This is a genomic window from Variovorax sp. J2P1-31 (genome assembly GCF_030317215.1).
In the GTDB taxonomy this organism is placed as follows: domain Bacteria; phylum Pseudomonadota; class Gammaproteobacteria; order Burkholderiales; family Burkholderiaceae_C; genus Variovorax.
In genome coordinates, this window is record NZ_JASZYA010000001.1 from 335,072 (window position 1) to 445,637 (window position 110,566).

At 70.2% G+C, this 110,566-nt stretch carries 107 protein-coding genes (1 of these 107 only partly in view); 64 read left to right on the forward strand and 43 right to left on the reverse strand.

Features of this window, described 5'->3' with window-relative positions; genetic code table 11:
* The first annotated feature begins 50 nt into the window (after positions 1-50).
* Positions 51-1,640: a phospholipase D family protein gene (locus QTI20_RS01585; RefSeq protein ID WP_286550641.1), complete on the forward strand. Its 1,590-nt coding sequence runs from the start codon at positions 51-53 to the stop codon at positions 1,638-1,640.
* Between the two features lie 18 nt (positions 1,641-1,658).
* Here the strand turns inward: QTI20_RS01585 and QTI20_RS01590 are convergent, their stop codons facing one another.
* Positions 1,659-4,133, reverse strand: coding sequence for a sodium-translocating pyrophosphatase (locus QTI20_RS01590; protein WP_286550640.1), 2,475 nt, complete (start codon positions 4,131-4,133; stop codon positions 1,659-1,661).
* A 249-nt stretch (positions 4,134-4,382) separates the two neighbouring features.
* Between QTI20_RS01590 and ppa the strand changes: the two genes are divergently transcribed.
* The 3 genes from ppa (at position 4,383) to QTI20_RS01605 (ending at position 7,660) form a co-directional block, all read left to right on the forward strand.
* Entirely contained in the window at positions 4,383-4,910 is a 528-nt protein-coding gene (ppa, locus tag QTI20_RS01595) for an inorganic diphosphatase (RefSeq protein ID WP_183023692.1), read from the forward strand.
* A 141-nt stretch (positions 4,911-5,051) separates the two neighbouring features.
* Positions 5,052-6,473, forward strand: a complete 1,422-nt coding sequence (locus QTI20_RS01600; RefSeq protein ID WP_286550639.1) for an MBOAT family O-acyltransferase — start codon at positions 5,052-5,054, stop codon at positions 6,471-6,473.
* Positions 6,474-6,484: 11 nt separating this feature from the next.
* Complete coding sequence (locus QTI20_RS01605; protein ID WP_286550638.1) at positions 6,485-7,660, forward strand: DUF459 domain-containing protein; 1,176 nt, start codon at positions 6,485-6,487, stop codon at positions 7,658-7,660.
* Between the two features lie 12 nt (positions 7,661-7,672).
* Here QTI20_RS01605 and QTI20_RS01610 read toward each other — a convergent pair whose 3' ends face one another.
* The 3 genes from QTI20_RS01610 to QTI20_RS01620 are packed head-to-tail and all read right to left on the reverse strand — an operon-like array spanning position 7,673 to position 10,936.
* Complete coding sequence (locus tag QTI20_RS01610; RefSeq protein ID WP_286550637.1) at positions 7,673-8,770, reverse strand: alpha/beta hydrolase; 1,098 nt, start codon at positions 8,768-8,770, stop codon at positions 7,673-7,675.
* 46 nt (positions 8,771-8,816) lie between these two features.
* Positions 8,817-9,986 (reverse strand): GNAT family N-acetyltransferase, encoded by a 1,170-nt coding sequence (locus tag QTI20_RS01615; protein WP_286550636.1) that lies wholly within the window; start codon positions 9,984-9,986, stop codon positions 8,817-8,819.
* A 2-nt stretch (positions 9,987-9,988) separates the two neighbouring features.
* On the reverse strand, positions 9,989-10,936 hold the full coding sequence (locus QTI20_RS01620) for a DMT family transporter (protein ID WP_183023687.1): 948 nt from the start codon (positions 10,934-10,936) through the stop codon (positions 9,989-9,991).
* Between the two features lie 136 nt (positions 10,937-11,072).
* Here QTI20_RS01620 and QTI20_RS01625 point away from each other — a divergent pair, with 136 nt between their 5' ends.
* Positions 11,073-11,411, forward strand: a complete 339-nt coding sequence (locus QTI20_RS01625; RefSeq protein WP_183023686.1) for a P-II family nitrogen regulator — start codon at positions 11,073-11,075, stop codon at positions 11,409-11,411.
* Positions 11,412-11,430: 19 nt separating this feature from the next.
* On the opposite strand, the gene QTI20_RS01630 is transcribed toward QTI20_RS01625, so the two are convergent.
* The 6 genes from QTI20_RS01630 to QTI20_RS01655 are packed head-to-tail and all read right to left on the reverse strand — an operon-like array spanning position 11,431 to position 14,836.
* Positions 11,431-12,021 (reverse strand): LOG family protein, encoded by a 591-nt coding sequence (locus QTI20_RS01630; RefSeq protein ID WP_286550635.1) that lies wholly within the window; start codon positions 12,019-12,021, stop codon positions 11,431-11,433.
* A 45-nt stretch (positions 12,022-12,066) separates the two neighbouring features.
* Positions 12,067-12,459 (reverse strand): diacylglycerol kinase, encoded by a 393-nt coding sequence (locus QTI20_RS01635; RefSeq protein ID WP_286550634.1) that lies wholly within the window; start codon positions 12,457-12,459, stop codon positions 12,067-12,069.
* Positions 12,456-13,013 (reverse strand): RDD family protein, encoded by a 558-nt coding sequence (locus QTI20_RS01640; RefSeq protein ID WP_286550633.1) that lies wholly within the window; start codon positions 13,011-13,013, stop codon positions 12,456-12,458. The genes QTI20_RS01635 and QTI20_RS01640 overlap by 4 nt, the downstream gene beginning before the upstream one ends.
* A gap of 12 nt (positions 13,014-13,025) precedes the next feature.
* Positions 13,026-13,817 (reverse strand): DUF3106 domain-containing protein, encoded by a 792-nt coding sequence (locus QTI20_RS01645; RefSeq protein ID WP_286550632.1) that lies wholly within the window; start codon positions 13,815-13,817, stop codon positions 13,026-13,028.
* Positions 13,818-13,850: 33 nt separating this feature from the next.
* Positions 13,851-14,273 carry a DUF3619 family protein gene (locus QTI20_RS01650; RefSeq protein ID WP_286550631.1) on the reverse strand — a complete coding sequence of 141 codons (423 nt, stop codon included), beginning with the start codon at positions 14,271-14,273 and terminating at the stop codon, positions 13,851-13,853.
* Positions 14,270-14,836, reverse strand: coding sequence for an RNA polymerase sigma factor (locus QTI20_RS01655; RefSeq protein ID WP_183023343.1), 567 nt, complete (start codon positions 14,834-14,836; stop codon positions 14,270-14,272). Before QTI20_RS01655 ends, QTI20_RS01650 begins: the two co-directional genes overlap by 4 nt.
* Positions 14,837-15,123: 287 nt before the next feature.
* Here QTI20_RS01655 and QTI20_RS01660 point away from each other — a divergent pair, with 287 nt between their 5' ends.
* From QTI20_RS01660 to QTI20_RS01690, 7 genes are all read left to right on the forward strand, one after another.
* A complete protein-coding gene (locus tag QTI20_RS01660; RefSeq protein WP_286550630.1) occupies positions 15,124-16,902 on the forward strand; it encodes an acetolactate synthase 3 catalytic subunit in 1,779 nt (592 codons plus the stop codon).
* A gap of 208 nt (positions 16,903-17,110) precedes the next feature.
* The gene (gene ilvN / locus QTI20_RS01665) at positions 17,111-17,602 is read left to right on the forward strand and encodes an acetolactate synthase small subunit (RefSeq protein ID WP_183022962.1); all 492 of its coding nucleotides are present in this window, start codon (positions 17,111-17,113) and stop codon (positions 17,600-17,602) included.
* Between the two features lie 44 nt (positions 17,603-17,646).
* Positions 17,647-18,663, forward strand: coding sequence for a ketol-acid reductoisomerase (ilvC, locus tag QTI20_RS01670; RefSeq protein WP_183022963.1), 1,017 nt, complete (start codon positions 17,647-17,649; stop codon positions 18,661-18,663).
* A gap of 162 nt (positions 18,664-18,825) precedes the next feature.
* Positions 18,826-19,650: a CDP-diacylglycerol--serine O-phosphatidyltransferase gene (pssA, locus tag QTI20_RS01675; protein ID WP_183022964.1), complete on the forward strand. Its 825-nt coding sequence runs from the start codon at positions 18,826-18,828 to the stop codon at positions 19,648-19,650.
* A gap of 180 nt (positions 19,651-19,830) precedes the next feature.
* Positions 19,831-21,531 carry a 2-isopropylmalate synthase gene (gene leuA, locus QTI20_RS01680; protein WP_286550629.1) on the forward strand — a complete coding sequence of 567 codons (1,701 nt, stop codon included), beginning with the start codon at positions 19,831-19,833 and terminating at the stop codon, positions 21,529-21,531.
* A gap of 54 nt (positions 21,532-21,585) precedes the next feature.
* Entirely contained in the window at positions 21,586-23,124 is a 1,539-nt protein-coding gene (locus QTI20_RS01685) for a 2-isopropylmalate synthase (RefSeq protein ID WP_286550628.1), read from the forward strand.
* 114 nt (positions 23,125-23,238) lie between these two features.
* Complete coding sequence (locus QTI20_RS01690; RefSeq protein ID WP_286550627.1) at positions 23,239-24,405, forward strand: serine hydrolase; 1,167 nt, start codon at positions 23,239-23,241, stop codon at positions 24,403-24,405.
* A 131-nt stretch (positions 24,406-24,536) separates the two neighbouring features.
* Here the strand turns inward: QTI20_RS01690 and QTI20_RS01695 are convergent, their stop codons facing one another.
* The 3 genes from QTI20_RS01695 to aat are packed head-to-tail and all read right to left on the reverse strand — an operon-like array spanning position 24,537 to position 26,869.
* Positions 24,537-25,331 (reverse strand): IclR family transcriptional regulator, encoded by a 795-nt coding sequence (locus QTI20_RS01695; protein WP_183022968.1) that lies wholly within the window; start codon positions 25,329-25,331, stop codon positions 24,537-24,539.
* A 42-nt stretch (positions 25,332-25,373) separates the two neighbouring features.
* Positions 25,374-26,120 (reverse strand): arginyltransferase, encoded by a 747-nt coding sequence (locus QTI20_RS01700; protein WP_286550626.1) that lies wholly within the window; start codon positions 26,118-26,120, stop codon positions 25,374-25,376.
* Positions 26,117-26,869 carry a leucyl/phenylalanyl-tRNA--protein transferase gene (aat, locus tag QTI20_RS01705; protein WP_286550625.1) on the reverse strand — a complete coding sequence of 251 codons (753 nt, stop codon included), beginning with the start codon at positions 26,867-26,869 and terminating at the stop codon, positions 26,117-26,119. Before aat ends, QTI20_RS01700 begins: the two co-directional genes overlap by 4 nt.
* 119 nt (positions 26,870-26,988) lie before the next feature.
* Between aat and QTI20_RS01710 the strand changes: the two genes are divergently transcribed.
* Positions 26,989-29,331 (forward strand): xanthine dehydrogenase family protein molybdopterin-binding subunit, encoded by a 2,343-nt coding sequence (locus tag QTI20_RS01710; RefSeq protein ID WP_286550624.1) that lies wholly within the window; start codon positions 26,989-26,991, stop codon positions 29,329-29,331.
* Here QTI20_RS01710 and pobA read toward each other — a convergent pair.
* Positions 29,328-30,512: a 4-hydroxybenzoate 3-monooxygenase gene (gene pobA / locus QTI20_RS01715; protein ID WP_286550623.1), complete on the reverse strand. Its 1,185-nt coding sequence runs from the start codon at positions 30,510-30,512 to the stop codon at positions 29,328-29,330. The genes QTI20_RS01710 and pobA overlap by 4 nt on opposite strands.
* Before the next feature lie 143 nt (positions 30,513-30,655).
* Between pobA and QTI20_RS01720 the strand changes: the two genes are divergently transcribed.
* The 4 genes from QTI20_RS01720 to QTI20_RS01735 all read left to right on the forward strand — a co-directional run bounded on the left by QTI20_RS01720 (position 30,656) and on the right by QTI20_RS01735 (position 35,230).
* Positions 30,656-31,423 carry an IclR family transcriptional regulator domain-containing protein gene (locus QTI20_RS01720; RefSeq protein ID WP_183022973.1) on the forward strand — a complete coding sequence of 256 codons (768 nt, stop codon included), beginning with the start codon at positions 30,656-30,658 and terminating at the stop codon, positions 31,421-31,423.
* A gap of 238 nt (positions 31,424-31,661) precedes the next feature.
* Positions 31,662-32,321 (forward strand): response regulator, encoded by a 660-nt coding sequence (locus tag QTI20_RS01725; protein ID WP_183022974.1) that lies wholly within the window; start codon positions 31,662-31,664, stop codon positions 32,319-32,321.
* Positions 32,318-33,658: an ATP-binding protein gene (locus QTI20_RS01730; RefSeq protein ID WP_286550622.1), complete on the forward strand. Its 1,341-nt coding sequence runs from the start codon at positions 32,318-32,320 to the stop codon at positions 33,656-33,658. The genes QTI20_RS01725 and QTI20_RS01730 overlap by 4 nt, the downstream gene beginning before the upstream one ends.
* Before the next feature lie 99 nt (positions 33,659-33,757).
* Entirely contained in the window at positions 33,758-35,230 is a 1,473-nt protein-coding gene (locus QTI20_RS01735) for a DegQ family serine endoprotease (RefSeq protein WP_286550621.1), read from the forward strand.
* Here QTI20_RS01735 and QTI20_RS01740 read toward each other — a convergent pair whose 3' ends face one another.
* The 4 genes from QTI20_RS01740 to QTI20_RS01755 are packed head-to-tail and all read right to left on the reverse strand — an operon-like array spanning position 35,231 to position 41,212.
* Positions 35,231-37,321, reverse strand: coding sequence for an NAD(+) synthase (locus tag QTI20_RS01740; RefSeq protein WP_286550620.1), 2,091 nt, complete (start codon positions 37,319-37,321; stop codon positions 35,231-35,233).
* 56 nt (positions 37,322-37,377) lie between these two features.
* On the reverse strand, positions 37,378-38,427 hold the full coding sequence (locus QTI20_RS01745) for an extracellular catalytic domain type 1 short-chain-length polyhydroxyalkanoate depolymerase (RefSeq protein WP_286550619.1): 1,050 nt from the start codon (positions 38,425-38,427) through the stop codon (positions 37,378-37,380).
* Between the two features lie 13 nt (positions 38,428-38,440).
* Positions 38,441-38,860, reverse strand: a complete 420-nt coding sequence (locus tag QTI20_RS01750) for a ribbon-helix-helix domain-containing protein (protein ID WP_286550618.1) — start codon at positions 38,858-38,860, stop codon at positions 38,441-38,443.
* Between the two features lie 45 nt (positions 38,861-38,905).
* Entirely contained in the window at positions 38,906-41,212 is a 2,307-nt protein-coding gene (locus QTI20_RS01755; protein ID WP_286550617.1) for an ATP-dependent DNA helicase, read from the reverse strand.
* 287 nt (positions 41,213-41,499) lie between these two features.
* Between QTI20_RS01755 and QTI20_RS01760 the strand changes: the two genes are divergently transcribed.
* Both QTI20_RS01760 and QTI20_RS01765 read left to right on the forward strand, forming a co-directional pair.
* The gene (locus QTI20_RS01760) at positions 41,500-41,670 is read left to right on the forward strand and encodes a hypothetical protein (protein ID WP_183022981.1); all 171 of its coding nucleotides are present in this window, start codon (positions 41,500-41,502) and stop codon (positions 41,668-41,670) included.
* A gap of 36 nt (positions 41,671-41,706) precedes the next feature.
* The gene (locus QTI20_RS01765) at positions 41,707-41,901 is read left to right on the forward strand and encodes a hypothetical protein (RefSeq protein WP_183022982.1); all 195 of its coding nucleotides are present in this window, start codon (positions 41,707-41,709) and stop codon (positions 41,899-41,901) included.
* A gap of 49 nt (positions 41,902-41,950) precedes the next feature.
* Here QTI20_RS01765 and QTI20_RS01770 read toward each other — a convergent pair whose 3' ends face one another.
* Positions 41,951-42,799, reverse strand: a complete 849-nt coding sequence (locus QTI20_RS01770) for a class I SAM-dependent methyltransferase (protein ID WP_286550616.1) — start codon at positions 42,797-42,799, stop codon at positions 41,951-41,953.
* A 203-nt stretch (positions 42,800-43,002) separates the two neighbouring features.
* On the opposite strand from QTI20_RS01770, the gene QTI20_RS01775 reads away from it, so the two are divergent.
* The 9 genes from QTI20_RS01775 to QTI20_RS01815 all read left to right on the forward strand — a co-directional run bounded on the left by QTI20_RS01775 (position 43,003) and on the right by QTI20_RS01815 (position 51,967).
* Positions 43,003-44,166 carry an alkene reductase gene (locus QTI20_RS01775; RefSeq protein WP_286550615.1) on the forward strand — a complete coding sequence of 388 codons (1,164 nt, stop codon included), beginning with the start codon at positions 43,003-43,005 and terminating at the stop codon, positions 44,164-44,166.
* Between the two features lie 33 nt (positions 44,167-44,199).
* On the forward strand, positions 44,200-45,363 hold the full coding sequence (locus tag QTI20_RS01780; protein ID WP_286550614.1) for an acyl-CoA dehydrogenase family protein: 1,164 nt from the start codon (positions 44,200-44,202) through the stop codon (positions 45,361-45,363).
* Between the two features lie 86 nt (positions 45,364-45,449).
* Entirely contained in the window at positions 45,450-47,006 is a 1,557-nt protein-coding gene (locus tag QTI20_RS01785; RefSeq protein WP_286550613.1) for an ABC transporter substrate-binding protein, read from the forward strand.
* Entirely contained in the window at positions 46,991-48,013 is a 1,023-nt protein-coding gene (locus tag QTI20_RS01790) for an ABC transporter permease (RefSeq protein ID WP_286550612.1), read from the forward strand. Before QTI20_RS01785 ends, QTI20_RS01790 begins: the two co-directional genes overlap by 16 nt.
* Entirely contained in the window at positions 48,010-48,924 is a 915-nt protein-coding gene (locus QTI20_RS01795; protein WP_286550611.1) for an ABC transporter permease, read from the forward strand. Before QTI20_RS01790 ends, QTI20_RS01795 begins: the two co-directional genes overlap by 4 nt.
* The gene (locus tag QTI20_RS01800; RefSeq protein WP_286550610.1) at positions 48,921-49,925 is read left to right on the forward strand and encodes an ABC transporter ATP-binding protein; all 1,005 of its coding nucleotides are present in this window, start codon (positions 48,921-48,923) and stop codon (positions 49,923-49,925) included. The genes QTI20_RS01795 and QTI20_RS01800 overlap by 4 nt, the downstream gene beginning before the upstream one ends.
* Positions 49,922-50,674, forward strand: a complete 753-nt coding sequence (locus tag QTI20_RS01805; protein ID WP_286550609.1) for an ABC transporter ATP-binding protein — start codon at positions 49,922-49,924, stop codon at positions 50,672-50,674. The genes QTI20_RS01800 and QTI20_RS01805 overlap by 4 nt, the downstream gene beginning before the upstream one ends.
* A gap of 52 nt (positions 50,675-50,726) precedes the next feature.
* Positions 50,727-51,323, forward strand: a complete 597-nt coding sequence (locus tag QTI20_RS01810) for a TetR/AcrR family transcriptional regulator (RefSeq protein WP_286550608.1) — start codon at positions 50,727-50,729, stop codon at positions 51,321-51,323.
* A gap of 29 nt (positions 51,324-51,352) precedes the next feature.
* A complete protein-coding gene (locus QTI20_RS01815; protein WP_286550607.1) occupies positions 51,353-51,967 on the forward strand; it encodes a cysteine dioxygenase family protein in 615 nt (204 codons plus the stop codon).
* Between the two features lies 1 nt (position 51,968).
* On the opposite strand, the gene QTI20_RS01820 is transcribed toward QTI20_RS01815, so the two are convergent.
* On the reverse strand, positions 51,969-52,883 hold the full coding sequence (locus tag QTI20_RS01820; RefSeq protein WP_286550606.1) for a LysR family transcriptional regulator: 915 nt from the start codon (positions 52,881-52,883) through the stop codon (positions 51,969-51,971).
* 128 nt (positions 52,884-53,011) lie between these two features.
* Here QTI20_RS01820 and QTI20_RS01825 point away from each other — a divergent pair, with 128 nt between their 5' ends.
* The 3 genes from QTI20_RS01825 to QTI20_RS01835 all read left to right on the forward strand — a co-directional run bounded on the left by QTI20_RS01825 (position 53,012) and on the right by QTI20_RS01835 (position 55,035).
* Positions 53,012-53,719, forward strand: coding sequence for an SDR family oxidoreductase (locus QTI20_RS01825; RefSeq protein WP_286550605.1), 708 nt, complete (start codon positions 53,012-53,014; stop codon positions 53,717-53,719).
* Between the two features lie 183 nt (positions 53,720-53,902).
* Positions 53,903-54,799, forward strand: coding sequence for a lipid A hydroxylase LpxO (gene lpxO / locus QTI20_RS01830; protein WP_286550604.1), 897 nt, complete (start codon positions 53,903-53,905; stop codon positions 54,797-54,799).
* Between the two features lie 5 nt (positions 54,800-54,804).
* Positions 54,805-55,035, forward strand: a complete 231-nt coding sequence (locus QTI20_RS01835; RefSeq protein WP_286550603.1) for a DUF7661 family protein — start codon at positions 54,805-54,807, stop codon at positions 55,033-55,035.
* Between the two features lies 1 nt (position 55,036).
* On the opposite strand, the gene QTI20_RS01840 is transcribed toward QTI20_RS01835, so the two are convergent.
* From QTI20_RS01840 to QTI20_RS01850, 3 genes are read right to left on the reverse strand one after another with little or no spacing between them, the layout of a single operon-like run.
* Positions 55,037-55,456, reverse strand: coding sequence for a hypothetical protein (locus QTI20_RS01840; RefSeq protein WP_286550602.1), 420 nt, complete (start codon positions 55,454-55,456; stop codon positions 55,037-55,039).
* A gap of 54 nt (positions 55,457-55,510) precedes the next feature.
* Complete coding sequence (locus tag QTI20_RS01845; RefSeq protein WP_286550601.1) at positions 55,511-56,098, reverse strand: HutD/Ves family protein; 588 nt, start codon at positions 56,096-56,098, stop codon at positions 55,511-55,513.
* Positions 56,099-56,105: 7 nt separating this feature from the next.
* Positions 56,106-57,290 (reverse strand): NAD(P)/FAD-dependent oxidoreductase, encoded by a 1,185-nt coding sequence (locus QTI20_RS01850; protein WP_286550600.1) that lies wholly within the window; start codon positions 57,288-57,290, stop codon positions 56,106-56,108.
* Between the two features lie 171 nt (positions 57,291-57,461).
* On the opposite strand from QTI20_RS01850, the gene hutG reads away from it, so the two are divergent.
* The 10 genes from hutG (at position 57,462) to QTI20_RS01900 (ending at position 67,403) form a co-directional block, all read left to right on the forward strand.
* Positions 57,462-58,271 carry an N-formylglutamate deformylase gene (gene hutG / locus QTI20_RS01855; protein ID WP_286550599.1) on the forward strand — a complete coding sequence of 270 codons (810 nt, stop codon included), beginning with the start codon at positions 57,462-57,464 and terminating at the stop codon, positions 58,269-58,271.
* A 40-nt stretch (positions 58,272-58,311) separates the two neighbouring features.
* Complete coding sequence (locus QTI20_RS01860) at positions 58,312-59,313, forward strand: LysR family transcriptional regulator (protein ID WP_219219986.1); 1,002 nt, start codon at positions 58,312-58,314, stop codon at positions 59,311-59,313.
* 142 nt (positions 59,314-59,455) lie between these two features.
* Positions 59,456-60,205: an electron transfer flavoprotein subunit beta/FixA family protein gene (locus QTI20_RS01865; RefSeq protein WP_198088977.1), complete on the forward strand. Its 750-nt coding sequence runs from the start codon at positions 59,456-59,458 to the stop codon at positions 60,203-60,205.
* 2 nt (positions 60,206-60,207) lie between these two features.
* Positions 60,208-61,140 (forward strand): electron transfer flavoprotein subunit alpha/FixB family protein, encoded by a 933-nt coding sequence (locus QTI20_RS01870; protein ID WP_286550598.1) that lies wholly within the window; start codon positions 60,208-60,210, stop codon positions 61,138-61,140.
* Between the two features lie 150 nt (positions 61,141-61,290).
* Entirely contained in the window at positions 61,291-62,100 is an 810-nt protein-coding gene (locus QTI20_RS01875) for a class I SAM-dependent methyltransferase (RefSeq protein WP_286550597.1), read from the forward strand.
* A 227-nt stretch (positions 62,101-62,327) separates the two neighbouring features.
* On the forward strand, positions 62,328-63,347 hold the full coding sequence (locus QTI20_RS01880) for a Bug family tripartite tricarboxylate transporter substrate binding protein (protein ID WP_183023003.1): 1,020 nt from the start codon (positions 62,328-62,330) through the stop codon (positions 63,345-63,347).
* A gap of 50 nt (positions 63,348-63,397) precedes the next feature.
* Positions 63,398-64,192 carry an IclR family transcriptional regulator gene (locus tag QTI20_RS01885; protein WP_183023004.1) on the forward strand — a complete coding sequence of 265 codons (795 nt, stop codon included), beginning with the start codon at positions 63,398-63,400 and terminating at the stop codon, positions 64,190-64,192.
* Positions 64,189-65,394, forward strand: a complete 1,206-nt coding sequence (locus tag QTI20_RS01890; protein ID WP_286550596.1) for an ABC transporter substrate-binding protein — start codon at positions 64,189-64,191, stop codon at positions 65,392-65,394. Before QTI20_RS01885 ends, QTI20_RS01890 begins: the two co-directional genes overlap by 4 nt.
* The gene (locus QTI20_RS01895) at positions 65,391-66,149 is read left to right on the forward strand and encodes an enoyl-CoA hydratase/isomerase family protein (RefSeq protein ID WP_286550595.1); all 759 of its coding nucleotides are present in this window, start codon (positions 65,391-65,393) and stop codon (positions 66,147-66,149) included. The genes QTI20_RS01890 and QTI20_RS01895 overlap by 4 nt, the downstream gene beginning before the upstream one ends.
* Positions 66,150-66,176: 27 nt before the next feature.
* The gene (locus QTI20_RS01900; protein WP_286550594.1) at positions 66,177-67,403 is read left to right on the forward strand and encodes a CaiB/BaiF CoA transferase family protein; all 1,227 of its coding nucleotides are present in this window, start codon (positions 66,177-66,179) and stop codon (positions 67,401-67,403) included.
* Positions 67,404-67,529: 126 nt separating this feature from the next.
* On the opposite strand, the gene QTI20_RS01905 is transcribed toward QTI20_RS01900, so the two are convergent.
* The 4 genes from QTI20_RS01905 to QTI20_RS01920 all read right to left on the reverse strand — a co-directional run bounded on the left by QTI20_RS01905 (position 67,530) and on the right by QTI20_RS01920 (position 71,344).
* A complete protein-coding gene (locus tag QTI20_RS01905) occupies positions 67,530-68,297 on the reverse strand; it encodes an ABC transporter ATP-binding protein (protein WP_286550593.1) in 768 nt (255 codons plus the stop codon).
* An 8-nt stretch (positions 68,298-68,305) separates the two neighbouring features.
* The gene (locus tag QTI20_RS01910) at positions 68,306-69,082 is read right to left on the reverse strand and encodes an ABC transporter permease (RefSeq protein ID WP_286550592.1); all 777 of its coding nucleotides are present in this window, start codon (positions 69,080-69,082) and stop codon (positions 68,306-68,308) included.
* Between the two features lies 1 nt (position 69,083).
* Complete coding sequence (locus QTI20_RS01915) at positions 69,084-70,082, reverse strand: ABC transporter substrate-binding protein (RefSeq protein ID WP_286550591.1); 999 nt, start codon at positions 70,080-70,082, stop codon at positions 69,084-69,086.
* Positions 70,083-70,393: 311 nt separating this feature from the next.
* Complete coding sequence (locus QTI20_RS01920; RefSeq protein WP_286574134.1) at positions 70,394-71,344, reverse strand: fatty acid desaturase; 951 nt, start codon at positions 71,342-71,344, stop codon at positions 70,394-70,396.
* 157 nt (positions 71,345-71,501) lie between these two features.
* Between QTI20_RS01920 and QTI20_RS01925 the strand changes: the two genes are divergently transcribed.
* From QTI20_RS01925 to QTI20_RS01935, 3 genes are all read left to right on the forward strand, one after another.
* On the forward strand, positions 71,502-72,500 hold the full coding sequence (locus tag QTI20_RS01925) for a Bug family tripartite tricarboxylate transporter substrate binding protein (RefSeq protein WP_286550589.1): 999 nt from the start codon (positions 71,502-71,504) through the stop codon (positions 72,498-72,500).
* A gap of 7 nt (positions 72,501-72,507) precedes the next feature.
* Entirely contained in the window at positions 72,508-74,106 is a 1,599-nt protein-coding gene (locus QTI20_RS01930) for a rhodanese-like domain-containing protein (protein ID WP_286550588.1), read from the forward strand.
* Positions 74,107-74,171: 65 nt separating this feature from the next.
* Positions 74,172-74,594 carry a hypothetical protein gene (locus QTI20_RS01935; RefSeq protein ID WP_286550587.1) on the forward strand — a complete coding sequence of 141 codons (423 nt, stop codon included), beginning with the start codon at positions 74,172-74,174 and terminating at the stop codon, positions 74,592-74,594.
* A gap of 37 nt (positions 74,595-74,631) precedes the next feature.
* Here the strand turns inward: QTI20_RS01935 and QTI20_RS01940 are convergent, their stop codons facing one another.
* Positions 74,632-74,907, reverse strand: a complete 276-nt coding sequence (locus QTI20_RS01940; RefSeq protein WP_286550586.1) for a hypothetical protein — start codon at positions 74,905-74,907, stop codon at positions 74,632-74,634.
* A gap of 163 nt (positions 74,908-75,070) precedes the next feature.
* Positions 75,071-75,736 (reverse strand): signal peptidase I, encoded by a 666-nt coding sequence (gene lepB / locus QTI20_RS01945; RefSeq protein ID WP_286550585.1) that lies wholly within the window; start codon positions 75,734-75,736, stop codon positions 75,071-75,073.
* A gap of 166 nt (positions 75,737-75,902) precedes the next feature.
* Here lepB and QTI20_RS01950 point away from each other — a divergent pair, with 166 nt between their 5' ends.
* From QTI20_RS01950 to QTI20_RS01960, 3 genes are all read left to right on the forward strand, one after another.
* Entirely contained in the window at positions 75,903-76,448 is a 546-nt protein-coding gene (locus tag QTI20_RS01950; RefSeq protein ID WP_286550584.1) for a sigma-70 family RNA polymerase sigma factor, read from the forward strand.
* A gap of 82 nt (positions 76,449-76,530) precedes the next feature.
* Positions 76,531-77,667 carry a FecR family protein gene (locus tag QTI20_RS01955; protein WP_286550583.1) on the forward strand — a complete coding sequence of 379 codons (1,137 nt, stop codon included), beginning with the start codon at positions 76,531-76,533 and terminating at the stop codon, positions 77,665-77,667.
* 121 nt (positions 77,668-77,788) lie between these two features.
* Positions 77,789-80,215, forward strand: coding sequence for a TonB-dependent siderophore receptor (locus tag QTI20_RS01960; protein WP_286550582.1), 2,427 nt, complete (start codon positions 77,789-77,791; stop codon positions 80,213-80,215).
* Here QTI20_RS01960 and QTI20_RS01965 read toward each other — a convergent pair.
* From QTI20_RS01965 to QTI20_RS01980, 4 genes are all read right to left on the reverse strand, one after another.
* Positions 80,203-81,549 (reverse strand): LLM class flavin-dependent oxidoreductase, encoded by a 1,347-nt coding sequence (locus QTI20_RS01965; RefSeq protein WP_286550581.1) that lies wholly within the window; start codon positions 81,547-81,549, stop codon positions 80,203-80,205. The two genes, QTI20_RS01960 and QTI20_RS01965, sit on opposite strands and share 13 nt — an antisense overlap.
* 111 nt (positions 81,550-81,660) lie before the next feature.
* Positions 81,661-83,256 carry an alkaline phosphatase family protein gene (locus QTI20_RS01970; protein WP_286550580.1) on the reverse strand — a complete coding sequence of 532 codons (1,596 nt, stop codon included), beginning with the start codon at positions 83,254-83,256 and terminating at the stop codon, positions 81,661-81,663.
* Positions 83,253-83,864, reverse strand: coding sequence for a YceI family protein (locus QTI20_RS01975; protein WP_286550579.1), 612 nt, complete (start codon positions 83,862-83,864; stop codon positions 83,253-83,255). Before QTI20_RS01975 ends, QTI20_RS01970 begins: the two co-directional genes overlap by 4 nt.
* Positions 83,861-84,619, reverse strand: coding sequence for a CDP-alcohol phosphatidyltransferase family protein (locus QTI20_RS01980; protein ID WP_286550578.1), 759 nt, complete (start codon positions 84,617-84,619; stop codon positions 83,861-83,863). The genes QTI20_RS01975 and QTI20_RS01980 overlap by 4 nt, the downstream gene beginning before the upstream one ends.
* Positions 84,620-84,718: 99 nt before the next feature.
* Between QTI20_RS01980 and QTI20_RS01985 the strand changes: the two genes are divergently transcribed.
* The 4 genes from QTI20_RS01985 to QTI20_RS02000 are packed head-to-tail and all read left to right on the forward strand — an operon-like array spanning position 84,719 to position 88,125.
* A complete protein-coding gene (locus QTI20_RS01985) occupies positions 84,719-85,726 on the forward strand; it encodes a zinc-dependent alcohol dehydrogenase (protein WP_286550577.1) in 1,008 nt (335 codons plus the stop codon).
* A gap of 25 nt (positions 85,727-85,751) precedes the next feature.
* Positions 85,752-86,171, forward strand: coding sequence for a 6-pyruvoyl trahydropterin synthase family protein (locus QTI20_RS01990; protein ID WP_286550576.1), 420 nt, complete (start codon positions 85,752-85,754; stop codon positions 86,169-86,171).
* Positions 86,171-87,238: a glycosyltransferase family 4 protein gene (locus tag QTI20_RS01995; RefSeq protein ID WP_286550575.1), complete on the forward strand. Its 1,068-nt coding sequence runs from the start codon at positions 86,171-86,173 to the stop codon at positions 87,236-87,238. The genes QTI20_RS01990 and QTI20_RS01995 overlap by 1 nt, the downstream gene beginning before the upstream one ends.
* A complete protein-coding gene (locus QTI20_RS02000) occupies positions 87,235-88,125 on the forward strand; it encodes a hypothetical protein (RefSeq protein ID WP_286550574.1) in 891 nt (296 codons plus the stop codon). Before QTI20_RS01995 ends, QTI20_RS02000 begins: the two co-directional genes overlap by 4 nt.
* On the opposite strand, the gene QTI20_RS02005 is transcribed toward QTI20_RS02000, so the two are convergent.
* The 4 genes from QTI20_RS02005 to add form a co-directional block, all read right to left on the reverse strand.
* Positions 88,122-89,063, reverse strand: coding sequence for a RibD family protein (locus QTI20_RS02005; RefSeq protein WP_286550573.1), 942 nt, complete (start codon positions 89,061-89,063; stop codon positions 88,122-88,124). The genes QTI20_RS02000 and QTI20_RS02005 overlap by 4 nt on opposite strands.
* A gap of 32 nt (positions 89,064-89,095) precedes the next feature.
* The gene (locus QTI20_RS02010; RefSeq protein WP_286550572.1) at positions 89,096-89,956 is read right to left on the reverse strand and encodes a hypothetical protein; all 861 of its coding nucleotides are present in this window, start codon (positions 89,954-89,956) and stop codon (positions 89,096-89,098) included.
* Positions 89,957-90,029: 73 nt separating this feature from the next.
* Positions 90,030-91,013, reverse strand: a complete 984-nt coding sequence (locus QTI20_RS02015; protein ID WP_286550571.1) for a Bug family tripartite tricarboxylate transporter substrate binding protein — start codon at positions 91,011-91,013, stop codon at positions 90,030-90,032.
* Between the two features lie 2 nt (positions 91,014-91,015).
* Positions 91,016-92,107: an adenosine deaminase gene (add, locus tag QTI20_RS02020; RefSeq protein WP_286550570.1), complete on the reverse strand. Its 1,092-nt coding sequence runs from the start codon at positions 92,105-92,107 to the stop codon at positions 91,016-91,018.
* An 80-nt stretch (positions 92,108-92,187) separates the two neighbouring features.
* Here add and QTI20_RS02025 point away from each other — a divergent pair, with 80 nt between their 5' ends.
* From QTI20_RS02025 to QTI20_RS02035, 3 genes are all read left to right on the forward strand, one after another.
* A complete protein-coding gene (locus QTI20_RS02025) occupies positions 92,188-93,132 on the forward strand; it encodes a LysR family transcriptional regulator (protein WP_286550569.1) in 945 nt (314 codons plus the stop codon).
* A 71-nt stretch (positions 93,133-93,203) separates the two neighbouring features.
* Complete coding sequence (locus QTI20_RS02030) at positions 93,204-94,706, forward strand: amino acid permease (RefSeq protein WP_286550568.1); 1,503 nt, start codon at positions 93,204-93,206, stop codon at positions 94,704-94,706.
* Positions 94,707-94,807: 101 nt separating this feature from the next.
* On the forward strand, positions 94,808-95,224 hold the full coding sequence (locus QTI20_RS02035; RefSeq protein ID WP_286550567.1) for a GNAT family N-acetyltransferase: 417 nt from the start codon (positions 94,808-94,810) through the stop codon (positions 95,222-95,224).
* 13 nt (positions 95,225-95,237) lie between these two features.
* Here QTI20_RS02035 and QTI20_RS02040 read toward each other — a convergent pair whose 3' ends face one another.
* Positions 95,238-95,807 carry a GNAT family N-acetyltransferase gene (locus QTI20_RS02040; RefSeq protein WP_286550566.1) on the reverse strand — a complete coding sequence of 190 codons (570 nt, stop codon included), beginning with the start codon at positions 95,805-95,807 and terminating at the stop codon, positions 95,238-95,240.
* A gap of 184 nt (positions 95,808-95,991) precedes the next feature.
* Here QTI20_RS02040 and QTI20_RS02045 point away from each other — a divergent pair, with 184 nt between their 5' ends.
* The 3 genes from QTI20_RS02045 to QTI20_RS02055 are packed head-to-tail and all read left to right on the forward strand — an operon-like array spanning position 95,992 to position 99,052.
* Positions 95,992-96,822: a MetQ/NlpA family ABC transporter substrate-binding protein gene (locus tag QTI20_RS02045; protein WP_286550565.1), complete on the forward strand. Its 831-nt coding sequence runs from the start codon at positions 95,992-95,994 to the stop codon at positions 96,820-96,822.
* A gap of 56 nt (positions 96,823-96,878) precedes the next feature.
* Positions 96,879-98,237 carry an LLM class flavin-dependent oxidoreductase gene (locus QTI20_RS02050; protein WP_503011391.1) on the forward strand — a complete coding sequence of 453 codons (1,359 nt, stop codon included), beginning with the start codon at positions 96,879-96,881 and terminating at the stop codon, positions 98,235-98,237.
* Positions 98,234-99,052 (forward strand): hypothetical protein, encoded by an 819-nt coding sequence (locus QTI20_RS02055; protein WP_286550563.1) that lies wholly within the window; start codon positions 98,234-98,236, stop codon positions 99,050-99,052. The genes QTI20_RS02050 and QTI20_RS02055 overlap by 4 nt, the downstream gene beginning before the upstream one ends.
* Position 99,053: 1 nt before the next feature.
* Here the strand turns inward: QTI20_RS02055 and phnX are convergent, their stop codons facing one another.
* The 5 genes from phnX to phnD are packed head-to-tail and all read right to left on the reverse strand — an operon-like array spanning position 99,054 to position 103,544.
* A complete protein-coding gene (gene phnX, locus QTI20_RS02060) occupies positions 99,054-99,893 on the reverse strand; it encodes a phosphonoacetaldehyde hydrolase (RefSeq protein ID WP_286550562.1) in 840 nt (279 codons plus the stop codon).
* A gap of 33 nt (positions 99,894-99,926) precedes the next feature.
* A complete protein-coding gene (gene psrA, locus QTI20_RS02065) occupies positions 99,927-101,018 on the reverse strand; it encodes an iron-containing alcohol dehydrogenase PsrA (RefSeq protein WP_286550561.1) in 1,092 nt (363 codons plus the stop codon).
* Positions 101,019-101,044: 26 nt separating this feature from the next.
* Entirely contained in the window at positions 101,045-101,881 is an 837-nt protein-coding gene (gene phnE / locus QTI20_RS02070; RefSeq protein ID WP_286550560.1) for a phosphonate ABC transporter, permease protein PhnE, read from the reverse strand.
* Positions 101,878-102,678, reverse strand: a complete 801-nt coding sequence (gene phnC / locus QTI20_RS02075; protein ID WP_286550559.1) for a phosphonate ABC transporter ATP-binding protein — start codon at positions 102,676-102,678, stop codon at positions 101,878-101,880. The genes phnE and phnC overlap by 4 nt, the downstream gene beginning before the upstream one ends.
* Positions 102,675-103,544: a phosphonate ABC transporter substrate-binding protein gene (phnD, locus tag QTI20_RS02080; RefSeq protein ID WP_286550558.1), complete on the reverse strand. Its 870-nt coding sequence runs from the start codon at positions 103,542-103,544 to the stop codon at positions 102,675-102,677. Before phnD ends, phnC begins: the two co-directional genes overlap by 4 nt.
* A 126-nt stretch (positions 103,545-103,670) precedes the next feature.
* Between phnD and QTI20_RS02085 the strand changes: the two genes are divergently transcribed.
* The 7 genes from QTI20_RS02085 to QTI20_RS02115 all read left to right on the forward strand — a co-directional run.
* Positions 103,671-104,594, forward strand: a complete 924-nt coding sequence (locus QTI20_RS02085) for a LysR substrate-binding domain-containing protein (protein ID WP_286550557.1) — start codon at positions 103,671-103,673, stop codon at positions 104,592-104,594.
* An 81-nt stretch (positions 104,595-104,675) separates the two neighbouring features.
* Positions 104,676-106,025: an LLM class flavin-dependent oxidoreductase gene (locus tag QTI20_RS02090; protein ID WP_286550556.1), complete on the forward strand. Its 1,350-nt coding sequence runs from the start codon at positions 104,676-104,678 to the stop codon at positions 106,023-106,025.
* 128 nt (positions 106,026-106,153) lie between these two features.
* Positions 106,154-106,636: a rhodanese-like domain-containing protein gene (locus tag QTI20_RS02095; RefSeq protein ID WP_183023045.1), complete on the forward strand. Its 483-nt coding sequence runs from the start codon at positions 106,154-106,156 to the stop codon at positions 106,634-106,636.
* A gap of 30 nt (positions 106,637-106,666) precedes the next feature.
* The gene (epsC, locus tag QTI20_RS02100) at positions 106,667-107,575 is read left to right on the forward strand and encodes a serine O-acetyltransferase EpsC (protein ID WP_286550555.1); all 909 of its coding nucleotides are present in this window, start codon (positions 106,667-106,669) and stop codon (positions 107,573-107,575) included.
* Positions 107,572-107,868: a helix-turn-helix domain-containing protein gene (locus QTI20_RS02105; protein WP_286550554.1), complete on the forward strand. Its 297-nt coding sequence runs from the start codon at positions 107,572-107,574 to the stop codon at positions 107,866-107,868. Before epsC ends, QTI20_RS02105 begins: the two co-directional genes overlap by 4 nt.
* 67 nt (positions 107,869-107,935) lie before the next feature.
* Entirely contained in the window at positions 107,936-108,868 is a 933-nt protein-coding gene (locus QTI20_RS02110; protein ID WP_286550553.1) for a family 2A encapsulin nanocompartment shell protein, read from the forward strand.
* A gap of 101 nt (positions 108,869-108,969) precedes the next feature.
* Positions 108,970-110,566, forward strand: partial view of a family 2A encapsulin nanocompartment cargo protein cysteine desulfurase gene (locus QTI20_RS02115; protein WP_503011390.1) — the 5' portion only. The gene runs 293 nt beyond the window's last position; the window shows 1,597 of its 1,890 coding nt (coding positions 1-1,597); its start codon is at positions 108,970-108,972; its stop codon lies off the right edge, out of view.

The window sequence follows — 110,566 nt, forward strand, 5'->3', positions numbered from 1 at the left end:
AGAAATTTGGGAGCCATGGACAGCATGATTTCATCCCCGGAAAAACGATGATGCGCATCTTAGTCCGACCGGCCCTGGCGCGCTGCGCCGCGCGGCTGGCCTTGCTGGGTGCCGTGGTCTTGCTGGCGGCCTGCGGCGGCCTGCCGATCGCCAAGCAGATGGAACCCACGCTGTCGCGGCCGGTCGATCCGACGACGCCGCTGGCGAAGATCGTCCAGGCCTCGACGCCGCCGGGCGAGCATTCGGGCTTCCGCCTGATGCCGCTGGGCGTCTATTCGCTCGACGCCCGCATCGAACTGGCGCGCCGGGCCCAGCGCACCATCGACGTGCAGTACTACGTGCTGGCCAACGACGGCGCGGGCGGCCTGCTGTTGCGCACGCTCAAGGAAGCGGCGCTGCGCGGCGTTCGGGTGCGGCTCCTGGTCGACGACCTCTACACCGTCGACACCGACCAGATGCTGCTGGCGCTCACCGCCACGCCCAACGTCGAGGTGCGCCTGTTCAACCCCTTCTGCTGCGCGCGCGGCAGCCTGGCCGGCCGTTTCGCCGCCTCGGCCTTCGACGTGCAGCGGCTCAACCACCGGATGCACAACAAGCTTTTCATCGCCGACGGCGTGATGGCGGTGGCCGGCGGGCGCAACATCGCCGACGAGTACTTCACGCTGAACAGCGCCCAGAACTTCATCGACATGGACGCGCTGGTGGTGGGCAAGGTGATCCGGGAGCTGGAGGTGATCTTCGACCTCTACTGGAACAGCGAGGAGGTCTACCCGATCGCCGACATCGTCCAGCCCTACGCGGGCAAGACGGCCATGGACAGCGACTTCGACGCCCGCGTCGGCATGGGCGCGCCGCCGCCCAAGGTGGTGCTGCCGCCGGCCGACGTGCTGGGCTACGGTCCGATCGGCGAGGAGTTCGATGCCGGCCAGGTCGGCTTCCTCTGGGGCCAGGCCGCCGCGGTGGCCGACCCGCCCGCCAAGCTGCGCTACATGACCGCCGACGAGGCCTTCTCCACCAGCGTCACGGCGCACTTCTGGCAACAGCTGCTGCGGGCGGAGAACGACGTGGTGCTGACCTCGCCCTACATGGTGCCGGGCGAGCGCGGCATGGAAGGCTTCAAGGAATTGCGCGAGTGGGGCGTGAACGTCACGCTACTGACCAATTCGCTGGCGGCCAACGACGAGCCGCTGGTGCACAGCGGCTACGCGCGCTACCGCAAGCGGCTGCTGGAGCTGGGCGTGGACCTCTACGAACTGAGCCCGGAGCGCACCACGCGCAACAAGCGCCTGGGCATCTTCGGCAGTTCGCTGGGGCGGCTGCATGCCAAGACCGCGGTGGTGGACAAGCGGCGGGTGTTCATCGGTTCGGTCAACCTCGACCCGCGCTCGGCCACGCAGAACACCGAGCTCGGCATCTCGGTCGACAGCCCGCAGCTGGCGCGCGAGATGCTGCGCATCATCAACATCAGCAAGCTGGAGAGCGCCTACCGCGTGCGGCTCGACGGATCGCGCGGGCGGCTGGAGTGGCTGTCGATGGACGACGAGAAGGAACTGATCCTCTACGACGAGCCCGAATCGACCTGGCGCCAGCGCTTCTACATCAACCTCTTCGGGCCGCTGGTGCCCGAGGGATTGCTGTAGGGCGCTGCCGCGCCGTCCTTACTTCTTGACCGTGACCTCGACCCGCCGCGCCTCGGCGGGCGGCCCGTCGGCCTGGGTCTGCGCGGGCTTGGCCAGCTCGACCTTGTCGGCCGGCGCGCCCGCCGCCTTGAGCGCCTCGCCCACGGCCTCGGCGCGCTGCTTGGCGAGCTCGGCGTTTTTGGCCGGGTCGCCAGTGGCATCGTGGTAGCCGCTGACCAGCGCGGTGCCGCCGCTCTGCACGGCCTTCACCACATCGGCCAGGGCCTCGCGGCCGCCGGGGGCGACATCGGCCTTGCCGGTCGCGAAGTAGAACTTCACGATGCCGTTCTCCACCTTCACCAGCGCGCTTTCGGCCGCGGCCATGGGTGAAGCGGGCGCGGCGGCCGGGGCCATGGCCGCGGGCGGCGTCACCGGGGCGGCCGCCACTTCGCCGCCATGGAACTTGACCACCAGCGGCACGATCAGCAGCGCCACGATGTTGATGATCTTGATCAGCGGATTCACGGCCGGCCCGGCCGTGTCCTTGTAGGGGTCGCCCACGGTGTCGCCGGTGACGGCCGCCTTGTGCGCCTCGCTGCCCTTGCCGCCGTGGTGGCCGTCCTCGATGTACTTCTTGGCGTTGTCCCAGGCGCCGCCGCCGGTGCACATCGAGATCGCGACGAACAGGCCGGTGACGATGGTGCCCATCAGCAGGCCGCCCAGCGCCTTGGGGCCCAGCAGCAGGCCGACCAGGATCGGCACCACCACCGGCAGCAGCGAGGGGATCATCATCTCCTTGATCGCCGCGCCGGTCAGCATGCCCACGGCCTTGCCGTACTCGGGCTTGGCCGTGCCTTCCATGATGCCGGGGATCTCGCGGAACTGGCGCCGCACCTCCTCCACCACCGCGCCGGCCGCGCGGCCCACGGCCTCCATGGCCATGGCGCCGAACAGGTAGGGGATCAGCCCGCCGATGAACAGGCCGACGATCACCATCGGGTCGCTGAGGTTGAAGCTGATGGCCTGGCCGTAGCTCTCGAGCTTGTGGGTGTAGTCGGCGAACAGCACCAGCGAGGCCAGGCCGGCCGAGCCGATCGCATAGCCCTTGGTCACGGCCTTGGTGGTGTTGCCCACCGCGTCGAGCGGGTCGGTCACGGCACGCACGCTGGCCGGCAGCTCGGCCATCTCGGCGATGCCGCCGGCGTTGTCGGTGATCGGGCCGTAGGCGTCGAGCGCGACCACGATGCCGGCCATGCTCAGCATGGCCGTGGCCGCCACCGCGATGCCGAACAGGCCGGCCAGCGAATACGAGGCCAGGATCGCGATGCAGACGAAGATCACCGGCCAGGCGGTCGAGCGCATCGACACGCCCAGGCCCGCGATGATGTTGGTGCCGTGGCCGGTGGTCGAGGCTTGCGCGATGTGCTGCACCGGCTTGTACTGGGTGCCGGTGTAGTACTCGGTGATCCAGACCAGCGCCGCGGTCAGCGCCAGGCCGACGAAGCAGGCGCCGAAGAGCTTGAGCTGGCTGCCGCTCGCGGCGATGGCGTTGTCGGGAATGATCCAGCGGGTGACGAACCAGAAGGCGATCAGCGACAGCACGCCGGCCACCGCGAGGCCCTTGTAGAGCGCCGGCATCACGTTGGTCATGCCCGGCGAGGCCTTGACGAAGAAGCAGCCGATGATCGACGCGATGATCGACACGCCGCCCAGCGCCAGCGGGTAGAGCACCGCGTTGACCGGCGCGGCCGTGACCATCAGCGCGCCCAGCACCATGGTGGCGATCAGCGTGACCGCATAGGTCTCGAACAGGTCGGCCGCCATGCCGGCGCAGTCGCCCACGTTGTCGCCGACGTTGTCGGCGATCACCGCCGGGTTGCGCGGATCGTCTTCCGGAATGCCGGCCTCGACCTTGCCCACCAGGTCGGCGCCGACGTCGGCGCCCTTGGTGAAGATGCCGCCGCCCAGCCGGGCGAAGATCGAGATCAGCGAGGAGCCGAAGGCGAAGCCGATCAGCGGATTGAGCAGCGCCGCCAGGCCCGGGCCCTGTGCCGGGCTGTGGCCTGCGAGGAACCAGTAGAAGCCCGCCACGCCCAGCAGCCCCAGCCCCACCACCAGCATGCCGGTGATGGCGCCGCCGCGGAAGGCCACGTCGAGCGCCGGGCCGATGCCCTGCGTCGCGGCCTGGGCGGTGCGCACGTTGGCGCGCACCGAGACGTTCATGCCGATGAAGCCGCAGGCGCCCGAGAGCACCGCGCCGATCACGAAGCCGATGGCGGTGGTGGCGTCGAGGAACAGGCCGATCAGGATCGCCAGCACCAGGCCCACGATGCCGATGGTGCGGTACTGCTTGGCCAGGTAGGCGGCGGCGCCCTGCTGGATCGCGGCCGCGATCTCCTGCATGCGGGGGTTGCCGGGGTCTTTCGCGAGGATCCAGCTGCGGGCCCAGAAACCATAGCCGACGGCCACCAGGCCGCAGACGATGGCGAGGACGAGAGGGGTGTTGCCAATCATGCCTTGCATCTCCATTCGTTCGTTGTGACTTGTGGAGACGAGAGCCGGACCCGGTGCGCAACGCGTACGGGTCAGGCTGCCGTCGCGTTGCTTCCTCGAAGCCTGCACCGTGGAACGACGCAGGCCGATTGGCCAACGGCGGCAATTTACAGGCAAATGCGAAGGCGTGGTGCGGTCCGGGCAGGCCACGAAAGTAAACTTCGGGTTTGTCCGAATCCACCCCAAACTTTTCACTACACCGCTAAAACCATGTCCCTCGACAAAGTTTCCCCCGGCAAGAACCTCCCCGATGCCTTCAACGTGGTCATCGAGATCCCGATGAATTCGGACCCGATCAAGTACGAGGTGGACAAGGAATCGGGCGCGCTGTTCGTCGATCGCTTCATGACGACCGCGATGTACTACCCCGCCAACTACGGCTACGTGCCGCAGACCCTGAGCGGCGACGGCGACCCGGTCGACGTGCTGGTGATCGCGCCGTACCCGCTGCTGCCGGGGGTGGTGGTTCCCTGCCGCCCCCTGGGCATCCTGATGATGGAAGACGAGGCCGGTGTCGACGGCAAGGTGCTGGCCGTGCCCACCACCAAGGTGCTGCCGATCTACAGCCACTGGAACTCGATCGACGACGTGAACCCGATGCGCCTGAAGGCCATCAGCCACTTCTTCGAGCACTACAAGGACCTCGAGGCCAACAAGTGGGTCAAGATCCTGGGCTGGGAAGGCATCGACGCGGCCAAGAAGGAAATCCTGGACGGCATCGCGAACTACAACAAGTAAGCCGGTCCCGGCACGCAAAAGCGCCACCGCCCCTCGGGGGCCGTGGCGCTTTTTGCTGCGCGCCGTGCGTGCGGGGGCGGCCGGCGCGGCGGCCCGGAACGGGCCCCTACAATCCATCGCCTTCACCGCTTCCCCTTCGCCATGCTGTTTCCAACGGTCGAGTACGGCCTCTTCTTCCTGCTCGTGCTCGCGGTGGCCTGGGGACTCTGCCGCTGGCTGGATGCGCACAAGGCCTTCCTGCTGATCGCCAGCTATGTCTTCTACGGCTTCTGGAACTGGGCCTATGTGCCGCTGCTGTTCGGCATCTCGCTGTTCGCGGGCCTGGTGGCGCAGCGCATCCAGCGCAGCGAGGACGCCAGGGTGCGCAAGCGCTGGCTGGTGTTCGGCGTGGTGGTCTGCCTCGCGGTGCTGGTCCATTACAAGTACACGACCTTCCTGCTGCTGGCGCTGATCGACGCCTGGGGCGCCTTCGGCACGCCGCCCGCGATCCAGCTCGACAGCGTGGCGCTGCCGCTAGGCGTGTCCTTCTTCGTCTTCCACGCGATCTCGCTGCTGGGCGACGTGTACCGGCGCAAGCTCAAGCAGGCGGTGCGCATCCCCGACGTTCTGCTCTACGTGGCCTTCTTCCCGCAGCTGATCGCCGGCCCGATCCTGCGCGCCTCGCAGTTCATGCCGCAGCTGCTGGAGCGCCGCCGGCCCGATGCGGTGCGCGTGAACCGCGGCCTGATGCTGATCGTGGTGGGCCTGTTCAAGAAGGTGGTGGTGGCCAACCTGCTGGCCACGCAGCTGGTCGACCCGGTGTTCTCCAACCCGCGCATCTACGGCGGCTGGGACATGCTGCTGGCGGTCTACGGCTACGCGGTGCAGATCTATTGCGACTTCTCGGGCTACACCGACATCGCGATCGGCTGCGCGCTGCTGCTGGGCTACCGCTTCCCGCGCAACTTCGACGCGCCCTACGTCTCGGGCAGCCCGCAGGAGTTCTGGCGCCGCTGGCACATCTCGCTGTCGACCTGGCTGCGCGACTACCTCTACATCCCGCTGGGCGGCTCGCGCGGCGGCCCGTGGCGCACCAGCCTCAACCTGATGGTCACGATGCTGCTGGGCGGCCTGTGGCACGGCGCGGCCTGGACCTTCGTGGTCTGGGGCGCGCTGCATGGCCTGTACCTGGTGATCCACCGCGCCTGGGCCGCCTTGCCCTGGCCCGCGCTGGTGCGCTGGCGCGCCACCGTGGCCTGGCGCTGGATCGCGCGGCTGCTGCTGTTCCATGCGGTGTGCGCGGCCTGGGTGTTCTTCCGCGCGCCGAGCTTCGACCTGGCCTTCGCCGTCTTCGGTCGGCTGGCCGAGCCGGGCGTGCTGACCTTGGCCACCGGACCGGTGCTGATCGCGCTGACCATCGGGCTCGCCGGCCAGTACGTGCCGCGGCGCTGGTTCAATGCGCTCGAGCTGGGCCTCGGCCGCTGGCCCGCGCTGCTGCGCGGCGGCGCGCTCGCCACGGCGGTGTTCGCGATCGACCTGCTGGGCCCGACCGGGATCGCGCCCTTCATCTACTTCCAGTTCTGACGATGGCGCCGATGACCCGCTCTTCCTCGCCCAGCATGCTGCGCCGCGTGCTGCGCAACGACCGCCGCGAGCTGGCGCTGGTCGCGGCCGGCTTCGTGCTCGTGATCGCGCTGCTCGAATCGCGCGGCCTGATCGTCTGGGCCGACCGGCTCGAGGTCGGGCCGCTGCAGCAGCAACTGGCGCAGGGCACGCGCGCGCTCGACGGCGCGCTCACGCCGCTGGGCATCGCGGCCTGGCGGCCGCGCGCGCTCGAGACCCTGGCGCGCAGCGGCTGGAGCGACATGCCGCAGGACGATGGCAAGCAGGCGGCGCCGGCGACGGTGCTCGTGGCCCAGGCGCCGGCGCCCTTGCCGGCGGCGTCGGCACCGGCGCCGATGCCGCCTGCCGCATCCGCATCGGCCCCCTCGGCGGCCGTTGCCGCAGCGCCGGTGGCAGCGCCCCCGGCCGGTCCTGTCGAGGCCCTGCCCGTGGCCCAGGCGCTGCAGGGTGGCACCGTGCTGACCCCGCTGCCGCAGGCCACGGCCGCGCGCCCGCGCATCGTCGCGCTGGCCGGCGACTCGGTGATGGCCGTGGGCCTGAGCGCGCAGCTGCAGCGCGACCTCGCGCCGTACCGAGACAGCATCGTCACGCTCAAGGCCTACCGCTCGGCCACCGGCCTGGCCCGGCCCGAGGTGTTCGACTGGCTCAACGAGTACCCACTGATGCTCGAGCACCGGCGGCCCGACGTGGTGATCGTCGCCATCGGCGCCAACGACGGCCAGGGCTTCGTCGAGGGCGGCAAGGTCAAGGCCTTCGGCACGCCCGAGTGGCACGCGGTCTACGCCAAACGCATCGCCGACTACCTGGCCATGCTGGCGCGCGACGGCGCCCTGGTGCTGTGGCTGCAGCTGCCGCCGATGAAGTCGGCCAAGTTCAATGCGCGCATGGAGACCATCAACGAGATCGCGCGCGAGGCCGTGGCGCGCGAGCCGCGCGCGATCTGGTGGAACCCCATGGGCCGCATCGCCGACGTCAACGGCGAGTTCCGCGAGTTCGGGCCGCGGGCCGACGGCAAGAAGACGGTGCGGCTGCGCGAGGCCGACGGCATCCATCTGTCCGACGAGGGTGCCGGGCTCATCACGCCGGACCTGGTGCGCTGGTTGAATCCCGCGGCGCCGCCCGCGCCGACACCGCGCGGCGGCTCCTGAAGCGCCAGCGCCTCAGCGGCAGGGGTCTTCGAGGCGCGCCGGCTTGTAGGGCGTGCCGTCGGGCCAGCTGCCCAGCGACAGCTGCTCGGGCGTGCCGGGGCCGAACACCACGGGTTGCAGCGTGCCCAGCCGCAGGCTGTCGAGCACGCCGTCGACCACCTTCCAGTAGCCGTGGAAGTCCAGCTGGTTGAGCGAGCCCGAGGCCTCGTAGGCGGGGCGGCCGACCAGCGTGGACGGGAAGTCCTGTGAGCTCAGCGCGAAGTCGTAGCGGCTGTCCGGCGCGCCCGGCGAGCCGTGGCCGGCCATCACCTTGCGGCCGTTGTTCTCGTCCGAGGGCAGCACCATCATCACCCGGCGCTCGCGCGGGATGTGGCACAGCTTGGCCATCAGCTTGCGGGCCGTGGGCAGGCCGATGGGGTCGGCTTCGCCGGTGACGATCGCGATCGGCAGGGTGGGCGGCAGCAGCTGGATCGGGCCGACGATGCTGCGGCCGAGCTCGCCGCGCGCCACATGGTGCGCGTCGCCCGGGCCGGTGAGCACGATGGCGTCGGGCGGCGGCAGGTTGAAGCGCTGCGGGTCGAGCGCCAGGCCCAGCGAGATCGCCGCGCCCATCGAGAAGCCGTAGTAGAGCGTGCGGCCGGGCTCGGGCCGCAGGCCGAAGCTCTTTTCCAGCACGTCGAGCGCGCGCCGGTTGGCCGCGCCCGCGGTCTCGGTGACGGTCTGCGGCGAGGTCTTGTCCGAGTCCTGGTAGACCGGGTAGACCACCGCGTGGCCGCTGCGCGCCAGGTGGTCGATCATGGCGCCGAAGTTGAGCGGGCTCATGCCCAGCCAGCCGTGGTGCAGCAGCACCACCGGCACCTGGCCCACCGGCCGCGGGCGCGCCGGCACGAACAGGTAGGCGCGCTGGGCGCCGTCGCCGATCACGCGCACGTCGACGGCGGCGTGGGTCTCGCGCGCCTTGTAGCTTTCGGGGCTGTAGGAAGAGGTCATGGCGCGCGGGGCCTGGGCATGGGCCGGGGCGAACAGCAGCAGGGTGCTCAGGCTGGCCGCGAGGGCCGGGCGCAGGGCGAGGGACAGGAGAGACGAGGGTCGGGAAGGCTGAAAGGGCATGCGGGGTTCCGGTGCGCGACAGCCTCGATTGTCATGCCGCGCGCCGTCAGGCCTTGGCCTTGAACGGGCTGCGCTCGTCCAGGTGTTCCATGTAGTTCTCGATGCCCGCACCCTCGCGCTCCAGAAAGCGCTCGACCGCATCGGCGAAGGCCGGGTGCGCGAGCCAGTGCGCGCTGGTGGTCTTGACCGGCATCAGCGCGCGCGCCATCTTGTGCTCGCCCTGCGCACCGCCCTCGAAGCGCTGCACGCCGTGCGCGATGCACCAGGCCAGCGGCTGGTAGTAGCAGGCCTCGAAGTGCAGGCAGTCCACGCGCTCGAGCGCGCCCCAGTAGCGGCCGTAGGCCGCGGTCGGCGCCTCGGTGCCGTCGAGCGACAGCGCGATCAGGCTGGAGGCGATCGGCTGGCCCTCGCGCTCGGCCACGAACAGCAGCCAGGCCTCGGGCAGCGTGTCGGCCATGCGCTGGAAGAAGTCGCGCGTGAGGTAGGGCGCGTTGCCGTGCTCGCGGTAGGTGCGGGCGTAGCAGCGGTAGAAGAAGTCCCAGTCGGCGGACGTGATCTCGCGGCCGCGCGCCGAGCGGAAGACGACGCCCGCCTCGGCGACCTTGCGGCGCTCCTGGCGGATCTTCTTGCGCTTGTCGTGCGAGAGGCTGGCGAGGAAGGACTCGAAGTCGGCGTAGCCGGTGGGCGCTTCGTTCGTCCAGTGGAATTGCACCGTATTGCGCAGCATCAACCCCGCTTCGCTGCAAGCGGCGATGTCTTCGTCCGAGCCGAACAGCAGGTGCAGCGAGGACAGCTCCGCCTGCTTGCAGAACTGGATCAGGCCCTGCACCAGCAGCGCGCGGCTCGCGGCGTCGCGCGCCAGCAGGCGGGCGCCGGGCACGGGCGTGAAGGGCACGGCCACCACCGCCTTGGGGTAGTAGGCCAGGCCGTGCTGCTCGTAGGCGTTGGCCCAGGCCCAGTCGAACACGTACTCGCCATAGGAATGGTCCTTGACGTACAGCGGGCAGGCGGCCACCAGTTTCTTGCCGCGCCACAGCGTGGCGAACTGCGCGGTCCAGCCGCTCTCGGGCGTGGCGCTGCCGCTGCGGTGCAGCGCGTCGAGGTACTCGTGCCGCATGAAGGGGCTGGGCGCGGGCTGGGCGGCCAGCAGCTCGTTCCAGGCCGCGGCGTCGATGTCGGAGGGGGCGCCGTGAAGGCGCAGCACGGGATCGGCCATGCTCACGCCTTGGCCAGCCGGCGCGCGCCGAGGTGCTCGGCCACGTAGATGCCGCCCAGCACCAGCGCCAGCGCGGCCGCGTGGTAAAGCCACAGCGGCTCGCCCAGCACCAGCACCGCGAGCAGCGGGCCGAAGATCGGCACCAGGTTCATGAACATGCCGGCGCGCGCGGGGCCGATCAGGCTCACGGCCTGGATGAAGGTCAGCTGCGAGACGAAGGAGGGCAGCAGGCCGATGAACAGGATCAGCAGCAGGCCCTTGCCCGTGGGCAGGTAGGACTGGCCCATGGCGATCTCCACCGCCACCAGCGGCAGGGAGACCAGCGCGGCCACCGCGGCCGTGGCCGCGAAGAAGACGATGGCCGGCACCGGCGGCCGGCGGCGCAGCCCCAGCGCATAGCCCGCATAGAACAGGCAGGCGATGATCATCCAGACGTCGCCGATGTTGAACTGCAGGCCGGCCAGCACCGCCAGCCGGCCCTGCGAGGCGACCACCGCGATGCCGGCGATGGTCATGGCCACGCCCACCAGCTGCAGCGCCGTGATGCGCGTGCGGTAGAAGAAGAAACTGCCGATCAGCACCAGCATGGGCATCGTGCCCTGGATGATCGCGATGTTGATCGCGGTCGTGTGGTACGCCGCCGCGTAGAACAGCGCATTGAAGGCGGTGAAGCCCATGGTGCCCATCAGCGCCACGTAGCGCCACGAGGGCAGCAGCGTGCGCCAGTGGGTGGCGATCTGCCCGCGCGAGGTGAGCACCAGGGCGGTGCAGCAGATGCCCCAGCGCAGGAAGGTCAGCAGCATCGGCGGCACCTCGCCGACCGCCAGCCGCGCCGCCACCGCGTTGGCGCCCCAGATCAGCATGGTGAGCACGAGCAGCACATAGGCCTGCCCGTTGAACCACGCGAAGAAGGTGGCGAAGAAAGTCGGACGGGGGGAGCTGGCGCGCATCGGCGGGGAGACTAACAGCCCGCGGCCGCCCCTGCTGAAGCGGGGATTCGCGCACGCGCATGAAGGGCCGATGACATAATCGTCCGGCGCCATCTCACTTCGAAGAGGCAAAAGACACCGCAGGACGACCCGCCCCATGAAACTCATCACCGTCATCGTCAAACCCTTCAAGCTCGACGACGTGCGCGAGGCGTTGGCCGAGGTCGGCGTCACGGGTCTCACCGTCACCGAGGTCAAGGGCTTCGGCCGCCAGAAGGGCCACACCGAGCTCTACCGCGGCGCCGAGTACGTGGTCGACTTCCTGCCCAAGATGAAGATCGAGGTCGTGGCCAACGAGGCCGACGTCGACCGCTGCGTCGAGGCCATCATCGGCGCGGCGCGCACCGGCAAGATCGGCGACGGCAAGATCTTCGTGACCGAGGTCGAGCGCGTGGTGCGCATCCGCACCGGCGAAGAGGGCGAAGCGGCGGTCTGACCGCCTCTTTCCTCCCCCGTCAGACGATTTCCGCCAGCTTGTCGCCGCCCGGCCGGCTGCGCGCTTCGGTGACCAGCGCTTCGAGCAGGGGCGCGGCATCGGCCCCGCTGCGCACCAGGTCCATCTGCCACTCGCCCATGAAGCCCTCGCGCACGCAGTTGCCGAGGAAGGCCAGCAGGCTCTCGTAGTAGCCCGCGGTGTTCAGGATGCCCACCGGCTTGTCGTGGTAGCCGAGCTGGCGCCAGGTCCAGATCTCGAACAGTTCCTCGAAGGTGCCGATGCCGCCGGGCAGCGCGATGAAGGCGTCGGCGCGCTCGCCCATCATCGCCTTGCGCTCGTGCATGGTGTCGACGACGTGCAGCTCGTCGCACAGGCGGTTGGCCAGTTCCTTGTCCACCAGGGCCTTGGGAATGATGCCGACCACGCGGCCGCCGGCGGCGCGCGTGGCTTCGGCCACCGTGCCCATCAGGCCGGTACGGCCTCCGCCATAGACCAGTTGGCCACCCCGTTCGCCGATCCAGCGGCCGACGGCTTCGGCCACCGCGGTGAACTCGGGACGCTCGCCGGGACGCGAGCCGCAATAGACGCAAATCGAAAAAGTGGGGGTCATGTGTCGATCATGCCGCGACCGTGTGACGGCGTTGGCGCAGGAGAATCAGGCGAAGAAACGCTGCCAGAGCGCGGCCAGCCAGACGCCGCCGCACAGCAGGATGGACAGCAGCACCGCGGCGCTGCCCATGTCCTTGGCGTCCTTGGAGAAACTGTGCCATTCGGGGCCGATGCGGTCGATCGCGGCCTCGATGCCGCTGTTGAGCAGTTCGACGATCAGCACCAGCACCACGGTGGCGATCAGCAGCGCGGTCTCGACCCAGCTGCGGCCGACCCAGAAGGCGGCCGGCAGCATGACGACGGCGCACACCACTTCCTGGCGGAAGGCCGGCTCGCGCCAGCCGGCGCGGTAGCCGTCGATGGAGATCAGCGCCGCATGCCAGACGCGGCGCAGGCCGGTGCGCGATTTCTGCGGGTTGACCGGTGCCGAATCGCTCATATGCGGCTCATGGGCTTGGAGGTGATCAGCCGCGTGCCGGCCCAGGCGTCGTGCCAGAACTGCTTTTGCGGGTGGAAGCGGGCCAGCAGCGCCCAGACGACCACCCAGCCGCCCACCAGCAGCGCCGATTCGCCGCCCGAGAGCTTGAAGGGCGCGATGGCCGCCAGCGGCGGCAGGAACCAGACCCAGCTCAGCAGGTAGCGCAGCAGCGCGCGGGCTTGGGAGATCGCGCGGCCCTGGCGGTCGACCACGCGGATGTTCCAGGTCTTCATGGCCAGGGTCTGGCCGCGGGCCCAGAACCAGCCGAAGTACACGCCGAAGATCACGAACAGGAAGGCCTGCAGCAGCGAGCGGCGCGAATCCATCGCGTCGCGCATCTGGCCCAGCGTGCTGAACAGCCAGGCCGAGACGAAGACCACGGCGAACATCAGCATGCCCTCGTAGAGCCAGCAGGCCATGCGGCGCCAGAGGCCGGGGGTCACCATCGCGGGGCGCACGGCGCCGCCGACGGGCTCGCCGGCGGCGCCGGCGACCTCAGGAAAACTCGAAGTCATCGACAAAAAAGGTCAGGGCGCGGACGAAGGCTGCTCTGTCATGCGCGCCGGCGGCACGGGGGCCGGGGCCGGGGCGGGCGCAGGGACCGGCGCGGGCGCCGGTGCCGGGGTGTCGACCGCCACGGAAGGTGCCGCGATCATAGGCGGCGCCGGCCGCTCGGCCGCCGAAGGGGCGGGCGGCGGTGGGGGTGTCAGTTCGATGCGGGCCGTGTGCTGGCCCTTGGTGCCGCCCGAGAGCACGGGCGCCAGCTTCTGGGCCGGGACCGGCCGGATCGTGGCGGCCGCGCCGGGGGGGCGGGGCGTGGCGCGTTCGGCCAGCTGGCGCCGGGCTTCGGGCGTCAGCGCCTGGTAGGCCTCCCACTTGGCCTTGCGCTCGTCCGCCGGCACCTGCTTGACCTCGGCGAAGTTGAAGCGCGCCTGGGCGCGCTGCTGCGGGCTCAGGGAAGCCCACTCGGTCATGCGGCTGTGCAGGGTCGTCTTGTCGGCGGGCGACAGCTGTGCGTAATTGCGCGAGAAGGCGAGCCACTTGCGCTTGTGGGCCTCGCTGAGGCCGTCCCAGTGCGCGGCCAGCGGCAGCAGGGCCTGTTGCTGCTTGGCGCCGAGCTCACGCCACAGGGGCTTCGAGGGTGCCTTGGTGGTTGAAGGGGACGACGCGGCCGCGGACGGGCCCTGGGCGCAGGCGAGCGCAGTCCATCCGCCGAGGGCCAGCACCAGCGCCGCGCCAGCGCACAGCACCGCACCCGGGCGCTGCGCAGAGAGCGACTTGGACGGAGCGTGCGGACGGGAGGCAGGGTGAAGCGGCATGCGGAGAAAAATGGTGTTCGGGATGAACAGGTGTCACTGAGGCTGGGCAGCTTCGGATTTGAGGAATTGCGCGAAACCCGGGTCGGTGTAGGCGGCCGGGGGCAGGGCGTCGGTCAGCAGGGCCGAGTCGAGATCGGCCAGTTCGCTGGTGCGCTGGTCGTCCTGCCAGACGCTGATGCTGATCAGCCCGGCCACCAGGGCCACCAGGGGCACGACGGCGCCCAGGCGGGTCCACCAGATGCTGCCGAGCGTGGCCGTGCCGCCATGGGAGGCCACCACGACCGGGGCCGCGCGGGCCGGCAGCTTGCGCTTGGCCAGCGCCTGGGCGCGGGCGACGCGCAGGCGTTCGCCGATGTCGTGCGGCAACGCGTCCGTGCCGGCGGACAGCCGGGCCGCGACGCGGCGGCCGAATTGCGCCTCCGGGGTCTGACCGGAGGGCGGAAGCGAGGTGTTCATAGCGATATTCCCTTGGCCTTGAGCGCTTTGCTCAGCGCATGGACGGCGCGCGAGCAGTGGGTTTTGACGCTGCCTTCGGAGCAGCCCATGGCCGCAGCCGTTTCGGCCACATCCATTTCCTCCCAATAACGCATCAGGAAAGCCTCGCGTTGACGGCCGGGCAAAGCTGCGATCTGTTCTTCGATTTCATGGAACACCTGCGCGCGCTCGGTGGTCGTCTCCGTGCTCTCCGTTTCCCTGGAGTCGGTCGGCGAGACGAAGTTCTCCAGCAGGTCGAAATCGCCGCTGTCGTCGGGTGTTTCGAAGTCGCTGAGGTTGGAGAACAGCGCCCGGCGCGTCTTCTGCCGGCGAAACCAGTCGAGGGTGCAGTTCGACAGGATGCGCTGGAACAGCATCGGCAACTCGGCGACCGGCTTGTCGCCGTAGTGCTCCGCCAGCTTCATCATGCTGTCCTGCACGATGTCGAGCGCGGCTTCCTCGTCCCGCACGTGGTAGATCGAGCGCTTGAAGGCTCGGCGTTCCACGCTTTTCAGAAAATCGGACAGTTCTTGTTCGGTAGCCAACGGAAGAGGGCGCTTTGTCGCGCCGTGTGGGGGATTCTCGTGACCCGCGCAAGCGGTGCTCTTGTCGGGCTGGATTATTGCATCGTGTGCGCTTTGGCGTCGGCGGTGCGGGGGGCGTCGGCCTTCGGTGTCATAATGCGCGCTGCAATTCAAAGGCAAACGGGTCAAGGTCCGGCGAAACATCAGTTCGCCCATGGCTTTGGCCTCAAGTCCTGACGCGACCTCACAAGGGTTGGCAAGGGGCACCCAAGGTTTTTCGTTCCCGAAAACTCGAAAGGTTCATCATCATGGAAATCTCCAAGGCGGAGATCGCTTCCGCTGCAGCGGTGTCTGCAGGCGGCTCACCGCAAGAACTCATGGGCGCGGAGGTGCTGGTCAAGGCACTCCAGGCCGAAGGCGTCCAGTACGTCTGGGGCTACCCCGGCGGCGCAGTTCTCTACATCTACGACGCTTTCTACAAGCAAGACACGATTCAGCATGTGCTGGTGCGCCACGAACAGGCGGCAGTGCATGCGGCGGACGGCTATGCGCGCGCCACCGGCGAGGTCGGCGTGGCACTGGTCACCTCCGGTCCGGGCCTGACCAACGCGGTCACCGGCATCGCCACGGCCTACATGGACTCGATCCCGATGGTGATCATCTCGGGCCAGGTGCCGACGGCGGCCATCGGGCTCGATGCCTTCCAGGAATGCGACACGGTCGGCATCACCCGTCCCATCGTCAAGCACAACTTCCTCGTCAAGGATCCCAAGGACCTGGCGATGACGATGAAGAAGGCCTTCCACATCGCCCGCACCGGCCGTCCGGGCCCGGTGGTGGTGGACATCCCGAAGGACGTCTCCTTCAAGAAGGTCCCGTACCACGGCTATCCCGACAAGGTCGAGATGCGTTCGTACAACCCGGTGCGCAAGGGCCACGGCGGCCAGATCCGCAAGGCGCTGCAGCTGCTGCTCAACGCCAAGCGCCCGTACATCTACACCGGCGGCGGCGTGCTGCTGAGCAACGCCACCAACGAGCTGCGCACGCTGGTCGACATGCTGGGCTACCCGGTCACGAACACGCTGATGGGCCTGGGCGCCTATCCGGCGAGCGACCGCAAGTTCCTGGGCATGCTGGGCATGCACGGCACGATCGAGGCCAACAACGCCATGCAGAGCTGCGACGTGCTGCTGGCCGTGGGCGCGCGCTTCGACGACCGCGTGATCGGCAACCCCAAGCACTTCGCGCAGAACGAACGCAAGATCATCCACATCGACATCGACCCGTCGAGCATCTCCAAGCGCGTCAAGGTCGACATCCCGATCGTGGGCGACGTCAAGGACGTGCTGACCGAGCTGATCTCGATGATCCGCGAAGCCACGCAGAAGCCCGATGCCGGCGCTCTGGCCGACTGGTGGAAGACCATCGAGAGCTGGCGCAGCAAGGACTGCCTCAAGTACGACCGCGGCAACACCGACGTGATCAAGCCGCAGTACGTGGTCGAGACGCTCTGGAACATGACCAAGGACGCCGATGCCTACATCACGTCCGACGTGGGCCAGCACCAGATGTGGGCCGCGCAGTACTACCGCTTCGACGAGCCGCGCCGCTGGATCAACTCCGGCGGCCTGGGCACCATGGGCGTGGGCATTCCCTACGCGATGGGCATCAAGCTCGCCAAGCCGGAGTCCGAGGTGTTCACCATCACCGGCGAAGGCTCGGTGCAGATGTGCATCCAGGAGCTCTCGACCTGCCTGCAATACAACACGCCGATCAAGATCTGCGCGCTGAACAACCGCTACCTCGGCATGGTGCGGCAGTGGCAGGAGATCGAGTACTCGGGCCGCTACAGCCACAGCTACATGGACGCGCTGCCCAACTTCGTGAAGCTGGCCGAGGCCTATGGCCACGTCGGCATGCTGATCGAACGGCCGCAGGACGTGGAGCCGGCGCTGCGCGAGGCGCGCAAGCTCAAGGACCGCACCGTGTTCATGGATTTCCGCACCGACCCCACCGAGAACGTGTTCCCGATGGTCAAGGCCGGGATGGGCATCACGGAAATGTTGCTGGGGTCGGAAGACCTCTGATGCATACGGACACCGGACGCAGAGGGCGCAAAGATTCCGCAGAAAACGCAAAAAACACAAACCAATTTTTTTGGTTTTCCTTCTGCGTGATCTTTGCGTCCGGCTGCCCGCTCCCGTTCTAGTCAACCCTTCAAGACGAATCTATTGCCCGCCGAGCCCGCGCATTACCGTGCGCGGGGGAGGGCGGCGAAAAGAGGAGTTCGCACACATGAAACACATCATTGCTGTCCTGCTGGAAAACGAGCCCGGTGCTCTTTCCCGCGTCGTGGGCCTGTTCTCGGCCCGCGGCTACAACATCGAATCGCTGAGCGTCGCGCCCACCGAAGACCCGAGCCTGTCGCGCATGACCATCGTGACGGCCGGTTCGGACGACGTGATCGAGCAGATCACCAAGCACCTGAACCGCCTGATCGAAGTGGTCAAGGTGGTCGACCTGACCGAAGGCGCCTACACCGAGCGCGAGCTCATGATGGTGAAGGTGCGCGCGGTCGGCAAGGAGCGCGAAGAAATGATGCGGATGGCGGAGATCTTCCGCGGCCGCATCATCGACGTCACCGACAAGAGCTACACGATCGAGCTCACCGGCGATCACGCCAAGAACGATGCCTTCCTCGAGGCCATCGATCGCGGCGCCATTCTCGAGACGGTGCGTACCGGTGCCAGCGGCATCGGGCGTGGCGAGCGCATCCTGCGCGTCTAGTTTTGCAGTTCACTCACACCCAACGGATCAACGAAGGAGCAATCATGAAGGTTTATTACGACAAGGACGCCGATCTGAGCCTCATCAAGGGCAAGACCGTCGCGATCATCGGCTACGGCTCGCAGGGCCACGCACACGCACAGAACCTGAACGACAGCGGCGTGAAGGTCGTGGTCGGCCTGCGCAAGGGCGGCGCCTCGTGGGACAAGGTCGGCAAGGCCGGCCTGCAGGTCGCCGAAGTGGCCGACGCGGTCAAGGCCGCCGACATCGTCATGATCCTGCTGCCTGACGAGCAGATCGCCAACGTCTACAAGAACGACGTCGCGCCCCACATCAAGGAAGGCGCTTCGCTGGTCTTCGCCCACGGCTTCAACGTGCACTACGGCTTCGTGCAGCCGCGCGCCGACCTCGACGTGTGGATGGTCGCTCCCAAGGCCCCGGGCCACACCGTGCGCAGCACCTACACGCAAGGTGGCGGCGTGCCCCACCTGGTGGCCGTGCACCAGGACAAGAGCGGCAAGGCCCGTGACCTGGCCCTGAGCTACGCCACCGCCAACGGCGGCGGCAAGGCCGGCATCATCGAGACCAACTTCCGCGAAGAAACCGAGACCGACCTGTTCGGCGAACAAGCGGTTCTGTGCGGCGGCACGGTCGAGCTGATCAAGGCCGGTTTCGAAACGCTGGTGGAAGCCGGCTATGCGCCCGAGATGGCGTACTTCGAATGCCTGCACGAACTGAAGCTGATCGTCGACCTGATCTATGAAGGCGGCATCGCCAACATGAACTACTCGATCTCGAACAACGCCGAGTACGGCGAGTACGTCACGGGCCCGCGCATCGTGACCGACGAGACCAAGAAGGTCATGAAGCAGGTGCTCAAGGACATCCAGACCGGCGAATACGCCAAGAGCTTCGTGCTCGAAGCCGCTGCCGGCCAGCCCGCGCTGATCAGCCGCCGCCGCATCAACGCCGAGCACCAGATCGAGATCGTCGGCGAGCAACTGCGCGCCATGATGCCCTGGATCAAGAAGAACAAGCTGGTCGACCAGACCCGCAACTGATCGGATCGCATCCGCTCCCAAAGGCCACCACCCGGTGGCCTTTTTCCATTCCGGGCGCGCAGGGCGCCTGAACTACACTGCTGCCGATGAATTTCACCCCTCGTTACGTCATGACTTCGAAGGCTGCGAAGCCCCGTGCCACCGCTGCCGGAGGCCGTCTTCATGCATGACGACACGCTGCCCGACGACATCGCGCCGCGCAAGCGCCGCAAGGGCATCTACATCCTGCCCAACCTGTTCACGCTGGCGGCGTTGTTCGGCGGTTTCTACTCCGTCGTGATGGCGATGAACGCGCGCTTCGACCTGGCGGCGTTGGGGGTGTTCGCCGCGATGATCCTCGACAGCCTCGACGGCCGGGTCGCGCGCATGACCAACACGCAGAGCGCCTTCGGCGAGCAGATGGATTCGCTGTCGGACATGGTGTCCTTCGGCGCCGCGCCCGCGCTGATCGCCTACGAATGGTCGCTCAAGGGCCTGGGGCGCTGGGGCTGGATCGCGGCCTTCGTCTACTGCGCCTGCGCGGCGCTGCGGCTCGCGCGCTTCAACGTCAACACCGGCGTGGTCGACAAGCGCTGGTTCCAGGGCCTGCCCTCGCCGGCGGCCGCGGCCCTGGTCGCGGGCTTCATCTGGCTCATGACCGAATGGGGCAAGCGCGGCGGCGAGGTGCTGTACCTCTCGTGGAGCCAGATCACCTGGCTGACCTTCGCCTTCACGCTCTACGCCGGCCTGTCGATGGTGACCAATGCGCCCTTCTACAGCTTCAAGGACGTGCAGATGAAGAAGAGCGTGCCCTTCGCGGTGATCGTGCTGATCGCGCTGGGCATCGCGGTGATCAACATCCACCCGCCGACCGTGCTGTTCGGCGTGTTCGTGGCCTACGGCCTGAGCGGCTTCGTGGTCTATGCCTGGCGCAAGGCCAAGGGCCAGCAGGTGAGCCTGATCAGCATGTCCACCGACGAGCCCGACGAACGCGGCTTGCACAAGTAGGCTGCGGCTGCTACATTCACGGCTTCCATGAACAAGATTTCGCTGTCCCTACTAGCCATCCCCTTCGGGCGGAGACGGTAGCGCGCGCGCATATCCCTCATCACGGCCCGTTCGCACCAGCAACGGGCCGTTTTGTTTTGGGGGTTGCTGGTGGTTCCACCACCCATCGAAAGAATCGTCATGTTGAAGCAACCGCAAGCCAAATACCGCGCCTTTGCACCGATCGGCCTCAAGGACCGCACCTGGCCCGACGCCGTTCTGACCAAGGCGCCGATCTGGCTGTCGACGGACCTGCGTGACGGCAACCAGGCGCTGGTCGAGCCCATGGACATCGACCGCAAGATGCGCATGTTCGAGACCCTGGTGGCGATCGGTTTCAAGGAAATCGAAGTCGGTTTCCCTTCCGCCTCGCAGGTCGAATTCGACTTCGTGCGCAAGCTCATCGAGGAAGACCGCATCCCCGACGACGTGACGATCCAGGTGCTGACGCAGGCGCGCGACCACCTCATCACGCGCACCTTCGAGGCCCTGCAGGGCGCGCCGCGCGCCATCGTGCACCTCTACAACGCCGTGGCGCCGATCATGCGGCGCGTGGTGCTCGGCATGGACGAAGACCAGATCGTCGAGCTCGCCACCACCCATGCGCGGATGTTCAACGACTGCGCCGCCCAGCAGCCGGGCACGCAGTGGACCTTCCAGTACTCGCCCGAGATGTTCTCGGGCACCGACGTGGTGTTCTCCAAGCGCGTGGTCGATGCGGTCACCGCCGTCTGGCAGCCCACGCCCGAGCGCAAGTGCATCGTCAACCTGCCGACCACGGTCGAGCATTCCACGCCGAACATCTTCGCCGACATGATCGAGTGGATGCACCGCCACCTGGAGCGGCGCGATGCGATCATCCTGTGCGTGCATCCGCACAACGACCGCGGCACCGGCACCGCCGCCGGCGAGCTGGCCCTGATGGCCGGCGCCGAGCGCATCGAAGGCTGCCTGTTCGGCAACGGCGAGCGCACCGGCAACCTCGACCTGGTGAACGTCGCGCTCAACCTCTACACGCAGGGCGTGTCGCCCGAGCTCGACTTCTCGAACATCGACGAGATCCGCGCCACGGTCGAGCACTGCAACCAGATCCCGGTGCACCCGCGCCACCCCTACGTCGGCGACCTGGTCTACACCTCGTTTTCCGGTTCGCACCAGGATGCGATCAAGAAGGCCTTCGCGGCGCGCAAGGAAGGCGACATCTGGGACATGCCCTACCTCCCGATCGACCCGAAGGACGTGGGCCGCAGCTACGAGGCCGTGATCCGCGTCAACAGCCAGTCGGGCAAGGGCGGCATGGCCTACCTGCTCGAGAGCGAGTACGGGATCGAGATGCCGCGTCGCCTGCAGATGGAGTTCATGCAGGTCGTGCAGCGGGTGATGGACGTGGCCGGCAAGGAATTGACGGCGGCCGATCTCTACGCCCTGTTCGAGCGCGAGTACGGCCTGAAGACCGTGCAGGCCTTGCAGCACCGTGTGCTCGAGGAGCAGGGCGAGGGCGCCGCCGCCTCGGTGCTTCTGCGCGGCGACCTGCCCTGGGAGGGCGAGATCCGGCCCATCGAAGGCCGCGGCAACGGCCCGATCGACGCCTTCATCCAGGCCCTCGCCACCCACACCGGCCACGCGATCCGCGTGATCGACTACCACCAGCATGCGATCGGTGCCGGCGCCGACGCGCAGGCCGTGGCCTACCTCGAGCTGCGCATCGACCAGCAGACGCTGTTCGGCGTGGGCATCGACGCCAACATCGTCTCGGCTTCGCTCAAGGCGATCGTGTCGGGCCTGGAGCGGGCGCGGGCCCAGGGCGCGGCCAGCGCACAATCGGTGGCTGAAACCGCCTGAAAAAAGGGCCGGCGCCTGGCGCCGGCTCGCCCGCCAGAACCACGGAGCGCCACGATGACCGACAAGCTGATCATTTTCGACACCACCCTGCGTGACGGCGAGCAATCGCCGGGCGCGTCCATGACCAAGGACGAGAAGCTGCGCATCGCCAAGCAGCTCGAGCGGCTGAAGGTCGACGTCATCGAGGCCGGCTTTCCCGCCAGCTCGAACGGCGACTTCGAGGCGGTGAAGCTGATCGCGAGCACGATCAAGGACTCCACCATCTGCGGGCTGTCGCGTGCCAACGACCGCGACATCGCACGCGCCGCCGAGGCGCTCAAGGGCGCGGCCAGCGGCCGCATCCACACCTTCATCGCCACCTCGCCGCTGCACATGGAGAAGAAGCTGCGGATGTCGCCCGACGAGGTCTTCGAGCAGGCCAAGCTGTCGGTGCGCTTCGCGCGCAACCTGGTCGGCGACGTGGAGTTCAGCCCGGAAGACGGCTACCGCAGCGACGTGGACTTCCTGTGCCGCGTGCTCGAGGCGGTGATCGCCGAGGGCGCGACCACCATCAACGTGCCCGACACCGTGGGCTACGCCATTCCCGAGCTCTACGGCAATTTCATCAAGACCCTGCGCGAGCGCATCCCCAACAGCGACAAGGCGATCTGGTCGGTGCATTGCCACAACGACCTGGGCATGGCGGTGGCGAACTCGCTGGCCGGCGTGAAGATCGGCGGCGCGCGCCAGGTCGAGTGCACCATCAACGGCCTGGGCGAGCGTGCGGGCAACTGCTCGCTCGAGGAGATCGTGATGGCGGTCAAGACCCGCAAGGACTACTTCGGGCTCGACCTGGGCATCGACACCCAGCACATCCTGGCCGCGAGCCGCATGGTCAGCCAGACCACCGGCTTCGTGGTGCAGCCCAACAAGGCGGTGGTCGGCGCGAACGCCTTCGCGCATGCCTCGGGCATCCACCAGGACGGCGTGCTCAAGGCGCGCGACACCTACGAGATCATGCGGGCCGAGGACGTGGGCTGGAGCCACAACAAGATCGTGCTGGGCAAGCTCAGCGGACGCAACGCCTTCAAGCAGCGCCTGGTCGAACTGGGCGTGACCATGGAGAGCGAGGCCGACATCAACACCGCCTTCGCCCGCTTCAAGGAACTGGCCGACCGGAAAAGCGAAATTTTTGACGAAGACATCCTCGCGCTCGTCAGCGACGAGGAGGGGTCGAACGTTGGTGAGCAGTTCGGCTTCGTCTCCCTGGCGCAGCACAGCGAAACCGGCGAGCGGCCGCAGGCGCGCGTGGTCTTCACGGTCCAAGGCCGGGAAGTCACCGGCACCTCCGATGGCAACGGTCCGGTCGATGCCTCGCTCAAGGCCATCGAGAGTCACGTGAAAAGCGGGGCGGAAATGGTGCTTTATTCGGTGAACGCGATCAGCGGATCGACCGAAAGTCAGGGGGAGGTCACGGTTCGGCTGCAAAACGCCGGACGGGTCGTCAACGGCGTCGGGGCGGATCCCGACATCGTGGTGGCTTCCGCCAAGGCTTATTTGAGTGCGCTCAACAAGTTACAGAGCCAAGCTGAGAGAGTGGCGGCGCAAGGTTAGGTTGTAAAGCGATCCTTTTGTTTCGAGTGAAGAAAAGGGCGCAAGTAACTGTTATTGCGCGCTTTTTTTGATTTCGATACACTGCGGGTCCTTGTCGCCGCTGGAGATTCCTTGATGCCCGAAGCCCGTTCCCACCGAGTTTCACCCCAGCGTTTCCGCGCGGCCCTTCGTTTTGTCACGGCAGCCCTGTGCGCGGCCGCCTTCATCGCGCCCGCGGCGCATGCCGCCGCCAAGCGCCCGGTGGCCGCGAAGAAGACCCAATCCGCTCCCGACACCAGCAAGCGCAAGGCCGCCGCGGCCCCCCAGCGCAATGCGAAGGCGGTGCCCGCCAAGGCCGAGCGCAGCGTGCGCGGCGGCAAGAACGTGGTCGCCACGATCCGCAAGCAGAACGGCAAGACGGTGGTGGCGGTGCAGCGTCGTTCGGTGGTGCGCGTGGCCGAAGCGGCGCCGCGCCTGTCCTACGGCCAGCTCGCGGGCCTGCACCACACCGGCGATGCCCTCGACCTGAAGTCGAGCGCCGCGCTGGTGATCGACCAGGACACGCGTGAAGTGCTGTTCAGCAAGAACGACCATGCGGTGCTGCCCATCGCGTCGCTGACCAAGCTCATGACCGGCCTGCTGGTGAGCGAGGCGCACCTGCCGATGGACGAACTGATCACCATCACCCAGGACGACGTCGACACCGAGAAGGGCAGCAGCTCGCGCCTGCGCATCGGCGCCACCCTGTCGCGCGGCGAACTGCTGCACCTGGCGCTGATGTCCAGCGAGAACCGCGCCGCGCATGCGCTGGGCCGCACCTATCCGGGCGGTTTGGCGACCTTCGTGAGCATGATGAACGCCAAGGCCAGCATGCTCGGCATGAAGGACACCCGTTACGTCGAGCCCACGGGCCTGTCGAGCCGCAACCAGGCGAGTGCGCAGGACCTGGCGCTGCTGGTCAACGCGGCCTCGGCCGATGCCACGGTGCGCGAACTGTCGACCTCGCCGGGCTACCAGGTCGAAGTCGGCAACCGCATGCTGCAGTACACGACCACCAACCGGCTGGTGAAGAACCCCGAATGGGAGATCGGCCTGCAGAAGACCGGCTACATCTCCGAGGCGGGCCAGTGCCTGGTGATGCAGACCCGTGTCGCGGGCCGCAAGCTGATCATGGTGTTCCTGGATTCGGCCGGCAAGCTGAGCCGCATCGGCGACGCCGAGCGCGTGCGCCGCTGGGTCGAGGCCAAGCACATGATGTCGCCGTCGATGCAGGCGGCTGCGCAGCACATCGCCGGGGACTGAGCCCACCCCCGAAGCGCCTTCGGCGCTTCCCCCTCAAGGGGGCGACACCGGCGGCCTGGCAAAGCCAGTTCCGCGGTGTCCCACGAACAGTCAGGACTCGCTCGTGCGGGTGAGTTGGATTCGACGGCGCCTCAGGGCGCCGTCGGCGCATTCTGGTTGTAGCCCAGCGCGCTGGAGATCTCGCTCGCGGTGGCTTGCAGCTTGGGCAGCCAGCCTTCGTCCAGGCGGTCGGCGGGGGCGGAGATCGACAGGCCGGCGACCAGCTTGCTCTGGTCGTCGTAGATGCCCACCGCCATGCAGCGCACCCCCAGTTCCAGTTCCTCGTTGTCGCGCGCGATGCCGTACTGGCGGGCCTTCGACAGTTCGCGCTCCAGCAGCGGCAGCTGGGTGATGCTGTTGCGGGTGTGGCCGGCCAGGCCGGTGCGGGTGGCGTAGCTGCGCACGCGCTGGGGGTCGTCGGCGGCCAGGAAGAGCTTGCCGGTGGAGGTCAGGTGCAGCGGGGCGCGGCCGCCGATGGCGCGCACCACCTGCATGCCCGAGCGCTCGCTGTAGGCGCGCTCGATGTAGACGATCTCGTCGCCCTGCCGCATGCTGAGGTTGACCGGCTGTTGCGTGAGCTTGTGCAGTTCGCGCATGGGCGTGAGCGCGGCGTCGCGCACGTTGAGCCGGCCCTTGACCAGGTTGCCCAGCTCCAGGAGGCGCATGCCCAGGCGGTAGCTGCCGGCCTCGGGCCGGTCGACGAAGCGGCCCACGGCCAGGTCGTTGAGGATCCGGTGCGTGGTCGAGGGGTGCAGCCCGGTCTTCTCGCTGATCTCCTTGAGCGAGATGGCTTCCTCGCGCGAAGCCAGCACGTCGATCAGCGAAAACATGCGTTCGATGACCTGGATGACCGGCGTGGCAGGAACGTCTGATTGTGGTTTTCTCATGTGCGCAGCGCAGTAGGGCCTCGGAAAGACCGAGCCGTGATTTTACTTTGTGAAATCACCGGGCTGCCACTGACCGTCGATCAGCACTTCGTGCGGCGCATAGCGCGCCTTGTAATTCATCTTCGGGCTGCCCGCGATCCAGTAGCCGAGGTAGACGTAGGGCAGGCCCAGCTGGCGCGCCTGCGCGATCTGCCACAGCACCCCGTAGTTGCCGTAGGCGGTGCCGTCCTCGGGCTCGTAGAAGGTGTAGACCGCCGAGATGCCGTCGTTGAGCACGTCGAGGATCGACACCATCTTCAGCGCCCCGGGCTGGCCGTCGGCGCCCGTCTCGCGGAACTCGACCAGGCGCGAGTTCACGCGGCTCTGCAGCAGGAACTGGGTGTACTGGTCGATGCTGTCGTGGTCCATGCCGCCGCCGGCGTGGCGCCCGTTCTGGTAGCGCAGGTAGAGCTGGTAGTGCTCGGGCACGAAGCACAGCTTGAGCACCCGCACCTGCAGGCCGGCGTGCTGCGTCGTGGCACGGCGCTGGCTGCGGTTGGGCTTGAAGTCGCCGACCCGCACGCGCAGCGGCACGCAGGCCGTGCAGCCGTCGCAGTAGGGGCGGTAGGTGAACATGCCGCTGCGCCGGAAGCCGCTGCGCACCAGGTCGGAATAGGCGTCGTTGTGGATCAGGTGGCTGGGGGTCGCGACCTGCGAGCGCGCCTGCCGGTCCGGCAGGTAGCTGCACGGATAGGGGGCCGTTGCATAGAACTGCAACGTGTGGAGCGGAAGTTCCTTGAGGTGCGTCACAGGGCCGTGGAAGAGCGTGCGGGCAACAGTTCGGACCAGTATACGGGCTCGAAACGCCAGGTGGGTCCGGGCTCGGCGCGGGCCCGTTCCACATGCTCGACGAAGCGCGCGCGCGGCATTTCCTCGGCGCCCAGGCTGGCCAGGTGGGCCGTGTTCTGCTGGCAGTCGATGCGCGCGACGCCATGGCGGCGGCACAGGCTCACCAACGCCGCCAGCGCGATCTTCGAGGCGTCGGTGCGGCGCGCGAACATCGATTCGCCGAACACCGCGCGGCCGATGGCCACGCAGTAGAGGCCGCCCACGAGTTCGCCGTCGATCCAGGTCTCGACGCTGTGGGCATGGCCGGCCCGGTGCAGCGCGCCGTAGGCCGCGACCATGTCCGGCACGATCCAGGTGCCCGACTGGCCGTGGCGCGGCGCCGCCGAGCAGGCGCGGATCACGGCGTCGAAGTCGTGGTCGATCCGGATCTCGCAGCGGGCGTCGGCGCGAAAGGCCTGCAGCACCTTGCGCAGCGAGCGGTGCAGCCGGAAGGCGGTCGGCGCCAGCGTCATGCGCGGGTCGGGGCTCCACCAGAGGATGGGTTGGTCGTCGCTGAACCAGGGAAAGATGCCGTGGCTGTAGGCGTCCAGCAGCGTGGGCACGTCGAGGGTGCCGCCGCCGGCCAGCAGGCCGGGCACCGGGTCGGCGGGGCCCCAGGTCAGGGCCGGGTCGGGAAGGGGCGCGCCGGGCGCGAGCCAGGGGAGTTGCATGGTGCAGGTATACACGGCTTTGACCGGCGTCCGCGCGGGCGCCGTCGCGTCGGGCGCAGCGGCATTCCCGATCGCGCCCTATAGTGGCCCCTCCGCATCCCACCTGCAGGAAGACCCACGTGAACGCTCCAGAGACTTCTCCGTCCCCTCTTCGTTTCGGCAGCGGTCAGGCGGTGCGCCGCCTCGAGGACCAGGCCCTGCTGTCCGGCGCCGGCCAGTACACCGACGACGTGCGGCCCGGCGGCGCGACGCCGCTCGCGCACCTGGTCTTCGTGCGCTCGCCATATCCGCATGCGCGCATCGTCTCGGTCGACGCCGAGGCCGCGCGTGCCATGCCCGGCGTGCTGGGCGTGTTCAGCGGCGCCGAGCTGGCGGCCGCGGGCGTCAAGCCGATGCCGGGCACCGCGGGCTTCAAGCGGCCCGACGGCGGGCCCGGCGTGTCGCCCGATCGCCACGCGCTGGCGCACGAGCGGGCGCGCTTCGTGGGCGAGGCGGTGGTCGCCGTGGTCGCCGAATCGGTGGCCCAGGCGCGCGACGCGGCCGAGGCCGTGTTCGTCGACTACGAGGAGCTGCCGATGGTGGTCGACCTGGCGGCCGCGGTCGTCGACGGCGCGCCGCAGCTGCTCGAGGCGGCGCCGAACAACATCGCGGCCGAGGCGCGCCACGGCGACGCCGCGGCCACGGCGGCCGCCTTCGCCCAGGCCGCGCACGTGGTGGCGCTGGACGTCGTCAACCAGCGCGTGGTGGCGCTGACCATCGAGCCGCGCTCGGTGCTGGTCGAGGTCGATGCCGGCAGCGGCCGCCTCACGGTGCGCATGAGCACGCAGATGCCCTCGGGCACGCGCAACTCGATCTGCGACGCCATCGGCCTGGCCAAGGAGCAGGTGCGCGTGGTGGTGGGCGACGTGGGCGGCGGCTTCGGCATGAAGACCGGCGCCTACCCCGAAGACATCGCCACCGCCTACTGCGCGCATGCGCTCCGGCGGCCGGTGAAGTGGGTGGCCGACCGCAGCGAGGAGTTCCTCTCGTCGGCGCACGGGCGCGACATCGCATCCAAGGCCGAACTCGCGCTCGACGCCAGCGGACGCATCCTCGCGCTGCGCATCCACTCGCTGGCCAACGTGGGCGCCTACGCCACCGGCACCGGTGTCGCGATCCAGCTGCTGATCGGGCCCTGGGTGCAGACCAGCGTCTACGACATCGCCACCGTCGACTTCCACTTCCAGGCCGTGCTCACCAACTGCGCGCCCACCGGCGCCTACCGTGGCGCGGGCCGGCCCGAGGCCATCTTCCTGATGGAGCGGCTGATGGACGAGGCCGCGCGCCAGACCGGCATCGACCGCGTCGCGCTGCGCCGCCGCAACTTCATCAGCCCCGCGCAGATGCCCTACACCAACCCGATGAAGCAGGTCTACGACACCGGGCAGTTCGAGAAGGTGATGGACCAGGGCCTGGCGCTGGCCGACTGGCGCGGCTTCGAGGCCCGTGCGGCCGCGTCGAAGGCCGCGGGCAAGCTGCGCGGCCTGGGCATCGCGACCTTCCTCGAATGGACCGGCGGCAACGTGTTCGAGGAACGCGTCACCGTGGCCGTGAAGCCCGACGGGATCATCGAGGTCTTCTCGGCCGTCAACGCGATGGGGCAGGGCATCGCCACCTCGCTCGCGCAGTTGGCGGTCGACGTGTTCGGCGTGCCGATCGAGAAGGTGCGCGTGGTCCTGGGCGACACCGACCGCGGCGACGGCTTCGGCAGCGCCGGTTCGCGCTCGCTGTTCACCGGCGGCTCGGCCGTGCGGGTGGGCGCGGAGCGCACCGTCGACCGTGCGCGCGAACTGGCGGCGCAGGCTTTCGAGGCCGCGCCGGCCGACGTGCACTATGCCGGCGGCCGCTTCACCGTGGCCGGCACCGACCTGTCGCTCGACCTGTTCGACCTCGCGGGCCGCCAGCCCGAGGGCCAGATCTTCGTCGACTCGACCAGCGCCGTGGCCGGGCCCACCTGGCCCAATGGCTGCCACATCTGCGAGGTCGAGATCGATGCGCCGACCGGCGAGGTCAGCGTGGTGGCGTACAGCTCGGTCAACGACGTGGGCCGGGTGATCAACCCGATGATCGTGCGCGGCCAGCTCGACGGCGGCGCGGTGCAGGGCATCGGCCAGGCGCTGTACGAGCGCGTGGTCTACGACGTCGAGACCGGCCAGCCCGTGACCGGCAGTTTGATGGACTACGCGGTGCCGCGCGCCGAGGTTTCCGAAGCCATGTTCCGCACCGAGATGGACGAATCCACGCCCTGCAAGAACAACCCGCTGGGCGTGAAGGGCGTGGGCGAACTGGGCACCATCGGCGCCACGCCGGCGGTGGTCAACGCGGTGGCCGATGCCTTCGCGCGCGCCGGCCTGGGGGCGCGAGCCCCCTCGCTGCAGATGCCGCTGAGCTCGGCGCGTGTGTGGGAGGCCTTGCAGGCCTAGAAGTCTTCCAGCGGCAGGCCGACGTAGTTCTCGGCCAGCGCGGTCGACGCCGCCTGCGAATGCACCAGGTAGTCGAGCTCGGCCTCCTGGATCTTCTGGCCGAAGGAGCCGGTGTCGGGGAAGCGGTGCATCAGCGAGGTGAACCACCACGAGAAGCGCTCGGCCTTCCAGACCCGGCGCAGGCAGAGGTCGGAATAGCGGTCGAGCGCCGCTTCCGAGCGCTCGCCGTAGAAGGCCTGCATCGCGCGCGCCAGGTAGCCCACGTCGGCCGCCGCCAGGTTCAGGCCCTTGGCGCCGGTGGGCGGCACGATGTGCGCCGCGTCGCCGGCCAGCAGCAGGCGGCCGAAGCGCATCGGCTCGGCCACGAAGCTGCGCAGCGGCGCGATGCTCATCTCCAGCGCCGGGCCTGTCTCCAGTCGCTCGCGCGCTTCGGGATCGAGCCGGGTGCGCAGTTCGTCCCAGAAGGCGGCTTCGCTCCAGTTCGCGACCTTCTCGTCGCTGGGCACCTGCAGGTAGTAGCGGCTGCGCGTGGCGCTGCGCATGCTGCACAGCGCGAAGCCGCGCTCGGTGTTGGCGTAGATCAGCTCGTCGGAGACCGGCCGCACGTCGGCCAGCACGCCCAGCCAGCCGAAGGGGTAGACCTTCTCGTGCAAGCGCAGCGCGGCCTCGGGCACGCTCGCGCGGCTCACGCCATGGAAGCCGTCGCAGCCGGCGATGAAGTCGCAGGCGATCTCCTGCGTGCGGCCGTCCTCGGCGCGAAAGCGCACGCGTGGCTGCGTGCCGTCGAAGTCGTGCAGGCTGACTTCCGACGCCAGGTAGACCGTGCGCAGGCCGGCCGCGGCGCGCGCCTGCATCAGGTCGCGCGTGACCTCGGTCTGGCCATAGACCGTGACCTGCTTGCCGCCGGTCAGTCCGTGCAGGTCGATGCGGTGGCGGCGGCCCTGGAACAGCAGCTCGATGCCCTCGTGCGGCAGGCCTTCGGCCTGGGCGCGCGCGTCGACGCCGGCCCGCGCCAGCAGGTCCATCGTCACTTGTTCGAGCACGCCGGCCCGGATGCGGCCGAGCACATGCTCGGCGCTCTGGCGCTCGACGATCACGTTGTCGATGCCGGCTTGGTGAAGCAACTGGCCGAGCAGCAGGCCGGCCGGGCCGGCGCCGATGATGGCGACTTGGGTGCGCATGCGAAGGTCTCCTGGAATGGGGGCGCGGGATGGAGACGAGCGTAGGGCGCGGCGCGTGCCGCGGGGCCGCCCGGCGCACGCCAATGTGCGCTGGAACGAGTGGCTGTGCGATGATCGCGCAGCAACGGCAGTCCATCGTCCCCATGACCATCGCCAAACCCGACTTCATCGAAGGCATCGCCAAAGGCATGGCGGTGCTGGAGAGTTTCGACACCGAACGCCAGCGCCTGAACGCCACCCAGGCCGCGGCGCGCGCCGGCCTCACGCGGGCCGCCGCACGCCGCCACCTGCTGACGCTCGCGCACCTGGGCTACCTCGACACCGACGGCAGTTCCTTCTGGATGTCGCCCAAGGTGCTGCGTTTCTCGGGCAGCTACCTCGCCTCGTCGCGGCTGCCGCGCGCGCTGCAGCCCACGCTGAACCGGCTGGCCGCACAGACGCAGGAATCCTTCTCCGCGGTGGTGCTCGACGGCGAGGAGGCGGTGATCGTGGCGCGCAGCGTGAGCGGCGCCCCGGTGCGCGTGCTGGCCTACGGCCTGCACCTGGGCGCGCGCCTGCCCGCGCACGCCACCTCGACCGGCCGCATGCTGCTGGCCGCGATGAGCGGCGCCGAACTCACGCAATGGCTCAAGGGCCGCACCTTGGCGCGGCTCACGCCCAACACCGTCACGCAGACCAGCGTGCTGCGCCAGCGCGTCGCGCAGGCGCGCAAGGACGACCACTGCATCGCCAGCGAGGAACACGAGCTGGGCGTGCAGGCGCTGGCCGTGCCGCTGCGCGACATGAAGGGCCGCACCGTGGCGGCGCTCAACGTGGTGCTGTCGGGCGCGCACCGCAGCGACGAGGCGATCCGCCGCGACATGCTGCCCCTGCTCTACGAAGCCGCGCGCGAAGTGCGCGCTCTGCTTTAGATGTCACCCCCGACGCGCCTGCGGCGCCTCCCCCTCGAGGGGGCGCACCCGGCGGCCTGGCAAAGCCAGTTCCGCGGAGGCCACCCACCCCCGACGCGCCTTCGGCGCCTCCCCCTCAAGGGGGCGCACCCGGCGGCCTGGCAAAGCCAGTTCCGCGGGTGCCCTGGCATGGGGCTGTGCAGGTTTCATACGATGGCGGTGGCGCACAGCGCCATGGAAAACTGACAGAGGAAAACGCATGCGCCTGCTGCTGCTCGAAGACGACCTGATGATCGGCGAAGCCGTGCTCGACCTGCTGCGCGCCGAGCAGTACGCGGTCGACTGGGTCAAGGACGGCGAGGCCGCCGACAGCGCGCTGCGCGCCCAGCAGTACGACCTGGTGCTGCTCGACCTGGGCGTGCCGCGGCGCGACGGGCTCGAGGTGCTGCGCGCGCTGCGGCTGCGCAAGCAGCGCATGCCGGTGCTGATCGCCACCGCGCGCGATTCGGTGCAGCAGCGCATCGAGGGGCTGGACGCCGGCGCCGACGACTACGTGCTCAAGCCCTACGACCTCGACGAGCTGCTGGCGCGCATCCGGGCGCTGCTGCGGCGCGCCTCGGGCCGGGCCGAGCCGGTCTACGAGCACCTGGGCGTGAGCATCAGCCCGGGCACGCGCGAGGTCACGCGCAACGGCGAGCCGGTGATCCTGTCGGCGCGCGAGTGGGCGGTGCTGGAGCCGCTGATCGCGCGGCCCGGCATGGTGCTGTCGCGCGCCCAGCTCGAGGAGAAGCTCTACAGCTGGAAGGACGAGATCAGCAGCAACGCCATCGAGGTCTATGTGCACGGCCTGCGCAAGAAGCTCGGCGCGGACTTCATCCGCAACGTGCGCGGCGTGGGCTACATGGTGAACAGGGCATGACGCGCGTCGGTTCCGCGCTGGTAGGTTCGCTGCGCGCGCGCCTGCTGTTCTTCCTGCTGGCGGCCATCGTGCTGGCCGCGGGCACGCAGGCGCTGGTGGCCTACCGCACGGTACTCAAGGAGGCCGACGAGATCTTCGACTACCACATGCAGCAGATGGCGATGTCGTTGCGCGCCGGACTGCCGCCCAGCGCCGCGGTGGGCGGCCTCGGCAGCGCCGACCAGAACTTCGAGTTCGTGGTGCAGGTCTGGACCGCCGACGGCGAACGCATCTTCGAATCGGCCGACCGGGCCGCGCTGCCGCAGATCGCGGTACTGGGCTTCGCCGACGTGCAGGCCCGCGGCACCACCTACCGCGTGTACTCGATGCAGGCGCGCGGGCTGGTGATCCAGGTCGCGCAGGACATGGCGGTGCGCCGGCAGATGGCGGGCGCGCTGGCGCTGCGCACGGTGATGCCGGTGGGCCTGATGGCGCCGATCCTGATGCTGGTCGTGTGGTGGGTGGTGAGCCGCTCGCTGGCGCCGGTGGCGCGCGTGCGCACGCAGGTGGCGGCGCGCCAGGCCGACGACCTGTCGCCGGTCAACGAGGGCGGCCTGCCCGAGGAGGTGCGGCCGCTGGTGCACGAGCTCAACCTGCTGTTCGAACGGGTGCGCCATGCCTTCGAGGCGCAGAAGCATTTCGTGGCCGATGCCGCGCACGAACTGCGTTCGCCGCTGGCCGCGCTCAAGCTGCAGGTGCAGGGCCTGCAGCGCGCGCAGGACGAGGCCACGCGCGAGGTCGCGGTCGGCCGGCTGACCGCCGGCATCGACCGCGCCACGCGGCTGGTCGAGCAGCTGCTGGCGCTGGCGCGGCACGAGGCCAGCGCGGCGTCGGGCACCGCGGCGACGCCGGTCGACCTGGCGGAACTGGCCCGGCTCGCGATCTCCGACGTGGTGGCGGCCGCACAGGCGCGGCGCATCGACATCGGCATGGACGAGGCATCCGCGCCGGCCACGGTCACGGGCCATGCCGAGGCCCTGCGCATGCTGCTGCGCAACCTGCTGGACAACGCCGTCAAGTACACGCCCGAAGGCGGCCGCGTCGACCTGCGCATCGCGGCCGACGGCGACGGCACCGCCTTGGTCGTGGAGGACAGCGGCCCGGGCCTGCCGGCCGAGGAGCGCGAGCGCGTGCTCGACCGCTTCTACCGGGCCGGCGCCTCGCAGGCCTCGGGCAGCGGCCTGGGGCTGGCGATCGTGAAGTCGATCGCCGACCTGCACGGCGCCAGCGTGCGGCTCGACGCCTCCGGGCGCCTGGGCGGCCTGCGCGCGACGGTGCGCTTTCCCCGGCGCGCCTGAGGCCGTGGAAAGAGGGGGCGACGCCTTAAGCGTTGCCTAAGCCTGGGGGATCACATTCCTTTCATCGTGTTTCACCCCACACCCTCGAAAGGAAACTTCATGAACACCCGACTGACCTCGACCAAAGGCCTGGTGCTGGCGCTGGCGTCCGCCGGCGTGATCGGTGCCGTGGGCGCAGGCGCCTACACCAGCGCGCGCGCCGTGGCCCCGGGGCCGGTGGCGACCGTGGTGGCCGCGCCGGTCATGACCCTGCCGGACTTCTCCGAGATCACCTCGCGCGACGGCCCGGCGGTGGTGAACATCAGCGTCACCGGCACCACCAAGACCTCCTTCGACGGCAGCCTGCCCAACGGCATGGACCCGGACGATCCGATGGCCGAACTGTTCCGCCGCTTCCAGGGCCAGATGGGCCCACGCGGCCGCCAGCCGCAGGAGCGCGAAGTGCCCACGCGCGGCCAGGGCTCGGGCTTCATCGTCAACGCCGACGGCATCATCATCACCAACGCCCATGTGGTGAAGGACGCCAAGGAGGTCACCGTCAAGCTGACCGACCGACGCGAGTTCCGCGCCAAGGTGCTGGGCGCCGATGCCAAGACCGACATCGCGGTGCTCAAGATCGAGGCCAGCAACCTGCCCACGGTGGCCATCGGCAGCACCAAGGACCTCAAGGTCGGCGAGTGGGTGCTGGCCATCGGCTCGCCCTTCGGCTTCGAGAACACCGTGACCGCGGGCGTGGTCAGCGCCAAGGGCCGCTCGCTGCCCGACGACAGCTACGTGCCCTTCATCCAGACCGACGTGCCGATCAACCCCGGCAACTCGGGCGGCCCGCTGATCAACACGCGCGGCGAGGTGGTGGGCATCAACTCGCAGATCTACAGCCGCAGCGGCGGCTTCCAGGGCGTGTCCTTCTCGATCCCGATCGACGTCGCGGTGCAGATCAAGGACCAGATCGTGGCCACCGGCAAGGCCAGCCACGCGCGCCTGGGCGTCGCGGTGCAGGAGGTCAACCAGGCCTTCGCCGATTCCTTCAAGCTCGACAAGCCCGAAGGCGCGCTGGTGTCGAACGTCGAGAAGGGCAGCCCGGGCGAGAAGGCCGGCCTGCGTTCGGGCGACGTGATCCGCCAGGTCGACGGCCAGCCCATCGTGTCCTCGGGCGACCTGCCCGCGGTGATCGGCCAGCGCAAGCCGGGCAGCCAGGTGACGCTCGACGTGTGGCGCCAGGGCTCGCGCGTGGAGCTCACGGCCAAGCTGGCCGATGCGGCCGAGAAGGGCACCACCGTGGCCTCGAACGACGAGGCGGTGGGCAAGGGCAAGCTGGGCCTGGCGCTGCGTCCGCTGCAGCCGCAGGAGAAGCGCGAAGCCGCGGTCGAGGGCGGCCTGCTGATCGAAGACGCGGCCGGCCCCTCGGCGCTGGCCGGCGTGCAGCCGGGCGACGTGCTGCTGTCGATCAACGGCACGCCGGCCAGCAGCGCCGAGCAGGTGCGCGCGGTGGTCGCGAAGTCCGGCAAGTCGGTGGCGCTGCTGATCCAGCGCGGCACCGACCGGATCTTCGTGCCGGTGAACGTGGGCTGATCAGCGCGGGCCGAGCGGCGCGGCCGCATCGGCCGGCACGCGCTTCAGCTCGGCCAGCCAGACCTCGGGCTCCGAATCGCTGGGCGCGCGCCAGTCGCCGCGCGGCGAGAGCGAGCCGCCCGAGCCCACCTTGGGCCCGTTGGGCACGCAGGAGCGCTTGAACTGGCTGGTCTTGAAGAAGCGATAGAGGAAGGTGTGCAGGTGGCGCGTGATGTCGGCCAGCGCGTACTGGTTGTGTTCCTCGCCTTCCAGCGCCTCGGGCCAGCGGCCCAGCGTGCGGTCTCGCCAGGCGCTGTAGGCCAGGAAGGCCACCTTCGACGGCCGGAAGCCGTAGCGCGAGATGTAGTACAGGTGGAAGTCCTGCAGCTCGTACGGCCCGATGGTGTCTTCGGTGCGCTGGCCCGGCTGCCGGGCCGAGGCATCGCCCGAGGGCACCAGCTCCGGGCTGACCTCGGTGGCCACGATGGCGCGCAGCACGGCGCTGCCGTCGGCGCTCAGGATGCTCGCGTCGGCGACCCAGCGCACCAGGTGCTTGATCAGCGTCTTGGGCACGCTGGCGTTCACGTTGTAGTGCGACATGTGGTCGCCCACGCCGTAGGTGCACCAGCCCAGCGCGAGCTCGCTCAGGTCGCCGGTGCCGACCACGATCGCGCCGTTGTGGTTGGCCAGGCGGAACAGGTGGCTGGTGCGCTCGCCGGCCTGCACGTTCTCGAAGGTGATGTCGTACTGCGGCACGCCGTCGGCGAAGGGATGGCCCAGGTCGGCCAGCATCTGCTTGCAGCTGGGCCGGATGTCGATTTCCTTCGCGCTGCAGCCGATGGCCGCCATCAGCCCGTGGGCCTGCTGCAGCGTGCGGTCGCTGGTCGCGAAGCCGGGCATGGTGTAGCCCAGGATGTCGCTGCGCGGCCGGCCCAGCCGGTCCATGGCCTGGGCGCAGACCAGCAGCGCGTGCGTGGAATCGAGCCCGCCCGAGACGCCGATCACCACCTTCTGGATGTGGCTGGCCTCGAGCCGTTGCACCAGCGATTGCACCTGGATGTTGAAGACTTCCTGGCAGCGCTCGTCGCGCGTGGCGGCATCGGCCGGCACGTAGGGGAAGCGCTCGACCGTGCGGCGCAGCGCGCCGGCCTGCTGCGGGATCGCGGGCAGGTCGAATTCGACGGTGCGCCACTCGCGCAGCGCGGCCGCGTGCCGCTGCGCCGACACGCCGAAGGAGTTCTGCCGCATGCGCTCGTGCGCCATGCGTTCGAGGTCGGCATCGGCCGTGATCAGGTGCGAGTGGTTGCTGAAGCGCTCGCTCTCGGCCAGCAGCTCGCCGCCTTCGTAGATCAGCGCCTGGCCGTCCCAGGCCAGGTCGGTGGTCGATTCGCCGATGCCGGCCGAGGAGTACAGGTAGGCCGCGAGGCAGCGTGCCGACTGCAGGCTCACCAGTTGATGGCGGTAGTCGGCCTTGCCCACCGTGATGTTCGAGGCCGAGAGGTTGACCAGCACGGTGGCACCGGCCAGCGCCGCATAGCTCGAGGGCGGGATCGGCACCCAGACGTCCTCGCAGATCTCGACGTGGAGGGTCAGCAGCGGCAGGTTGCGCGCCTTGAACAGCAGGTTGGCGCCGAAGGGCGCGCGCTGGCCGCACAGCGTGATCTCGGTGGCGATGGCGCTGTCGGCGGCGCTGAACTGGCGGCCCTCGTAGAACTCGCCGTAGTTGGGCAGGTAGGTCTTGGGCAGCACGCCCAGCAGCACGCCGTCGGCCACCACGGCCGCGCAGTTGAACAGGCGATGGTCGGCGCGCACCGGCAGGCCGACCACGGCCACGGTGGGCACGCCGCGCGAGGCCTCGATGACCTCGGCCAGCGCGGCCTCGCAGCCTTCGAGCAGCGCGGTCTGGTGGAACAGGTCGTCGCAGGTGTAGGCCGAGATCCCCAGTTCGGGAAACGCCACCAGCACGGCGCCTTCGGCCGCGGCCTCGCGGTACATGCGCACCGTTTCGCGGCCGTTGAACACCGGGTCGGCGACGCGGTTGCGGGGCACCGCCACGGCCAGCCGGGCGAAGCCGTGGGCGTAGGGGTTGTCGAAGGAAAGAGCGGAGGTCATGGGCGTGATCGTATGCGCCCGCGCGCGGCGCGTCAGCGCACGGTCGCCAAGACCGCTCAGGTCGTCGGCAGGTGCAGCCTGTGGCCCAGGAAGAAGCGCAGCATCTCGGCGCTGGCATCGACCCCGCCGGGCGCGGTGTAGCTGCCGCCGGCACTGCCGCCCGACCAGGCATGGCCGGTGCCGTGCAACTGCCAGTGCTCGACCGCGCTGGCGCCGTCGGCGGCCGCATGGCGCGTGCGGGTGAAGCGCGGGCCCTGCGTGACTTCGGCCGCGCCTGTCGCCCCCCGCGCGCGGCGCGCGGCGTCGGCCACGGCCGTGCCGTTGCGCGCGTGCACCGTCGCATCGGCATCGCCGTGGAAGACGACGGTGGGCGGGGCCGGGCCGTCCGTGATCGCCACGGCCGGGCCGCCGCGCATCGCGGCCAGGGCCGACGGCAGGTCGTGCGCCGCGCCCGCGGGCAGGCCCGAGTGCACGCCCACCGCCGCGAACAGGTCGGGGTGGGTGCGGCCCAGGATGTCGGCCATGGCACCGCCGGCCGACAGCCCGGCGACGTAGACGCGTGCCGGATCGGCGCCCTGCGTGGCCACGATCTCGCGGGTCAGCGCGGCCAGCAGCGCGGGCTCGCCGCGCTCGCGCCGCTGGTGCTGGGGCTTGAACCAGTTCCAGCACTTCTGTGCGTTCGCATGCTGCGTCTGCTCGGGGTAGAGCACGATCGCGCCGGCCTCGCGCGCCAGGATGTTCATGCGCGTGCCGGTGGCGAAGTCCTGGGCGTCCTGGGTGCAGCCGTGCAGCATCACGATCAGCGGCGGCCGCGGCGCGTCGGCCGCGCGGGCCGGCACGTAGAGCCGGTAGGCGATCTGGCGGCCCTGGTGGCTGAAGCGGTGGGCGCTCCAGGATTCGGCCGGCGCGCGTTCGGCGGCGGGGGCGGGTGCCTCGTCGATCACGCGCACTTCGGCCTCGATCACGTCGTCGACCACCGGGGCCCCGGTGTCGCCGGCGGCGTTCCCATGGGCCTGCCGCATCAGCAGCGCGGTGGCGCCCCGCAGGTCGCCCTCGCGGGTGAGGCGGGTGGCCTCGCTCATCAGGTGTTGGAAGTCGGTGTTCATGGTCTGGGCCTGTTCAGTGGATGCGCCCGGCGAGCGCGGATTTGACGGCCGGACTGGCATGCAGGGCGCCCAGGACGGTGAGGGATTCGATGGTGGCGAGCGCGAGCTCGGGCGAGACCTCGGCGCCGATGCTGGCCAGCCCGAGCACGCGGATCTGCAGCGTCTGGCCCGCCGCCCGCACGGCTTCCAGGTCGGCCGCCGAGAAGTGCTGCAGGCCCAGCACCAGCGTCTTGCGCGTGACCACTTGGCGCAGCACCTCGCCGTGCGTCGTCAGCTGGTTGCGGATCGCGGTACGGATGAAGTCGGTGCGGTTGGAATAGAAGCCCTCGGCCACCATCAGGTCGATGTGGCCCAAATCGACGTAGCCGAGGTTGATGGTGATCTTCTCGGAGTCGGGGGGCGGCTTGGGCTTGGTGGGGGTGGAGGAGGCCATGCGCCATCCTATCACCATCCACATGGATGGTGTATGGCTGTTTTTTCAGTGACCTGATCCGCTGTCGGGGTCGATGCGCCACCACGCCGGCAGCAGCGCGCGCACCTCCGCCTGGTCGAAGCGGTCGTCCAGCAGGTGCAGCACGCCCGCGTCCTGCTCCGTGCGGATCACCCGGCCGGCCGCTTGCACCACCTTGCGCAGGCCCGGGTAGAGGTAGGTGTAGGCATAGCCCGTGCCCTGGCCGAAGCGCCGGTCGAGACGCTCGCGCATGAGCTCGTGGCGCTCGTCGTGGCGCGGCAGGCCCAGGCTGGCGATGAAGGCGCCGATCAGCCGGTCGCCGGGCAGGTCGATGCCTTCGCCGAAGGCGCCGCCCAGCACCGCGAAGCCCACGCCCTGGCCGCCCGCGCGGAAGCGCGCCACGAAGGCGCTGCGTTCGGCCTCGGGCATCTGCGCGGTCTGGGTCCAGTTCGGGATGCCCGGATGGCAGCGGGCGAAAAGCGTGCGCGCGGCCTCGAGGAATTCGAAGCTGCCGAAGAAGGCCAGGTAGTTGCCCGGGCGCTGCGCGAACTGCGCGGCCACGCGGTCGACCAGCGGCCGCAGCGCGCGGCCCCGGTCGCGGTAGCGGGTCGAGAGCGCGCTGGCGACGCGCACCTCGAGCTGCGCGGCGTGGAAGGGCGAGCCCACGTCGAGCTCGACCGCGTCCTCGGGCAGGCCCAGCATGTCGCGGTAGAAGGGGAAGGGCGCGATGGTGCCGGAGAAGCAGGCGGTGCTCATCGAGGCGGCGAAGCGCGGCCGCAGGAAGGGCGCAGGCACCAGGTTGCGCACGGTCAACGTGCAGCTTTCGTCGGCCGAGGGCTGCTGGCTCTCGAACACCGAATGGACATCGAGCGCGTTCGCCAGCCGCACGAACTGCAGCGCATCGAAGAAGAAGCGCTGCAGCGGCCCGCCGGCCTCCTGCGGCGCCGCGGCGAAGTGCTCGGCCAGTGCCACCGTCGCATCCTGCAGCGCCTGCTGAAGGCCCTCGGGCACCTGGTCGTGCGGCGTGTAGGCGGCGGGCTGCGCCTGCTGCAGCGTGCGCCACTCGCGCCGCACCCGGGCCAGCGCGGGCCGCAGGCCGGCCGGGGCCGCGGCATGGGCGCTCTCCAGCGCGCCGGCGTCCAGCGTGGCCGAATACATCGCGCGGGCGCGCTCGAGCAGGTTGTGGGCCTCGTCGACCAGCACGGCGACGCGCCATTCCTCCTGCCGCGCCAGCGCGTAGAGGAAGGCACTGCTGTCGAACCAGTGGTTGTAGTCGGCCACCACCACGTCGCTCCAGCGCACCATCTCCTGCGACAGGAAATAGGGGCACACGCCGTGGGTGCGCGCGATGCCCCGCAGCGCGTCGCCGGTCAGGCGCTGCACCGTGGCGGCCTCGCTGCGCGCGGCGGGCAGGCGGTCGTAGAAGCCGCGCGCCAGCGGGCAGGCGTCGCCATGGCAGGCCCGGCCCGGGTACTCGCAGATCTTCTCGCGCGCGGTGAGTTCGAGGATGCGCAGCGCGGGCGCGGGCGGGCCGAAGCGCTCCAGCGCCTCGAGCGCGATCGCGCGGCCCGAGGTCTTGGCCGTGAGGAAGAACAGCTTGTCGGTCTTCTGCGCGCTCCAGCCGCGCAGCAGCGGGAACACGGTGGCCACGGTCTTGCCGATGCCCGTGGGGGCCTGCGCGATCAGGCAGCGCCGGGCCGAGGCCGCGCGGTAGACGCTCTCGGCCAATTCGCGCTGGCCGGCGCGAAAGCCGGCGTGCGGGAAGTCGAGGGCATCGAGCGCGGTGTCGCGCGCGGCATGGCGCTGCGCTTCCTGCACGGCCCAGGCCATGTAGCGGGTGCACAGGTCCTCGAAGCCTTCGCGCAGCGCCTCGCGCGTGCAGTGCATGGCGACCACGGTCTCTTCGCCGCTCGCGATCTCCAGGTAGACCAGCGCCACCTCGATGGCCGCCAGCCCGTGCTTCTCGCAGAGCATCCAGCCGTAGGTCCTGGCCTGGGCCCAGTGCAGCGCGCGGTGGTTCTCGCGGATGGCGTTGACGTCGCCGCGGAAGGTCTTGATCTCTTCGATGCGCTGCTCGGCAGGGTCGTAGCCGTCGGCGCGGCCGCGCACTTCCAGCCCCTCGAAGACGGCGGACAGCGTGAGCTCGCGCTGGTAGTCGTCGTCGCGCCGCGATTGGACCAGCAGATGGCCGGCGATGCCTTCCTGCGCGCTGGGCGCGGGCGTGAAACGGAAGTCCAGGTCGCCGGCCTTGGCCCCGAAAGCGCAGAGCGCACGCACCGACACCTTGCGAAGCGGGGGCGTGGCGGGCGTACCGGACCGTGGCGGCAAGGACATGACTGTATCAATGTACAGTAGTCGGGCGCCTTCTCCAAGGCGGCTGAGCGGCGCTTTGCGGGATCACGCTGCGAGAAGATCTCTTTCTCGGCTAAAACGAGACAAAAGAGTTGACAGATAATCATGCAAATTCGTCACGAAATGTGTATTCGAAGTAACATTTGATCCTGTCCGTTTCCCATTGCGCGGAAAACTGCCACTCCCCTTTGCTGCGATGCGCTTACAAACGCGCTCTTACATTGGAATTTGGAGCAGATATGACCGGGTCCGGGCGATTGGCACTCAGCGTGAGTGAACTGGAGGAGGGCGAGTTCCACTACGTCCTGCTGGAGGCGGTCACCATGCCGGGTGAGCTGCTGTGTTTCAAGCCGAAGGAATTCGGCGAGCGTGCCCATGACAAGCCCATGGATGCGTGGTTCTCGGGCCTGGGTGCGGTCCGTCGGCTCAACGAGCGCTGACCTTCCTGGGTCGTCGCCGCATGCGGTGGTGTGGGCATGGCTGCCTTCCCGCTGCTTTCTTCTCAAGGTACGGCGATGGATTTCGAATTGTTCGTGGCGTTGTTCTGTGTGATCGGTATCGGATGGTTGACCCTGGTGCCCACCTATCGCGGATGGAACCATCTGGAACGCCGGATGGCCAAGCAGGTCGAGACGACGATCGCCGCGCTGGACGATCAGCCCAAATCCTGAGACAAATTTTTCCCGGCGCCGCGCCGGACGCAGGCTGTGAGGGGCGCGATCAGCTCCCGGCCTTGACGAACTTGAGCGTCATGCGGTCGGACTCACCGATCGCCAGGTATTTCTCCCGCTCCACGGCCCCGCCGCGCAAGGTGGGCGGCAAGGCCCAGACGCCTTGCGCATGGTCGTGGCTGTCACGCGGGTTGGCGTTGACCTCGCTCGCGCCCGCCAGCACGAAGCCCGCCGCGCGGGCCCGCTCCACCACGAAGTCCTGCGGCACGTAGCCGCTCTCGATCACCCGCGCCAGCGAGGTGCCCGGCGCCGCCCGGTGCTCTTCCACGCCCAGCACGCCACCCGGCTTGAGCACGGCGTGGAAAGCGCGCAGCGTCTCGTCGAAATGCCCGTCGGCGATCCAGTTGTGGATGTTGCGGAAGGTCAGCACCGCGTCGGCACCGCCCGGCGGATGGATGTCGGTGAAGCCCGCCACCGGCAGGGTGCCCAGCACCACGCGCCGGTAGGTGGCCGGGTCGGCCGCCAGCTTGGCGCGAAAGGCCGCGCGGGCCCGCTGCTGGCCGGGCGAGCCGTCGGCCGGCTCGTGCGCCGCGTAGAGCCGGCCCTTCGGGTTCAGGTAGGCCGCCAGGATCTCGGTGTACCAGCCGCCGCCCGGTGCGATCTCCACCACCTGCCAGTCGGGGCGCAGGCCGAAGAAGGCCAGCGTCTCGTAAGGATGGCGCGCGGCATCGCGCGCGCGGTTGGCGGCGCTGCGTTGTCGGCCGTCGACCGCGGCGTGCAGGGCCGCGTCGGCGCCGGGTGCCACGGCGGCGGCGCCGGCCGCCACCGGCAGCAGGGCCAGCGCGGCCAGCAGCTGCCGGCGTTGAAGAAATGCATCGGAAGCGGCGAGGGGCGTCATGGGATCGGGGCCTTGGCGGAAGCGGGACAAAGACAGGAACGGTCGCGGCGCGGCCAGCTTTCCACCTTAGCGGAATTGCAATTTGCCGGCACGGCCCATCCTTGGCGGCCGCATATCGACCTGCGCATTCCTTCTAAGTAGACAGACCGTTCTGTCTTATCTTTGCCGCTTCTGCATTCCGCCGGCGACCGCGCCGAAGACCCATGAAGCTGCTCGAACCCCTCGTTCTCGGTGCCCGCGTGTTGCCCAACCGCGCGATCATGGCGCCGCTGGTGCGCGCGCGCTCCGACGCCGACCGCGCGCCGACCGAACTCGTCGACGTCTACTACGCCCAGCGCGCCTCGGCCGGCCTGATCATCACCGAGGGCTGCCACATCTCGCCGCAGAGCACGACCCGGGCGAACGCCTCGGCGCACCACACCGACCGGCAGAACACGGCCTGGCGGCGCGTGGCCGATGCGATCCACGCGGCCGGCGGCACGGTCTTCCAGCAGCTCTACCACGTGGGGCGCAAGGCGCTGCTGTCGACGCTGCCGCCGGGCGAGCGGCCGGTCGCGCCCTCGGCCATCGAGGCCGTCGGCGGCATCATGACGGCCGAGGGCCTGGAGACCTTCCCGGTGCCGCGCGCGCTCGAGACCCACGAGATCGGGCCCATCGTCGACGACTTCCGCGCCGCCGCGCGCCGCGCCGGCGAGGCGGGCTTCGACGGCGTGGAGATCCTGGCCGCCAACGGCTTCCTGGTCGACCAGTTCCTGCGCGACGAGACCAACCGGCGCACCGACGCCTACGGCGGCTCGCTCGAGAACCGCGCGCGCTTCCTGCTCGAGGTGGTCGATGCGGCGATCGCCGAACTCGGCGCCGACCGCGTCGGCGTGCGCATCTCGCCGCATTTCCGCTCCGACCGCATCGGCGACTCGGACCCGGTGCGCACCTTCTCCTATGTGGCGACGGAGCTCGACCGGCGCGGCATCGCCTACCTGCACATGCTCGAAGGCAACACGCACGACGAGGACCCCTTCCTGCCGCTGTACCTGCGGCTGGCGAAGAAGCCCTCGGCCACCGGCACCGGGCCGGGCCCGGTGCCGGGCGATCCCTTCCTCGCGCCGCTGCTGCGGCCGCTGTTCAAGGGCCCGCTGATCCTCAACGGTGGCTACACGCGCGAGACCGCGGAGCAGGTGCTCGCGCAGGGGCTGGCCGACGCCGTGGCCTTCGGGCGCCTCTACATCGCCAACCCCGACCTGCCCGAGCGCTTTCGGCGCAACGCGCCGCTCAATCAGGCCGACCCATCGACCTATTACAGCGGCGGACCGCGCGGCTACATCGACTACCCGACGCTGGCCGAACAGCAGGCCGCCGCCACCGCCTGAGACCTTCCGCCATCTCCTGAAAGCGAACACCCCATGGGCCATTCCGATTCCCTGCCGCTCGCGCGCATCAGCGACGAACTGCTGGCCAGCCTGCGCGACGAATTCGCCGCCACCGCGGCCGAGCACGACCAGCAAGCGAGCTTCCCGCATGCCAACTTCGAGCGCCTGGGCGCGCTCGACCTGCTGGCGCTGACCGTGCCGGCCGCGCACGGCGGCCTGGGCGGCGGGCTGGCCGATGCGGCCCGCGTGGTGGGCGCGGTCGGCGGCGGCGAGGCCTCGACCGGCCTGCTGCTGGCGATGAACTACCTGATGCACCACACGCTGGGCCGCAACCCGCCCGCGGGCTACGAAGCCATCGCGCGCGCCGCGGTCGAAGGCCGCGGCGTGCTCAACGCGCTGCAGGCCGAGCCCGACCTGGGCTCGGCGATCCGCGGCGGCCTGCCGGGCACGGTCGCGACGCCGCAGCCCGACGGCAGCTGGCGCCTGAGCGGACGCAAGGCCTACGCCACCGGCAGCCCGATCGTGCGCTGGTGGCTGGTGCTGGCACGCACCGGCAGCGACGACGCACCGTGCGTCGGCACGGTGCTGGTGCCCGGCGATGCGCCGGGGCTCAGCGTGGTGCCGACCTGGAACCATGCCGGCCTGCGCGCCACCGCCAGCCATGAAGTGCGGCTCGACGAGGTGGCCGTGCCCGCCGGCCACGCGCTGGGCTTCCATCCGCCCGGCGCGCCCGAGGGCCAGGCACGCCGCGCCGTGGTCGAGGTCTGGAACGGCGTGCTGATCGCGGCCCTCTACGACGGCATCGCGCGCGCCGGCAGCGACTGGCTGCGGCGCTTCCTGCACGAACGCGTGCCCTCGAACCTGGGCGCGCCGCTGGCCACCGTGCCGCGGCTGCAGGGCATCGTGGGCGAGATCCAGACCCTGCTGCTGGTCAACCGCACGCTGATCGACGACGCGGCGCGCCGCGCCGATGCCGCCGCCACGCCCGATCCGCTGCATGCGCAGCAGGTCAAGCACCTGGTGACGGGCAACGCGGTGCGCATCCTCGAGCTCGCGCTGTCGGCCACCGGCAATCACGGCCTCGACCGCGCCAACCCGCTGGAGCGCCACTACCGCGACGCGCTGTGTGGCCGCGTGCACGCGCCGCAGGCCGACACCGTGCTGCTCAACGCCGGCAAGGCCGCGCTCGGGTTCTGAACTTCACGCCTTCTCTTCCCTTCCCACCGAGTCCTTCACCGATGCGATCCTTTGCTCCGGCGGGCGCCCTGCGCGCGCTTCTTCTCATGACGACCTTCCTGGCGACGGCGCTGGGCGCCCAGGCCCAGGCCCCCCTCCGCGGCGGCACGCTGGTCGTGGTGTCCAACCCCGGCGAGCCCGCGGTGCTGACCGCGGCCTTCAACCAGCAGGGGGCGGTGTCGGCGATCTCGACCAAGCTCTTCGACGGCCTGATCCATTTCGGCGAGGACTTCAAGCTCGAGCCCGAGCTCGCGACCCGCTGGGACGTGAGCCCCGACGGCAAGACGGTGCGCTTCACGCTGCGCCCCAACGTGCGCTGGCACGACGGCAAGCCCTTCACCTCGGCCGACGTCAAGTTCTCCTTCGACGAGGTCTGGCGCAAGATCCATCCGCGCGGCCGCGCCACCTTCGCGGCGGTCGAATCGGTCGAGACGCCCGACCCGCTGACCGTCGTGTTCAAGCTGCGCAACCCCTCGGGCGTGGTGCTGCGCGCGCTCAACAGCGGCGAGTCGCAGGTGATCCCCAAGCACCTCTACGAAGGCACGGACATCGTGCAGAACCCGTGGAACGCCAAGCCCGTGGGCACCGGCCCCTTCCGCTTCAAGGAGTGGGTGCGCGGCGACCGCATCGTGCTCGAGCGCAACCCCGACTACTGGGACGCCGGCAAGCCCTACCTCGACCAGCTGGTCTACCGCATCATTCCCGACGCCACCGCGCGCTATGCGGCCTTCGACACCGGCGCGGTGCAGTACGGCGTGCTAATGCCGATCTCGATCAACGACCTCGAGCGCGCGCAGAAGAACCCGAAGCTGCGCGTCGAGTTCCGCGGCTACGACTGGCTGGGCTCCAGCGTCGCGGTCGACTTCAACGTGCGCAAGCCGCCCTTCAACGACGTGCGCGTGCGCCGCGCGGTGGCGCATGCGATCGACCTGCAGGCGCTGTCGAAGGTCACGACGCGCGGCGTGGCCAAGCCCGGCACCTCGCCCGTGCTGTCGACGCAGGGCCGCTTCTATACGAACGACCTGCCGGCCTATGCCTTCGACGTCAAGCAGGCCGAGCGCCTGCTCGACGAGGCCGGCCTGCCGCGCCGCGCCGACGGCACGCGCTTCGCGGTCACGCTCGACTGGCTGCCCTTCGGCGAAAGCTACCTGCGCTACGGTGAGTTCATCAAGCAGTCGCTGCGCCGCGTGGGCATCGAGGTGACCATCCGCGGCCAGGACCTGCCGCAGTTCATGCGCCGCGTCTACAGCCAGAACGACTTCGACTTCATCGTCACGCACCGCACCGCGATGGGCGACCCGCAGATCGGCACCGACCGCGTGTTCTGGTCGAAGACCATCCTCAAGGACGTGCCCTGGTCCAACGGCTCGGGCTACAGCAACCCCGCGATGGACGGCCTGATCGAGGCCGCGCACGAGGCCGCGACCGAGGAGCGCCGCGTCGAGCTCTACAAGAAGGTACAGCGCCAGGCGCAGGCCGACCTGCCCAGCTTCACGCTGCTGGAGAACCGCATGTACACCATCGCCTCGCGACGCCTCCAGGGCCTGGCGACCGGCTCGGACAGCGCCTACGACTCGCTGAAGAACGCATGGCTCGCACCCTGAGCATCGACGCCGACGCGGCGCCCGTCGCACGCACCCGTCGCCGTCCCTACGTGCTGACGCGCGTGCTGCAGATGGTGCCCACGCTGCTGCTGATCCTGCTGACCGCCTTCGTGCTGCTGCAGCTCGCGCCGGGCGACATGGTGCAGGTGCTGGCGGGCGAGGCCGGCGGCGGCTCGCCCGAGTACCTCGCGCGCCTGCGCCAGAGCTTCGGGCTCGACCAGCCGCTGCACGTGCAGTTCCTGCTCTACATGCGCAATGTGCTGAGCGGCAACCTGGGCTTCTCCTTCCGCAACAACGCGAGCGTGACGGCACTGATCGGCGCGCGTCTCGGGCCCACGCTGCTGCTGGCCGCGGCCGGCCTGGCGGTGGCGGTGGGCATCGGCGTGAGCGCGGGCGCGCTGGCCGCCGCGCGCCGCGGCCGGCCGGTCGACCGTCTGATCGGTATCGCCGCGCTGCTGGTCTATGCCACGCCCGGCTTCCTGCTGGGCATCGGCCTGATGCTGGTGTTCGCGGTGGCGCTGCCCTGGCTGCCGGTGGGCGGCTTCGTCGATGCCTATGGCGTCGAGGGCCCGTGGGCGCATGCGCTCAGCGTGGCGCGGCACCTGGTGCTGCCGGCCGTTACGCTGGGCGCGCTGCATGCGGCGATCTATGCGCGCTTCACGCGCGGCGCGATGCTCGAGGTCTATGGCCAGGACCATGTGCGCACCGCGCGTTCCAAGGGCCTGTCGGCCGGCCGCATCACGCTGCGCCACGTGCTGCGCAATGCGCTGCTGCCGCTGGTCACGGTGATCGGCATGCAGACCGGCGCGCTGCTCAGCGGCGCGATCCTGGTCGAGACCGTGTTCGCCTGGCCCGGCCTGGGCCGGCTGGCCTTCGAGGCCATGCAGCAGCGCGACTACAACCTGCTGGCCGGGCTGATCCTGTGCAGCGGCACGCTGGTGGTGCTGGTCAACCTCGCGGTCGATCTGCTCTATGCCGTGCTGGACCCGCGGGTGAGGCTGAAATGAAGACCACCGAAGGCATCGCCGTGTCCGCCGTCGCACGGCCCCGTGCGCCGGTTCTGCCCGCAGCGGCACCTCGGCCCGGCGCGAAGCTCTGGCGCGGCTGGACCGCTTGGCCGCTGTCGTTGAAGATCGGCACCGCGCTGCTGGCCCTGCAGCTCGCGGTCGCGCTGCTGGCCGGCTGGCTCTACCCGGGCGACCCCTTCGATCTCGCGGGGCCGTCCTTTCTGCCGCCGGGCGCCGATCCGCAGTTCCCGCTGGGCACCGACATCATGGGCCGCGACATCGCCGCCGGCCTGGCGCATGGTGCGCGCGTCTCGCTGCTGGTGGGCCTGTCGGCCACCGTGATCGCGACCGTGCTGGGCACCACGGTGGGCCTGCTGGCCGGCTACTTCGGCGGCTGGGTCGACCACCTGCTGATGCGCGTCACCGAGCTGTTCCAGGTGATCCCGCATTTCCTCTTCGCCATCATCCTGGTGGCGATCATGGGCTCGCAGCTGCCGTACATCGTGCTGGCCATCGGCGTCACGAGCTGGACGATGGTGGCGCGGCTGGTGCGCGCCGAGACGCTGGCGCTGCGCGAGCGCGACTACGTGAAGATCTGCCAGGTGATGGGCGGCGGCCATGCGCGCGTGATCCTCACGCACATCCTGCCCAACGCCTTCGCGCCGGTGATCGTCGCGGCCTCGGTGCTGACCGCGCTGGCGGTGCTGACCGAAGCCGGCCTGGCCTTCCTGGGCATGAGCGACAGCAACCGCATCAGCTGGGGCGGCATGATCGGCGCCTCGCGCGAGGCGCTGCTCGACGCGCCCTACATGACCCTGATCCCCGGCGCGGCCATCGTGCTGGCCGTGGCCGCGCTGAGCCTGATCGGCGACGGTCTGGCGCAGCACCTGCGGCGCGGAGGTACGTCGTGAGCACCGTGCTGAAGGCCCGCGGCCTGGCCATCTCCGTGCCCGCGGACGGTGGCCGCGTCGAAGCGGTGCGCGGGCTCGACCTGCAGGTCGCGCGTGGCGAGACCTTGGCGATCGTCGGTGAATCGGGCTGCGGCAAGTCGCTCACCGCGCTGGCGCTGGCCGGGCTGCTGCCCGAGGGCGTGCGCATCGCGGGCGGGGCCATCGAGCTGCTGGGCGATGACGTCACGGCGCTGTCCGAGGCGGCCTGGCGCACGCGCCGCGGCCGGCGCATCGCGATGGTGTTCCAGGACCCGATGGCCGCGCTCAACCCGGTGCTGACCGTGGGCGAGCAGATCGTCGAGACGATCCTCGCGCACCGGCCCGTCGGCGCGCGGGCCGCGCGCGAGGAAGCGCTGGCGCTGCTGGCGCGGGTGAAGCTGCCGCAGCCCGCGCAGTGCTTCGCAGCCTATCCGCACCAGCTCTCGGGCGGCATGCGCCAGCGTGTGCTGATCGCCATCGCCGTGGCCCACCGGCCCGAGGTGCTGATCGCCGACGAGCCCACCACCGCGCTCGACGCCACGGTGCAGGCCGAGATCCTCGCGCTGCTGCAGGGCCTGCAGCGCGAGAGCGGCATGGCGCTGGTGATCATCACGCACGACCTGAACCTGGTGGCGCGCTGGGCCGACCGCGTGACCGTGATGTACGCAGGCCGCGCGGTCGAGGACCGGCGCGCCGACGCGCTGCTCGAGGGCTCGCGCCATCCCTACACGCGCGCGCTGATGGCGGCCAGGCCGCGCCGCCGGCCGGTCGAGGGCCCGCGCCCGCGGCTGGCCGAGATCCCGGGCCGCGTGCCGCCGCCGGGCCAGACCGGACCGGGCTGCGCCTTCGCGGGCCGCTGCGGCCTGGCGACCGCGCGCTGCGAAACGTCGAGCCCCGACGCCCTTCGGCTGGCCGGCGGCACCGTGTGGTGCCATGCGGCGGCCGAGGGGCGGCTCGAGGTGCCGATGGCGGTGGCCGCATGACGGCGCCGCTGCTGGCCGCGCACGGTCTGCACGTGCGCTTCGAGGGGCGCAACGGCCGCGTCGACGCGGTGCGCGGCGTGTCGCTGCAGGTCCAGGCGGGCGAAGTGCTGGCGGTGGTCGGCGAGTCCGGCTCGGGCAAGTCGACGCTGGCGCGCGCGCTGATGGGCATGGTGCCGGTGCGCCAGGGCACGCTGGCGCTGGCCGGGCAGGGCGTGCCGCTCGCGGCGGCCGCGCGCTCGCTGGCGCAGCGCCGCCGCATCGGCATGGTGTTCCAGGACAGCGCGGCGGCCTTCGACCCGCGCTTCACCATCGAACGCATCCTGCGCGAGCCGATCGCGCTGCTGGGACGCGGTGCGGCCTCGGCCCCACCCGCGGCGCTGCTCGATGCCGTGGGCCTGCCGGCCAGCCTGCTGCCGCGGCGCCCGCACGAACTGTCGGGTGGGCAGCGCCAGCGCGTGGGCATCGCGCGTGCGCTCGCGGGCGAGCCGCAGCTGCTGATCTGCGACGAGGCGGTGTCGGCGCTCGATGTGTCGGTGCAGGCGCAGATCCTCAACCTGCTGGCCGACCTGCAGCAGTCGCGCGGGCTCGCGCTGCTGTTCATCACGCACGATCTCTCGGTGGTGTCGTACATCGCCGACCGCATCGCCGTGATGTACCGCGGCGAACTGCTCGAGACCGGTGCGGCCGCCCAGGTGCTGGACCGGCCTGCGCACGACTACACGCGACGCCTGCTCGCGGCGGCCCTATGATTTTGTGCGACCGCCCTTCGCGGCCCGCGCGCCGTTCCTTCAAGCCGAGCCCATGACCTCCACGACTGCCACTCCCCCTGCGACCACGCTGCTGGACCACATCATCGACACCGCGGGCGCGCTCTTCTACCGCGAAGGCACCAAGTCGGTCGGCGTGGACCGGATCATCCTCGAGGCCGGTGTCGCCAAGGCCACGATGTACCGCTACTTCTCCGGCAAGGACGCGCTGGTGGCGGCCTGCCTGCAGCGCCGCCACGACCGGGTGATGGAGGCGTTGCGCAAGGGGCTGGAGAAGGGCCCTGCCGATGGCGTCGCGCAGGCGCTGTCGGTGTTCGAGCTGCTGCATGTGAAGGGCGGCACACCCGACTTCCGCGGCTGTGCCTTCATGCTGGCGGTGGCGGAGAACGAGACCTCCGAAGAAGTCCGCGCCATCGCGCGCGGCCACAAGGACGCGGTGCTGGCGATGTTCGAGGCCCTGCTGCCCGCCGCCTGGCCGAAGCGCGCGACGCTGGCCGCGCAGCTCAACCTGCTCTACGACGGCGCGATGGCGCAGATCCTGATCCAGCGCGACGCCGGCGCGGCCCTGCTGGCGCGCGACTGCGCGGCGGTGCTGCTGGCCGCGGCCGCGAACAGCGCCCGGGCGCGTTGAAGCGCTCACCTTCCTTCAAGAACCTCCCCATGACCACTCCCTCTGCAACCCCCACCATCGCGCCGCTGCGCGACTTCGTGGTCGCCTTCGGCCACCTGCTCGACACCGGCCCCGACGAGGCGCGCATCCTGCAGGAAGGCGGCGCGCTGCTGCGCACGCTGGTGTCGCGCGACGACTGGCTGCCCGAGGCCTTCGCGCAGCCGCATCCGGTGCACTACCAGCAGCTGCTGCTGCATGCCGACTCGACCGAGCGCTTCTCGGTCGTGAGCTTCGTCTGGGGCCCGGGCCAGGCCACGCCGGTGCACGATCACACGGTTTGGGGCCTGATCGGCATGTTGCGCGGCGCCGAGGAAAGCCAGGGCTATGCCGAGCGCGAGGGCCGCTGGGTGGCGCAGGGCGAGGCGGTCCGGCTGGTGCCGGGCGATGTCGAGGCGGTGTCGCCGCGCATCGGCGACGTGCACCGCGTGCGCAACGTGTACGACGACCGGGTGTCGGTCAGCATCCATGTCTACGGCGCCAACATCGGCGGCGTGCGGCGCCACACCTACCCGGCCGAGGGCGGGCGCAAGCCCTTCGTCTCGGGCTATTCGAACACCGTGCTGCCGAACCTCTGGGACCGCTCCGCCGAAGTCCGCGCGAGCTGAGTCAGCGTTCCCAGGGCGCGAGCGGCAGGAAGCGCGCCAGCAGGTGGTCGACCACCGCGCGCTGCCGCGCCGCCAGCGCCCCCTGGTGCGGCCAGATCACATGGATCGGCAGGGCCGACGCGGCCGAGGCCTGCTGCGGCAGCACTTCTTCCAGCCTGCCGTCGGCCAGCTGCGCGGCCACCAGCCAGCGCGGCAACCGGGCCAGGCCGAAGCCGGCGACGGCCGCGTCGCGCAGCGCCATCGCATCGCGCAGCGTGAGACGCACGCCCAGCGCGAAGGCCTGCAGTTCGCCCTGCGCATCGGCCAGCAGCCAGCGGCTGTCGCGGCCTTCGACCAGGCAGTCGTGCGCGGCCAGTTCGGCAGGGTCGGCCGGCCGGCCCCGCGCCGCGAGGTAGGCCGGGGCGGCGCAGATCACGGTGCGCTGCACGCCCAGCGGGCGCGCCACCAAGTTCGGACTGTCGGGCAGCGCGCCGATGCGCACCGCCAGGTCGACCTGCCCGCCGGCCAGGTCGCCGAAGCGGTTGAGGAAGGCGATGTCCAGGTGCAGCGCCGGATGTTCGCGCGCCAGCTCGAGCAGCGCGGGCGCGATCCATTGCCGCCCGAACAGCACCGGCACTTCGATGCGCAGCGTGCCCGCCACCGCGCCCTGCTTCTGCCGCAGCTCGGACTCGCCCTGCGCCAGCGTCGCGAGCGCGCGCAGGCAGTGCCGGTGGAAGGCGCGGCCGTCCTCGGTGAGCGCGAGCCGGCGCGTGCTCCGGTGCAGCAGGCGCACGCCCAGCTGCGCCTCCAGCCGCGCGACCGCCTTGCTCACGGCCGAGCGCGACAGCGCCAGCCTTTCGCTGGCCAGCGTGAAGCTGCCGGCCTGGGCGGTCTCGACGAAGGCCCGGATGCCGGTGAGTTGGTCGATGGAGATCATGAAAGGGAAAGGGCGGCGAGGGCGATTGGTGCCTAGGCGTCGCCAATGGCGTGCCGATTTTGCGCTCGACCCATGGCCGGGCGCGCGCGAGCATCCAGGCTCCCCATCAGCGCAAGGAGAGTGAATCCATGAAAGACAAGACCGTGGCCATCGTCGGCGGCAGCTCGGGCATCGGCCTGGGCGTGGCACAACAGGTGGTGGCCGCGGGCGGCCGGGTGTTCATCGGCGGGCGCGACGCCCGGCGGCTCGAACGCGCGCTCGCGCAACTCGGGCCCGCCGCTGGCGGCCACCGGGTCGACAGCGCCGACGACGCCTCGGTCGCCGCCTTCTTCGCCGCCGCGCCGGCCATCGACCACCTGTTCACGCCCGGTGCCTCCTATGCGCTGGGCCGCTTCACCGAACTGGACGAGGCCACCGCCCGCAGCCCGATGGACCACAAGTTCTGGGGCCAGTACCGGGTGGTGCGGCATGCGCTGCCCAAGTTGAGCGCGCAGGGCTCGGTGGTGCTGATGGCGGGCGCGCTGGGCGCGCGCGTCGGCCTGACCGGCGCGGCCTACGCGGCCTGCAACTGCGCGATCGAGGGGCTGGGCCGGGCGCTGGCGCGCGAGCTGGCGCCGCGGCGCTTCAACACCGTGTCGCCCGGCACCATCGACAGCGAGCTCTGGCGCGCGCGGCCGGCCGCATTGCGCGAGGCGGCCTTCGAGAGCTTCGCCCAGGGCGCGCCGCTGGGCCGGGTCGGCACGGTGGAGGAGGTGGTGGAGGCGGTGCTCTTCCTCATGGGCAACGGCTTCATGACCGGCTCGACGCTGTATGTGGATGGTGGTTACGTCACCTGAACTCGCGGCCGCTTACCCGCGGCGCCTGAAGACTTTCTGAAGCAGGGCCCCGTCGCTTGGCGGATACTGCGCGGTGTTCCCGGACCCGGGCGATACCCGATCGCCCACGGCCCGCACCGCGGTGTGCCGACGGCCGTTTCCGGACTGAACGAAAATACCGCCTCGTATTCCTGGAGACTTGCCGTGAAGTGGATCGTCCTCGCCATCTTTGTGCTCAGCGCACTCTATGTCCATTTCCGCGGGCAGGTCCGGCATCGCTTCCTGCGCCAGCTGTCCGACCACTCGAGCTTCCTGGCACCGCTCAACGTGTTCATGTACATGTTCTCCAAGGTGCCGAGCACGCCCTACCTGTCGCCGGCGGAGTTCCCGGAGATGCGGGTGCTGGAGCAGAACTGGGAAATCATCCGTGAAGAGGCGCTGGCGATGCGCAACGGCGGCAGCATCAAGGCCTCGAGCCAGTTCAACGACGTGGGCTTCAACTCCTTCTTCAAGAGCGGCTGGAAGCGCTTCTACCTCAAGTGGTACGACGAGGCGCATCCCTCGGCCGCGGTGTTGTGCCCGCGCACGACCGAACTGTTGAAGGGCCTGGGCACGGTCAAGGCCGCGATGTTCGCCGAGCTGCCGCCCGGCAGCCGGCTGGTGCGCCACCGCGACCCCTTCGCCGGCTCGCTGCGCTACCACCTGGGCCTGTGGACGCCCGGCGTCGAGGGCTGCTACATCGACGTCGACGGCCAGCGCTACCACTGGCGCGACGGTGAGGCCGTGGTCTTCGACGAGACCTACATCCACTACGCCGAGAACACCACCGACCACGACCGCGTGATCCTGTTCTGCGACATCGAGCGGCCGATGAAGTACCGCTGGGCCATGGCGGTGAACCGCTGGTTCGCGAAGAACGTGCTGGCCGCCGCCAGCTCGCCCAACGACGCGGGCGACAAGACGGGCGGCATCAACCGCGCCTTCAAGTACATCTACCAGGTGCGCGTGATCGGCAAGCGCCTCAAGGCCTGGGACCGCCGCGCCTACTACCTGGTGAAGTGGGCGATCTTCGGCGGCCTGGCGCTCTGGATCTTCTACTGAGATCGATGGCCAGCTACCGCTTCGACGTGTTCGGCCGCCGCATGGCCATCGAACGCGTGGGCGAACGCTGGCACTGCTACCTCGTGGGCAACGAGGGCAAGCGGCGCCGCGTCGAGCTCGCGGTGCCGTCCGAAGTCACGCGCGAGGAACTGGCCCAGTACCTCTACGACGTCTACCACGAGGATGCGACGCCCACCAACGGCGACGTGATGGAAATCCTGCCCGACCGGGCCTGAGCTACAGCCCCAGCCGCGTCAGCGACCAGGCCACGCCGCCCAGTTGCACCACGTTGAGCATCATCCCGGCGATGTGCAGCCGCCGGAAGCGCAGGGCCGACGCCTGCACCTGCGGGATCGTCTCGCGCAGCCGGTCCATGCGCGGGATGATGATCCAGCGGCGCAGCGCGAAGGCCAGCACGGCGATCGCGGCCATGCCCAGCGCGAAGAAGGGCCGGCCGGTCCAGCCGTAGCACAGCGCCGCGGCGCTGGCCGTCAGCATCACCGCCAGGTAATAGACGTTGAACAGTCCGCGGATGAAGCGCGAATCCAGCGGCGTGTCGTGCGCAAGGATCAGCAGGGGCAGCGAGCCCATCATGAAGAAGCCCATCCAGACCAGCAGGACGACGGTGGCGATGAGCGAACTGACGATGGGCAGCATGGAAACCCCTCCGCAGCGCCGGAGCATACGCCTGCGGATCGGTTCTTGTCTCGCCTAGGTCGGATGCAGCTGGACGGCCACGATGCAGCCGGCCGCGCCGAGCCGCACGACCTGCATCGCTTCCTGCGGACAGGCCTGCAGCAGGCCCTGTTCGGCATCGAGCGTCTGCATGCCGGAGCGCGTGGCGACCTGAAAATGCCCCTGCAGCACCAGCAGGCACAGCGGCGCGGCCACCGAGGGGTCGATGGCGAAATCCGCGCGCCGCACGCTCAGCTCGGCGCGCGCGTTCGCACGCCGCGCCATCACGTTGAAGAAGCGCGCGGGGCCTTGCGCCAGCCGGGCGCCGAAGGCCGTTTCACCCGCGAAGGCATGAAGCTCGCCCACGGCCGTCCATGACAGGACCTGGGCGTCGGAGCTCAGCGTGACCGCGCCGTCGACCAGCACCGCGCTGCGGTCGACGCCGGCGAAGCTGGAGAACGCGCCATCGCCGGCGATGGTGGCGACGCTGAGCCGCCAGTCCCAGCCATCGGGGCCCGCCGCGGCCGCGCTGTCGCCGAAGCGGCCCTGGCCGATCTCGCGCGTCTCGCCGCCGCCGTTGCGCCAGAGCGTGACCGGCAGGCGGTCGAGCGCGAAGCGGCCCATCACCGCCTCAGGACACCGCGCCCAGGCCGTACTTGCCGGTGAGCAGGCCGCCGGTGCGGAAGCGCTCGAGCGCATAGGGCTCGATGTCGACCTCGGTCTTCAGACCCAGGGCCGATTGCGCGAGCACCAGGCCCACGGCCGGCGACAGCTTGAAGCCGTGCCCCGAGAAGCCGTAGCCGACCACCAGGCCCGGCAGCTCCGGCAGTCGGCCCAGCACTGGGTTCCAGTCGGGCGTGACGTCGTACACACCGGTCCACGACGAGGCGACGCCGGCCGTCTCGAAGCTGGGGAAGCGCTCCGCCACCTGTTCGCCGACCTCGACCATGTAGTCCATGCTGATGTCGCCCTGTTCGTTGTCGGGCGCCGCCAGCGTCTCGCCGACGATGCCTTCGCTGACCAGCATCTGGTTGCCGCCGTAGCTGCGGCAGTACAGCATGCCCGGCGAGCCCAGGTCCTTGTAGACCGGCATCTTGAAGGTGTAGGCCTCGGGGCCTTCGAGGGCCAGCACCGCATGGCGTTCGGCCTTGACGGGACTCTTGATGCCGGTCCAGCGCTCGATGTCGGTGGACCAGATGTTCTGCACGCTGATCACCGTGGGTGCGTCGAAGCGGCCTTCCGAGGTCTGGACGCCGGCCACGCGGCCGTTCTCGACGATCAGCTGGTGGACCTCCACGCCTTCCTTGATCTTCACGCCCAACCGGCGCGCCGTGCGGGCGAAGCTGGTCGCGACCAGGTAGGCGTCGGCAAAGCCGGCCTCGGGCTCGAAGCCGATCAGGGCGGCATCATCGAAGCGGGCGATCGGCAGCAGGCTCGCGGCCTGGTGCGCGTCCAGCAGGTCGACCTGGATGCCCTGGGCGCGTTGGGCTTCCAGGGCGGCGCGCAAGGGCGAGAGCTTGGCGCCTTCGGGCGCGGCGATCAGGTAGCCCGACTTCACCAGGCCGGCCGAGGCTTCCTCGTCCTGCAGGTAGTTGGAGAAATCGTTGAAGATGCGCCACGAGGCCTGGGCCAGCCGCACGTTCTCGATCACCGAGTAGTGCGTGCGCAGGATGCCGCTGGATTGCGACGTCGTTCCGGCGCCGATCTGCGTGCGGTCCAGCACCAGCACGTTGGTGCAGCCGAGGCGGGCGAGGTGATAGGCGACCGAGGTGCCGATCACACCCGCGCCGATCACGATCGCGTCATAGCTTTTCATTCCACAGTCCTGACTAGGTAAAAACGGATGGGCGCAAGCCTAAGAGCCGCCCCTTCGTTACCGCTGGACATTCCCTAAACTGATTTTCAGCATCAGCGCCGCTTGAGCTATGGCAGCGGCCCCGCGCGCGGGCCAGCATGGGCCACCGCCGATCGCATCACTTTCCTTCCCATGACCTCGACCGTTTTCAACCTCGTGCAGGGCGACGTGCCGCTGCTGATCTCCATCCCGCATCTGGGCACCGCGCTGCCCGACGAGCTCCGCGGCGGCCTCACGCCCGAGGCGCTCGGCGTGCGCGACACCGACTGGCACCTGGACACGCTCTACGGCTTCGCCCGCGCCATGGGCGCCTCGGTGCTGGGCGCGACGGTCTCGCGCTACGTCATCGACCTCAACCGGCCGCCGGGCGGCGAGAGCCTCTACCCGGGCCAGACCACCACCGGTTTGTGCCCCACCGAGAGCTTCCGCGGCGAGCCGCTCTATCGCGCGGGCCATGCGCCCGACGCTGCGGAGATCCAGCGGCGCCGGGCCACCTATTGGCAGCCGTACCACGATGCGTTGCGGCAGGAGCTGGACCGGCTGCGCGCGCTGCACGGCCAGGTGCTGCTGTGGGAGGCGCATTCGATCGCCAGCGTGCTGCCGCGGCTGTTCGAGGGCAAGCTGCCCGACCTGAACCTGGGCACCAACGACGGCGCGGCCTGCGCCGCCGACATCCTGGCGGCGGCGGTCCAGCCGGTGCTCGACAGTGCCGGTGCGTTCACGCACGTGGCCAACGGCCGCTTCAAGGGCGGCTATATCACGCGGGCCTACGGGCAGCCGGCGGCGGGCGTGCATGCGATCCAGCTGGAGATGTGCCAGTCGGTCTACATGAACGAGGAAGCGCCCTTTGCCTACCGCGCGGACCTCGCGGCGAAGGTCCAGCCGCTGCTGGAAAGAATGCTGGGCGCGGCCATGCTGCAGCTCGTCACGCGCGACGCATAGGGTGCGAGAACCGCCGGGGGCCTGTGCTGTAATCGAGCGCATGAATCCCAACAGCAAGAAGGGTCTGCCCGATCTGGACCTGCTGGTGAGCTGGATCGCGGTCATCGAATCGGGCAGCGTGTCCGATGCCGCCACGCTGCTCAACATCTCGCAGGCGGCGGTCTCGCAGCGCATCAAGCAGCTCGAGACCTTCTTCGACACCGCGCTGCTGGACCGCACCACGCGCCCCGCGCAAGCCACCGCCGCCGGGCAACGCCTGTTCGAACACGCCAAGGAACTGCTGACGCAGGCCGACCAGCTGGTCGAGAGCGTCCGCGGCCTGAGCCGCGCCAAGCGCATGACCGTGCGCATCGGCTGCGTCGATTCCTTCGCGGCCACGGTCGGGCCGCTGCTGATCAAGGGGCTGGCCGGTTCCTCGCACCAGATCCGGCTCTGGTCCGGCATCACGCCCACGCTCGACGCCTCCATCGAAGGCCGGCAGCTGGACCTGGCCGTCACCACCAGCCTGCACGGCGCGGCCGGCATCGCGCGCGCGTCGCTGTTCTCGGAGAAGTTCTATGCGGTGCTGCCCGCCAAGTTCGACCTCGGCCCGCTGGGTTCGCTGACCGAGATCGAGCGGCAGCTCAAGTTCATCCGCTACAGCGCGCGCTCGGTGATCGGCCAGCAGGTCGACGACTACCTGCAGCGCTGCGGCGACGTGCTCGAGCGCACCTACGAATTCGACACCACCGACCCGCTGATCAGCCTGGTCGCCAACGACATGGGCTTCGCGTTGACGACGCCGCTGTGCCTCTGGCAGTCGCGGCAGTTCCTGCCCGACGTGCGGGTGGTGCCGATGTCGGCCTTCACGCGCCACGGCCGGCCCTACGTCGACGTGAGCCGCACCTTCTACCTGGCCTACCGCCAGGGCGAGATGGGCACCTTGCCTGCCGAGGTGCGCGACCTGATCCGCATCGCGGTGCGGCGCCAGCTGTCGCAGGACATCGCGCTCGCGCTGGGGCTGGGCGAAGAGGCGCTGGTGGCGTCCGAGGGCGGCGACTGAGGCGCCGGCCTTAAGCATTGCATCGGCAGGTCTTATCTTCGGCCCGCGGGCCGGCGCCTTGGCAACACTGCAGGCGGCCGCATCGCGATGCGGCTCGAACCAAGCATGTGGTCTTGGTCGCAAATCCGGAGCTGGTGAAGATATGAAAGTACTGGTGCCCGTCAAACGGGTCGTCGACTACAACGTCAAGGTCCGTGTGAAGAGCGACGGCACGGGCGTCGACATCGCCAACGTCAAGATGAGCATGAACCCCTTCGACGAGATCGCCGTCGAAGAGGCTGTGCGCCTGAAGGAGAAGGGCGTGGTGACCGAGGTCATCGCCGTCTCCTGCGGCGACGCGAAGTGCCAGGAAACCCTGCGCACCGCGATGGCCATCGGCGCCGACCGCGGCATCCTGGTCGAGACCACCGAAGAACTGCAGCCGCTGGCCGTCGCCAAGCTGCTCAAGGCGCTGGTCGACAAGGAACAGCCCCAGCTGATCATCCTGGGCAAGCAGGCCATCGACGACGACGCCAACCAGACCGGCCAGATGCTGGCCGCGCTGGCCGACCTGCCCCAAGCCACCTTCGCCTCGAAGGTCGAAGTGGCGGGCGACAAGGCCACCGTCTCGCGCGAAGTCGACGGCGGCATGGAGACGCTGACGCTGACGCTGCCGGCCGTGATCACGACCGACCTGCGCCTGAACGAGCCGCGCTACGTGACCTTGCCCAACATCATGAAGGCGAAGAAGAAGCAGCTCGACACCTTCAAGCCCGAGGACCTGGGCGTGGACGTCAAGCCGCGGCTGAAGACCCTCAAGGTCAGCGAGCCGCCCAAGCGCGGTGCCGGCATCAAGGTGCCCGACGTCGCGACCCTGGTGGACAAACTGAAGAACGAAGCGAAGGTGATCTGAACATGAGCGCACTTGTCATTGCCGAACACGACCACGCCACGGTCAAGCCCGCCACCCTCAACACCGTGACCGCGGCCATCGCCTGCGGCGGTGAAGTCCATGTGCTGGTGGCCGGCGCCAACGCCGCCGAAGCCGGCAAGGCCGCCGCGCAGATCGCCGGCGTCACCAAGGTCATCGTGGCCGACAGCCCCAGCCTGGCCGAGAACCTGGCGGAGAACGTTGCTGCCCAGGTGCTGGCGATCGCCGGCAACTACAGCCACATCCTGTTCCCCTCGACCGCCAACGGCAAGAACGTGGCCCCGCGCGTGGCCGCCAAGCTGGACGTGGCGCAGATCAGCGACATCACGGCCGTGGTGAGCGCAGACACCTTCGAGCGTCCGATCTACGCGGGCAACGCGATCGCGACCGTGCAGAGCGGCGATGCGACCAAGGTCATCACGGTGCGCACCACCGGCTTCGACGCCGCCGCTGCCACCGGTGGCTCGGCTTCGGTCGAAACCGCCGAAGGCGTGGCCGACAGCGGCAAGAGCAGCTTCGTGGGCCGCGAGGTCACGAAGAGCGAGCGCCCCGAACTGACGGCCGCCAAGATCATCGTCTCGGGCGGCCGCGCCCTGGGCAGCGCCGAGAAGTTCCAGGAGGTGATGGCACCGCTGGCGGACAAGCTCAACGCGGGCCTGGGCGCCAGCCGCGCGGCTGTCGACGCGGGCTACGCCCCGAACGACTGGCAGGTCGGCCAGACCGGCAAGATCGTGGCGCCGCAGCTCTACATCGCGGCCGGCATCTCGGGCGCGATCCAGCATCTGGCGGGCATGAAGGATTCGAAGGTGATCGTGGCGATCAACAAGGACGAAGAGGCACCGATCTTCTCGGTGGCCGACTACGGCCTGGTGGCGGACCTGTTCGTGGCGATGCCGGAGATGACCGCAGCGCTTTGACCCCACCCTTGAAAGAGGATGCGGCGCGACGTTGACGGTGGTCTTGCGCAGGGCCACCATGGCGGATCGCCGTCGGGGCCGCGGGCAGCAGATCGAACGCGGACGGGGTGGCGCTGCAATGGCCGGCAAGTGCTGGTCCAAGGAGACGTCATGGCCGATAGTGACAGGATGTTCGCGGGCTCGATCCCGAAGCTCTACGACACGCTGATGGTCCCGCTGATCTTCGAGGCCTATGCGGCCGACATGGCGGTGCTGGCTGCGGCGGGCCTGCCCGAGGCGGTGCTGGAAACGGCGGCCGGCAGCGGTGTCGTCACGCGGGCGCTGGCGCCAAGGCTCGGCACCGGCGCGCGCTACGTGGTGACCGACCTCAGCCAGGCCATGCTCGACCATGCCGCCGGCCGGCAGCCGCCGGATGGCCGCATCGAATGGCGGCAGGCGGATGCGCTGGACCTGCCCTTCGAGGACGCGACCTTCGACGTGGTGCTCTGCCAGTTCGGTGCGATGTTCTTCCCCGACCGGGTCGCCGGCTATGCCGAGGCGCGGCGCGTGTTGAAGCCGGGCGCACGCTTCCTGTTGAGCGTCTGGGACCGCATCGAGGAGAACGCCTTTGCCGACGAGGTCTCCCAGGCCGTCGCCGCCTTGTTCCCGCACGACCCGCCGCGATTCATCGCCTGCACGCCGCACGGCTACCACGACGTCGCGCTGATCCGCGAGGAATTGCGCCGCGCCGGCTTCACCGACATCTCGATCGAGACGCGCGAGAAGGCGAGCCATGCGCCTTCGGCGCGCCACGTCGCCATCGCCTATTGCCAGGGCACGCCGCTGCGCAACGAGATCGAGGTGCGCGACGCCAGCCTGCTGGCGCTGGCCACGGACCGTGTGTCGCAGGCCATTGCCGAGCGACATGGCGACGGGCCGGTGAGCGGCAAGATCCAGGCGCATGTGGTGGTGGCGGGATGAAGCTGAACGCCTGGCATGACGCGGCCAGGCGAACGATGCCCGGCGCCCGCCGATAGCGCCCGGGCCACACCGCGCGCGCCACCACCTTCGCCGCGGCGTTTCCCTCCCCATTCCTTGCAGTTGAACGGCACGACCGGCGCTTCGCGCTGGGCGTCAGGGAAATCCCTGTCATTTTCAGAAACTTTCATGGATGAGAATGAAGTTTCATAAATAGAAATGGAGACAAGATGACATCGACTGCTGCTCTTCGCTCGCGGCGTGACGTGCTGGCCACCGGGGCCGGCCTGCTCGGCGCGGCCCTGATGCCCCCGAATGCGTCCGCCCAGGGACCGGGAAGCTGGCCGGACAAGGCCGTGACCGTGGTGGTGGGCGCGCCGCCCGGAGGCCAGACCGACTTCGCCATGCGGGTGCAGACCGCGGGCCTGCAGGCGGCGTTGGGGCAGCCCTTCGTCATCGACAACCGGCCAGGTGCCGGCGGCAACATCAGCGTGGAGTACGTGCTGAAGGGTCCGACCGACGGCTACCGCCTGCTGGTGGGCAACGGCGGGAACATGACGCTCAACCCGCACACCTACCGCAACACGCCGATGGTCGATCCACGGCTGCTGCTGCCCATCGGCCTGCTGCTGCAGTCGGGTCTGGTGCTGGCCGTGCATCCCAGCGTGCCCGCGAAGGACTTCAACGAGCTGGTGGCCTGGGTCAAGGCGCAGGAGCAGGCGAAGGGCGGCGTCGACTATGCGTCGTCCGGGCCGGGCAGCCTGACGCAGGCGGCGATGGAGCTGCTGCGCGACCGCATGGGCAAGCCGAAGATGAACCACATCGCCTACAAGGGCAGTGCGCCCGCGATGCAGGACCTGCTGGCGGGCCGGGTCACCCTCATGTTCGACGCGGTGTCGGTGATCGCGCCCTTCCTCAAGACGGGGCAGCTGCGCGCGCTCATGGTGACAAGCCAGCAACGCGTGCCGGCCTTCCCCGACATTCCGACTGCGGCCGAGATCGGCGTCAGGAACTTCGTGGTGACCTCCTTCATCGGGCTCTACGGTCCGCCGGGCCTGTCGCCGGAGATCGTCAAAAAGGCGAATGCCGCCCTCAACAAGACCATGGCCGACCCGGCCACCACGAAGATGCTGATCGACCGGGGCGACGAGCCGGGCGGCGGGCCGCCGGAGCGCCTGAAGGCGATGACCCACGACTACTACACGACCTGGGGCGAGGTCGTGAAGGCGAACGACATCCGCGCGGACTGAGGCCGCATCCCGAAGACGACCACCATGCAATTCTTCATACGATCCAACGAATGACCAAGACCACCGAAGGCAAGACCGACAAACAACCGCAGTACTCGGCGCCTGCCGTCGACAAGGCACTGGACGTGATCGAGCTGTTGGCGGCGCAGGTCAACGGCCTGCCGCTGGCGGAGATCGCGACCCAGCTCAACCGCACGATCAGCGAGATCTATCGCGTGGCGCTCGCGCTCTCGTCGCGCGGCGTCATCTCCCAGGACGCGTCCTCCGAACGCTATTTCCTGACCGGCAAGCTGTTCGAGCTGACCCATCGCCATCCGCCCACCGAGCGGCTCATCGGACTGGCCACCCCCCTGATGCAGGCCCTTGCCGAACAGATGGAGCAATCGTGCCATCTGGCCGTGCTCGACCGCGACGCGGTGCTGATCGTCGCCAGCGTGGCCAGCCCCCTGCCCATGAACTACAGCGTGCGCGTCGGCGCCCGTTTCCCGGCGCTGGAGACCAGTTCGGGCGTCGTGCTGGTGGCCTACCAGCAGGCCGAGCAATGGCCGCAATGGATCGCCGCGGCGCCCGGCATCGCCCCGCGGCAGCTGCAGGAGCGGCTGCTGTCCGCTTCGACCCAGGCCAGCGAGGAACTGCTGAGCCCGATCGTGCAAGGCGTGACCAATCTGAGCTTCGCGATCCGCGACCACCGGGGAGCGGCCGTGGCCGCGCTGACGGTTCCGTTCCTCAGCCAGGTCGGGCTGCGCGTCGATCTGGCGTCGGCACGGGCGATGGCGCAGCAGACCGCCCACCGGCTCGCCGGCTTGCTCGGCTTCACGCAGGCGGGTGCCGGGGCCGCGCCATGACGGTGACGCACCGGCTGCGCGGACTCACCTGGGACCATCCGCGGGGTTACGACCCCCTGGTCGCATGCGCCGCGCGCTACGCGCAGGACCACCCGCATGTGTCGATCGAGTGGCACAAGCGGTCGCTCCACGATTTCGGTGCCTTTCCGATCGAGGAACTGGCGCGCTCCTTCGACCTGCTGGTGATCGACCACCCCTTCATGGGCCAGGCGGCGCGCACGCGCTGCTTCCTCGACCTGCGCGAATGGATCGCCGCCGACGTGCTCGACGCGCTGGTGGCGCAGGGCGTGGGCCCCTCGGGGCCTTCGTACGCCTGGGACGAGGCCCTGTTCGCGCTGCCGACCGATGCGGCCGCGCATGTCGCCAGCTACCGCCCCGAACTGATGGCGGCGCTGGATGCACCCGTGCCGCGCGACTGGCAGGACGTCGTGCGCCTGGCGGCCCGGGCGAGGGCCAACGGCCAGACCCTGGCCTGGGCCGGCACGCCGACCGATGCCGCCTGCACGCTCCTCACGCTGGCGGCCAACCTGGGCCATGCCGCGTCGATGGCGGATGGCGAATTCCTCCCCGGCCCCGGCCTGGCGCAGGTCATGGGCCATCTGCACTGGCTGGCGGAGAACGCCCAGGCCAGCTGCCTGGACGACAACCCGATCCGCATGTACGAGCAAATGGTCGCGTCCGACCGGATGGTGTATTGCCCCGCGGCCTTCGGCTACTCGAACTACGCGCGCGCCGGTCGCACGCCCTGGCTTCAGTTCGCGCCCCTGGCCGGCCCCGGCGAGGTGCCTTCGCGCGGCGCCTTGCTCGGCGGCGCCGGCATGGCGATCTCGCGCCACAGCGACCAAGCCGGCGAGGCGGCCCGCTTCGTGGCCTGGGTGCACGGCGCCGAGGTGCAGGGCGGCCTGTACCTGGAAGCGGGCGGACAGCCGGGCAGCGCCGCGGCCTGGCGAAGCGACCACGCCAACGCCCAGGCCCACGACTTCTTCGCGCGCACCTTGCCCTCGCTCGACGGCGCGTTCGTCAGGCCGCGCTTCGCCGGCTTCGTGCCCTTCATCGAAGCGGCCGGCGTGGAGATCAACCGCTGCCTGCGCGGCCAATGTTCCCTGGGCGAGCTGCGCAGGGCCCTGGACACGCTCTACGGCGATGCCTGGTCCGCGCGCGAGCAAGGACGCACCCCCATTCTTCAAGCGAGCAACGCATGACGCAGCCTCTTGTGACATCCAGTGTGAGCGACCATGTCGCCACGATCCTCTTCAACCGGCCCGCGCAGCTCAATGCCATGAACTCGCGGATGATCGACGCGCTGTGCGACGCGCTGGCCGAAGCGAGCGCGAATCCGCAAGTCAAGGTCGTGATCCTGGGCGGGCATGGGACCTCCTTCATGGCCGGCGCGGACATCAAGGAGTACGCGCAGTTGAATCCGCAAAGCTTCGCGGACTTCCAGGAACGTGGCGCACGCGTCTACGAACTGATCGAACAAGCCGACAAGGTCGTCGTCGCGGCCGTCAACGGCTATGCCCTGGGCGGCGGCTTCGAGATCGCGCTGGCGGCCGACCTGGTCGTCGCCCAGCGCGATGCCAAGCTCGGCCTGCCCGAGAGCCGGCTGGGGCTGGTTCCCGGCGGCGGCGGCACGCAGCGCCTGCTGAGGAAGCTGCCCTACAACCGCGCGGTGGAACTGCTCATGACCGGTGCGGCACGGCCCGCGCCGCTGTGGCATGAATGGGGTGTGGTGAACGTGCTCGCCGATGGCGACGCGCTGGCGGCCGCGCGCCAATGGTGCGAGCGCTTCGCCGAGGCGTCGCTGCCGGCCCTCGTCGCGCTCAAGCGGCTCGCACGCGACGCGCGCGACCTGCCCTTCGACGCCGGACTGGCAAGGGAGCGCCAGGCGCTGAACGCCTTGCACGAAACCCCTTATGCGCTGGCGCGCATCGACGAATTCGCGCGCAAGAGCGCCTGAAGAACAATGAAATCCAACGGAGACACCATGAGCCAAGCACTCGACGACATCACCATCCTCGATTTCAGCCACCTGCTGCAGGGCCCTTTCGCCACCATGCTGCTGGCCCACATGGGCGCCCACGTGATCAAGGTCGAGCGGCCCGGCGCCGGCGAGATGTTCAGGCAACTGACCTTCAACAACCGCTGGCTGGGCGGCTCGGAGAGCCCGAACTTCGTCGCCTGGAACCGGAACAAGAAGTCGATCGCGATCGACCTCAAGTCGCCCGAAGCCCGCGCGCTGATCCACGAGATCATTCCCCAGGTCGACGTGGTGGTGCAGAACTTCCGGCCCGGGGTGCTCGATCGCCTGGGTTACGGGTACGAGGCGCTGAGCGCCCTCCATCCGGGCCTGATCTACTGCTCGGGCTCCGGCTACGGCGAATCGGGGCCTTACGTCGATCGGCCGGGGCAGGACCTGCTGATCCAGGGCCTCACGGGCCTGGCGGCCGCGACCGGGCGCGGCGACGGCCCGCCGGTGCCGGTGGGCGCGGGCTTCGCCGACCAGGTCGGCGCCATGAACATGGTCTACGGGATCCTGACGGCGCTGCATTGGCGCGGCCGCACGGGCATGGGTCAGGAGGTGAAGGTCAACCTGCTGGCCGGATTGCTCGCGCACCAGGCGCAGGAGCTGATGAGCGTGCTGAACTTCAACGAGAACTTCGAGCGCCCCCGCTCAGGCATCGGCCATCCGGGCATGGACGCGCCCTTCGGCATCTACGAGACCGCCAGCGGCTATCTCACCATCGCCATGAGCCCGTTCGCGACGCTGCTGAAGGTGCTCGAGGCGCCCGAGCTGGCCGCCTTCGACGACCCGAAGCGGCTGTTCGAGGAGCGCGATGTGGTGCACCGGCTGCTGTCCGAGCACACGCGTCGCTGGCAGCGCGCGGACCTGCTGGAGGCCTTGCTCAAGGCCGGCATCTGGTGCGGCGAGATCAAGACGCACCTGGAGGTCGAGCAGGATCCCCAGGTGCGGCACATGAAGATGATCACGAGCTACGAGCACCCGGCCATCGGACGGGTCAAGGCGGTGGCGCCGGCGGTCGAACTGAGCAAGACGCCGGCCTCCATCCGCACGCCCTCGCCGGGCGTGGGGCAGCACACGGCCGAGGTGCTCAGGAGCCTGGGCATCGCGGAGGGCGTGATCGCGTCGCTGATCGCCAGCAAGGTCATCGAGCAGGAGACACCGGCGCATCGCGCCGCCGCGGCGGGCTGAGCGGCTTCGGCCGCGCCCGCGCGGCCGGCGCGCCTTCCGCGTTCGAGCACCGAGGCCATCGGGGTCCGCAGAAAAAAGGCGCCTGGACCTCGCGGTCCGGCGCCTCGTTCCCTGGCGGATCGCCGCTCAGCCGCGCGTGACCGCCAGCGTGCGGCCCACTTCTTCCTGCACCGTCTCCCAGATCGAGCGCTTGAGCGAGATGAAGTCTTCCGACAGCTGGATCTCCGCGGTGCGCGGATGCGGCAGTTCGTTGCGCAGGTCCTGCACCACGCGGCCGGGCCGCGAGCCCATGATGACCATGCGGGTCGACAGCATCAATGCCTCGTCGATCGAGTGGGTGATGAAGACGATGGTCTTGCCGCTCTGCTCGTAGATCGACAGCAGCTGGTCCTGCAGCACCTGGCGCGTCATCGCGTCGAGCGCGGCGAAGGGCTCGTCGAAGAGCATCACGTCGGGGTCGTTGGCCAGCACGCGCGCGATCGACACGCGCTGCTTCATGCCGCCCGACAGCGCCTGCGGGTACTTGTCCTCGCTGCCCTTGAGGCCCACCATCTCGATGAAGCGGCGCGCGATCTCGGCCCGTTCGCCCTTGGGCATCTTCTTCATCTTCAGGCCGAACTCGACGTTCTGCTGCACCGTCTGCCAGGGGAACAGCGCGTACTGCTGGAACACCATGCCGCAGGCCGAGGTCACGTCGTCGATGCGCTTGCCGTTGACCGAGACGCTGCCCTGCGTGGGCTTCTCGAAGCCGGCCATGAGGTTGAGCAGCGTCGACTTGCCGCAGCCCGAGGCGCCCAGCAGCACCAGGAACTCGCCCTTCTTCACCTCGAGGTCGAGGTTGGACAGCACGTGGTTGTCGCCGAAGCTCTTGGAAACGCCGCGAATGGAGATCATGCTCGTTGTCATCTTTGCCAAGCCAGAAGCCAGCGCTCGAGAGCGCGCACCACCAGGTCGGTGGCCAGGACGGTGAAGCTGATGAGCACCATGCCCAGCACCACCGTGTCGGTCTGGAAGAACTCCTTGCCGTTCATGATCATGAAGCCCAGGCCTTCCTTGGCGGCCACCAGTTCGGCCGAGATCACGCAGGTCCACGACAGGCCCAGGATGATCTTCATGCCCGAGATGATCTGCGGCAGGCAGCCCGGCAGCAGCACCTCGCGCATCACCTGCCAGCGCTGCGCGCCCAGGTTGCGCGCGGCGCGGATCAGCAGCGGGTCGATGCTGCGCGTGGCTTCCATCACGTAGAGCAGCGCCGGCACGAAGGAGCCCATGAAGACAATGCTGTACTTCTGCGTCTCGTTGATGCCGAACCACAGCAGCGACAGCGGGATCCAGCTCATCGAGGGCAGGGGCCGCAGGAAGGAGATCACCGGGTCGAAGATGGCGCGCGCGATGCGCGAGGTGCCGAGCCAGATGCCCAGCGGGATCGCGACCGCGGCGGCGGCGAGGAAGCCCACCATCACGCGCCGCGTCGAGGCCAGCACATGGCCCAGCAGCGTGCCCTGGCCGAACATGGTCGAGGCCCGGGCCCAGACCTGCGAAGGCGGCGGCAGGAAGATCGGGTCGACCGCGCCGGAGCGGCAGATCAGTTCCCATGCGGCGAGGAAGCCCAGCAGCGACAGCACGCTGAGCCAGGCCAGGGAGCCCGCGCTCTTGCGGGGTTTCACGACTTCAGCCATCTCAGAGGTAGCCTGCATCCAGCCAGTTGCGGACCACGGGCGCCTTGTCGATCTGCTTGAGCGTCACCAGCATCTCGGCCAGCTTCTGCATGCCGGTGACGAAGCTGCCCGGCGCGACCAGCAGGCTGCGCTGCTGCTCGGCGCTGTACCAGCCGGTCTGCTTGATGGTGCTGACCTGCTCCTCGAGCGTCAGGCCGGTGATCTCGATCATCACCTTGGCGGCTTCCTCGGGCGCGTTGGTGAGCATCGCGTTGGCCTCGAAGATGCCCTGCAGGAAGGTCTTGATCGCGGCCGGGTCTTCCTTGGCCAGCTTGGTGGTGGCCAGCAGCACGTCCGGGCCGGGCGTGATGCTGTATTCCTTGTAGAGCGAGAAGGAGGTGTCGTCGGCCAGCACGCGCGTGTTGGGCAGCGCCTTGATGCGGTCGAAGGACGGCGTCCAGGCCGCGGCGGCATCGATCTGGTTGCCCTGGTAGGCCGACAGCAGGTTGGGCGCGGGCAGGTTGATCAGCGAGACGTCGCTGTCAGGGTTCATGCCGGCCTGCTTGAGCAGGTCCAGCACCAGCACATGGGTGCTCGAGGCGAAGGTCACGCCGATCTTCTTGCCCTTGAGCTGCGCGATGTTCGACACGTTGGAGCGCACCAGCAGGCCTTCGGCGCGGCCGAAGTTGTTCGGCGTCGCGATGACCTTGAACTGGCTCGCGCCGGCCGCCATGAGCGCCAGCGACGAGACCACGCCGGTGCCGGCCAGGTCGATGCTGCCCGCCATCACCGCGCCCATGCGGTCGGACGAGGTGGGGAAGCTCTGCCATTTGATCTCCAGGCCCTTCTTGCTGAAGATGCCGGTCTTGATCGCGATGTAGGCCGAGTAGTGGCCCAGCCAGGCGGAACCGCCGTAGGTGTAGGGCCGGTTGGCGGCCCGGCCGATCAATGGAAATCCGCCAATGGCCGGCACGATGGCTGCGGCGGTACTGCGAAGGAGGGCGCGTCGGTTCATTGGCATGGAAGTGCAACACCTTAGAGGGAAGGGTTAAATTCCATGATCTTATGAGCCGCATTTTCGGGGCCGACAGCATAAGCAAAGTTGATGCTGTCCTTCAGGCTCAGGCCGCCGTGCGGGGCGGGGAGGGCCCCGGCGCCAGGGAACGATGCGCGAACGCTCCGAGGTGCCCCATGCGGGTGCGGCGATGCACGCATCCGGGCGTTCCGGGACGTGCGAGGCGCGGGCCGGCAAGTATCCTGGCGCCTGCATGCAGGATCAATGCCTGAAAACCCTCGATGGGACTTCAGGCACCGTGTCGCGCCGTCAGCGCCTCACCACTTCGGATGCACCGGCCGGAACACCGGCCGCCACAGGTAGCGCCGCGCGATCTCGCCATAGCCGCGGTAGTAGAAGTGGCCGTTGGCTTCCAGCACCGCGGCGCGGTGGCGGCGGAAGTGCACCGGAATCTCGTACCAGGGCATGGTCGACGCGCGGTGGTGCACGTGGTGCAGGTTGTTGTAGAGGTAGAGCAGGCCCATCACCGCGTTCGATTCGACGATGGCCACGCGCGCATGCGGCGCCTCGCTCCAGCGGTGTTCGGTGAAGGTGCGCAAGGCGCCCAGCATCATGCCGGGGTAGACGAAGTACAGCACGTACTCGCCGAAGCCCATGCCGCACACGCCGATCACGAAGTACAGCACCGGCGCGATGCTCAGCGCGTGCACGGCCCAGATCCGCAGGTGCGACACATCGCCCGCGAGCAGCTTGCCGCCCTCGGTGCGCACCAGCTTGTAGAGCCGCAGCACCGGGCCCAGCAGCACGCGGAAGGCCAGCGTCTGGTTGACGCTGTAGACGCGCTGCCAGAACGGGCTGTAGGCGGCCCAGGCCGGCGCCGAGTGGTAGGCGCTCTCGGTGTCCTTCTGCGGATGCGTGAGGTGGAAGTTGACGTGGTGTGTGCTGTGGCTGCGGTGGTAGAGCGGGTAGGGCAGCCAGAGGTTGACCGGCGGCCACACCAGCGCGGTGCGCAGCCAGCGCGGCAGGCCGCGCATCGCATGGATGCTCTCGTGCTGCAGCGAGAAATGCAGCTGCGCCAGATAGCCGCCGACGACGAACAGCGGCCATCCCGGCAGCAACGCATGCCACCACACCAGTGCGGCCCAGGCCGGGTAGAACAGCAGGCACAGCGCCACGGTCGGTGCTTCGCAGCGGCGCCACCAGACGGCGCGCGCGGCACTGCGGGCGGTCGGCGACAGCGGGGCGGAAAGAGAGGAATCGGAAGACATGGCGGAGGGCCAAAGAAAGCCGCCGATGCTAGGTGCGCGCGGGTGCCTTGCATGCGCCCTTTGCGCATGTCGATATGCGAAAGGCATCGTTCCTGCCGGCGCGCGAAATCCCTAGATTCCTCCGCTTTGCGCCGACTCGGCACAGGGTTCTCTTTCCATGTCTTCCATTCCTTCCCGCCGCCATGCCGCCAAGCGCGCGCTGCTGCTCGCACTGGCCGCAGCCTTCCCCTTCGTCGCCACCCCGGCGGCCGCCGCCGACGACTTCCCGGCCAAGCCGCTGCGCGTGGTCGTGCCCTATCCGGCCGGCGGCATCGCCGACAAGATTGCGCGCGAAGTGGCCGAGCAGCTGCAGCTGCGCCTGAAGCAGCCGGTGGTGGTCGAGAACCGCAGCGGCGCGGCCGGCAACATCGGCTTCGACTACGTCGCGCGCCAGCCGGCCGACGGCTACACATTGCTGCTGGCACCGGCCTCCAACCTCACGGTGCAGCCCGCGCTGTTCAAGCAGCTGAGCTACGACCTGGCGCGCGACTTCGCGCCGGTGTCGCTGCTGGTGCAGACGCCGCAGGTGCTGCTGGTGAACCCGGCGCTGCCGGTCGACAGCGTCAAGGACCTGATCGCCTATTCGAAGAGCCACCCGGGCAAGGTCAACTACGGCGTGAGCATCGGTGCCTATTCCCACCTCGCCGGCGAGCTGCTGCGCAGCCAGACCGGCGCCGACTTCACCGCCATCCCCTACCAGGGCAGCGCCCCGGCCATCACCGACCTGCTGGCCGGCCAGACGCAATTCATCTTCAACGAAGTCATCACCGCGATCCCGCACATCCAGGGCGGCAAGCTCAAGCCGCTTGCGGTCGCTTACAAGACGCGCGCGCCCTGGCTGCCCAACGTGCCGACCACGGCCGAGGCGGGCTTCCCCGGCTTCGAGGTGACCTCCTGGTACGGCGTGGTGGTGCGCAGCGGCACGCCGCGGCCGGTGGTCGACCGCCTCTCGCGCGAGCTGCACGACATCGTGCAGGCGCCGGCCTTCAAGAAGCGCTACGACGACATCGGCGCCTTCACCGTGGGCAACTCGCCCGAGGAGTTCGGCCGCTTCATCCAGTCCGAGACGGTGAAGTGGACCGCCGTCGTCAAGCAGGCCGGCATCGAGGCCAACTGAGCACGCGATGAGCCTGCTGACCCCCGACGCATTGCAGCAGCTGCTGCTGGGCGACCAGGAACTGGCGCTGCTCGACGTGCGCGAGGCGCGCCAGGCCAACCGCGCGCACCTGAACCTCGCGCGCCATGCGCCGCTGAGCACGCTCGAATTGCAGATCGGCGCCTTCGTGCCGCGCCGCGCGGTGCCGGTCGTGCTCTGCGACGAGGACGATGCCGCCGACGGCCCGGCCGCGCGCGCCGCGGCGCTGCTGGCGCGGCTCGGCTACACCGACGTGCGCCGGCTCGACGGCGGCCTGCGGGCCTGGGCCGCGCGCGGCCTGCCGCTGATCGACGGCAACAACACGCTGGTCAAGGCCTTCGGCGATCGGGTGCGGCAGCACTACGGCACGCCGGTGCTGCCCTTGGCCGAGCTCGAGGCGCGCCGGCGCGACGGTGTGCCGACCACCCTGATCGATGCGCGGCCGCGCAACGAGTACGCCTTCCTGTCGATCGCCGGCGCGCGCAACCATCCGGGCACCGAGCTCTCGCTGCGCCGCTTCGACGACCAGGCCGACCCCCATCACCTGTGGGCCATCAACTGCTTCAGCCGCACGCGCGGCATCATCGGCACCACCACCCTGCGCCATCTGGGCCTGACCGATCGCGCGGTGTTCGTCGAGGACGGCGTGATGGCCTGGGGCCTGCGCGGCGCGCCCGTGGTGCAGAACGCCCGGCCTGAAGACGCTGGCGACGAGCTGCCGGCCGAGTCGCCCGAGGTGCTGCGCGGCCTGGCCGATGCGCTGGTGGCGCGCCACGGCCTGCGGCGCATCGATGCCGAGGGCCTGCAAAGATTGCGCGCCGACACCGATCGCACGCTCTATCTGTTCGACGTGCGGCCGCCGCTGCCCGGCGCCGCGCCCGCTGGCGACCTGCGCCATGTCGCGGGTGGCCAGGTCTTCATGCATTTCGAGAACCTGGTCGGCACGCGCGGCGCGCGCATCGTGCTGGTCGACGACCCGCACGGCCTGCGCGCGGCCATCACCGCGTTCTGGCTCACCCAGCTCAACCAGGCCGAGGTCCATGTGCTCGACGGGCCGCTGCCGGACGCGCCGGCGGAAGACGCGAGGCCCGCCGAGGACATCGGCGCCGACGCCGTGGATGCCGATGCACTGGCCCGCTGGCGCGAAACGGGATCGACGGACGTGGTCGATGTGGGGCCCAGCCTCGACTACGAACGCCAGCACCTGCCCGACGCCTTCTTCCTGCTGCCTTCATCGCCGGACAAGGTCGACGCCTTGCTGGCCGTGCCTGGCCGCACGGTGGTCTTCACCTCGCCCGATGGTGCAGCCGCCCGGCTCGCGGCGCGCGATGCGCTGCAGCGCCGGCCGCGGGCCCGCGTGGCCTGGCTGCACGGCGGCACGCAGGCCTGGCAGGCCGGTGGCGGCGCGGTCGAGAGCGGCGTGCGCCACGACCGGCTGCTCACGCCCTTCGACGACGACTGGGGTTCGGTGATGCGTGTCTTCGGCCCCGCGCGCGACGCCGCCTGGGCCGACTACCTGGCGTGGGAGCGCGGCCTGAGCGCGCGCGTGGCGCAGGACCCGACGGTGCGCTTCCGCTTCTTCGACTGAGCGTGCGCCGAGGAGGCGGCCGACGCGCGGTCGCCCTCGGTGCATTTGAATGGCATGCTTGGGGCATGAAACTGCCGTTCCACTGGACCCTGTGCTCGCTGCTGGCGATGGGCAGCCTGTCGGGCTGCGACCTGCTGTTCGAATCGAAGCCCTCGGACCCGTTGCTCAGCAAGGAGGCCATCGCCACGCGCGCAGCGCCCCAGGAACTGATCTTCGAGGGCCAGCTCGGCGGCGAATCGATGTTCCTGCTGGTGCACGACTGCGAGGTGTACCGCGTCGACCGCCGCGAGGGCGGCGGCGTGCAGTGGACCAGCGTGCTGGCGCCCGAGTTCTATCCCTTCTGGACCGTCTGCCAGCGCCAGTCGCTGACGATCCAGCCGAAGCTGCTGACGGTCACGCTGGGCCGCCAGGCCGTCGGCGCCGGCGGCTGCTGTGCCACCGGCGGCACCTACACCTCGGTCGACGGGCGGAACTGGAAGAAGCGCTGAGCGCCCCTGCCATCGCCGTGGGAGCCGCCGTGGCGCCTCAGGGCTCGCCGGGACGCGCGCGCTCCGGGCGACGCGCGCAGCCGCCGTGCCCCACGAGCTCGGCGAAGGAGGCGGCCCAGAACAGCTGCGCGTGCAGCGGCCCGCCGTGCATGAGTTCGTACTTGATGTGCACCAGGCCGACATGGGGCACCTCGATCTCGACGCGCAGGTCCGTTCGCTGGCCCACGCGGGGCGGCGGCAGTTTGGTGGAGCCGCGGGTGACGAACTCGATCGGAATCCTGGACAGGAGCCCGTTGGGCGGGTGAGGGGGCATGGGTTCGGCTTCCGGGCGGTGGTTCTCGAGCCGTGAGTTTCCGGGGCCTTGCCATTCGAAGGAATACCTGAAAACAGGTAGGCCGACGGCTGGATGCGGAACCTGCCCAGGGTGAATCCGCCAAGGCGGTGCGACCGGCGATCCGATGGGGCGACGAACGCCGCTAGAGCTTCTGCCCGAAGCGCTCGAAGCGTGGCCTCCAGTGGCCCTGGATGTCGGCGGAGACCATCACGCCCAGCGCCCGCCCGATCAGCAGCTGGCGCGGCACGAAGCCGAAGTAGCGCGAATCGGCGCTGTCGTCGCGGTTGTCGCCCAGCATCAGGTACTCGCCCTCGGGCACCACGATGGGCGCGAAGCTGTTGCGCGCCGCAATGCCCGGCAGCCATTGCACGCGGCGCTCGCTGCCCTGCACCCGTTCGGTCAGGCGCGTGGCGTCGACGGTCCGGCCCGTGGCCACCTTCTCCTGCAGCGTCTGGGCCGCGTCGTAGCGCGCCGCCTCGCCGTTGATGAAGAGCACCTCGTGGCGCATCTCCACCACGTCGCCCGGCAGCGCCACCAGCCGCTTGATGAGCCGCGTGCCGTCGTCCGGTGAGGAGAAGGTCACGACGTCACCCCGTTTCGGCTCGCCCGTGCGGGCCAGCACCACGTCGGTCAGCGGCACCTTGAGGTTGTAGGCCAGGCGGTTGACGAACACCACGTCGCCTTCGAGCAGGTTGGGCCGCATCGAGCCGGAGGGGATGGGGTTCCAGTCGGCGATGGCCGTACGGAAAAGGCCGAAGCACAGCAGCAGAACCAGGAACCCCCTGTTGGTACGGACCCAGCGTCCCATGTTTTTCTCCTTGGTTGGTCGCGCCGTTTGGTGCGACGGCCCCATGAATAGTTCCGGATGCCCGCGCCGCCGCAGCGCGCCGGGACCGCAGCGCATCGGCCGCTTCGACGATAATGCGAACAATTCCCATCTGCAAAGCACGCATCGAACGGGATTCCGTCCCTCCATGGTTCCTGGCCTGCCCGTGCTCGACCGCTACTACCGAGAACTGCTGAACTACTTCACCCGCCAGGTGAAGGACCGCGATGGCGCGGCCGACATCGTGCAGGAGGCCTATGCGCGCGTGCTCGGGGTGCAGCAGGCCGGCCAGCCGATCCGCGAGCCGCGCGCGTTGCTCTACCGCACGGCGCGCAACCTGCTGATCGACCGGCAGCGGCACCAGGCGCTGCGCGCGCCCGAAGATCCGCAGGCATTGGACGACATGCCCGCGCCGGTGACCCAGCAGCCCGAGGAGGCCTACGCGGCGCAGCAGCGCGTGAACAGGCTGGTGGCCACCATCGAAGGCCTGCCGCCGCGCTGCCGGGAAGCCTTCGTTTTGCACAAGCTCGACGGGCTCTCGCATGCCGAGGTCGCCGCGCAGATGGGCATTTCGCGCAACATGGTGGAACGCCACGTGATGCTGGCGGTGCTGGCCTGCCGCAAGAGCCGGGACAACGCCGACGATGCGGCGGCCCGGCCGCCGCGCGGGCGCGAGGGACCGCCATGCGATTGACGACGACACTTTTTTCATGCCTCGACATCAGGGTTCGGCGCACTCGCCCGTCTACGAAGAAGCCAGCAGAGATTTCCGCGCCATGAGTTCACGCCCCGCCCCCGACGACCACGCGCCGCGCCCGCCCCGACAGGGCGGGGCGCGGGAGGACGAGCTTGTGTCGGGCGATGCCCTCGATGCCGAACTCGCGGACCTGAGCGCCGCCGAGGCCCAGGCCCTGCGCTGGCTGGTGCGCCGCGAGGACGGGCTGGATGCAGCCTCTGAAGCCGGCTTCCAGGCCTGGCTGCATGCCGACGCCGCGCACCGGGCCGCCTTCGACGACCTGGCCGGTGCATGGCAGGGCATCGACGCCATCCCGGCCGAGGGCGTGGCCCGGCTCCGGGCCGGCGTGCCCGCGCGCGGGCCGGCCGCGCCACCGGCGCGACATGCCAAGCCTTCCGGCCGCGCCGGATGGTTCGCCTGGGCCCCCGGGGCGCTCGCGGCCGGCGTGGTGGTCGCCATGCTGGGCGGTGGCGGCTGGCTGGGCTGGAACCATTGGCAGCAGCAAGCCGTGTTCAGCCAGCACTACGCCGCGGCACGCGGGCAGCAGCTCGAAACCCGCCTGCCCGACGGCAGCACCTTGCGGCTGGACACCGCCTCGCAGGCCGACGTCACCCTGTACCGGCAGCGCCGCGAAGTGCGCCTGCCCGAGGGCCAGGTCATGTTCAGCGTGCAGGGCGACAAGGCCCGGCCCTTCGACGTGCTCGCGGGGCCTCTGCGCATCACCGTGGTCGGGACGCGCTTCTCGATGCGCTACACGCCGTCGCTCGGCAGCCAGCAGGTGCAGGTGGCGGTGGAAGAGGGCCATGTGCGGGTCGCGCGGGCCGATGCCGCCGGGCCCGGCGCCGATGCGGTCGAACTCACGGCCGGCCAGGCCGTCGCCGCGGACGGCGAGGGCCGGCTGGGGCCGGTCGTGCCCGTCTCCGCCCAGGGCATCGCGCCCTGGCGCGGGCACCGGGTCAACTTCGACAACACGCCGCTGGCGGCGGCCCTGGCCGAGCTCGAGCGCTACGGCGACACCGGCCTGCGGGTGCGGGACCCGGCCGTCGCGGCGCTGCGCGTGACCGGCAGCGTGGACCTGCGCCGTGTCGGCGACTTCGCCCGCAGCCTGCCGCATGTGCTGCCGGTGCGCTTGGTGCCGCGCGAGGGCGTGGACGAAGTGGTGGCCAAAGGACCCTAGCGGGCGCGGTGCGCGACGCCGCAAAAAATCTTTGGCGAGCGACATCAGGTTTTGCCGCGATGGCCCGTCTTCAGGAGATTCGATCGATTCTTGTTCGCATCTTCAGGAGATTCCTTTCACCATGCACCGCCCGCGTCCTTCTTCTTCGTCCTCACCCGCCCGCTTCGACCTCGCGCCGCTCGCGCTGGCAGTCGCGCTCAGCCTGGGCGGCTTCGCCGTGCAGGCGCAGACGGCGTCCGCCGCGCCGGTGAACATCGCGATCGCCGCGCAGCCGCTGGCCCAGGCCCTGACCGAACTCGCGCGCCAGGCCGGGCTCACGCTGATGGTGCCGCCCGCGCTGGTGGCGGGCCGGTCGGCGCCGGCCGTGTCCGGGCGATTGACGCCGCAGCAGGCGCTGGACCGCCTGCTGGCCGGCAGCGGCCTGGTGGCGATGCAGGAAGGCAACGCGGTGGTCGTCAAGGCCGTCCCCGCGGGCGGCAGCTCGACCTTGCCGGTTGTGACCGTGACCGCGGCTTCCGATCCGGAGACCGCCAGCAGCCCCGTCAAAGGCTACGTCGCGAAGCGCAGCGCGACCGGCACCAAGACCGACACGCCGATCATCGAGACGCCGCAATCGATCTCGGTGATCACCGCGGAGCGCATCGAGGCCATGGGCGCGACCAACCTGACCGATGCACTGATGTACACCCCGGGCGTGAAGGCCTTCGACGGCTTCGACACCCGCTACGACTGGCTCTCGATCCGCGGCTTCGACGCCTATTCGCCGGGCTTCTACCTGGACGGCATGCAGCTGCGCAACAACGCCGGCTACTCGGTCTGGCGCACCGAGGCCTACGGCGCCGAGCGCATCGAGGTGCTGCGCGGCCCGTCGTCGGTGCTGTTCGGCCAGAACTCGCCCGGCGGGATGGTCAACGTGGTGAGCAAGCGGCCGACCGAGGAGCCGCTGCGCGAGCTGCAGCTGCAGGTCGGAGACCATTCGCGCCGCCAGCTGGCCGCCGACTTCTCGGGCCCGCTCGACGCCGAAGGCAAGCTGCTGTACCGGCTGACCGCCGTCGGCCTGGACAGCAACACGCAGGTCGACCACGTGAAGAACGACCGCCTCTACATCGCACCGGCCATCACCTGGAAGCCCTCGGGCGACACCACGCTCACGGTACTGAGCCACTACTCGCGCGTGCGTGCCGGCAACTCCTACGGCTTCCTGCCGCCCGACGCCACGCTGCTCTCCAACCCCAACGGCCGCATCCCGACCTCGACCTTCGTCGGCGAACCCGGCTTCGACCGCTTCAACCAGAACCAGTGGACGCTGGGCTACCTGCTCGAGCACCGCCTGAACGACACCTGGACGCTGCGCCAGAACGCGCGCTACGGCAAGATCGAGACCGACTACCGGCAGGTCTACCAGGGCGGCTTCATCAGCGTCGACCCGGCCAACCCCGGCAACCCCGCCAACTTCCGCGACGTGAACCGCTATGTGTTCGGCAGCCCGGAGAGCGGCAAGGTGCTGACGGTGGACAACCAGGCGCAGGCCAGGCTGCGCGCGGGCGACTGGCAGCACACGCTGCTGGTGGGCCTGGACTACCAGCGCGGCGACTACAAGCAGCTCACCTACTTCGGCAGCGCGCCCTCGATCGACATCTACGCCCCCGTGTACGGTCAGCCGGTCACCGTGCCCGATCCCTACATCGACGCCCGCACGCGGCTCACGCAGACCGGTCTCTACCTGCAGGACCAGATCAAGTGGAACGAGCACTGGGTCGCCACGCTGGGCGGCCGCTACGACACGGCCAAGGTGCGCTCGCACAGCGAGTTGGACGGCAGCAGTTCCAACCAGACCGACAACAAGTTCAGCGGGCGCGCGGGCCTGGTGTACCTGGCGCCGAGCGGCTGGGCGCCCTACGTCAGCTACTCCGAATCGTTCTCCCCGACGACCACGATCAACCCCGAGACCAACAACCCCTTCAAGCCCGAGACCGGCAAGCAGTACGAGGCCGGCCTGCGCTACCAGCCGCTGGGCACCCGCGACACCTACAGCGCCGCGGTGTTCGACCTGCGGCGCCAGAACGTGATCACCTTTGGTCAGAACTTCACGCCGATGCAGACCGGCGAGGTGCGGGTGCGCGGGCTCGAACTCGAAGCGAGCTTCCAGCCCATCCAGCGCATGAACGTGGTGGCGGCCTACACCTGGACGCCCGATGCCGACGTCACCGCAAGCAGCAACCCCGACCAGATCGGCAAGCAGCTCGTGGGGACGCCGCGCAACCAGGTCTCGCTGTGGGGCGACTACCGGATCGGCAACGGCCTGAAGGTCGGCCTGGGCGTGCGCTTCGTGGGCTCGACCCACGGCGCGAATGAATCCGCGCCGGCCAAGATCCCGTCGTACACCCTGTTCGACGCGATGCTGGGCTACGACTTCGAACGCTGGAGCCTGGCGCTCAACGCGCGCAACCTCACCGATCGCATCTACGTCGGCCGCAACTGCGATGCCTACAGCTGCGGCTACGGCCAGCGGCGCAGCCTGGTCGCCACCGCCACCTATCGCTGGTAGGGCGGCGGCTTCGGGAAGAAGCGGTTCGCGGGCCGCGGCAGCCCGAGGTTTTCGCGCAAGGTCTTGCCTTCGTACTCGCGGCGGAAGATGCCGCGCCGCTGCAGCTCCGGCACCACCTTGTCGGCGAAGGCATCGAGGCCGCCGGGCAGCCAGGGGAACATGATGTTGAAGCCGTCGGAGCCCTCGGCCTCGAGCCATTCCTGCATCTCGTCGGCGATGGTCTGGGCCGTGCCCACGAAGGCCAGGCCGCCGTAGCCGCCGATGCGCTGCGCGAGCTGGCGCACGGTGAAGCCCTCGCGCCGCGCGAGCGCGATCACGCGCTCGCGGCCGCTCTGGCTCGCGTTGGTCGGCGGGATCTCGGGCAGGGGTTGGTCGGGATCGAAGCCGGAGGCGTCGTGGCCCAGCATGATCGACAGCGAGGCGATCGCGCTCTCGTAGTGCACCAGGCTGTCGAGCTTCGCGCGGATGGCACGCGCCTCGGCCACCGTGTCGCCCACCACCACGAAGGCGCCGGGCAGGATCTTCAGGTGCTCGCGCTCGCGGCCCAGCGCGGCCAGCCGGCCCTTGACGTCGGCGTAGAAGCGCCGACCCTCGTCCAGCGTGCCGGGCGCGGCGAAGATCACTTCGGCGGTCTCGGCCGCGAGCTGCCGGCCGGGCTCCGAGGCACCGGCCTGCACGATCACCGGCCAGCCCTGCACCGGCCGCGCGATGTGCAGCGGGCCGCGCACCGACAGGTACTTCCCCTTGTGGGCCAGCGTGTGCAGGCGCTCGGGGTCGAAGAAGCGGCCGCTGTCGACGTCACGCACGAAGGCGTCGTCGGCCCAGCTGTCCCACAGCCCGGTGACCACGTCGTAGAACTCGCGCGCGCGGGCATAGCGCTCGTCGTGCGCCATGTGCTCGTCGCGGCCGAAGTTCTTCGCCGCATCCGGGTTGCTGGTGGTCACGATGTTCCAGCCCGCGCGGCCTTCGCTCAGGTGGTCGAGCGAGGCGAAGCGGCGCGCGATGTGGAAGGGCTCGTCGAAGGTCGTCGAGGCGGTCGCGACCAGGCCTATGTGCTGCGTGTGCTGCGCCAGCGCCGACAGCAGCGTGAAGGGCTCGAAGGAGCTCACGGTGTGGCTGCGCTGCAGCGCCGCGATCGGCATGTTGAGCACGGCCAGGTGGTCGGCCATGAAGAAGGCGTCGAAGCGCGCGCGCTCCAGCGTCTGGGCGAAGCGCTTCAGGTGCGCGAAGTTGAAGTTGGCGTCGGGGAAGGCGCCGGGGTAGCGCCAGGCGCCGGTGTGGATGCTGACGGGGCGCATGAAGGCGCCGAGCTTGAGCTGCCGTGGGGAGGTCATGGTGCGCGGGGAGAGAGCGGGGTGGCGGCCACCATAAGCCCGGCCCTTTGCCCGGACAACGAACCATTGCTCACTAGGTTATGGCGATCGCGGTCTAAGCGGCGCCGTGCATCAGGGCCGCGCGAAGACCTTCGACAACAGCGGCGCCAGGTCCTGCATGGCACCCAGCGTGGGCGGGCCCGGCAGCAGGCCGGGCTGGAAGCCTTCGCGCTCGAAGCGGCGCAGCAGCGCGGGATCGGCGCCGATGATGTGCACCGGCACGTCCCAGTCGTTGCCGCTGCCGCTCACGCGGGCCCAGGGCTGGTGGTCGCCGATCAGCACCACGACCAGCCGGGGCGGCGCCTGCTCGCGCAGGTAGGCGCCCAGCCATTGCCAGGTCAGGGCGATCGACTGCAGGTACGCGGGCACCGGGTCGCGCCAGGACGTCAGCTCCTCCATCGCATGCATCTGCTGCGCCGGGGTGTAGGCCGCGGGGCCGGTGAGCCGCCCCCAGTCGCCAACGAAGGGCGGCAGCGGATGGAAGGGCGCGTGGCTGTTGAGCGTGGGAAAGACGACGAAGCGCGGCTTGCGCGCCGCGGCCGGCGCCGCCAGCTCCTGCGCGTGCAGCAGCGCCATCGCGGCCTGGTCGGGGATGCGCCACGAACCGAAGGGCAGGCCGGTGTAGCCCATGGTGCTGGCGTCCACGTAGCGGTCGAAGCCGAAGAAGCGGCCTTCGGGCCAGGGCCGCTGCAGCCCGGGCATCCAGCTCACGGTCTCATAGCCGTGGGCGGCGAAGTGCTGCACCAGCGTGGGCCGTTGGGTGGTCAGCAGCAGGTCGTAGTCGAGCGGGTCGCGCGTGTCGACGCCGGTCAGCAGCGCGCCGTGCGCGAGCCAGGAGCCGCCGCCGAAGGTGGGCGAGCGCACGCGCGCCGACACCACCGTGCGTCCGCCGGCCGCGATGGCCTGCGCCAGCGCGTCGCGCGGGCCGGCGAGCGCCTGCGCCTGCACGGGATCGTCGACGGTGCACACGCCATACGACTCGGAGAACAGCACCAGCACGTCCGCGCCGTGGAGCGCATCGAGGTCGGCAGCGAAGGCTGGGCTCGGCGACAGCCGCGAGGCCGCGCCGTCGGCGCGCGCTTGCGCGACCAGGAACTGCGCCTGGCGCAGCACCAGTTTCGAGACCGGTTCGGAAAAGGCGCGCCAGCTTTCGAATCCGCCCAGGCCGTCGGCGGCCCGCGCCAGCACCAAGAGGCTGCACAGCGCGAGCAGCGCGAAGCGCGCCGGGCGTGTGGCCAGCCCGTGTGCCACCGCGCGCCAGCAGGCCCAGGCCAGCCCCGCCACGGCGGCCAGCGCCAGCAGCAGCAGGCCGCCGGCCGCGGCGAGCTGCCAGACCGGCACCTCGTGCTGCGCCAGCACGCTGCCCAGGTGCCGGCCGTCCCAGTAGAGGTTGAGCGGCCGGCCGAAGAGCGCGGTGGCCGTCACATCCAGCAGGTGCACCGCGATCAGCGCGGCGCTCGCCGCCGCCAGCCAGCGCGTGGCCCGGGCGGCAGGGCCGCCTCGCCAGGCGATCCAGCCGGCCAGCCCGGCCACGCCGGCGCACAGTTCGAGCGACACGCGCGCGCCGGGCTGCGGCCAGAAGGAGGCGGCGGGCGCGCCCAGGGTCAGCAATGCATTGAGCAGCGCCAGCGCCAGCGCGAGGCGCAGCCAGGGCGCGAGGCGGCTCACTGCCGGATCGCCTCGAACTCGATGATCAGCTGCACCTCGTCGCCGACCCAGCCGTTGCCCACCCCGTAGTTCATGCCGTAGGCGCTGCGCAGGAAGCTGCCGCGCGCCGACACGCCCATCACGTAGGAGGACTTGGCGATCGGCGAGAGGCCGCTCTTGTTCCAGGTGGCCTGCAGCACGAGCGGTTGCGAGCGCCCCAGCAGCTCGAGCGCGCCGGCGATGGCGAAGTGGCGCTCGGCGATGCGCGTGGCACGGACCGCGGTGAACACCATGCGCGGAAACTCGGCCGCGTTGAGGAAGTCCGCGCTCTGGAGGTGCTGGTCGCGCTTGACGTGGTTGCTGAACACGCTGCGGGTGTCGACCTCGATGCGCACCTCGCCCAGTTCGCCGCTGGCCTCGTCGAAGCGGAAGCTGCCGCGCGCGGCGCGGAACATGCCCAGCACCCTGGCGTAGCCGATGTGCTCGACCAGGAAGCCGACGCTGATGTGCTCGGGATCGATCTCGTAGCGCGCGGGCGCCGCGAAGGCCATGTCCGGGCCCAGCGCGATCCAGCCGAGCAGGCCGGCGCCGAAGGCGCGGCGGGTGGGCGAGGCGAGGGGGTTGTTCATGGGCCGGTCTCCGAAGTGCGGGGCCGATGGCGTGCGAGCCAGCGCACGTCGGCCGCGAAGGAGCCGACCAGCGCGAGCAGGCCCGCGCCGGCGACGAGGCCGGCCCAGGGGGCCTCGACGACCGGGGCCAGGCACAGGATCAGGGTGGCGATCTGTGCCACGCACACCGTCTTGCGCCGCAGGCTGGGCGGCAGCGGGCGCGCGAGCCAGGGCCAGCGCCAGGCGGCGGCCACGAAGGCATAGCGCATCGCGCCGGAGGCCAGGATCCAGGCGCCGGCCTTGTCCTGCTGCAGCACCAGCACGCAGAGCACGAGGATCAGCAGCGCATCGGTCTCCATGTCGAAGCGGGCGCCGAAGGGGCTGGCTTCCTGGCGGCGCCGTGCGACCGGGCCGTCCACCGCGTCGAGCAGCGCCGCCACCGTGGCCAGCGCCACCAGCGCCCAGCCGAAGGCGGCCGGGTCGGCCGGCACTTCGCCGATGGCCGCGGCCAGCAGCGCGATCAGCGCCAGCCGGCCCAGCGTGATGCCGTTGGCCGCGCCGAAGCGCGCATGGGGCGCGTGGGTGGCCAGGCCGGTCCACATGAGCAGCGCGCCGGTGCCGAAGACCGCCAGCGCCTTGGGCACCAGCCACAGGCTCATGCCGTGCAGCGGCGCGAGGAGCGCCACCACCGCCAGGCCGGCCGCCAGCAGCAGCGCCACGCGCGCCACCGCCCACGCCGCGTCGCGGCGCAAGCCCGCGGGTGCCGGTGCGGCCATGGGGTGATGGGAGCCTGGGGTCGAAAGCATCGTCTTAAGATCCTTCTGCGCCGGAGGGCCCACCACACGGCGGGCGGCGGCGGTGGGACACCAAAGAGCATGCCAGCAATTCGGACGCCTGTGGTCAGCGATGCGTATCAAGCCCTCTGGATCGAGGCACCGGGCCGGGCCGTGCTGCGCGCGGGCACGCTCGGCGCGCGGGCCGACGACCATGTGCGCGTGCGGGCCCTGCACAGCGCCGTCAGCCGCGGCACCGAGCTGCTGGTGTTCCGCGGCGAGGTGCCGCCCAGCGAGTTCGCGCGCATGCGCGCCCCCTTCCAGCAGGGCGAGTTTCCCGGGCCGGTGAAGTACGGCTACGCCAGCGTCGGCCTCGTCGAGGCCGGCCCGCCCGCGCTCCAGGGCCGCGCGGTGTTCTGCCTGCACCCGCACCAGTCGCGCTACGACGTGCCCGCCGCGGCCGTCCACCCCTTGCCCGAGGGCCTGCCGGCCGCGCGCGCGGTGCTGGCCGCCAACATGGAGACGGCCGTCAACGCCCTGTGGGATGCGGCGCCGCGCCTGGGCGATCGCGTGGCGGTGGTGGGCGGCGGCGTGGTCGGGCTCTTGGTGGCTTGGCTCGCCTCGCGCATCCCGGGCTGCGCGGTGCAGCTGGTCGACGTGCGCGCCGAACGGGCCGCGGTGGCGGCGCACCTGGGCCTGGACTTCGCGCTGCCCGACGCCGCGATGCGCAATGCGGATCTCGTGGTGCATGCCAGCGGCCAGCCCGCCGGCCTGGCGAGCGCGCTGGGCCTCGCGGGTTTCGAGGCCACGGTGCTCGAGCTCAGCTGGTACGGCCAACGCGCGGTGACACTGCCGCTGGGCGAGGCCTTCCATGCCCAGCGCCTGACGCTGCGCAGCTCCCAAGTCGGCCAGGTGGCCACGGCCCAGCGCGGGCGCTGGAGCCATGGCCGCCGCATGGGGCTGGCGCTGGCGCTGCTGGCGCAGCCGGCCGCCGCCGTGCTGGACGCCCTGATCACCGACAGCGCGCCGCTGCAGGAACTGCCCGCCGTGCTGGCGCGCCTGGCGGCCGGCGCGCCCGATACGCTGTGCCAGCGCATCGACTATTCCTGAACCTGTTCTTCAAGGGAGCTCCACCATGTACAGCGTCAACGTCCGCGACCATTTCATGATTGCCCACAGCTTCCGCGGCGAGGCCTTCGGCCCCGCGCAGCGGCTGCACGGCGCCACCTACGTGGTGGATGCGACCTTCCACCGCCGCGCGCTCGATGCCGACGGCATGGTGGTGGACATCGCGCGCGCCACCACGGTGCTGCGCGAGGTGCTGGGCGAACTCAACCTGCGCAACCTCGACGACGACGGCGCCTTCGCCGGCCAGAACACCACCACCGAGTTCCTGGCGCGCGTGATCTTCGAGCGCATCGCCGACCGCATCGTGACCGGCGAGCTGGGCCCGCATGCCGGCGGCATCGAGCACCTGGGCGTGCGCCTCAACGAATCGCACGTGGCCTGGGCCGCCTACGAGGCCGCGCTGCCGCGGCCGGCGACCGGCAGCTGATGCAAAGGTCCTGCACCTTCCTGGTCCCGGGCGACTGGGACAGCCGCACCGGCGGCTACCTCTACGACCGCCGGATCGTCGACCAGCTGCGCACCGCGGGCTGGCAGGTGGACGTGCTCTCCCCCGGCGACGGCTTCCCCTGGCCCGACGCCGCGGCGGCGCAGCGCGCACGCCAGGTGGTGGCGGCCCTGCCCGACGGCGCGCTGGTGGTGGCCGACGGCCTGGGTTTCGGCGTGCTGCCGGAACTGGCCGCGGCGCACGCGGACAGGCTGCGCTGGGTCGCGCTGGTGCATCACCCGCTGGCACTCGAGTCCGGGTTGACCGAAGCACAGCGGGCCAGGCTGTTCGACAGCGAGCGCCGCTCGCTCGCGCATGCACGGCGGGTGATCGTGACCAGCCCGTCGACCGCGCGCGCCCTGGCGCCCTATGAGGTGCCGCCCGATCGCATCCACGTGGTCGAGCCCGGCACCGATGCTGCGCCCCTGGCTGCGGGCGGCGGTGCCGGTCCCCAGGCGCTGTCGCTGCTGTGCGTGGCGACCGTCACGCCGCGCAAGGGCCATGTGCTGCTGCTCGAGGCGCTGGCCGGCCTGCGCGAGCGGCGCTGGCACCTGCATTGCGCCGGCAGCCTGGCGCGCGATGCGCAGGAGGGGCGCAAAGCCCAGGCGCTGGCCGGGCGCCTGGGCCTGGCCGAGCGCGTGACCTGGCACGGCGAGGTCGATGCCGATCCGCTCGCCGCGCTCTACGCCCAGGCCGAGCTGTTCGTGCTGCCGTCCTGGCACGAAGGCTATGGCATGGCGCTGGCCGAGGCGCTGGCGCGCGGCCTGCCGGTCGTGAGCTGCGCGGCCGGCGCGATCGTGGACACGGTGCCCGCGGACGCCGGCATCCTGGTGCCGCCGGGCGACGTCGACGCGCTGCGTGCAGCGCTGCGGCGCCTGATGGACGCGCCCGAGGCGCGCCGCGCACTGGCCGCGGGCGCGCGGGCCGCCGCCGCACGGCTGCCGCGCTGGTCCGATGCCGGGCAGCGCTTCGCGGCCGCGCTGCAGTCGATCGGGACCGCGCCGCCATGAGCGGCTTCGACGCCGGCTGGCTGGCGCTGCGCGAGCCCTTCGACCGTGCGGCGCGCGAGGCGTCGGCGCTCCGGCTGGACTGGCCCGCGCTGGCCGCGCGCCTGCGCAGCGGCCGCGATGCCGGCGTCGCGCTGCAGGTGGTGGACCTGGGCTGTGGCACCGGCGCCAGCCTGCGCGCGCTCGCGCCCCGGCTGGGCGGGCGCCAGCACTGGCAGCTGCTGGACCACGACCCGGCGCTGCTGGCCGCGCTGCCGCAGGCGCTGTCGACCTGGGCGGTAGCGCGGGGCTGTCGCGTGGTCGAGGGGGATGGATTGGCGATCGAGGGCGAGCATCTGCAGCTCACGGTCGCATGGCAGTGCGCCGACCTGGCGGACCTGGCCGGCGTCACGGCGCTCGACGGCGCGCAGCTCGTCACGGCCTCGGCCCTGCTGGACCTGGTGTCGGCCGCATGGCTCCAGGCGCTGGTCGCGCGCTGCCGCGCGGCCGGCGCGGCCGTGGGCTGGGCGCTCAGCGTGGACGACCGGCTGCAGTGGCAACCCGCCGACGGCGCGGATGAAGCGGTGCATGCGCATTTCTGCGCCCACCAGCGGCGCGACAAGGGCTTCGGCCCGGCCCTGGGCGGCGGCGCCGTCGCGGAAGCCGTCCGGCTGCTGCAGCGCGCGGGCTATCGGGTCGCCACCGCACCGAGCGACTGGCAGGTCGATGGCGAACGTTCGCCGGCGGACCGCGCGATGCTGCGCGAGATGGTCGAGGGCCTGGCCACCGCGGCGCTCGAGCAGGCACCCGAGGCGGCACCGGCGGTGCAGGCCTGGCGGCTGCGGCGCCAGGCGCAGTGGGCGGCTACGCGATTGCAGGTCGGCCACACCGACCTGCTGGCCTGGCTTTAGGCCGCGCGCAGGTCCAGGTCCCAGAGCAGGTCGCCGCCCAGCGCGAAGGTGCGGGCCGGCGGGCGCAGCGCCTCGCCCATCGCGTTCGAGCGCCGCACCTGCAGGCCCGGATGGCCGGCGCCGATCATCACGGGCGCGACGATCAGGTGCAGCCGGTCGAGGCAGTGCTGGCGCACGAACTGCGACAGCGTCACGCCGCCGCCTTCGACGAACAGCAGGTCCAGGCCGCGCGCGCGCAGGGCATCCACCACGCTGGCCAGCGGCAGCTGGCCGTCCAGCGCGGCGCTGCGCGGCACCACGATCACCTGCCGCGTGCCCAGCCGCGCCTCGGCGCGGGCCCGGTGCTCGGGCGCGCACACCAGCAGCGTGGGCGCCTGAGCGTCGGTGAACACGCGCGCATCGGCCGGCACCCGCAGGCCGGGGTCGATCACCACGCGCGTGGGGTGCGGGCCCTCGACGCGGCGGGTGGTGAGCTGCGGGTTGTCCAGGCAGGCGGTGCCGGCCCCCACGATCACCGCATCGCACAGCGCGCGCAGGCGGTGCACATGCACCAGGCCCTCGGGGCCGTTGACGAAGCAGGAGTCGCCGTTGTGGGTGGCGATGCAGCCGTCCAGGCTCTGGCCCAGCTGACCGATGACCCATCGGGCGTGGGCACCGCGGCGGTCGAGCAGCGGCTTGAGCAGCGCGAACAGCGCCTGCGCGGGCGCATCCCAGTCGCCCTGCAGCGCGTGGCCGTGGCCGTCGGACCAGGCCAGCGCCGCGGGCCCGTCGGGCGCGGCCTCACCCCGGCGCCGGCGCTCGGCGATGGCCAGGCACAGCGGCCACAGCGCGGCGACGTCGCCGGGCGCAGCGCAAGGAAGGGAGGGAAGGGGCAGGGCGCTCAGAAGACGGACTCCTGTGATGGTCTTGCCGCCCCGGCCGCCAGCGGCGGCACCCAAGGATGCGGTCGGTCGAAGGCATGCTAGCAGCGCTACCAGCGCGGCGTGTAGTACGGATACCCGTCCCCTTCGCCCGGCGGCACGGCGCCGGGCGCGGCAGCCGTGCCCGCCAGCAGCACGACCGCGATCGCCGCCGCCGCGCAGACGGCCGCGCCGGCGGCGCGCCACAGGGGCCGCGCCCAGGGCGGCCGGGCGGCGCGCGGCCAGCGTTCCAGCAGCGGCCCGGCCGCGAAGCCGAGCGCCAGCAGCCCCAGCGCGGCGGCCGGGGCCTGCGTGAGGCGCAGGGTGGCATGGGCCAGCGCCAGCCAGCCCAGCGCCGCCGCGGTGCGGCCGGCCGGCCCGAAGGCGATGCGCGCGCGGGGCCAGAGCCACAACGCCGTGGCGGTGACCGCCACCGCCGCGCCCAGCGCCAGTTCGAACAGCAGCAGCGACGCCGACAGCATCGCCACGCCCGCCAGCCCCAGCCCGGCCACCGCCAGCAGCGCCGGCGCATCGGCCGTGTCCTCAGGCGGCTGCAGCACGGCACCCAATACCGCGGTGCCCACCGCCCAGGCCCCCACGCCCGCGAGCGGCGTGGCTGCGCCCAGCACGAAGAGCATCAACGCCCAGGCCGCGGCGGCGACCAGCCATTGGGTGCGCAGGCCCGTGCGCAGGGCTTCCAGCGCGACGCCCAGCACCGCCGCGCCCAGCAGCGCCCATGGCAGCTTGCCGATCAGGCTGCCGGGGTTCGACGGCCAGCCGACCACCCAGGCGCAGGCCACCACCAGCGCGAGGGCGGTGCCCGTGGCGGCCCAGCGCGCGCCGGCCGCCCGGCGCAGCAGGCCGCACAGCAGGAACGCCAGCAGCGCGGGCACGAGCACGCTGCGGACGAGGGGGTGGTGCAGGAGGTCCATGGGGCATGGGCGGGATGCTTTCGCATTCCAGCACGCCCGGGGGCCGCGGTAAAGGTGCGCGCTGTGCGGCGGCTCACTCCTTGATGTTGGCGGCCTGCACGATCTTCTGGTTGCGCGCGTACTCGGCCTTGACGAAGGCGCCGAGTTCCGCGGCCGAGCCGCCGCCGGGCAGCGCGCCCTGTTCCTGCAGCTTGGCGCGTACCTCGGGCTCCTGGAGCACCGCGTTGAGTTCCTGGTTGATGCGCGCGACGATCGCCGGCGGCGTGGCGGCCGGCGCGAAGATGCCGGTCCAGCTGACCATCGAATAGCCCTTCAGGCCCGGCATCTCGCCGAAGGTCGGCACGTTGGGCAGCGCGTCGAGCCGCTGGCTGCCGGTCACGCCCAGCGCCTTCAGCCGGTGGCCGTTCACGTGCGGGATGGCGCTGGTGCTGACCAGCATGGCCAGGTCGACCTGGTTGCCGATCACGTCGGTGGCAATCTGCGCGCCGCCGCGGTAGGGCACATGGGTGACGAAGATGCCGCCGGTCTGCTTGAGCAGTTCCATCGCCAGCTGCAGCACCGTGCCCACGCCCGAGGTCGCGTAGCTGTACTGGCCCGGCGCGGCCTTGGCCAGCTTGACGAAGTCGGCGTAGCTCTGCACCGGCAGGCCCGGCCGCGCGACCAGCACCATGGGCGCGGTGTTGAGCATGCCCACCGGCGCCAGGTCCTTGAGCGGGTCGAACTTGAAGGCCGCGGGGTTGATCAGCCTGCCGATGGCGATCGCGCTGTCGGGCCCGGCGACCAGCGTGTAGCCGTCGGGCGCCGCGTTCACCGCCTTGGCCACGCCGATGGCGCCGCCGGCACCGCTCACGTTCTCGATCACCACCGACTGCTTGAGCCGTTCGCCCAGCCTGGTGGCGACCAGGCGGGTGTTGAAGTCCACGCTGCCGCCGGCCGAATAGGGAACGATCAGCGTGATCGGCCGGCCGCCCGGCCAGGCGGGCGACTGGGCGAACGCGTTGCCGCCGATGGCCGCCAGGGCCATCGACGCGAAGAGGAGGGGCTTGAGCGTGGGCATGTTCAGTTTCCGGAGAGGGTGGGGGTGTCCTGCGGCAGCCGCGCGCGCAGCGCGTCGAATTCGGCGCTCCATTGCGCGCGCCAGGCGCGCCGCGTCGTGTCGTCGATCCAGGCGCCGTCGAGGCCGTTGTGCATGAAGCCGCGCAGGTCGTCGAGGCCGAAGCCGAAGTCGCGGACCATCATGGCCCAGGCCTGGGTGGGCGTGACCTGGTGCAGCGTCGGGTCGTCGGTGTTCGGGTGGATGCGCAGGCCCAGGCCGGGCATGCGCCGGATCGGGTGGTCGAGCGCCCAGCGCTCGGGCGGCAGCGTGCGCAGGTAGTAGGAGTTGGTCGGCACGACGGTGAACAGCACGCCGCGCTCCGCGCATTCGCGCGCGAAGTCCGGCTGGTCGACCACCGTGTAGCCGTGGTCGATGCGGTCCACCTGGAGCAGGTCGAGCGCGGTGCGCACGTTGGTCCAGGGCATGCCGAACTCGCCCGCGTGGGCGGTGGTCCGCAGGCCGGCGCGGCGCGCGTTGCGATACGCCTGCGCGAAGAGCTCGGGCGGCCGGTCGTTCTCGCGGTAGTCGATGCCGATGCCGATCACCTCTTCGCAGCGCTGCGCCGTGACCCAGTCCACCATCTCGACGGCCGCCTCGGGGCTGGCCTCGCGGTCGATGGCCGCGATCAGGCGCCCGACGATGCCGAACTGCCGCTCTGCATCATGGATGGCGCGCACGATCGCCTGCTGGGCCGCGGCGTAGCCGATGCCCGAGGCATGCACGGTGCCGGTGGGGTTCCAGCAGAACTCGCTGTAGCGCACGTTGTGGGCGGCCGCGTCCTCGAGGTACTCGCGCGTGATCCGGTACAGGTCGTCGGCGCTGCGGATCAGCTGGGCGTCGAGCGCGCGCAGCACGCGCAGCACGCCCACCGGCTTTTCGCCGCGTGTGTAGAAAGCTTCGACCTCGTCCTCGGCCAGCGGCATGCCGGCCTGGCGGTTGAGCGCCGCGAAGGTGGCGTGCCGCACCGTGCCGAACAGATGGCAGTGCAGCTCGACCTTCGGGATGGCGCGCAGGAAGGATTCGAGCGCGGGCGGCAGGGCGGGCGTGGGGGGCATGCGGCGCAGTCTAGGGAAGAAGGGGGGATAAGAAAAATTTCAAATATCTATAATTTGATTCAGCCAATGAATAAGCAGCCATGACCACCTCGGCCCTGCGCGCGCTGACCCTGCGTCAGCTCCAGTTCTTCTCGGTGCTGGTGCAGGAAGGCCAGTTCGGGCGCGCCGCGCGCCGGCTGTCGATCACCCAGCCCGCGCTGAGCAATGCCATCAAGCAGATGGAGAAGCTGCTTGGCGCCGAACTGCTGACCCGCTCCACCCATCGGCTGGAACTCACGCCGGTCGGCGCCGAGGTGCTGGCGCGCACCGACTTCCTGGTCAACACGCTGGAGGTGGTGCTGCACGACATCGAGAGCACGGTGCAGCGCGGCCGGGCCTATGTGCGCGTGGGCGTCATCCCCTCGGCCAGTGCCAGGGTCGCGGCGGCCGTGGCGGACTTCGTGCGCGACGCGCCGCAGGCGGTCGAGTTCGCCTGGCGCGATGCGCCGTCGACCACGCTGGTGACCGAGGTGCGCGGCGGCCAGCTCGACATGGCGGTGGTCGCCATCACCGAGCCGCCCGGCGGCCTGGCCTGCGTCGATCTCTTCCGCGACCCGCTGGTGCTGGTGGTGCGGCACGACCATCCGCTCGCGCAGGCGGGCGAGGTGAACTGGGAGGCCATCGGCCGCGAGCGGCTGGTGCTGTTCGAGAGCGGCAGCATGCCGGCCCTGGGCGACCCGGCGCGCGCCCAGTTCGCCCAGGGCGCCGAGCCCTACCGCGTCAGCTATTCCGAGACGCTCTATGCGCTGGTGCGTGGCGGGCTCGCGCTGGGCCTGATGCCGCAGCTCTACACCTCTTCGCTGCGCGACCCCGAACTGGTGGTGCTGTCGCTCGCGAAGCCGCGCATCGAGCGGCGCGTGGTGCTGGTCTACCAGCCGGGGCCCACGCGCAACGTGGTGGCGCAGGAACTGATCGCCTGCCTCGCGCAGCGCCTGCCGGTGCCGGGCAAGGCGCCCAGGCGCCGGGTCTCGCGCGCGCGCCGCTAGCGGCCGGCCAAAAGAGGGCGGTCCACCCGGCTACAGTGGCGTCCCTTCGTCAAGACAACAAAGAGAGAACCATGGAACTGCAGGCAGGGACGACCGCCGCCGGGGAAGACACACCGCCCGGGAACAGGGGGCTGCATCGCGTGCTCAAGGCCCGGCATTTGTCGATGATCGCCGTGGGCGGATCGATCGGCACCGGGCTCTTCGTCGCCTCGGGCGCGACCATCTCGCAGGCCGGCCCGGGCGGCGCGCTGCTGGCCTATGCGGTGGTCGGCCTGATGGTCTATTTCCTCATGACCAGCCTGGGCGAGCTGGCCGCCTTCATGCCGGTGTCGGGCTCCTTCGCCACCTATGGCGCGCGCTATGTCGACGAGGGCTTCGGCTTCGCGATCGGCTGGAACTACTGGTACAACTGGGCCGTGACCATCGCGGTCGACCTGGTGGCCGCGCAATTGGTGATGGCCTACTGGTTCCCGGACGTGCCGGGCGTGCTCTGGAGCGCGCTGTTCCTGGCGCTGATGTTCGGGCTCAACGCGATCTCGGTGCGCGGCTTCGCCGAGGCCGAGTACTGGTTCGCGGCGATCAAGGTGCTGACCGTGATCGTCTTCATCGGCCTGGGCACGCTGATGATCTTCGGCATCCTGCGCGGCGGCTCGCCTCAGGGCTTCATGGGCAACCTCGCCAACTGGGGCCTGGGCGACGCGCCCTTCGTCGGCGGCTTCGCGGCGCTGATCGGCGTGGCGATGATCGTCGGCTTCTCCTTCCAGGGCACCGAGCTCATCGGCATCGCGGCCGGCGAGTCGGAAGACCCGGCGCGCAACATCCCGCGCGCGGTGCGGCAGGTGTTCTGGCGCATCCTGCTGTTCTACGTGCTGGCCATCGGCGTGATCAGCCTGCTGATCCCCTACACCGACCCGAAGCTGCTCAAGAACGAGGTGGGCGACATCAGCCTGAGCCCCTTCACGCTGGTGTTCGAGCGCGCCGGCCTGCTGTCGGCCGCGGCGCTGATGAACGCGGTGGTGCTGACCTCGGTGCTGTCGGCGGGCAACTCCGGCATGTACGCCTCCACCCGCATGCTCTACACGCTGGCGGTCGAAGGCAAGGCGCCGCGCATCTTCGCGCGCGTCACGGCCAACGGCGTGCCGCGCATGGCGCTGTGGGCCACGGCGGTGGTGGCGGGCCTGTGCTTCTTCAGCTTCGTGTTCAGCCCGCAGAAGGTCTACATCTGGCTGCTCAACGCCTCGGGCATGACCGGCTTCATCGCCTGGCTGGGCATCGCGCTGAGCCACTACCGCTTCCGCAAGGGCTACGCGGCGCAGGGCCGCGACCTGGGCGCGCTGCCCTACCGCGCGGGCCTGTTCCCGCTCGGGCCGGTGTTCGCCTTCCTGCTGTGCCTGGTGATCACGCTGGGCCAGAACTACCAGGCCTTCCTCAACGACCGCATCGACTGGGCCGGCGTGGTCGCGACCTACATCGGCCTGCCGCTGTTCTTCGCGATCTGGCTGGGCTACCGGCTGGTGCGCGGCGGCGGCATCGTGCGCTACCGGGACATGAAGTTTCCGGCGCCGAAGTTCTGAGGCCGCGCCTCGGCCGGCCGCTGCACAATCGCCTTCCCTCCACCGTCCCCATGTTTCCCGTGACCGGACCTGACGCCCCCTCCACCCCCCTCATCCGCACCATGACCATCGACGACTACGACGATGTGATCGCCCTGATGAAAGAGACGCCCGGCATCTCATTGCGCGATGCCGACTCGCTCCCCGCCACCGAGCGCTACCTGCAGCGCAATCCGGGCCTGAGCTTCGTCGCCGTGGCATCGGGTGCCGTGGTCGGCTGCGTGATGTGCGGGCACGACGGTCGCCGCGGGTACCTGCAGCACCTGCTGGTGCAGCCGGCCCATCGTCGCGCGGGCATCGCCTCGGCGCTGGTCGAACGCTGCCTGGCTGGCCTCGCGTCGCTGGGCATCCTCAAGACGCACATCGACGTGCTGCAGACCAATGCGCTGGCCCAGCAGTACTGGGCCGGCAAGGGATGGAAGTTCCGCACCGACATCCACCGCTACTCGTTCACGCGCTCGGGCGACGCGAACGCCTGAGCCGGGGCGCCGGCTAGCGGTCGCTGGCCAGCAGGCCGTAGAGCGCCGAGTCGGAGACCACGCCGTCGATCTCCCAGCGCTGGCGCAGCAGGCCCTCGCGGCGGAAGCCCAGCCGTTCGAGCGCCTGGGCTGAAGCGCTGTTGTCCGGGTCGATCTCGGCCTCGATGCGGCGCAGGCCGAGCCGCTCGAAACCATGGGCGATCAGCGCGCGGCCCGCTTCGCCGATGTAGCCGCGGCCCCAGTGCGCGCGGCCGAGACCGAAGCCGATCTCGGCCCGCCTGGAGGCCTGGTCGATCGCGAAGAGCATGCACTGGCCGATCGGCGGGCCTTCTTCTTCGGCCTGCAGGCCGATGCCCAGCGTGATCGCGGCCTGGCGTGCCATCTCCTCGCGGCGCTCCGCGATGAAGCGCGCCGCGGTGTCGACCGAGGGCCAGGGCGGGGTGTTCCAGTACTTCATGACCGCGGGGTCGGAGAAGATGGCGAACAGCGCATCGGCGTCCGCGGGGGCCAGCGGCCGCAGCACGAGGCGTTCGGTGGCGATGCGCGGAAGGAAGGGGTCGTCTTGCGGGGCAGGGGATCTCATCGGCGCCCGAGGCTACCGCAGCGAGGCCCCCGGGCCCGCCATTCGGCCCACGGATAGCCGGCCCATGCGCGACAGCGCTTGCCCCGCCAGTGAGTTCCGTCTATCGAAAGTCGATTTGATTCTTTGGCATCCCGGCGCGGAAGTGAAACAGTGCGCTCCCTCTTCACAACGCCTGGGTCCTTTCATGCAGACGCCTCTCCTGGCCAGCCGCCGCCGGCTGCTTCTCCACACCGTCCTCTCCACCGCGGCCCTGGCGGCCGGGCTCGCGGGCACGGGCATCGCGTCGGCGCAGGCGAGCAAGCCGCTGCGCATCGGCCTGGCCGCGAGCCCGGCCAACGATGCGGTGAAGCTGATCGCGAAGAAGGCCGAGGCCGAAGGCATCAAGGTCGAGATCGTCGAGTTCAACGACTGGGTCACGCCCAACACCGCGCTGGCCGAAGGCGCGATCGACGTCAACTACTTCCAGCACATCCCCTTCCTGGAGAACGTCAAGTCGGCCAAGGGCTACGACCTCAAGGCCGTCGCGCCCGGCTACATCACCTGGCTCGGCATCTACTCCGACCGCGTCAAGCGGCTGGAAGACGTCAAGCAGGGCGCCACCGTGTCCTTCGCCAACGACCCGGTCAACACCGGCCGGGCGCTGCGCATGCTCGACGACGTGGGCCTGATCAAGCTGCGCGACGGCTCCGATTTCCGCGCCACCGTGACCGACGTGATCGGCAACCCGAAGCAGCTCAAGCTGGTGCCGGTGGAGGCGCAGCACGTGGCGCGCGCGCTGGGCGACGTGGACCTGGGCGTGACCTTCCCGTCCTTCATCAAGCTCGCGGGCAAGGACCCGAACAGTGCGATCGTCTACCAGAAGCCTTCCACGCTCTACGCCATCCACTGGGTGACGCGCACGGCCGACGCCAACGACCCGCGCCTCAAGCGCTTCATCGCGCTCTACAACAGCACGCCCGAGGTCAAGGAGATCCTGCGCAAGCAGTACGGCGACCTGATCGCCTTCGGCTGGTGAGCGGAAGCGGCACGCCCGTGGCAGACAAGAAGCACATCCTGCTCAACGCGTTCAACATGAACAGCGTGGGCCACATCGCGCACGGCCTATGGACGCATCCGCGCGACCGTTCCGAGGACTACCGGCGCCTGGGCTACTGGACCGAGCTGGCGCGCACGCTGGAGCGCGGCAAGTTCGACGGCCTGTTCCTGGCCGACATCGTCGGCGTCAACGACGTCTTCGGCCAGTCGCCCGAAGCCGCGCTGCAGGAGTCGGTGCAGGTGCCCATCAACGATCCGCTGCTGCTGATCCCCGCGATGGCCGCGGTGACGCAGCACCTGGGCTTCGGCGTGACCTCGAACGTCACTTACGAACGGCCCTACCTGTTCGCGCGCCGCATGTCGACGCTCGACCACCTGACCGAGGGCCGCGTGGGCTGGAACATCGTCACCGGCTACCTCGACAGCGCCGCGCGCGCCCACGGGCTGACCGAGCAGGTCCGGCACGACGAGCGCTACGACATGGCCGACGACTACATGGACCTGGTCTACAAGCTCTGGGAAGGCAGCTGGGAAGACGGCGCCGTGGTGCGCGACCGCGCGGGGCGCGTGTTCACGCAGCCGGGCAAGGTGCACCGCATCGTGCACGACGGGCCCTTCCACAAGCTCGACGCCATCCACCTCAGCGAGCCCTCGCCGCAGCGCACGCCGGTGCTGTTCCAGGCCGGCGGCTCGGAGCGCGGGCGGGAGTTCGCGGCCACGCATGCGGAGTGCGTGTTCATCAACGCGCCGACTTCCGAGCTCAACGCCTTCATCTCGGCCGACATCCGCGCGCGTGCCGTGCGCCATGGCCGGCGGGCCGAGGACATCAAGGTGTTCGCGGGCGCGATCGTGGTGGTGGGCGCGACCGAGCGCGAGGCGCGCGAGAAGTACGAGGACTACCGCCGGTACGCGAGTCCGCAGGCCGGCCTGACGCACTTCAGCGCCTCGACCGGCATCGACCTCTCGACCTACGGCCTGGACGACCCGATCCGCTACGCCCCGACCCAGGCCATGGTGTCGGCGGTCGAATCCATCACGCAGCGCAGCCCGGACAAGGTCTGGACCGTGCGCAAGCTGCTCGCGCTGATGGAACTGGGCAGCCGCACGGCCGCCATCGTGGGCTCGCCCGAACAGGTGGCCGACGAACTGCAGGCGCGCGTGGCGCAGAGCGGCATCGACGGCTTCAACCTGATGCGCACCGTGACGCCCGAGAGCTATGTCGACTTCGTCGACCTGGTGGTGCCGGTGCTGCAGGACCGCGGCGTCTACAAGCGCGACTATGCCCAAGGCACGTTGCGCCACAAGCTCTTCGGCGAAGGCGCGAAGCTGCCCACGCGCCATGCGGGCGCGGCGCGGCGCCACGACGCGGCCACCGTCGAGGAGGCCACGGCATGAGCACCACTGCCTCGACCGATTGGGGCCCGGCGCTGGAAGACGCGCTGTTCCTCAGCGTCGCGCACCGGCACGTGCCCGGCCTGCCCGCGCGCCGTGCCGCGCCGCCGCGCGGCCCCGAGACGCCGGCGGAAGTGCAGGCCCTGTGCGACGACTGGGTGCGCACCGCCGCGCACGACCTGTTCATCGTGCAGGCCGTGGCGCGCGCGATGCACACCGTGTTCGCCGACGATCCGCATGTGCAGCTGCTGCTGTCGCGCCAGCTGGGCGACGACGGCGACCATGCGGTGGAGGCGCGCCGCCACCTGTGGGCGCTGCGGGGCAGCGACCCGCTGCCGGAGATCCGGCGCCACCTGGCCGAGCACTGGGAGCGCGCGGGCGACATCCCGTTTCGCGGCGTGGCCGGCTTCCTGGCCTTCGAGTTCCACTACGAGCTCTACATCCTGGCGCGCATGCAGATCGTGCGACGCACCGCGCGCATCGCCGACACCGCGATGAAGGACTTCGCCGAGTCGCGCATCCGGCCCGACGAAGCCTTCCATCGCAGCCAGATCGTGGGCTGGTGGCTGGACACGCTGCAGGCCATGTCACCCGAGGAGCGCGCGCGCTTCACACGCGAGATCCTGGCGCAGGACGAGGCGCTGCAGCAGCGGCTCAACCCCTTCCTGCGCGAGGAGCTGGCCGACATGGCGCGGGTCTATGGCGCCGACCTGGCCGAGGCGCATGCGATCTACGACGACTGGCGGCGCACGCTGCTGGCGAAGTTGCTGGACACCGATGCCTCGGCATTGGGCGCACTCACCAGCATCGTGCACTGAGCTACTGCGCGGACGGCTCGCCGCCGCGCTGCGCGATCGCCTGCAGCGCGCGCGGCAGGTCCGCGATGCTGTCGATCACGAGATGCGCGCCCGCCGCGTAGAGGCGCTGCGCCGCGGCCTCGCGCAGCGCATCGACCTGCGCGGGCGGCAGCCGGCCGAGCGCCTCTTCGGTCAGGCCGACCTCGTTGCCGGCCAGGCTGATGCCCACGCACCACATGCCCGCGTTGCGGCCTTCCTCGATGCCCGGCGTGGTGTCGTCGACCTTGACGCAGGCGCGCACGTCGCCGATCTGCAAGGCCAGCACGTTGGCCAGCGCCATGTACGGGCCGGGGCGGCCGCCCGCGGGCAGTTCGTCGCCGGCCACCACATGGTCGGGCGCGATCCCGCGCGCGGCCGCCAGCGGCAGCAGCACATCCAGCACCTGGCGCGGGTAGCCCGAGCAGGAACCGATCTTCAGGCCCTGCGCGCGCAGCCAGGCGAGCGTCTCGACCGCGCCCGGGATCGGCTGCGAATAGTCGCCGACCTTCTGGATCTGCATCGGCATGAAGCGCTGGTACAGCGCGTCGATGTCCTGCTCGCCGGGCGTTGCATCGAAGCGCTGCTGCCACTGCGCGAGGATGCTCGGCTCTTCCAGCAGCGTGCGGATGTGGTCGCGCTTCGACAGCCCCATGGGTCCGCGCGCCTGCGCCAGCGTGACGGCGATGCCGAAGGTGGCGAAGGCCTCGACGAAGATCTGCGTGGGCGCGAGCGAGCCGAAGTCGACCAGCGTGCCGGCCCAGTCGAAGATCACGGCCTCGAGGCGGCGGGTGGGCCAGGTGGTGGGAAGGGGGGAGGTGTTCATGGTCGGTTGCTTCGAGAGGTGTGAGACAGAAGTTCAGGCGGCGGCGATGAAGTTGCGCCCGCGCGCACCGGCCAGCGCCTGCGCGATGCGTGCGCTCCAGTCGGCTTCGGCGATGCCGTAGCTCGCGGGGTCCACGCTCACGCCCAGGTCCTGCAGGAAAGCGCTCAGGGTGTCGATGGCCTCGTCGATGTGACCGGCATCGAAGGCCGAGCGCAGCAGCGCATCGAGCTCGGCATCGCGGCCGGCCGCGAGCCGCATGATCCGCGGCAGGCTGAACGAGCAGGCGATGCCGTGCGGCGTGCCGTGCTGCAGCGTGATGTCGTAGGACAGCGAATGCGCGAGCGCGGTGCGGGTGTTGGAAAAAGCCAGGCCCGCCTGCAGCGCCGCGGTGGCCAGACGTTCGCGCAGGTCGCGGCTGTGGGGTTTCGCCAGCAGGGCGGGCAGCGTGTCCAGGATGCGGCGCACCGCGCTGACCGCGACGCTGGCCGACACCGGGTTGCGGTGCACGTTCCACAGCGATTCGAGCGCATGCGACAGCGCGTCGAGCCCGCTGGCCAGCGTGGCCGCGTGCGGCAGGCTCAGCATCAGCTCGGCGTCGACGATGGCCGTCTGCGGCCAGGTCCAGGGCAGCTGCAGCGACAGCTTGCGGGCCCGCGCCTGGTCCCACACGGTGGCCCAGGGCGTGACCTCGCTGCCGGTGCCCGCGGTCGTCGGAATGGCCAGCAGCCGGCGATGCCGCAGCGTCGAGGCCCGGTCGGGCTGCGCGCCTTCGAGCAGCGCCTGCAGTTCGTCGAAGCGGCCCGTCGCGGGCCGGGTGAGCATCACCTTGGCGCAGTCGATCACGCTGCCGCCGCCCAGCGCGACGATGCACTCGACCTCGGGGTGGTCGCGCCACAGCCGCTCGTACATCGGCGCGAGCCAGGCCACGTCGGGGTTGGGCCGCACATCGGTCTCGACCGCGGCGAGGCGTTCGCCCAGCAGGTCGCGGATGCGCTCGACGAGCCCGAGCCCGGTGGCCTCCGGGAAGGCGATCAGGATCGCGCGGCGCGCGCCGAGCAGGCGCGGCAGGGCCGCGAGGGAGCCGCAGCCGGCGTGCACGCCGACGGGGTTGTAGAAGGTCCACATGGTGTCGTTCGGGAAAGCGGAATGCGTCAGTGCCGGCCGTTGCGCTGGATGCGGTGGCGCAGCTGGCTCGACAGCGTGTCGGCCACCACCACCATGACGGTGATCACGATGATGCAGGTGGCGGTCTCGGGGTAGCGGAACAGCTTGAGGCTGCTCACCAGCTCGAAGCCCAGCCCGCCCGCGCCGACCATGCCCAGCACCGTGGCCGAGCGCAGGTTGACCTCGAAGCGGTAGAGCACGACCGCGATCCAGGCCGTGATCACCTGCGGCAGCACGCCGAAGACGATCACCTGCAGCGGCCGCGCACCGGTGGCGCGCAGCGCCTCGAGCGGGCCCTGGTCGATCTCCTCGATGGCATCGGCGAAGAACTTGCCCAGCATGCCGGCGCCGTGCAGCGCGAGGGCCAGCACGCCGGGGAAGGGGCCCAGGCCCACGGCAGAGACGAAGACCAGCGCGAGGATCAGCTCGTTGATGCTGCGCACCACGTTGAGAACCTGCCGTGTGCCCTGGTAGACCCAGCGCCGGCTCTGCAGGTTGCGCGCGGCCAGGAAGGACAGCGGGATCGCCGGCAGCACCGCCAGCAGCGTGCCCCAGACGGCGATCTGCACGGTCTCGAGCGCGGGCGCGAGCAGGCGGTCGAGGATGCGCAGGTCGGGCGGCAAGGTGCGGCCCAGGAAGTCGAGGATCTGCGGCAGGCCCGCGGCCAGTTCGGCCCAGCTCAGCTGCGCGCCGGCGGCGCTCCATTGCAGCGCCCAGGCGATCACGCAGGCGCCGATCATCAGCTGGACCCAGCTGCGGCGGCTTTCGGGCAGCGGGCCGGTCCAGGCGTACTTGCTTGGGGATGTAGCGTTCGTCATGTTCATGCGCCGGTGCGGGCCATCGAAGGCAGGGCCAGCGCGGGCTGGAGGGACGCGTCCGCGCGCTCGGGCGAGGGCGGCGCCATGTAGATGCGGTCGATGTCGGCCTGGCCCATCTCTTGGGGCGGACCGTCGAACACCACGCGGCCCTGGGCCAGGCCGACGATGCGGTCGGCGAACTCGCGTGCATAGTCGACCTGGTGCAGGTTGCACAGCACGGTGATGCCCAGCGCGCGCGAGGCGTCGTGCAGGTACTGCAGCACCTTGCGCGAGGTCTGCGGATCCAGGCTGGCCACGGGCTCGTCGGCCAGGATCACGCGCGGGCGCTGCGCCAATGCGCGTGCGATGCCCACGCGCTGCATCTGGCCGCCCGAGAGCGAATCGGTGCGCGCATGCGCCTTGTGCGACAGGCCCACGCGGCCCAGGCATTCGTGCGCCAGCGCGATGTCCTCGCGGCTGAAGAAATGCAGCACCGAGGCCAGCGTCGAGACCGCGCCCAGCCGGCCGGTGAGCACGTTCTTCAGCGCGCTCAAACGCGGCACCACGTTGTGGTGCTGGAAGATCATCGCCACGCGCTGGCGCAGCGCGCGGGTGTCGGCGCAGTGCACCGCGTCCATGCCGTCCACCGCGAGCGCGCCGCCATCGGCCACGGCCAGCCGGTTCACGCAGCGCAGCAGCGTCGACTTGCCGGCGCCCGATTCGCCCAGCACCACGACGAACTCGCCCGGCGCGGCATCGAGGTCCACACCGCGCAGCACGGTGTTGTCGCCGTACTGCTTGGTGAGCGCACGGATGCGGATCACTTCATGCTCCGCAGGTCGAGCTTGAGCACCTTGGCGGTGTCGCGCACCACGTTGTAGGCCGCGTCGCTGGTGGGCTGGAAGCCGTTGAGCACGCCCTGGTCGCCCCAGGGCAGGTCCTTCACGTTGGCCAGGGCCTTGGCGATGCGGGCCTTGAGCGCCGGGTCGAGGTCCTTGCGCCAGACCATCGGCGACTCGGGGATCGGGCTCGAGGACCAGACGATCTCGAGCTCGTCGGCCTTGACCTGGCCCTTGGCGATGGCGCTCGCGAGGATGCGGTCGGCCACGGCGGCGGCATCGACCTTCTTGTTGGCCACGGCCAGGATGCTGGCGTCGTGCGAGCCGGAGAAGATCACGCGGCCGAAGAAGCTCTCGGGGTCGTGGCCGGCCTGCAGCAGGCCGGCCTTGGGGAACAGGTGGCCCGAGGCCGAGGTCGGATCGACGAAGGCGAAGGTGCGGCCCTTGAGGTCGGCGGTCTTGGCCAGGCCGCTGTCCTTGCGCGCGATGATCACGCTCTTGTAGGCGCTCTGGCCGGTCTTCTTGGTGACGGCCACCGCGAAAGCTTCCACGTCGGCGACCTGGTTCGCGAGCACGTACGAGAACGGGCCGAGGTAGGCCACGTCGAGCTTCTTCGAGCGCAGCGCTTCGATCACGCCGTTGTAGTCGGTGGCGACGAAGGGCTTGACCGGCATGCCGAGCTGCTGCTGCAGGCTGTCGAGCACCTGGCGGCTGCTCTCGATCATGGCTTGCGAATCCTCGGCGGGGATCAGGCCGATGGTCAGCGGCTGCTGCGCCAGGGCGGGCACGGCGGCCAGGGTCGACAGGGTCAGGGCGAGCAGGCTGCGGCGCAGGCGGAAGAGGGTGTTCATGGGGGTGGGCGGTGGGGTGTGGAGGGGCTGACGGGTGGGAACTGGCACGAGGTTAAGAACGCCGTGTGACAGCCTCATATCAACTCGATCACGAATTTGTCATCGTTCGATTCACACAATCTATGGATGTCAGCCGCCAAACTCCGTGCCTTCCTCGCCGTCGCCCAGCACGGAAGCTTCAGCGCCGCCGCGCGTGCCGTGGGTCTGAGCCAGCCCACGCTGACCACCCAGGTCCAGGGGCTGGAGCGCCAGCACAACGTCGTGCTGTTCCACCGCCAGGGCCATCGCATCGAGCTCACCAGCGTGGGCGAGCGGCTGCTGCCCGTCGCGCGCCAGATCGCCTCGCTCGAGCTCGATGCGTGGAACCTGCTGCACGACAGCGGCGACCTGCAGTCGGGTGAACTGCGGCTGGGCGCGGTCGGGCCCTTCCATGTGATCGAGATGGTCGATGCCTACCGCCAGCGCTATCCGCGGCTCGACGTGTCGATCCGCATGGGCAACTCGTCTTCGGTGTTCAAGGACCTCGAGGACTACACCATCGACATCGGCGTGCTGGCGCGCTTCCACGAGACGCCGGGCTTCTGCGCCACGCCCTATGCGCGCCATGCGCTGATCCTGTTCGTGCATCGCGATCACCCCTTTGCGAACCGCGGCCAGATCCGGCTGGAGGAACTCCACGGCCAGCCGCTGCTGCAGCGCGAGAGCGGCTCCAGCACGCGGCGCGCGCTCGACGAGGCGCTGGCCCGCGCGGGCGTGCGGCCCCGGCTCGCGATGGAGATCGGCAGCCGCGAGGCGATCCGTGAAGCCGCGGCGCGCGGCATCGGCATCGGGGCGGTGTCGGAGGCCGAGTTCATTCCCGACACACGGCTGCGCACCGTGCGCATCGAGGGCGATCCGGCGGTGACGCAGACCTATCTCTATTGCCTGCAGGTGCGGCGCGAGAGCCGGGTGCTGGCGTCGTTCTTCGAGGTGGCGCTGCGTCTGCGCCAGGGCGCGGTCGACGCGGCGGCGACCGACCCGGCGCCCCGTGCCCACGGCATATGCAACTGACTTCTTGTTCCTTGGCGATCGCCGGGCGCGGCGGAAGAATGGCCGGGCACTCCCGCCTTTCCGTTTTCCTCGTCCCTCTCCATGCCCGCTTCCGATTTCCCGCGCCAGATGCACCTGGGCGCCTTCTTCTTCGGCGTGGGCCACCACCTCGCCGCCTGGCGCCATCCTGAGGTCGATCCCGGCGCGGCGAGCCGCGTCGCGTCACTGCGCGAATGGGCGCGTGTCGCCGAAGCGGCGAAGTTCGACGCCATCTTCTTCGCCGACAACGTCGGCCTGCCCGGGCCGCCCGATGCGGTGGTGGCGAAGAACGCGCTCTGGTATCCGCTCGACCCGATGCTCACGCTGGCCGCGCTGTCGCAGGCCACCGAGCGCATCGGGCTGGTGGCCACGGTCTCCTCGACCTACCTGCCGCCCTACCACCTGGCGCGCAAGTACGCCACGCTCGATCAGCTGAGCGAAGGCCGCAGCGGCTGGAACCTCGTGACCTCGGGCAGCGATTTCGAGGCTCGCAGCTTCGGCCTCGACCAGCAGATCGCCCACGCCGACCGCTACGCCCGGGCGCGCGAGTACGTGCAGGTGGTCAAGGGCCTGTGGGACACCTGGGAGGACGATGCCTTCGTGCACGACAAAGAGGCCAACCGCTTCTTCGACCCGGCCGCGCTGCACCGTGTGGCCCACGAGGGCGCGCACTACAAGGTGCACGGCGGCCTGCAGACGCCGCGCGCGCCGCAGGGCTACCCGGTGCTGGTGCAGGCCGGCTCCTCGGGCGACGGGCAGGACCTGGCCGCCGCGTCGGCCGAGGTGGTGTTCACCGCGCAGCAGACGGCCGAGGATGCGCGCGCCTTCTACAGCGGACTCAAGGCCAGGCTGCCGGCCTACGGGCGCACCGCCGACCAGCTCAAGATCCTGCCCGGCATCTCGCCCTTCGTCGGCCGCACGCGGCAGGAGGCGCAGGACAAGTTCGAGCAACTGCAGGGCCTGATCGATCCGGTGCTGGGCGTGGGCCTGCTCTCGACCTTCCTGGGCAACGTCGACCTGTCGGGCTACGCGGTCGACGACCCGTTCCCGCAGGACCTGCCTGTGACCGAAGGCTGGAAGAGCCGGCAGGAACTGTTCGGCCGGCTCGCGCAGCGCGACGGCCTGAGCATCCGCCAGCTCTACGAGAAGGTCGCGGGCGCGCGGGGCCACTGGACGATGGTGGGCACGGCGGCGGACATCGCCGATCAGCTGGAGCATTGGTTCAGCACTGGCGCGGCCGACGGCTTCAACGTGCTCGCCCCCACGCTGCCGCACGGGCTCAAGGATTTCGCGGATCTTGTGATCCCCGAACTGCAGCGCCGCGGCCTGTTCCGCACCGAGTACACGGGCCGCACGCTGCGCGATCACCTGGGCCTGGCGCGGCCCGCGCATCCGAAGGCCAGGGTGGCATGACACGCGTGCACAGACGAAGCGGTTGTTTGGATTCCACTTTTTATTCGTTGGTGAAAGCGGCCCCGAACCCTAGATTGATGGCCATGGCCACCCAGAAGGCCGCCCACCCGATCAGGAGTTTTCATTTCATGTCCGCAGATACCAGCGAGATCGTCGCCTTGCCCGAAGCCCTCGAACGCGCCCAGGCCGAGGCCGCCGCGCAGAACCTGCCCTATGCGGGCGGCGTCGCGCCCGCCGAGGCCTGGCAGCTCGTGCAGGACGGCGCGGCCGTGCTGGTCGACGTGCGTTCCAACGAGGAACGCACCTTCGTCGGCCAGGTGCCCGACAGCCTGCACGTGCCATGGGCCACCGGCACCGCGCTCACGCGCAACCCGCGCTTCGTGCGCGAACTCGAGGCCAAGCTCGCCAAGCAGGGCGGCAAGGAGGCGACGGTGCTGCTGCTGTGCCGCAGCGGCAAGCGCTCGGCCCTTGCGGCCGAAGCGGCGGCCAAGGCCGGCTTCGCGCGCGTGTTCAACGTGCGCGAAGGCTTCGAGGGCGAGATCGATGCGCAACAGCATCGCGGCACGGCCGACGGCTGGCGCTTTCATCGATTGCCCTGGACCCAGGGCTGACATCCACCGACCCACGAAAGAAGGAAACGAATGGCCCGGTTCGACATCGGCGGCATCGCCGGCGCGCTGCATGCGGCGCGCGACGAATGGCGCGCGGCGCAGAAGCGCTCACGCGAGCCCGGCGGGCGCGAGTTCCCCTCGCGCGATGCGCTCACGCAGATCCTGCGCTCGCTGCAGGGCGTGCTGTTCCCGATGCGGCTGGGGCCGGTCGACCTGCGCCAGGACAGCGAGGACATCTACGTCGCCTACACGCTCGACGCGGCGCTGCATGCGCTGCACGGCCAGGCGCTGCTCGAACTCAACGACCGGGCCCGGCGCGCCGGGCAATCGACGGCCGACGTGGACGAACGCGCCACCGCCGCCGTGCGGGCTTTCGGCGCCGCGCTGCCCGACATCCGCCGGCTGCTCGACACCGACGTGCTCGCGGCCTACCAGGGCGACCCGGCGGCGCACAGCGTCGACGAGGTGCTGCTGTGCTATCCGGGCGTGCTGGCGATGGTCCACCACCGGCTCGCGCACCGGCTCTACACGCTCGACCTGCCGCTGCTCGCGCGCATCGTGGCCGAGCTCGCGCATGCGCAGACCGGCATCGACATCCACCCGGGCGCACGCATCGGCCCGAGCTTCTTCATCGACCACGGCACCGGCGTCGTGATCGGCGAGACGGCCGTGATCGGCCAGCGCGTGCGGGTCTACCAGGCCGTCACGCTGGGCGCCAAGCGCTTCCCGACCGATGCCGAGGGCAAGCTGCAGAAGGGCCTGCCGCGCCATCCGCTGGTGGAAGACGACGTGGTGATCTACGCGGGCGCGACCATCCTCGGGCGCGTGACGCTGGGCCAGGGCGCGACCATCGGCGGCAACGTCTGGATCACCGACGACGTGCCCGCGGGCGCGAGCGTGACGCAGGCGGGCCTGCTCAACGCCAGGCCGCTGAAATGAGCGCGCTGCCCGAGTCCCGGCCGCTCTACGACCTGGTCGAGACCTTCGGCATCGCGGTGCGCCAATTGCGCGAGGTGCGCGGCTGGTCGCAGGAGCAGCTGGCCGAGCGCTCCAACCTCAACCGCTCCTACGTGGGCGAGGTCGAGCGCGGCCGCGTGATCGCCTCGATCCTGACCGCGCAGAAACTGGCGAGCGCGCTCGACATCAACATCGCGAGCCTGCTCTCGCGCTGCGAACAGCTGGAGCAGCAGCGCACCGTGCGCCGCATCAACTTGGCGGCTATAGCCTGTTGAGGGGAGCACCCGGTCGCCCTGAAACTCCGCCTCGATTTCCTTTCCTTCATCGATCAACGGAGTCCTTATGACCGCAACAGTGGGTGGAACCACCGCCCTTGGCGACAATGCCGCACGCCAGCTCGCCAATGCCACCAAGAGCGTTCCCCAGCTCGAGACCATCAGCCCGCGCTGGCTCACCCACCTGTTGCAGTGGGTCCCCGTCGAGGCCGGCACCTACCGCCTCAACAAGGTCAGGAACCCCGAGTCGATCAAGGTCGTCTGCACCTCGCGCGAGGACGAGAACCAGCTGCCGCGCACCTGGGTCGACTACGAAGAGCATCCGCGCGAGTACAACCTCAACGCCGTGAGCACCGTGCTGGACGTGCACACCCGCATCTCCGACCTGTACAGCAGCCCGCACGACCAGATCAAGGAACAGCTGCGCCTGACGATCGAGACGATCAAGGAGAACCAGGAAAGCGAGCTGATCAACAACCCCGACTACGGCCTGCTGTCGCAGGTGACCGAGGAGCAGCGCATCTTCCCGCTGACCGGCGCGCCCACGCCCGACGACCTCGACGAGCTGCTGACCAAGGTCTGGAAGGAGCCGGCCTTCTTCCTCACCCACCCGCTGGCCATCGCCGCCTTCGGCCGCGAAGCCACGCGCCGCGGCACGCCGCCGCCGACCGTGAGCCTGTTCGGTTCGCAGTTCATCACCTGGCGCGGCATCCCGCTGATCCCGTCGAACAAGGTGCCGGTGGCCGACGGCAAGAGCAAGATCCTGCTGCTGCGCGTGGGCGACAAGCGCCAGGGCGTGGTCGGCCTGTTCCAGCCGGGCCTGACCGGTGAACAGAGCCCGGGCCTGTCGGTGCGCTTCATGGGCATCAACAACCATGCGATCGCGTCGTACCTGATCTCGCTGTACTGCTCGGTCGCGGTGCTGACCACCGACGCGCTGGCCGTGCTCGACGACGTCGAGATCGGCAAGTACCACGACTATCCCGACACCTACAAGTAAGGCGCGCCGTGAGCACGTCACTTTCTCCACCGGGCCTGTCGCCGCTGCCGCAGCTTCCACCGCAGCCCGAGGCGCCCTTCGATCCGGCCGTGCTGGCGCGCATGGCGAGCCAGCTGTTCGCGGCCCTGCCGGGCCAGGCGACGCCGCCGGGCGTGCAGGCGCCGTCGCAGCTCGCACCCGCGGGCTCGCCGCTGGTGAGCCCGGCCGGCTTCGGCCCCAGCGTGCCGGGCACGCCGATCCCGCAGGGGCAGGTGCCGGGCACCAACCTGCTGCCGGGCTCGCCCACGCAGCTGCCCTCGCTGGCCCACCGCGCGCCCTCGCTGCTGCCGCACGCGGTGGCCGGCAACGGCGCGCCGGACGCCTTCCACAGCGCCTTGCCGGCCTACGAGCCGCGGCTGGGCAGCGCGGTGCTGGGCGTACCCGAAGGCCATGCGGCGCTGGGCAGTGCACAGCCGTCGGCGGCGGCGTCCCCGTTCTATTTCCTGAACGGCAGCCATGGCCACCCGTCGGCCGGTGCCGTGCCCGCGGCGTCACCGCCCCTGCAGGTCCTGCCCCCTCTCCCGCTCGCGGGAGAGGGCGGGGGTGAGGGCTTTCCGAAGAACCGGGATGCAGGCTCGCTCCCGGCCCTCTCCCCGGAGGGGCAATCGGGCAGCGGCCAACCCCAGTACTACTTCGTCGATTCGGTGCGCCTGACCAGCGGCTACGTCACACCGGCCAAGCCCGCGCCGCACGGCGACGTGCCCTCGGTCGCGCAGGGCCAGCGCCAGCCCTTCGACGTGCATGCGGTGCGGCGCGACTTCCCGGTGCTGCAGGAGCGCGTGAACGGCCGGCCGCTGGTGTGGTTCGACAACGCCGCCACCACGCACAAGCCGCAGTCGGTGATCGACCGCATCGCCTACTTCTACGCCCACGAGAACTCGAACATCCACCGCGCGGCGCACGAGCTCGCGGCGCGCGCGACCGATGCCTACGAAGGCGCGCGCGAGCGGGTGCGCAAGTTCCTCAACGCGCCCGACGTGAACGAGGTGATCTTCGTGCGCGGCACCACCGAGGCGATCAACCTGGTCGCCAAGAGTTGGGGCGCGCAGCACGTGGGCGAGGGCGACGAGATCATCGTCTCGAACCTCGAGCACCACGCCAACATCGTGCCCTGGCAGCAGCTGGCCTCTGTCAAGGGCGCGAAGCTGCGCGTGATCCCGGTCGACGACTCGGGCCAGGTGCTGCTCGACGAGTACCGCAAGCTGCTCAGCGACCGCACCAAAATCGTGGCCGTGACGCAGGTCTCGAACGCGCTGGGCACGGTGGTGCCGGTGAAGGAGATCGTCGCGCTGGCGCACCGCGCGGGCGCGAAGGCGCTGGTCGACGGCGCGCAGTCGGTCTCGCACATGCGGGTGGACGTGCAGGACCTCGACGCCGACTTCTTCGTCTTCTCCGGGCACAAGGTGTTCGGGCCCACCGGCATCGGCGTGGTCTGGGGCAAGCGCGAGGTGCTCGAGGACATGCCCCCGTGGCAGGGCGGCGGCAACATGATCGCCGACGTGACCTTCGAGAAGACGGTGTTCCAGCCGATCCCGAACAAGTTCGAGGCCGGCACCGGCAACATCGCCGACGCGGTGGGCCTGGGCGCGGCGATCGACTACGTGAACCAGGTCGGCATCGAGAACATCGCGCGCTACGAGCACGAGCTGCTGGTCTACG

Excerpts from the sequence above, each read along its gene's own strand:
- QTI20_RS01585 (WP_286550641.1), top strand. The coding sequence starts at position 51 with ATGCGCATCTTAGTCCGACCGGCCCTGGCGCGCTGCGCCGCGCGGCTG.
- QTI20_RS01590 (WP_286550640.1), bottom strand. The coding sequence starts at position 4,133 with ATGATTGGCAACACCCCTCTCGTCCTCGCCATCGTCTGCGGCCTGGTG.
- ppa (WP_183023692.1), top strand. The coding sequence starts at position 4,383 with ATGTCCCTCGACAAAGTTTCCCCCGGCAAGAACCTCCCCGATGCCTTC.
- QTI20_RS01600 (WP_286550639.1), top strand. The coding sequence starts at position 5,052 with ATGCTGTTTCCAACGGTCGAGTACGGCCTCTTCTTCCTGCTCGTGCTC.
- QTI20_RS01605 (WP_286550638.1), top strand. The coding sequence starts at position 6,485 with ATGACCCGCTCTTCCTCGCCCAGCATGCTGCGCCGCGTGCTGCGCAAC.
- QTI20_RS01610 (WP_286550637.1), bottom strand. The coding sequence starts at position 8,770 with ATGCCCTTTCAGCCTTCCCGACCCTCGTCTCTCCTGTCCCTCGCCCTG.
- QTI20_RS01615 (WP_286550636.1), bottom strand. The coding sequence starts at position 9,986 with ATGGCCGATCCCGTGCTGCGCCTTCACGGCGCCCCCTCCGACATCGAC.
- QTI20_RS01620 (WP_183023687.1), bottom strand. The coding sequence starts at position 10,936 with ATGCGCGCCAGCTCCCCCCGTCCGACTTTCTTCGCCACCTTCTTCGCG.
- QTI20_RS01625 (WP_183023686.1), top strand. The coding sequence starts at position 11,073 with ATGAAACTCATCACCGTCATCGTCAAACCCTTCAAGCTCGACGACGTG.
- QTI20_RS01630 (WP_286550635.1), bottom strand. The coding sequence starts at position 12,021 with ATGACCCCCACTTTTTCGATTTGCGTCTATTGCGGCTCGCGTCCCGGC.
- QTI20_RS01635 (WP_286550634.1), bottom strand. The coding sequence starts at position 12,459 with ATGAGCGATTCGGCACCGGTCAACCCGCAGAAATCGCGCACCGGCCTG.
- QTI20_RS01640 (WP_286550633.1), bottom strand. The coding sequence starts at position 13,013 with ATGACTTCGAGTTTTCCTGAGGTCGCCGGCGCCGCCGGCGAGCCCGTC.
- QTI20_RS01645 (WP_286550632.1), bottom strand. The coding sequence starts at position 13,817 with ATGCCGCTTCACCCTGCCTCCCGTCCGCACGCTCCGTCCAAGTCGCTC.
- QTI20_RS01650 (WP_286550631.1), bottom strand. The coding sequence starts at position 14,273 with ATGAACACCTCGCTTCCGCCCTCCGGTCAGACCCCGGAGGCGCAATTC.
- QTI20_RS01660 (WP_286550630.1), top strand. The coding sequence starts at position 15,124 with ATGGAAATCTCCAAGGCGGAGATCGCTTCCGCTGCAGCGGTGTCTGCA.
- ilvN (WP_183022962.1), top strand. The coding sequence starts at position 17,111 with ATGAAACACATCATTGCTGTCCTGCTGGAAAACGAGCCCGGTGCTCTT.
- ilvC (WP_183022963.1), top strand. The coding sequence starts at position 17,647 with ATGAAGGTTTATTACGACAAGGACGCCGATCTGAGCCTCATCAAGGGC.
- pssA (WP_183022964.1), top strand. The coding sequence starts at position 18,826 with ATGCATGACGACACGCTGCCCGACGACATCGCGCCGCGCAAGCGCCGC.
- leuA (WP_286550629.1), top strand. The coding sequence starts at position 19,831 with ATGTTGAAGCAACCGCAAGCCAAATACCGCGCCTTTGCACCGATCGGC.
- QTI20_RS01685 (WP_286550628.1), top strand. The coding sequence starts at position 21,586 with ATGACCGACAAGCTGATCATTTTCGACACCACCCTGCGTGACGGCGAG.
- QTI20_RS01690 (WP_286550627.1), top strand. The coding sequence starts at position 23,239 with ATGCCCGAAGCCCGTTCCCACCGAGTTTCACCCCAGCGTTTCCGCGCG.
- QTI20_RS01695 (WP_183022968.1), bottom strand. The coding sequence starts at position 25,331 with ATGAGAAAACCACAATCAGACGTTCCTGCCACGCCGGTCATCCAGGTC.
- aat (WP_286550625.1), bottom strand. The coding sequence starts at position 26,869 with ATGCAACTCCCCTGGCTCGCGCCCGGCGCGCCCCTTCCCGACCCGGCC.
- pobA (WP_286550623.1), bottom strand. The coding sequence starts at position 30,512 with ATGCGCACCCAAGTCGCCATCATCGGCGCCGGCCCGGCCGGCCTGCTG.
- QTI20_RS01720 (WP_183022973.1), top strand. The coding sequence starts at position 30,656 with ATGACCATCGCCAAACCCGACTTCATCGAAGGCATCGCCAAAGGCATG.
- QTI20_RS01725 (WP_183022974.1), top strand. The coding sequence starts at position 31,662 with ATGCGCCTGCTGCTGCTCGAAGACGACCTGATGATCGGCGAAGCCGTG.
- QTI20_RS01730 (WP_286550622.1), top strand. The coding sequence starts at position 32,318 with ATGACGCGCGTCGGTTCCGCGCTGGTAGGTTCGCTGCGCGCGCGCCTG.
- QTI20_RS01735 (WP_286550621.1), top strand. The coding sequence starts at position 33,758 with ATGAACACCCGACTGACCTCGACCAAAGGCCTGGTGCTGGCGCTGGCG.
- QTI20_RS01740 (WP_286550620.1), bottom strand. The coding sequence starts at position 37,321 with ATGACCTCCGCTCTTTCCTTCGACAACCCCTACGCCCACGGCTTCGCC.
- QTI20_RS01745 (WP_286550619.1), bottom strand. The coding sequence starts at position 38,427 with ATGAACACCGACTTCCAACACCTGATGAGCGAGGCCACCCGCCTCACC.
- QTI20_RS01750 (WP_286550618.1), bottom strand. The coding sequence starts at position 38,860 with ATGGCCTCCTCCACCCCCACCAAGCCCAAGCCGCCCCCCGACTCCGAG.
- QTI20_RS01755 (WP_286550617.1), bottom strand. The coding sequence starts at position 41,212 with ATGTCCTTGCCGCCACGGTCCGGTACGCCCGCCACGCCCCCGCTTCGC.
- QTI20_RS01765 (WP_183022982.1), top strand. The coding sequence starts at position 41,707 with ATGGCTGCCTTCCCGCTGCTTTCTTCTCAAGGTACGGCGATGGATTTC.
- QTI20_RS01770 (WP_286550616.1), bottom strand. The coding sequence starts at position 42,799 with ATGACGCCCCTCGCCGCTTCCGATGCATTTCTTCAACGCCGGCAGCTG.
- QTI20_RS01775 (WP_286550615.1), top strand. The coding sequence starts at position 43,003 with ATGAAGCTGCTCGAACCCCTCGTTCTCGGTGCCCGCGTGTTGCCCAAC.
- QTI20_RS01780 (WP_286550614.1), top strand. The coding sequence starts at position 44,200 with ATGGGCCATTCCGATTCCCTGCCGCTCGCGCGCATCAGCGACGAACTG.
- QTI20_RS01785 (WP_286550613.1), top strand. The coding sequence starts at position 45,450 with ATGACGACCTTCCTGGCGACGGCGCTGGGCGCCCAGGCCCAGGCCCCC.
- QTI20_RS01790 (WP_286550612.1), top strand. The coding sequence starts at position 46,991 with ATGGCTCGCACCCTGAGCATCGACGCCGACGCGGCGCCCGTCGCACGC.
- QTI20_RS01795 (WP_286550611.1), top strand. The coding sequence starts at position 48,010 with ATGAAGACCACCGAAGGCATCGCCGTGTCCGCCGTCGCACGGCCCCGT.
- QTI20_RS01805 (WP_286550609.1), top strand. The coding sequence starts at position 49,922 with ATGACGGCGCCGCTGCTGGCCGCGCACGGTCTGCACGTGCGCTTCGAG.
- QTI20_RS01810 (WP_286550608.1), top strand. The coding sequence starts at position 50,727 with ATGACCTCCACGACTGCCACTCCCCCTGCGACCACGCTGCTGGACCAC.
- QTI20_RS01815 (WP_286550607.1), top strand. The coding sequence starts at position 51,353 with ATGACCACTCCCTCTGCAACCCCCACCATCGCGCCGCTGCGCGACTTC.
- QTI20_RS01820 (WP_286550606.1), bottom strand. The coding sequence starts at position 52,883 with ATGATCTCCATCGACCAACTCACCGGCATCCGGGCCTTCGTCGAGACC.
- QTI20_RS01825 (WP_286550605.1), top strand. The coding sequence starts at position 53,012 with ATGAAAGACAAGACCGTGGCCATCGTCGGCGGCAGCTCGGGCATCGGC.
- QTI20_RS01835 (WP_286550603.1), top strand. The coding sequence starts at position 54,805 with ATGGCCAGCTACCGCTTCGACGTGTTCGGCCGCCGCATGGCCATCGAA.
- QTI20_RS01840 (WP_286550602.1), bottom strand. The coding sequence starts at position 55,456 with ATGCTGCCCATCGTCAGTTCGCTCATCGCCACCGTCGTCCTGCTGGTC.
- QTI20_RS01845 (WP_286550601.1), bottom strand. The coding sequence starts at position 56,098 with ATGGGCCGCTTCGCGCTCGACCGCCTGCCGGTCACGCTCTGGCGCAAC.
- QTI20_RS01850 (WP_286550600.1), bottom strand. The coding sequence starts at position 57,290 with ATGAAAAGCTATGACGCGATCGTGATCGGCGCGGGTGTGATCGGCACC.
- hutG (WP_286550599.1), top strand. The coding sequence starts at position 57,462 with ATGACCTCGACCGTTTTCAACCTCGTGCAGGGCGACGTGCCGCTGCTG.
- QTI20_RS01860 (WP_219219986.1), top strand. The coding sequence starts at position 58,312 with ATGAATCCCAACAGCAAGAAGGGTCTGCCCGATCTGGACCTGCTGGTG.
- QTI20_RS01865 (WP_198088977.1), top strand. The coding sequence starts at position 59,456 with ATGAAAGTACTGGTGCCCGTCAAACGGGTCGTCGACTACAACGTCAAG.
- QTI20_RS01870 (WP_286550598.1), top strand. The coding sequence starts at position 60,208 with ATGAGCGCACTTGTCATTGCCGAACACGACCACGCCACGGTCAAGCCC.
- QTI20_RS01875 (WP_286550597.1), top strand. The coding sequence starts at position 61,291 with ATGGCCGATAGTGACAGGATGTTCGCGGGCTCGATCCCGAAGCTCTAC.
- QTI20_RS01880 (WP_183023003.1), top strand. The coding sequence starts at position 62,328 with ATGACATCGACTGCTGCTCTTCGCTCGCGGCGTGACGTGCTGGCCACC.
- QTI20_RS01885 (WP_183023004.1), top strand. The coding sequence starts at position 63,398 with ATGACCAAGACCACCGAAGGCAAGACCGACAAACAACCGCAGTACTCG.
- QTI20_RS01890 (WP_286550596.1), top strand. The coding sequence starts at position 64,189 with ATGACGGTGACGCACCGGCTGCGCGGACTCACCTGGGACCATCCGCGG.
- QTI20_RS01895 (WP_286550595.1), top strand. The coding sequence starts at position 65,391 with ATGACGCAGCCTCTTGTGACATCCAGTGTGAGCGACCATGTCGCCACG.
- QTI20_RS01900 (WP_286550594.1), top strand. The coding sequence starts at position 66,177 with ATGAGCCAAGCACTCGACGACATCACCATCCTCGATTTCAGCCACCTG.
- QTI20_RS01905 (WP_286550593.1), bottom strand. The coding sequence starts at position 68,297 with ATGATCTCCATTCGCGGCGTTTCCAAGAGCTTCGGCGACAACCACGTG.
- QTI20_RS01910 (WP_286550592.1), bottom strand. The coding sequence starts at position 69,082 with ATGGCTGAAGTCGTGAAACCCCGCAAGAGCGCGGGCTCCCTGGCCTGG.
- QTI20_RS01915 (WP_286550591.1), bottom strand. The coding sequence starts at position 70,082 with ATGCCAATGAACCGACGCGCCCTCCTTCGCAGTACCGCCGCAGCCATC.
- QTI20_RS01920 (WP_286574134.1), bottom strand. The coding sequence starts at position 71,344 with ATGTCTTCCGATTCCTCTCTTTCCGCCCCGCTGTCGCCGACCGCCCGC.
- QTI20_RS01925 (WP_286550589.1), top strand. The coding sequence starts at position 71,502 with ATGTCTTCCATTCCTTCCCGCCGCCATGCCGCCAAGCGCGCGCTGCTG.
- QTI20_RS01930 (WP_286550588.1), top strand. The coding sequence starts at position 72,508 with ATGAGCCTGCTGACCCCCGACGCATTGCAGCAGCTGCTGCTGGGCGAC.
- QTI20_RS01935 (WP_286550587.1), top strand. The coding sequence starts at position 74,172 with ATGAAACTGCCGTTCCACTGGACCCTGTGCTCGCTGCTGGCGATGGGC.
- QTI20_RS01940 (WP_286550586.1), bottom strand. The coding sequence starts at position 74,907 with ATGCCCCCTCACCCGCCCAACGGGCTCCTGTCCAGGATTCCGATCGAG.
- lepB (WP_286550585.1), bottom strand. The coding sequence starts at position 75,736 with ATGGGACGCTGGGTCCGTACCAACAGGGGGTTCCTGGTTCTGCTGCTG.
- QTI20_RS01950 (WP_286550584.1), top strand. The coding sequence starts at position 75,903 with ATGGTTCCTGGCCTGCCCGTGCTCGACCGCTACTACCGAGAACTGCTG.
- QTI20_RS01955 (WP_286550583.1), top strand. The coding sequence starts at position 76,531 with ATGAGTTCACGCCCCGCCCCCGACGACCACGCGCCGCGCCCGCCCCGA.
- QTI20_RS01960 (WP_286550582.1), top strand. The coding sequence starts at position 77,789 with ATGCACCGCCCGCGTCCTTCTTCTTCGTCCTCACCCGCCCGCTTCGAC.
- QTI20_RS01965 (WP_286550581.1), bottom strand. The coding sequence starts at position 81,549 with ATGACCTCCCCACGGCAGCTCAAGCTCGGCGCCTTCATGCGCCCCGTC.
- QTI20_RS01975 (WP_286550579.1), bottom strand. The coding sequence starts at position 83,864 with ATGAACAACCCCCTCGCCTCGCCCACCCGCCGCGCCTTCGGCGCCGGC.
- QTI20_RS01980 (WP_286550578.1), bottom strand. The coding sequence starts at position 84,619 with ATGGCCGCACCGGCACCCGCGGGCTTGCGCCGCGACGCGGCGTGGGCG.
- QTI20_RS01985 (WP_286550577.1), top strand. The coding sequence starts at position 84,719 with ATGCCAGCAATTCGGACGCCTGTGGTCAGCGATGCGTATCAAGCCCTC.
- QTI20_RS01990 (WP_286550576.1), top strand. The coding sequence starts at position 85,752 with ATGTACAGCGTCAACGTCCGCGACCATTTCATGATTGCCCACAGCTTC.
- QTI20_RS01995 (WP_286550575.1), top strand. The coding sequence starts at position 86,171 with ATGCAAAGGTCCTGCACCTTCCTGGTCCCGGGCGACTGGGACAGCCGC.
- QTI20_RS02000 (WP_286550574.1), top strand. The coding sequence starts at position 87,235 with ATGAGCGGCTTCGACGCCGGCTGGCTGGCGCTGCGCGAGCCCTTCGAC.
- QTI20_RS02010 (WP_286550572.1), bottom strand. The coding sequence starts at position 89,956 with ATGGACCTCCTGCACCACCCCCTCGTCCGCAGCGTGCTCGTGCCCGCG.
- QTI20_RS02015 (WP_286550571.1), bottom strand. The coding sequence starts at position 91,013 with ATGCCCACGCTCAAGCCCCTCCTCTTCGCGTCGATGGCCCTGGCGGCC.
- add (WP_286550570.1), bottom strand. The coding sequence starts at position 92,107 with ATGCCCCCCACGCCCGCCCTGCCGCCCGCGCTCGAATCCTTCCTGCGC.
- QTI20_RS02025 (WP_286550569.1), top strand. The coding sequence starts at position 92,188 with ATGACCACCTCGGCCCTGCGCGCGCTGACCCTGCGTCAGCTCCAGTTC.
- QTI20_RS02030 (WP_286550568.1), top strand. The coding sequence starts at position 93,204 with ATGGAACTGCAGGCAGGGACGACCGCCGCCGGGGAAGACACACCGCCC.
- QTI20_RS02035 (WP_286550567.1), top strand. The coding sequence starts at position 94,808 with ATGACCATCGACGACTACGACGATGTGATCGCCCTGATGAAAGAGACG.
- QTI20_RS02040 (WP_286550566.1), bottom strand. The coding sequence starts at position 95,807 with ATGAGATCCCCTGCCCCGCAAGACGACCCCTTCCTTCCGCGCATCGCC.
- QTI20_RS02045 (WP_286550565.1), top strand. The coding sequence starts at position 95,992 with ATGCAGACGCCTCTCCTGGCCAGCCGCCGCCGGCTGCTTCTCCACACC.
- QTI20_RS02050 (WP_503011391.1), top strand. The coding sequence starts at position 96,879 with ATGAACAGCGTGGGCCACATCGCGCACGGCCTATGGACGCATCCGCGC.
- QTI20_RS02055 (WP_286550563.1), top strand. The coding sequence starts at position 98,234 with ATGAGCACCACTGCCTCGACCGATTGGGGCCCGGCGCTGGAAGACGCG.
- phnX (WP_286550562.1), bottom strand. The coding sequence starts at position 99,893 with ATGAACACCTCCCCCCTTCCCACCACCTGGCCCACCCGCCGCCTCGAG.
- psrA (WP_286550561.1), bottom strand. The coding sequence starts at position 101,018 with ATGTGGACCTTCTACAACCCCGTCGGCGTGCACGCCGGCTGCGGCTCC.
- phnE (WP_286550560.1), bottom strand. The coding sequence starts at position 101,881 with ATGAACATGACGAACGCTACATCCCCAAGCAAGTACGCCTGGACCGGC.
- phnD (WP_286550558.1), bottom strand. The coding sequence starts at position 103,544 with ATGAACACCCTCTTCCGCCTGCGCCGCAGCCTGCTCGCCCTGACCCTG.
- QTI20_RS02085 (WP_286550557.1), top strand. The coding sequence starts at position 103,671 with ATGTCAGCCGCCAAACTCCGTGCCTTCCTCGCCGTCGCCCAGCACGGA.
- QTI20_RS02090 (WP_286550556.1), top strand. The coding sequence starts at position 104,676 with ATGCCCGCTTCCGATTTCCCGCGCCAGATGCACCTGGGCGCCTTCTTC.
- QTI20_RS02095 (WP_183023045.1), top strand. The coding sequence starts at position 106,154 with ATGTCCGCAGATACCAGCGAGATCGTCGCCTTGCCCGAAGCCCTCGAA.
- epsC (WP_286550555.1), top strand. The coding sequence starts at position 106,667 with ATGGCCCGGTTCGACATCGGCGGCATCGCCGGCGCGCTGCATGCGGCG.
- QTI20_RS02105 (WP_286550554.1), top strand. The coding sequence starts at position 107,572 with ATGAGCGCGCTGCCCGAGTCCCGGCCGCTCTACGACCTGGTCGAGACC.
- QTI20_RS02110 (WP_286550553.1), top strand. The coding sequence starts at position 107,936 with ATGACCGCAACAGTGGGTGGAACCACCGCCCTTGGCGACAATGCCGCA.